Here is a 113,977-nt window from a genome sequence, read left to right as displayed (position 1 = left end):
AGTGCACCGCCCATCGCCTCGATGGCGCGCCGGTCCATTTCGCAGTTTTGCGCGAACTTCGAAAAGTCATGGTTGAACCCGGTGTGGATCACCGCATCGGCGGCTGCCGCACCCCTGCGCAGGTTCTCCAGGTCTTCGAGGTCGCCTCGATGCACCTCGGCCCCAGTCGCGGCAAGCGACTTGGCCGACGCCTCCGAGCGGGCGAGGCCGAGCACCCGATGGCCGACGCCGATGAGTTCTTGAACGACGGCAGAACCGACGAATCCGGTCGCTCCGGTAACGAAAACACGCATCACGACTTCTCCTTGTTCATTTCTGACCACGACCATGTTCGCGGCCCGGTGACGTCGTGATAGGCGCTTGAGAAAATACGATCTATGCGGTAAAGTCCGTATTATCTTCGCAATCGTCCGGAATGACCCATGGATCCCCTTTCAGATGTGCTCTCGCTGCTGAAGCCGCGAAACTATATGTCGGCCGGCTTCGATGCAGGTGGTGAATGGTCGATCCAGTTCCCCGACCAGCAGCAAAGCATCAAGACGGGAGCGGTGGTCTCGGGCCGGTGCTGGCTTTCGCTGGAGGGCGTTGCCGACGCAGTGCACCTTGAGACGGGGGACTGTTTCCTGCTGCCGAGCGGACGGCCTTTCCGCCTTGCAAGCGACATGGGCCTGGCGCCTGTTGAAGCCGTCAAGATTTTTCCGCCAGCGCGAGCCGGCGGTGTCGTGACCCACAATGGCGGCGGTGATTTCTTTCTGGTCAGCAGCCGCTTCGCGCTTGGCGGCAATCATGCCGGCATCCTGTTGCGGATGCTGCCAGCCATTGTGCATATCCGCAAAGAGTCGGACCAGTCTGCGCTGCGCTGGTCGGTGGAGCGGATGATGCAGGAGCTGCGCGAGCCACAACCGGGCGGCTTTCTGGTGATCCGGCACCTCGCCCACATGATGCTGGTTCAGGCGCTGCGGCTGCATCTTTCGGAAGGATTGAAAGGTGGCATCGGCTGGCTCTTTGCCCTGGCGGACAAACAGATGGGCGCGGCGATCAGCGCCATGCATGACGATCCGGCGCATGGCTGGACGTTACAGGAGCTGGCGGAACGGGCCGGCATGTCGCGATCGACCTTTGCGCTTAGATTCAAGGAGACGGTCGGCGCATCGCCCATGGACTATTTGACGCGCTGGCGAATGCTGCTGGCCGGCGACCGGCTGACGAATTCCAGCGATCCCGTCGCCGTCATCGCGCTGTCGCTCGGTTACGAATCCGAAAGCGCCTTCAGCACAGCCTTCAAGCGGGTCATGAACTGTTCGCCACGGCAATACGGTCGTGGCCGAGCCCCCGGCTTCGCATCACGCAACGAGGCGGAAGCCGCCTGAGCCGATCGGCTTGAGCGTCTCGCGGGTTGGAGGTTCCACCGTCTCACCGGAATTTAACCGCATTGGTGCAGCATGGCGCCGGTGCTACTAACGCTTCGATTCCAGACTCCTTTCAACGGTTGCTGTCCCCATGAGCCAGAGATCCTGCCTGTCCATCATCCTCGCTGCCGGTGAAGGCACGCGCATGAAGAGTGCGGTGCCGAAAGTGCTGCACACAATCGCCGGCCTGCCGATGGTTGCCCACGTCGTCAAGGCGGCTGAAGCCGCCGGCAGCGGTGATCTGGCGCTGGTGATCGGCCATGGCGCCGACGAGATGCGCAAGGCGGCACTCAAGTTCGCGCCGAAGGTCGAGACTTTTGTTCAGGAAAAGCGCCTCGGCACCGCGCACGCCGTGCTTGCCGCGCGGGCAGCGATATCAAGGGGTTATGATGACATCCTGGTGATGTTTGGCGACACGCCGTTAATCGATCCGGAAGCACTGGCGGCGGCGCGGCTGAAGCTGGCCGAAGGTGCGGCTGTCGTCGTGGTCGGCTTCCGTACGGAAAATCCTTCGGGCTACGGCCGGCTTATCGAAAAGGCCGGCAAGCTCGTCGCCATCCGCGAGGAGAAGGACTGTTCGGACGAGGAGAAGAAAATCACCTTCTGCAATGGCGGGCTGATGGCGGTCGCCGGCAGGCATGCGCTGAAGCTGCTCGATCAAGTCGGCAGCAAGAACGCCAAGGGCGAGTATTATCTCACCGACATCGTCGAGATCGCCGCTGCGCAAGGACTTGATGTCGTCGCCATCGAAGCCAGTTTCGAAAATGCGCTCGGCATCAACAACCGCGCCGAGCTTGCCCAGGCGGAAGGCATCTGGCAGGCGCGCCGGCGGCATGAAGCGATGCTTTCCGGCGTGACGCTGATTGCGCCAGAAACCGTGTTCTTCTCGCACGACACCGATATCGGGGCCGATACGATCATCGAGCCCAATGTCTGGTTCGGGCCGGGCGTGAAAATCGCCACGGGCGCCAAGATCCATGCCTTCAGCCATATCGAAGGCGCAACCATCGCGTCGAATTGCGATGTCGGGCCGTTCGCGCGGCTGCGGCCCGGGGCCGATCTGAGAAACAAAGCCAAGGTCGGCAATTTCTGCGAGGTAAAGCAAGCGATCGTCGAGGAGGGCGCCAAGGTCAACCACCTGACCTATATCGGCGATGCCCGCATCGGCGCAGGCGCCAATATCGGCGCCGGCACCATCACCTGCAATTATGACGGTTATTCGAAATTCTTCACCGATATCGGCGAGGGCGCCTTCATCGGCTCGAATTCCTCGCTGGTGGCGCCGGTGTCGATCGGCAAGGGCGGCTACATCGCCTCGGGCAGCGTCATCACCGAAAGCGTGCCCGACGATGCACTGGCCTTCGGCCGTGCCCGCCAGCGGACTCTGCCCGGCAAGGGCAAGGAGTTGCGCGAACGGTTCGCTTCGGCCGCGGCTGCCCACAAAAAAGGATAGCCTAACGGAACTCAGCGACAAGCTGGATTTCCCCAACGATTGCATCGTTGAAGGCGGACAGGTCTTCGGCCGGGATCCAGTATTCCAGATGCGCCCGGCTGCCGGCATGCTGGACGCTGTAACGGTCCAGAAAGCTGCGGCGCACCTCGAAACGGGTCACGAAACCTGATCCGCTCGCGGGCACATTCCAGTCTCGGGCGATCTGGGTGGCATAGGCCTCGCTCGTTACCGGATAGAAGATCGGCTGATCGGCAAGTCGAGGAGGAAAGGCGCGCATCCCTGAACTCTGGATCAACTCCAGTTCGCGTGGCCCAACCGGACGCCAAAGTGTCACCGTGTCAATTCGTTCGTTCATGGCCGCATCATGTCTTTGACTGATTTCAGGAGCCTTTGAGGCGAGATAGGATATATGAGCGGAGAAACTGAGCAATTGCAGTAACCGGATTGCAAGAGCGCTCTGTGATGGTGCATCTGTGCAGGATAGTCCGGCTGATACCGGACGAAATGGAATGTGATTTTTCGCGGTAGCCAGGCAGTCTCTAAATAGTGCCGGGTTTGAAGTCAGAGTCGGGGGAAGCGCCATGTGCGGTATCGTTGGAATAGTCGGTAACTCGCCGGTCGCGCCGCTTATCGTCGATGCGCTGAAAAGGCTCGAATATCGCGGCTATGATTCGGCCGGCGTCGCGACCATCGATCATGGCCATCTCGCCCGTCGCCGTGCCGAAGGCAAGCTGATCAATCTCGAGCGCCGGCTGAAGGACGAACCGCTCGGTGGCACGATCGGCATCGGCCACACGCGCTGGGCAACGCATGGCGTGCCGAACGAGACCAATGCGCATCCGCATTTTTCCGACGGGCTCGCCATCGTCCATAACGGCATTATCGAGAATTTCGCCGAATTGCGCGATGAGTTGATCCGCGACGGCTATACGTTTTCCTCGCAGACCGACACCGAGGTCGTCGCCCATCTGGTGGCGCGCGAACTGGCCAGGGGCCTGAAGCCGGTCGAGGCCGCGCATCAGGCGCTGAAGCGGCTGGAAGGCGCCTTTGCGCTGGCCATCATGTTTAAGGGCGACGAGGATCTGATCGTCGGCGCCCGCAATGGCCCGCCGCTGGCCGTCGGACATGGCGATGGCGAGATGTTCCTGGGCTCCGACGCCATCGCGCTTGCCCCGTTCACCAACTCGATCACCTATCTGGAAGACGGCGACTGGGCGGTAGTGCGCCGCAACGACGTTGCCATCTTCGACATGGACGGCAACAAGGTCGACCGCAAACGCCAGCAGTCGCTCAGCACGAGCTTCATGGTCGACAAGGGCAACCGGCGCCATTTCATGGAAAAGGAAATCCACGAACAGCCGGAAGTGATCTCGCACACGCTGGCACATTATGTGGATTTCGTCGGTGGCGTCTCGAAGCCGCTCGACCTGCCATTCGATTTCGCCAAGATCGACCGGCTGGCGATTTCGGCCTGTGGCACCGCTTATCTCGCCGGGTTGATCAGCAAATACTGGTTCGAGCGCTATGCGCGGCTGCCGGTCGACATCGATGTCGCCTCGGAGTTCCGCTACCGCGAGATGCCGCTGTCGAAGACCGATGCCGCCTTCTTTATCTCGCAATCGGGCGAGACGGCGGACACACTGGCGTCGCTGCGCTACTGCCGCAAGGCCGGCATGAAGATCGGTGTTGTGGTCAATGTGCGCGAATCGACCATGGCGCGCGAATCCGACGTCATCCTGCCGACACTGGCCGGCCCGGAGATCGGCGTCGCCTCGACCAAGGCGTTCACCTGCCAGCTCTCCGTGCTGGCTTCGCTGGCGGTGCGAGCTGGTATGGCGCGTGGAACCATTTCGCCCGAGCAGGAGAAGACACTGGTGCGCGCGCTATCCGAAGCGCCGCGTTACGCCAACCAGGTGCTGAAGCTCGATGGGCAGATCGAAAAGATCGCTCGCGACCTCTCGCACTACAAGAATGTACTTTACCTCGGCCGCGACACCAATTTTCCGCTGGCCATGGAAGGCGCGCTGAAGCTCAAGGAAATTTCCTATATCCACGCCGAAGGCTATGCCGCCGGCGAGCTGAAGCACGGGCCGATCGCACTGATCGATGAGAACATGCCTGTCATCGTCATCGCCCCGCACGACCGCATCTTCGAAAAGACGGTGTCGAACATGCAAGAGGTGGCGGCGCGCGGCGGCAAGATCATCCTGATCACCGACAGCAAGGGCGCTGCACACGCTACGGTGAAGACGATGGAGACGATCGTTTTGCCGGACGTGCCGGAAATCATCTCGCCGATCATCTACGCGCTGCCGATCCAGATGCTCGCCTATTTCACCGCAGTGTTCATGGGCACGGACGTCGACCAGCCTCGCAACCTGGCGAAATCGGTAACGGTGGAATAGGTCTCGTTTAAAAACTTCGCAATTCCAAAGCGCCTTCGGGTTCAGTAGTGTCGCGTTGCAAACACACGCTGCGGTGAACCATGTCGGATGCTCTCAAGACCTCAGGCATGACCCGGCTGAGAAACTATTTCCTGACCGGCTTCGTCGTTTGCGCGCCATTGGCGATCACCGCCTACATTGCCTGGTCGCTTATCGGCTGGGTCGATTCCTGGGTGAAACCCTACATCCCGGTACGCTACAATCCGGACACCTACCTGCCGTTTCCAGTGCCGGGTTTTGGGCTGATCGTTGCCCTGATCCTCATCACCTTTATCGGTTTCCTGACAGCCAATATCGTCGGTCGCGCCATCGTCAACTTCGGCGAGCGCCTGCTTGGCCGCATGCCGCTGGTGCGCGGCATCTACGGCTCGCTGAAGCAGATTTTCGAGACCGTGCTGTCGAACAAGGGCGACATGTTCCGCCAGGTCGGGTTGGTCGAATATCCGCGCAAGGGGGTCTGGTCGCTGGTCTTCGTCGCCAGCGAGAAGGAAACCGAGATCAACCAGAAGCTCGACCAGCAAGGCGATCCGCTGATTGCGGTGTTCATGCCGTGTACGCCTAACCCGACTACGGGCTTTCTGATGTATGTACCGAAATCCGACATCGTGCTGCTCGACATGACGATCGAGGACGGAGCCAAGCTGATCGTTTCGGCCGGCCTGGTGGCGCCGGCGGTCAAAATGGTGACGGTGAACGGCGAGCAGATCCACGGCGCGCTCGCCAATCCGCCGCTCAACGCGATGCCTCAGCCGGCGCGCAGGAGCCGCACGGCCTCGTCGCGGCCGAATAGATAGAGCAGCAGGCGCAGCGCCGTGCCGCGTTCGGACTGCAGTTCCGGATCACGCGACAGGATCAGCCGCGCATCGTCGCGGGCGGCCTCGAGCAGGTCGGCATGCGCCTCGATGCGCGCCACCTGGAAGCCCGGCGTGCCGGATTGGCGGGTGCCGAGCAACTCGCCTTCGCCGCGCAGCTTCAGATCCTCTTCGGCGATGCGGAAGCCGTCCTCGGTCTCGCGCATCACCGACAGCCGGCGTTTGGCCGTCTCGCCAATCGGGTCCTTGTAGAGCAGCACGCAGGACGACGGCTTGTCGCCGCGCCCGACCCGGCCGCGCAATTGGTGCAACTGGGCAAGGCCAAAACGCTCGGCATGCTCGATGACCATGATTGTTGCGTCAGGCACATCGACGCCGACCTCGATCACCGTGGTGGCGATCAGGATGCGCGTTTCACCCTGCTTGAAGGCGCGCATCGCCTCGTCCTTGTCGGCGCCCTTCATGCGGCCATGCACCAGGCCAATCCGATCACCGAACAGCGGCTTCAGCGAGGCAAAACGGTCCTCGGCCGACATCAGCTTGATCTCCTCGGATTCCTCAACCAGCGGACAGATCCAGTAGATTTTCTGGCCATCGGCGACAGCGTCGAGCATGCGGCCGATCAGCTCGTCGAGCCGTTCAAGCGGCAAGGTGACGGTGCGGATCGGCTGGCGGCCGGCCGGCTTTTCCGTCAGCTTCGACACGTCCATGTCGCCGAAGGCAGTCAGCACCAGCGTCCGCGGTATCGGCGTTGCCGTCATCACCAGCATGTCGGGCGCATCGCCCTTGGCAGTGATGGCAAGGCGCTGGTGGACGCCGAAACGGTGCTGCTCGTCGACGACGGCGAACACGAGGTCATGGAACGTCACCGTTTGCTGGAACAGCGCATGGGTGCCGACGACGATGTCGATGTCGCCATTGGCCAGCCCGGTCAGCGTGTCGGCGCGCTCGCGGCCGTTTTCGCGGCCGGTGAGGATGGCGACGCGCAAGCCGGACCGTTCCGCCAACGGCGCAATCGTTGCCAGATGCTGGCGCGCCAGGATTTCGGTCGGCGCCATCAATGCCGCCTGGCCGCCGGCCTCGACGGCACGCGCCATGGCAAGCAGCGCGACCACCGTCTTGCCGGAGCCGACATCGCCCTGCAAAAGGCGCAGCATGCGTTCGGGGTCGCCGAGATCGGCGTTGATTTCGGCAAGCGCCATTTCCTGCGACATGGTCAGCGAATAAGGGAGTGCCGCGCGCAATTGTTCGACTATGCAGCCGTCGCCAACGAGTGGCCGGCCCGATAATCGGCGGACCTTGGCCCGGACCAGCGCCAGCGATACCTGGCCGGCCAAGAACTCGTCATAGGCAAGGCGCCGCCACGCCGCGCCGTCGACGGAGACGTCGATCGGGTCGGCAGGATTGTGGACCCGGGTGAGCGCATCGCCGAAAGCAGGAAAGGCGTGGCGGCGCCGGAACTCGCCGTCCTGCCATTCGGGCAGCACCGGCAGGCGGGCCAGCGCTTGGCCAATCGCCCGGCGCAGCACCTTGCCCGAGAGCCCGGCGGTCAGCGGATAGACCGGCTCGACCAATGGGAGGTTTTCTGCGTCGCCGGCAAGTGCGATATGGTCGGGATGAACCATGGTCGGGCGGCCGTTGAACCATTCCATGCGGCCCGAGACGACGACATGCTCGCCTACGGGCATCGCTTTTTCGAGATAGGCGGCATGGGCATGGAAGAAGGTCAGCGCGATCTCGCCAGTGTCGTCATGGGCGTAGACCCGGTAGGGTACCGACCTGTTGCCACGCGGCGGCGGCTGGTGGCGGTCGATGCGCACATCGAGCGTGACGATTGCGCCCTCGGCCGAACCGGCGATGCCCGGCCGGTTGCGGCGATCGATGACAGTATGCGGCAGCACGAACAAGAGGTCGCCGGCGCGCGCTGCCCGGTCGCCGAGATCCGCCGCCACGACTTTCTCGATCAATACGCCAACCTTCGACCCGACGCCGGCAAGCGAGGTGATCGGGACAAACAGCGGATCGAGGAGGGAGGGACGCATGATGTCAGCTTATGTTGCGCCGGCCGGAGCGCAAGGCTGACACCGCCTTCTATCCACGCTATATGCGCCGCCTGGGCAAGGATGTTGCACGATGACCGGAACGACTCGATCAAGCGAGGGGCTCGATACCCGCCGCCGCAAGCTTCTGTTTCGTTCGTGGCACCGCGGCATGCGCGAGATGGACCTGATACTCGGCAGCTTCGCCGATGCCGAGATCGGCGCCTTGACCGGCGACGAAATCGACCAATATGAGAGGCTTCTCGACATTCCCGACACCGAATTCCTGCCTATCGTCACCGGCGAGCGCCCGGTTCCGACGGATATAGATTGTGCCGTCCTGCAAAAAATCCTGGCTTCGCGCCGGGACATGACCTTCTGAACAACGTGTAGCCATGAGCCTTATCCCTACGATCGGTCTGCCGAAAGGCCGCGCCGGCCAGTTCATTGTCGATGGCGTCGCCGACGGCTACGAAGCCTTTGCGCTGGTGCAGGCTGCGCACGAGATCGCCCCTGACAAGCCGGTGCTTTTCGTGGCACGCGACGGCCAGCGTCTGCCGGCGATCGTCGAGGCGCTTGCCTTTGCCGCGCCGGGCCTGCCGGTGCTGGAACTGCCGGCCTGGGATTGCCTGCCTTACGACCGCGTCTCGCCCGGCGCCGATGCCGCCGCAAGGCGGCTCGATGCGCTGGCAGCAATGATTGCGCTGGCGAAGAGGCCGCACCGCGCCGTCATTCTCACCACCGCGAATGCGTTGCTTCAGCGCATTCCGCCGGCGGAACTCGTCGAGGCGCAGACCTTTCACGCCAAGCCCGGTAACCAGATCGACATGAACGTACTGGTGTCGCGGCTGGAGACTTCCGGCTTCGAGCGGGTACCGACGGTGCGCGGCATCGGCGAATTTGCAGTGCGGGGCGGCATCCTCGATCTCTTCGCGCCCGGATGGGCGGAGGCGCTGCGCCTCGATTTCTTCGGCGATACGCTGGAATCGATCCGCGTCTTCGACACCGCAACACAGAGAACCACCGGCCAGCGCAAGTCGATGGCGTTGCAGGCGATGAGCGAGGTGGCGCTGACGCCGGAAACCATCAGCCGCTTCCGCCGTGCCTATATCGAAGCCTTTGGCGCACCCTCGCGCGACGATGGGCTCTATGCGGCGGTCAGCGAGGGCAGGCGGTTTGCCGGCATGGAGCACTGGCTGCCGTTCTTCTATGAGCGGCTGGAAACCGTCTTCGACTATCTACCCGACGCGCCTGTGGTTTTCGACCATCTGGCGCATGAGGCACTGGCCGAGCGCCACACTCTGATCCTCGACCACTACGAAGCGCGCAAGAAGCAGGCCGACGGCGCCTTGAAGGACGCGGTGCCCTACAAGCCGGTGCCGCCGGATCTGCTCTATCTGTCGCCAGAGAACCTGATTGCCTCGCTTGGCCCGCGCGAAGCAATAGACTTCACGTCGTTCGATGCGCCCGATGCCGGTGCGAAAAAGGTGTTCCATGCCGGCTCGCGCCACGGCCGCAGCTTCGTCGAGGAACGCGCCGACCCTAGCGCCAACGTTTTCGACGTCGTCGTAAAACACATTTCCGACGAGCGCGCTGCACGCCGCCGCGTCATCGTCGCCGGCTGGACCGAGGGTTCGCTCGACCGGCTTGGTCAGATCCTGGCCGAGCATCATCTTGGCAATCTGAAGCCGGTGGCGACGCTTGCCGAAGCCGAAAGGCTTGAGCCGGGGCAGGCGGGACTGGCCGTGCTACCGCTCGAATCCGGCTTCGAGACGGAGAAACTGGTCGTTGTCGCCGAGCAGGACATTCTCGGCGACCGGCTGATCCGACGCTCGAAGCGCAAGAAGCGCGCGTCCGACTTCATCGCCGAGGCTTCGGCGTTGTCCTCGGGCGATATTGTCGTCCATTCCGATCATGGCATTGGCCGTTTCATCGGGTTGCGTACCATCGAGGCGGTTGGTGCGCCTCACGATTGCCTCGAAATCCACTATGCCGGCGATGATCGGCTGTTCCTGCCTGTGGAAAACATCGAGCTGCTGTCGCGCTATGGCTCGGATTCGGCCGAGGCGACGCTCGACAAGCTTGGCGGCGGCGCCTGGCAATCGCGCAAGGCGCGGCTGAAGAAGCGCCTGCTCGACATGGCCGGGCAGCTGATCCGCATCGCCGCCGAGCGGCAGATGCGGGCCGCACCGGCGCTGGTGCCGGCGGAAGGCCTCTATGGCGAGTTTGCAGCGCGTTTTCCCTATGAGGAGACCGATGACCAGCAGACGGCGATCGATTCGGTCATGGATGATCTAGGCGCCGGAAAGCCGATGGACCGGCTGATCTGCGGCGATGTCGGCTTCGGCAAGACCGAAGTTGCACTTCGCGCCGCCTTCATCGCGGCGATGGAAGGCGTTCAGGTGGCGGTGGTGGTGCCGACGACATTGTTGTCGCGCCAGCATTTCAAGACCTTCTCGCAGCGCTTCTCGGGCCTGCCGATCCGTGTCGCCCAGGCCTCGCGGCTGGTCGGCGCCAAGGAACTGGCCGAGGCCAAGAAGGGCATCGCCGAAGGTCAGGTTGACATTGTCGTCGGCACGCACGCGCTGCTCGGCTCCTCGATCTCGTTCAAGAATCTCGGCCTGCTGATCATCGACGAGGAGCAGCATTTCGGCGTCAAGCACAAGGAACGGCTGAAAGACCTGAAGACCGACGTCCACGTCCTGACTTTGTCGGCGACGCCGATCCCGCGAACGTTGCAGCTTGCCTTGACCGGCGTGCGCGAGCTGTCGCTGATCGCTACGCCGCCGGTCGACCGCATGGCAGTGCGCACCTTCATCTCGCCCTTCGATCCGCTGGTCATCCGCGAAACGTTGCTGCGCGAGCGCTACCGTGGCGGCCATTCCTTCTATGTCGTGCCACGCATCAGCGATCTGGCGGAAATCCGTGATTTTCTGCGCGAATCCGTGCCTGAGCTGAAAGTGGCGGTGGCGCATGGCCAGATGCCGCCCGGTGAACTCGACGACATCATGAATGCTTTTTATGATGGTCAGTACGATGTGCTTTTGTCGACCACCATCGTCGAATCCGGCCTCGATATCCCGACCGCCAACACGCTGATCGTGCACCGCGCCGATATGTTCGGACTGTCGCAGCTCTATCAGCTGCGCGGCCGTGTCGGCCGTTCGAAGGTGCGCGCCTACGCGCTGTTCACGCTGCCCGCCAACCGCAAGCTCACTGACACCGCCGAGCGTCGGCTGAAAGTGCTGCAGTCGCTCGATACGCTGGGCGCCGGTTTCCAGCTGGCCAGCCACGACCTGGATATTCGCGGCGCCGGCAATCTGCTCGGCGAAGAGCAGTCGGGCCACATCAAGGAGGTTGGTTTTGAACTCTACCAGCAGATGCTGGAAGAGGCGGTGGCCGAAGTGAAGGATTCCGGCGAGGTGCAGGACGGCGGCTGGTCGCCGCAGATCGCCGTCGGCACAGCGGTGATGATCCCGGAAAGCTATGTCCCGGATCTGCAGCTCAGGCTGGCGCTCTATCGCCGTCTTGGCGATCTCGAAAATACGGAAGAGATCGATGCTTTCGGCGCCGAGCTGATCGACCGGTTCGGGACGCTGCCGGAAGAGGTAAAACATCTGTTGAAGATCGTCTTCATCAAGGCGCTTTGCCGCAAGGCCAACGTCGAGAAGCTCGACGCCGGGCCGAAAGGCGTCGTCATCCATTTCCGCAAGCGGGAATTCCCCAATCCGGTCGGGCTGGTCAAGCTCATCGGCGAACAGGGCTCGCTGGCCAAGATCCGGCCCGACCAGAGCGTCGTCTTCAGCCGCGACTGGCCGACCCCCGAAAAGCGGCTGGCAGGCTCGGCGGTTGTCATGACGCAGTTGGCACGGCTGGTGGAGAAGGCGGCGGCGTAGCAGGGTGTCGCTGGTGCTCTGGGCACAGCCGCACCGGCACTTTCACCGTGCCGTGCCCATTCGCCACGCGGCCAATTCCGGTCTAGAATAGGAAATCGGCTTCGTGTATGGAGCCGCGACCCCATATTGGGCGGATTGGCGGGCGATGGCGTCCGTGCGAAAGAGCGTTGGGTGCTTCGATGACGAAATGGTCGCCGAATTCGTGGAGAGCTAAGCCGATCCAGCAGGTTCCTGCCTATCCGGACCTTGTCGCGCTGAGGAACACGGAAGCCCAGCTCGCCACCTTTCCGCCGTTGGTTTTTGCAGGTGAGGCGCGCAAGCTGAAGAAGCAGCTTGCAGCCGTCGCTGCCGGGGACGCATTCCTTCTGCAGGGTGGCGATTGCGCCGAGAGCTTCGCCGAGCATGGCGCCGACAATATCCGCGACTTCTTCCGCGTCTTTTTGCAGATGTCGGTGGTACTGACCTTCGCCGGCGCGCAGCCGGTGGTGAAGGTCGGCCGTGTCGCCGGCCAGTTCGCCAAGCCGCGCTCGTCCGACAATGAGACCAAGGGCGGTGTGACGCTGCCCAGCTATCGCGGCGACATCATCAATGGCATCGAGTTCGATGCCAAGTCGCGCATTCCCGATCCTGCGCGGCAGGAGATGGCGTACCGCCAGTCGGCGGCGACGCTCAACCTGTTGCGCGCCTTCGCCCAGGGCGGCTACGCCAGCCTGGAGAACGTGCATCAATGGATGCTCGGCTTCGTGTCCGACAGCCCGCAGGGCGAGAAATACGAGTCGCTCGCCAACCGCATCACCGAGACGATGGACTTCATGAAGGCCGTCGGCATCACCTCGGAGACCAATTACGCGCTACGCGAGACCGATTTCTACACCAGCCACGAAGCGCTGCTGCTCGGTTATGAAGAGGCGCTGACCCGCGTCGATTCGACTTCGGGCGACTGGTACGCCACCTCCGGCCACATGATCTGGATCGGCGATCGCACGCGCCAACCCGACCACGCGCATGTCGAATACTGCCGTGGCATCAAGAACCCGCTCGGCCTGAAATGTGGCCCGTCGCTGACGCCGGACGGCCTGTTGCAGCTCATCGACCTGCTCAATCCGGAGAACGAGCCTGGCCGGCTGACGCTGATTGCCCGCTTCGGTTCCGATAAGGTCGCCGAACATCTGCCCAAACTGGTGCGCGCGGTGCAGAAGGAAGGCCGCAGCGTGGTGTGGTCGTCGGATCCGATGCATGGCAATACCATCGAGGCCGCCGGCTACAAGACACGGCCGTTCGACCGCATCCTGAAGGAGGTGCAGACCTTCTTCGAGGTGCATCGCGTCGAAGGCACGCATCCCGGCGGCATCCACATCGAGATGACCGGCAAGAACGTCACCGAGTGCACCGGTGGTGCCCGCGCCATCACCGCCGAAGAGCTGCAGGATCGCTACCACACCCATTGCGACCCGCGCCTCAATGCCGACCAGGCGATCGAACTGGCCTTCCTGGTGTCCGATCTGCTCAAGAAGAGCCATCCGGTCCAGCACAAGCAGGCCGTCAACGGCTGATGCGATCTGAACTTTGATATATTGAAAAAGCGCCGGAGAAATCCGGCGCTTTTTGTATTCAATCCGGCGGGTGTCGCATTTGCTCGTGCGTAACGCGCGCAAAACTGGAATCCTGCCAAGCGATGGCAATTGCATTGGGAGGCCGAGATGGCTGACAGTCACAGCGGATCATGCTTGTGCGGGGCAGTGCGGTTGCAGACGCGAGGACCGCTACGCGGCGTTATCTACTGCCATTGCTCGCAGTGCCGAAAGCAGAGCGGGCATTTTTATGCCGCGACCAATGTCGCCGATCGCGACATCACAATCGCCGGCGCAGAGAACGTCACCTGGTACGAGGCATCTTCGTTTGCCAGGCGCGGTTTCTGCAAGACATGCGGATCGCTGCTGTTCTGGAAACCGATGGAGGGTGGCTACGTTTCGGTCATGGCCGGCCTGTTCGACGCGCCAACCGGACTTCAAGGGGAATGTCATATCTTCGTCGGCGACAAGGGCGATTACTACGCGATCGACGATGGGCTGCCGCAGTTCGAGAAGTCGACGCCGTCGATCAAGGTAGCAGACGGCTGATTTTTGAAGAGGCCGCCTTATTCCCTTGATCCAGCCATTGCGCTATCCCCTGCCGGTGATTCCGAAGGGTTTTGGCATGCAGCGGCTGATCGACGCTTTTTACAATTCGGTGCGGGCGTTTCGCAAACTGGCCGCCGGCGAGGAGGCCTTCCAGCTGGAACTGGTCCTGCTTGTGCTTGCGCTGCCGCTCGGCTGGTTCCTTTCAGAATCGTGGCGCGGCTATGCCCTGCTGATCGGTGCGGTGCTGCTCATGATCATGATCGAAGTGCTGAACACCGGCATTGAGGCGGCATGCGACGCGTTCAGCCGCGAATTCAACATCGACATCCAGCTAGCCAAGGATTGCGGTTCGCTGGCGGTGCTGATTTCGGTGGTGATCGTCGCCGGCGTCTGGGGCGTCGCAGTCATCGAGCGCATCGTTGGGGTACCGATCTGAGGTTTCAGGCACCACATGCCGGTTAATCGAGGAGACCGATATGGCCGATACCGCCGGATTTCTGCTGCTTGAACGTGAGGGCCTGCCGGACGATCTGCGCTGGCTGGTGGAAAAATATCCGCGCGAGGACTGGCAGGCGCATGCCAACATCCACGGCATGGCCAATATGTGGCTGCAGCGGCACGACATGTTCCGCGACCTTGGCGGCATGCTCACCAACGGCATTGGCGATTATCGTGAGGGCAGGCTGAACGCGCCGGAATTCGCACGCTGGTTCGCGCCGCGCCTCAATCATTTCCTCGGCAATCTCGATGGCCACCACAATGTCGAGGACCATCACTATTTCCCGGTCTTCGCCAGGGCCGAGACTCGTCTGAAGCGCGGCTTCGAAATCCTGGATGCCGATCACCACACAATCCATGAGGGACTGGAGCGCAATGCCGAGGCGGCAAATGCCTTCATCGGCACGCTTCAGGAGAGCGAGGACAAACAGCGCTTCGCCGCCGATGCCTATGCCGACGAGAACAGCCGGCTGATCGCCATGTTGACCCGGCATCTTGCCGACGAGGAAGACCTGATCATTCCGCTGATCCTCGAGAAGGGCGACCGCGCGCTCGGCATTGATTGACGATCAGCTTCCCTTGCGAAGCTCCTTCTTGGCGAGGACGTGCGACGCCAGCCAGCCGAGGATGGCCACAACGAGACCGATGACCAGGGCGATCAGCAACCGCTCGTGGCGGGCCAGCGCCTGGCCGACGATGCGCTCCGCGCCCAGCCCGAAGACATAACCGACAGTGCAGAACAGTGCCGCCCAGACTACCGACGAGATGGCGTTGAGGATGACGAAGCGCGCTGCGGCGATGCCCGACAGCCCGGCTGCGATACCACCGACCAGGCGCAGGCCATAGATGTAGCGGTTCGACAGCACGAAAATGTTGGGATGAGAGGTGACAAGGCGGTAGGCGTGGCTGAACCCTGGCCGGGCTCGGAGTCCGATCACGAATTTATGGTCGGCGAAGCTCCGTCCCAGGATGAAAAAGAACGTGTCGCCACCGAAGGCGCCGAGCGCCGCCGCGAGGAAGGCCTGCCACGGGACGAAGACATGCTGATGCGCAAAGAAACCGCCAAGGATGGCGGCGCTTTCGCCCTCGGCGACGCAGCCCAGAAAAACCGCGACCAGCCCATATTGCTCAATGAGACGATGGATGGCTTCCGTCATGAAGACGTCCGCTGGTTCGACAGAATCTCGTCGATGCGCTTCACCTGCTCGGCCAGCCGGGCGATCTCGTCGCGCATGCCGATGATCTGGCTGTGGCGCAGTTCGTCGAGCTTTTCATGCAACGCCATGATCTCGATCTCGGCCTTGAGATTAACCTCATAGTCGTGGGCGGCGTCGATACGATCGCGCTCGGTCTGGCGGTTCTGCGCCATCATGATCACTGGCGCCTGCAGGGCAGCAACCATGGAAAGCACGAGATTGAGGAAGATGAAAGGATAGGGATCGAAGGCGGCGCGCGACAAGAGCCAGACATTGCCTGCCGTCCACAGGATCAGGAAGCCAATGAATGTCAGGATGAAGGACCACGAACCGCCGATCCGGGCGATGGTGTCAGCCAGGCGGTCGCCAAACGTCTGGTGAAAGGCGACGGCCTTGTTGGTGTCTTTGGAGATCGTGGTGCGCTCGAGCGTTGATTGCAGCACCCGGCTTTCGAGCGCGCTGAGGCCGTCCGGCTTTCGCTTCAGCCAGCGGTTTGCCAGGTCCTCGATCGTTTTGTTCATCGTCGCCTCCGTCGTCAGCGATAGAGGTAGAAGCTGCCGGTTCATACGGGAAGTGGTAGATTGACGCGATGGGGTCAGGAAACAATGGTGGATTTTCAGAAGATTCGCGCCCGTGCGGCGAAACGCAAAGGCGGTGAGGCAGCGCTGACGTCGCTGCTGGGCCCTACGCCCGACAATGCCGCGCTGGCAAAGATTGCGGATGACCGGATCCTGTCGACCATGGCCGAACGGGTCTTTGCCGCCGGCTTCGTCTGGCGCGTCATCGAGCAGAAATGGCCAGGTTTCGAGGAAGCATTTCTTGGCTTCGAGCCGAAGCGGCTGCTGTTCCAGCCTGACGATTTCTGGCACGATCTCACCGCCGACAAGCGCATCGTGCGCAATCCGCAGAAGATGAAGTCGGTACGCGACAACGCAGCCTTCGTCGAGCGCGTGTCGAAGGAGCATGGCAGCTTCGGCAAGTTCCTCGCCGACTGGCCGGCCGGCGATCAGGTCGGGCTGATGGCTTATCTCGGCAAGCACGGGAGCCGGCTCGGCGGCAATACCGGCCAGTATTTTCTGCGCTGGCTGGAGTGGGACGCCTTCATCGTCTCGGCCGACATGGCGGCAGCGCTGCGCGACGCCGGGCTCGACATCGCGCAGAGCCCGACATCGAAGAAGGACCTAGACAAGATCCAGGTGCAGATCAACGCCTGGGCGGCGGAGACCGAGCTGCCGCGCCGACACATTTCGCGCATTCTGGCAATGTCGATCGGCGAGAACCATCCGCCGGAGGCGCTACGCGAATATATGGGCGAATAGGACCGATTGTTTGGTCCAAACGAACGCCATTGCCCGACGAATTTTGCCGCGCTAAACCCACAGGCATGATCGACAAGACCGCTCCAGACATATTGCGCATCGCCGTCGCCCAGCTCAATCCGACGGTCGGCGACGTCGCCGGCAATCTTGCCAAGGCGCGCGAGGCGAGGGCGGATGCCGCCCGCCAGGGCGCCGATCTCGTGCTGTTCACCGAGCTTTTCCTGGCCGGCTATCCGCCTGAGGATCTGGTGCTGAAGCCCGCCTTCCTGAAGGCCTGCGAGCGGGCTGCCGAGGACTTCGCCGGCGATACCGCCGATGGCGGCCCGGGCGTCATCATCGGCACGCCGCTGAAGCGCAAGACCGGCACGCACAATTCGATCATCTTTGCCGATGGCGGCAAGATCCTTGCCGAACGCTACAAGCTCGATCTGCCGAATTACGGTGAGTTCGACGAGAAGCGCGTCTTCCAGGCCGGACCCGAGATCCAAGGGCCGGTCAATTTCCGCGGCGTGCGGGTGGGAGTGCCGATCTGTGAAGATATCTGGGGCGAGATTGCCGTCTGCGAGACGCTGGCCGAAAGCGGCGCGGAAATCCTGCTGGTCCCGAACGGCTCGCCCTATTACCGCGGCAAGGTCGACGTCCGCCACCAGATCGTCATCCGCCAGGTCATCGAATGCGGACTGCCGATTATCTATGCCAACCAGCTTGGCGGCCAGGACGAGCTGATCTTCGACGGCGCGTCGTTTGCCATAGGCTCTGACAAGACGCTGGCCTTCCAGATGAGCCAGTTCGAGGAGACGGTCAACGTCACCACCTGGAAGCGAAAGAATGACGTCTGGGTCTGCTCTGACGGACCGATGTCGAAAATCCCGGAGAAGGAGGAGGCCGACTATCGCGCCTGCATGTTGGGCCTGCGCGACTACGTCAACAAGAACGGCTTCAAGAATGTCGTGCTCGGCCTTTCCGGCGGCATCGATTCGGCGATCTGCGCGGCACTTGCCGTCGATGCGCTCGGCGAGGAACGGCTGCGCGCCGTGATGATGCCTTACCGCTACACTTCGACGGACTCGCTCAAGGACGCCGAGGACTGCGCCCGCGCGCTCGGCTGCCGCTACGATATCGTGCCGATCTTCGAGCCGGTCGAGGGCTTCCTGCACACACTGACGCAGCTTTTCGAGGGCACCAAGGAAGGCATCACCGAGGAAAACCTGCAGAGCCGGGCCCGTGGCACCATCCTGATGGCGATTTCCAACAAGTTCGGCTCGATGGTGGTCACTACCGGCAACAAGAGCGAGATGTCGGTAGGCTACGCCACGCTCTATGGCGACATGAATGGCGGCTTCAACCCGATAAAGGACCTCTACAAGATGCAGGTCTATGCGTTGTCGCGCTGGCGCAACGCGCATGTGCCGCCGGGCGCGCTAGGCCCGTCCGGCGAGGTGATCCCGAACAATATCATCGACAAGGCGCCCTCGGCGGAACTGCGCGAGAACCAGACCGACCAGGATTCGCTGCCGCCCTATCCAGTGCTCGACGACATATTGGAGTGTCTGGTCGAGAACGAGATGGGTGTCGACGAGATCGTTGCGCGCGGCCATGACCGGGCGACGGTGACGCGCGTCGAGCACCTGCTTTACGTCGCCGAATACAAGCGCCGGCAGGCAGCGCCCGGCGTGAAGATCACCAGGAAGAATTTTGGCCGCGACCGCCGCTATCCTATTACCAACCGGTTCAGGGATGGCGGGTAGGCGATTGGCTGCATAACGGTTTAGCCATGGCCAACTTTGAAATCAGCTTCGACCTGTCGCAGATCGACTTCCGGGCGACGTCCGACATTTTGAAGGAGAGCTATTGGGGCAGCGGCCGCAGCGATGAACTGCACCGCCGCGCCTTTGCCAACTCACTGTGCGTCGGCGCCTATGTCGGCGGCAATCAAGTCGGCTTTGGCCGGGCGATCACCGACCGTACGGTATTTGCCTATCTCGCCGACATCATTGTCTGGCCCGGGTATCGCGGGCAAGGCATCGGGACCCGGCTTGTCCAGGCGCTTATCGACCACCCGGATTGCAAGACTGTCACCCACTGGAGCCTGTCTACCAACGATGCCCACGCGGTCTACGAGAAGCTCGGCTTCAGGCCTTCCACCGACGGCCGCTATATGCGCCGACCGCGTCCCGGCAGCCTGAACAGAGGCAGCGCACAACCGACCGTTGTTGCAAAATCGTCTCACTGGTTGGACCAGATGCCCTTTCGACCATCTACTGACTTGGCGCGGCGTTGAGGCGTCTCTATAAACGCCTTTCCGCGATCCCCTTGGGGAGGACCGAAATGCCAGGATTTGACATCGTTATGCGAGGCCGCGAAGCCTAGGTCCCAATCGGTGAGCCCGAAGGTTCTTACCTTTGCGGCGAAGCCGAGCTGAGAACAGGCGTTCGTCGATGCCGGTCGCCGCCCGTATTCGGGCGAGCCGCCAAATGTGCCGAACCTCCGCTTTCCTTGGGTGCTAATTCGCCCGACGCGGTTTTTTCAATTTCGACCTTTCCGGGATCGGGCTCGTTTGCGCCCGAATGACATCATGGCTCGTTTTCGAATAGATTTGCGCGCGGGCGCCTTTCGCAGCGTTCTTGGTTTTACGCTCAGTCATTGGCGGCGCCAGCCGTGGCGGCTTTCGCTGATCATGGCCACATTCCTGCTGTCGACCCTGGCCGACGTGCTGACGCCGCTCTATTCCGGCCGGCTGGTCGACGCCGTTGCCAGCAGTGCCACTGCCGACGATGTCGCATGGAATGCCGCGACGGCTGCCTTTTCGATGCTGGTGGCCCTGGCGCTCACCGGTGTCGTGCTGCGCAATCTCGCCTTCATGGCCATCGTCGAACTGACCCTGAAGATGATGGCCGACATCGCCGCCGATGCCTTCCACCGCGTCCAGCGCTTCTCCACCGACTGGCACGCAAACAGCTTCGCCGGATCGACGGTGCGCAAGATAACGCGCGGCATGTGGGCGCTCGACCTGCTCAACGACACGATCCTGATCGCGCTGCTGCCGTCGGTCGTCATGCTTGTCGGCTCGACGCTGTTGCTCGGCTGGTTCTGGCCGCTGATGGGCGCGGTCGTCGCGACGGGCTCGGTGCTGTTCATCGCCGTGACGACGATGCTGTCGCTCGGCTATGTCGCCCCCGCGGCAAGGCTTGCCAATGCGTGGGATACGCGGCTTGGCGGCTCGCTGGCCGATGCGGTGAGCTGTAATGCCGTGGTCAAGGGTTTTGGCGCCGAGGAGCGCGAGGAGACACGGCTTGCCGACGTCGTCGCCAAATGGCGCGCACGCACGCGGCGCACCTGGGTGCGCGGCACCGTCAACGGCACCACGCAAGGCACGATGCTGCTGCTTTTGAGGGCAGCGGTCATTGGGTTCTCACTGCTTTTGTGGTCGTGGGGGCAGGCGAGCGCCGGCGACGTCGCCTTCGTGCTGACCTCATTCTTCGTGCTGCAAGGCTATCTGCGCGACATCGGCACGCATATCCGCAATCTGCAGCGCTCGATCAACGATATGGAGGAACTGGTCGACTTCCAGTCCGAACCACTCGGCATCGAGGATCGGCCCCGCGCCAAACCGATCCGGATCACCGATGGCCGTATCACCTTCGACAATGTCACGTTCCACTACGGCAACCATCGCTTGCCGCTCTATCGCGACTTTTCGGTGGATATCGCGCCGGGCGAGCGGGTCGGGCTGGTTGGCCATTCGGGCTCCGGCAAGACCACATTCGTCAAGCTGATCCAGCGCCTCTATGACGTGACTGCGGGCAATATCCTGATCGACGGCCAGGATATTGCCAATGTCGCGCAGGCGTCGCTGCGCGCACAGATCGCGATCGTCCAGCAGGAGCCGATCCTGTTCCACCGGTCGCTGGCTGAAAACATCGCCTATGCCCGGCCGAGCGCCACGCAGGCCGAGATCGAACACGCGGCGCGCTTGGCCAGCGCGCATGACTTCATCGCCGATTTGCCGAAAGGCTATGGCACGCTGGTCGGCGAGCGTGGCGTAAAGCTGTCGGGCGGCGAGCGTCAGCGTGTTGCAATCGCACGCGCCTTCCTCGCCGATGCGCGCATCCTCATCCTGGACGAGGCAACGTCGAGCCTCGATTCGGAATCGGAGGTGCTGATCCAGCAGGCGATGGAGCGCTTGATGGTCGGCCGCACGACGCTGGTCATCGCCCACCGGCTGTCGACCGTGCGCGCGCTGGACAGGCTTCTGGTGTTCGATCGCGGCCGCATTGTCGAGGAGGGATCGCATGACCAACTGATCCGGCTGCAAGGCGGCATCTACCGCCGGCTGTTCGAACGCCAGGCGCTCGAGCTGACCAAGGGCCTGGTGATCTGACGGTTACGGCGCGGCGCGTCTTAATGGACGCGCGGCGCTGCCGTCTTTTCTTCGTCTTCGTCATGTTCTATGTCTGCCGCAGAGCGCGGGGGCGCGTCTTGTCAACAGCAAAACCATCCGGTACGCCCCGCTCATGACAGTTACCGTCCGTTTCGCCCCGTCACCGACCGGCCGCATCCATATCGGCAATGCGCGCACCGCTTTGTTCAACTGGCTGTTCGCCATCAAGAACAAGGGCCGCTTCATCCAGCGCTTCGACGATACCGACGTTGCCCGTTCGACGCAGGAATTTTCCGACGCCATCCTTTATGACCTGCATTGGCTGGGCATCTTCCCCGATGCCACGGAGTATCAGTCGCGGCGGGTCGAAATCTATGATGCCGCACTGGAAAGGCTGAAGGAGGCCCGCCTCGTCTATGCCTGCTATGAGACGCCTGAAGAGCTCGACCTGAGGCGCAAGGTGCGCCGCACGCGTGGCCTGCCGCCAGTCTATGGCCGCGAGGCGCTGACGCTGGCACCCGAGCAGGTCGCGGAATATGAGGCCGATGGCCGGCGGCCGCACTGGCGCTTTCTGCTGCCCAACTTCAGCAGCGATCCGCTGCAGCCGGAGCGCACCGAAATCCACTGGAACGACCTGGTGCGCGGCGAGGAGACCGTCGACCTCGCCTCGCTTTCAGATCCCGTTCTGCGGCGCGAGGACGGCACCTATCTCTACACACTGCCTTCGGTGATCGACGACATCGACATGGGCGTCAGCCATGTCATTCGTGGCGACGACCACGTCACCAATACCGGCGTCCAGATAGCCCTGTTCCGGGCGCTCAGCGCCGAGCCGCCGGTGTTCGGCCACCACAATCTTCTGACAACAGCATCAGGCGAGGGGCTTTCCAAGCGCACCGGCGCGCTGTCCATACAGAGCCTGCGTGAGAGCGGCATAGAGCCAATGGCGGTCGCTTCGCTGGCGGTACTCGTCGGTACCTCGGAAAACGTCGTGGCGGTGCCGACGATGGCTGAACTTGCCGAGCGCTTCGATCCGGCGGCAACATCGAAATCCGCCGCCAAATTCGATCCGGACGAGCTCTTCGTGCTCAACCGCACGCTGCTGCACCACATGCCCTTTTCCGAGGCGCGCGACCGGCTGATCGTGCTCGGCATCTCTGGCGAACAGGCCGAGCCTTTCTGGCTGGCGGTGCGCGGCAATCTCGACAGGCTGGCCGATGCGGCGATCTGGTGGCGCACACTTCGCGACGGTCCAGAGGAGCCGGCGGAGTTTTCCGACGATGACCGCGACTTTCTTCGCCAGGCGTTCGAACTGCTGCCGGAGGAGCCTTGGAACGGCACCGTCTGGAAAGACTGGACCGGCAAAATCCGAGCGGCGAGCGGCCGTAAGGGCAAAGCGCTGTTCATGCCGCTGAGGCTGGCGCTTACGGGACAGCCTTCGGGTCCGGAGCTTGCAGATCTGTTGCCGCTGCTGGGTCGGGAAGGAACGTTGGCCCGACGACCCTGACCTTGCGCTGTTCGGGCGGCGGCAGGGACGTCAGCGAAGGCACGGGTTTGACGGCAAGGCGTCTGATCGCCTCACGGTCGAGGCCGCCTTCCGCGTTGGCCAAGGTCTCCGGGTCGGCGCCCGGATCAGGCCTGGCAACCGGCACCGGAATGAACGGAGTGGTCTCCACGTTCGCTTCGGATCGTTCCGGGCTGGGCGGGTTGCCGGCGATGATTTCGAAATTCTGCGCGGCATTGCAGCCGCAGGCCGGCGGCCGTGGCATGTCGGACTGCTTGTAGAGGTAGGCCGTCGGCAGTTCGATATAAGGCCTGCCGGTCACCGAAGACGTCATGGACGCCGAATCGCTGTTCATGCCGCGCGTGTAGAAAACCTGCATCTCGGTGCCGGGGCAGCTCGATTCGCAATTCTTCTGGTCGCGCTCGAAATCGCCGAGCGAGGCAGCATTCGACATCGGGAAGAAATAACCGTCGCAGGTCCGCACACACATGGTGCGGAATTCTCCTCGCGGCTGGCCCATGTCGGCGTTGTTGAGCAGGGTGCGGATGTTGCCCGGCTGACTTAGCTCTTCAGCCTGGCTGGGCTCTTCACGCTGGTCGGGCGCATCGGATTCACTGCCCAAAAGCTGCTCGAGCAGGTTTCCGTTGCCGTTTTCATCGCTGGCTTCGCGAACCGGTGCGGGCTTTGATGGCGCCGCTTCGTCGCGGCAGCCATTGGCGTCAAGCGAGGTCAATATGCGCGCGCGATCGCGTCGCGAACCACCGCTGTCAAGCTCAGCGCGCTTGGCCTGCAAGTCGTCGAGATTGGCAGCCATGCGATCAATGGTGGCGTCGAGTGCCGCGCATACGTTGGCGTTGCGGCGAGACAGCGAAAAGCCGCAGCCGGCGCTGCTGGATTGGCTGACGGCCTTTGAAATCTGCTGGCGCTGCCGGGCGATCGCGTCGTCATATTTCCTGAGCAAGGCCGGTTTGCCGCCGCCACCACGAGAAGCGGCAGCAAGATCGGCTTCAAGCTGGCGGCAGAGGCGGGAGGCGGCCTGCGCCTGAGTGACGGCGATGTCGCACAGTAGCAGGGCACCGAGCAGCGCGGCGGCCCGCGTCAGCTTGCAACTTGCGCCCGTCATCCCTCCGAAACTCCGCCTGCCTGTCGTTCAGAAAGCTACCGCGCTTGCGGTTAACCGTTTGTTTAGCATACCGCCGATTCCGGCTTCAGCCCAAATGCGCGATGGCTTGCCTGTGCGCGGCTTCGACCACGACCAATGCTGTCATATTGACTACGCCCCACGACGTATTCGGACAGAGCCAGAACCGCGACATCCTGGCGTTGCACGAAAAAGGCGTATTCGCCCAGAAGAATGCCTGGATTCAGTAATGCCCGGAGGCTTGGCATGACGCGATTACCCGTCGAGCCACGGTGCAATTTGGTCTTTTGTGCCTGGCGATGCCGGTCGCCATGGCGCAGGAAAAGCCCATTAGGCCGGATTGGGGCACCAGATTGGTCGAAGCTGCCCGTGAGCAGATCGGCGTCACCACGCTGTACGATCCGACCTATACACGCCTGGCCTATCCGGGCGGGGACGTTGAGCCCGAGCGGGGTGTGTGCACGGATGTCGTGATCCGCGCCTATCGCCGCGCCTTCGATCTCGACCTGCAAAAATTGGTGCATGAGGATATGCGGGCCAATTTTGCCGCCTATCCGAAGGCTTGGGGCCTGAAAGCGCCCGACCGCAACATCGACCACCGCCGTGTGCCCAATCTTGCGGTCTATTTCGAGCGGCGCGGTGCTGCCTTGCCCGTCAGCCAAGACCCCGCCGACTATCGACCTGGGGATCTCGTCGCCCAGATGCTGCCCGGCAACCTGTCACATATTGCCATCGTGTCGTCCAATCGCTCCACTGTGGTGCCGACAAGAAGGCTGGTCATTCACAATATCGGCGGCGGCGCCAGGGAAGAAGACACTTTGTTTGCTTTCAGGCAGACAGGGCATTTGCGGTTCAAGCCAGTCTGACAAAGCCCATGGCTAGCCCAGTTCAACGATTGCCTGCGCCTTGTGCGCGGCTTCGACCACGGCCAGTGCCGTCATGTTGACGACGCCGCGCGACGTCACCGACGGCGTCAATATGTGCGCCGGGCTGTCGGTGCCGAGCAGGATCGGGCCGACATGCAGCGCGTCCATCATCGTGCGCAGTGCCGTCAGCGTGATGTTCGCCGAATCGAGATTGGGGAATACCAGCAGATTGGCTTCGCCTTTCAGCCGCGAATGCGGATAGACGCGCTGGCGCAGCTGTTCCGATAGCGCCGAGTCGGCATGCATCTCGCCGTCGCATTGCAGGTCGGGCGCGATGCGCGCCAGGATCGCTGCCGCCTGTCGCATCTTCATGGCGCTTGGCGAATCGCGGGAGCCGAAATCCGAATGCGACAGCAGCGCTGCCTTGGGCTCGATGCCGAAACGCTGGATCTCCTCGGCCGCCAAAACGGTCATCTCAGCAATCTCCTCGGCGGTCGGATCGACGGAGACATGGGTGTCGGTGAGGAAAATGATGCCGCGCTGCGAAATCAGCATGGAAAGCGTCGACAGGTCGCGATCCCTAATGCCGGCGCGCGGCCCGATGATCAGCGTCACGTTGCGCAAATGGCGCTCGAAACGGCCTTCGAGGCCGCAGACCATGGCGTCGGCGTCGCCGCGCTTCAGGGCAAGGGCGGCGATCACCGTATTGTCGGTGCGCACCATGGTGCGCGCCGCTTCCGTCGTCACGCCACGGCGGCCGGCAAGCTCGATCAAGAGATCGACATAATGGCGGTAACGCGGATCGTCTTCCGGGTTGATCAAGCCGAAATCGACGCCGGGCTTGATGCGCAGCCCATAGCGTTTCAACCGCACCTCGATGACGTGCGGGCGGCCGATCAGGATCGGTTCGGCAATGCCTTCCTCGAGCACGACCTGCGCGGCGCGAAGCACGCGCTCGTCCTCGCCGTCGGCATAAATGACGCGCTTGGCGCTCGACGTCTTGGCCATCGAGAATACCGGCTTCATGACTAGGCCGGAGCGGAAGACGAAGCGGTTCAGCTTGTCGATATAGGCGGCGAAATCGGTGATCGGACGGGTCGCGACGCCGCTCTCGCAGGCTGCCTTGGCGACGGCAGGGGCGATGCGCAGGATCAGTCGCGGGTCGAAAGGCGAGGGGATCAGGAACTCCGGACCGAAGATCGGCGTCTCGCCGGAATAGGCACGCGCGGCAACGTCGGATGGCTCTTCGCGGGCGAGCGCTGCAATCGCTCGCACGGCGGCCATCTTCATCTCTTCGTTGATGGCGCTTGCGCCGCAATCCAGCGCGCCACGGAAGATGTAAGGAAAACAGAGTACGTTATTGACTTGATTGGGGAAATCGGAGCGGCCCGTGCAGATCATCGCGTCGGGCCGTGCTGCCCGTGCCGCTTCCGGCATGATCTCGGGATTGGGGTTGGCCAGCGCCAGGATCAGCGGCTTGGGCGCCATATGGTGAAGCAATTCCGGCTTCAGCACGCCGGCGGCAGACAGGCCGAGAAACACGTCGGCGCCGGGCAGAACGTCGGCCAGCGTGCGCGCTTCGGTATCCTTCACATAGGGGTCTTTCCAGCGGTCCATCTCCTCGACGCGGCCCTTATGGGCGACGCCGAACCGGTCGGTGACCCAGACGTTTTCGACCCGCGCGCCGAGCGAGACCAGAAGGTTGAGGCACGCAAGCGCCGCGGCACCTGCGCCCGACGTGACGATCTTGATGTCGGAGATGGACTTGCCGGCGAATTCCAGCCCATTGAGCACGGCGGCGGCGACGATGATGGCGGTGCCGTGCTGGTCGTCATGGAAGACCGGTATGCCCATGCGCGCTTTCAACTGCTCCTCGACCTCGAAGCATTCGGGCGCCTTGATGTCTTCCAGGTTGATGCCGCCGAAGGTCGGTTCCAGCGCCGAGATCGTCTCGACCATGCGCTCGATGCCCGGTGCATCGATCTCGATGTCGAAGACGTCGATGCCGGCGAACTTCTTGAACAGTACGGCCTTGCCTTCCATCACCGGCTTAGAGGCGAGCGGACCGATATTGCCGAGGCCCAGCACCGCCGAACCGTTGGTAACGACGCCAACAAGATTGGCGCGGGCTGTATAGTCAGCGGCAGTTGCCGGATCGTCGCGGATTTCAAGGCAGGGGGCGGCGACCCCCGGCGAATAGGCAAGCGCCAGGTCGCGCTGATTGCCGAGCGGCTTCGTCGCCTGGATTTCAAGCTTTCCGGGCCGGGGGTGCTTGTGGAAGTAGAGCGCTGCTTCGTCCAGGTCGGATCGCGCCGCCTTCTTGCTTTCGCCTGTCATGACGGCCGCCTCCCTGCAATCCTGCCTTGAAGCCTTTTAACATGCAGAATTGGTTTTTCACGATGCCAAATGACGCAACCGCCATTTTGCCTTGCGAAACGAGTAAAATCGATTTGTTTCAGTTAGTTGTGCTAAAATCCTGCCGCGCTATTCAGGTCTTTTCCTCTCCGCTGTTCAGAACGCGCTGACGTAGAGGCCGCCGTCGACCGGTATGTTCTGTCCGGTCAGGTAACCGGCGTGAACCGAGCACAGGAAGGCGCAGATCTGGCCGAATTCCTCCGGCGTGCCGAGCCGTTTGGCCGGAACGTCGGCGCTGATGCGCGCCTTGCGCGCGGCGGCGGCGGCCGGATCTTCGGGCGTGCCGGCCTCGTGCGGGCCGCGCAGCCGGTCGGTGTCGAGCTTGCCCGGCAGCATGTTGTTGATCGTCACATTGCGGTCGATCACCGTCCGCGCGACGCCGGCCAGGAACGAAGTGAGGCCGGCGCGCGCGCCGGACGACAGGTCGAGGCCGGGGATAGGAACATAGACCGACAGCGAGGTGATGTTGACGATGCGGCCGAAGCCGCGCGCCGCCATGCCGTCGATCACGGCCTGAACCAGCTCGACCGGCGTCACCATGTTCTGGGTGACGCCCTCGAGGATGTTTTCGCGATCGAGCGCACGGAAATCGCGAAGCGGCGGACCGCCATTGTTGTTGACGAGGATGTCGGGATCGGGGCAGGCGGCAAGCAGCGCCTTCTGGACGTCGGGTTTGGATACGTCGCCGACGATCTCGGTCACGCTGACGCCGAATTTCTCGCGCAGTTCAGCGGCGGTTTTGGCCAGCACGTCGGCGTTGCGGCCGTTGACGACCAGATCGCAGCCTGCCTCGGCCAGCGCCATGGCGCAACCGCGTCCCAGCCCCTTGCTCGAGGCGCAGACTATGGCCTTCTTGCCGCGAATACCGAGGTCCATGGTGATTTTCTCCTCTGATTGCCGCGTCAACCTACCCGTATGGCTGGACCAATCGCAACCGTCATACGGTTGTTGCATGAATCGGGGCATAGCCTCACGCGAAAGCAACGGTGACAAATGATGTCCGGCGCAGAGCCCCGCACTTTCCGCAGCATGTTCATCTCCGACGTCCATCTCGGATCGAAGGCGGCCAAGGCCGAGTTCCTGATCGATTTCCTGCGCCATCACGATGCCGATATCATCTATCTCGTCGGCGATATCGTTGACGGCTGGCGCTTGAGACGGAGCTGGCACTGGCCGCAGAGCCACAATGACGTGGTCCAGAAATTGCTGCGCAAGGCGCGCAAGGGCGCCAGCATCACCTACATCGCCGGCAACCATGACGAGTTCGCGCGGCAGTTCCAAGGTGTGCATTTCGGCGGCATTGTCGTCGCCGATCGCGCCATCCACGAGACCGCCGATGGCAAACGCCTTCTTGTCATCCATGGCGACCAGTTCGACACCGTCGTCCACAATGCGCGCTGGCTGGCCTATCTAGGCGACTATGCCTATGACGCGGCGATGCTGGTCAATCGCGTCATCACGCGCCTGCGCCAAGTGCTCGGCCTGCCTTACTGGTCGTTCTCGTCCTGGGCCAAGGTCAAGGTCAAGAAGGCGGTGAATTTCATCGGCTCGTTCCAGACCGTGCTGAGCGAGGAGGCGCGCCGCTCGCATGTCGACGGCGTGATCTGCGGGCACATCCACCATGCGGCGATCGAAAGCTACGAGGACGTGCAGTACATCAACACCGGCGATTGGGTGGAGAGCTGCACGGCGGTGGTCGAGCATTTTGACGGCCGGATGGAGATACTGCATTGGGCGCATGTCCTGCCGGAGACTCCGGTCGGCAGCGAGGTGCTCGTGCCGATCGACATCAAGGGCAGGGCAGTCCAGGCGGCTTGACCAAACCCGGCCTCACCTCGCTTTAATCGGTTAGTCCAGCGGTTTCATCCACTTTTTCGCCGTGTTATGCAGCGGCTGGTGTGGTGGGCCGACCCGGCTGAATGCCGTGCCGACGGATCGCCTGTTAATGTCCTCGCTGCCGCCGCTTTCGCCCGAACAGCTCGTCAAGCCACGCCATTTCGAACTGCGCATGAGCTTGATCTTCTTCACGCTCTTCGTTCCGCTCGGAACGCATGTGCCCTATTTCCCGCTGTGGCTGCAGGCGAAGGGGTTCCATGCCGAGCAGATAGCCGTGATCCTCGCTGCGCCGATGTTCCTGCGCGTGGCGACGACGCCTTTTCTTACCGCTCTGGCAGACAAAGCGAGCGACCGCGCCAATGTCTATGTCGCGCTGGTCGCCGCATCGCTGATCCTGTCGGCCGGTTACTTCCTGCCGCCGACCTACGCAATGGTACTTGCCGTGTCATTGGCGCTGACGGTCGTCTGGACGCCGCATTCGCCGATTGCCGATTCGCTCGCCCTTTCAGGTGTTCGCCGCTTCGGCTCGAACTACGCCGGCATGCGCAAATGGGGCTCGATCTCCTATCTCTGCGCCAATCTCGCCGGCGGTTTCATCCTGTCGGCGAGCGGTGCCCAGGCTGTCCCAGTGATCATCTTCGTGTCGTTATGCGCCGCGCTAGCCGCCGGACTGATTGCGCCGCGCCTCGGCCGTCCGCGCCGCGCCTCGCCGCTTTCAGCCGCCGACATCCAGCAATCGGCACCGAAACTCCTCAACCGGTACTTCCTCTACTTTTCGACCGGCGTCGGCATCATCACCGCCAGCCACGCATTTCTCTACGGCTTCGTGTCGATATACTGGAAGTCGATCGGCATCAGCGATTCGGTTGTCGGGCTGCTGTGGGGGTGGGGCGTCGTCGCCGAGATATGCATGTTCGTCGTCTTCACCCGGGCTTTCGCCTCCTTCTCGGTCGTCTCGATCATGCTGATTGCCGGGATAGGCGCGATCGTGCGCTGGATTGCTTTCCCCCTGATCTGGCCGCTCGGGCTTGGCGTTGGCGGGTTCTTCGCGATCCAGACACTGCACGCCGTCTCGGTGGCGCTGGTGCTGATCGGCCTGCAAAAGATGATCGGTGAGACAATCGCGGAAGAACGCACCGGGGCGGCGCAAGGCATTGCCTATTTCTCCAACGGCTTCTTCATGGCAGTGGCAACGCTGATTTCAGGTCCTCTTTACGATCGCTTCGGCGCGAATGGCTTCTTTGCGATGATCCCCATCGCCCTGACGGGCCTGGCGCTGATCGGGCTTGCCGCGCGTTCAGCCCCACAGCGCTGGCTCGGGCGGTGACACCAGCGAACCTTGGTAGACGAGACCTGGAACGCGGTCGCAGGCTAGCAGCAACGGACCGTCGAGATCGACGAAATCGGCATCCTGCGCCAACAGCACGGCCGGCGCCATCGCAAGCGATGTGCCGACCATGCAGCCGACCATGACGCCAAGACCCAGTTCGCGGGCGCGGTCGCGAAGCACGAGTGCTGCGGTCAGGCCACCCGATTTGTCGAGCTTGATGTTGATGGCGTCGTAGAGGCCGACAAGCGCGTCGAGGTCCTTCGCCTCGTGCACGCTTTCGTCGGCGCAGATCGGCACCGGATGCGCGATGTGGCGAAGAATACCGTCATGTCCCGCCCGCAGCGGCTGTTCGATCAAGGCGATACCGTGCTCGGCGGCAAAGGCGAGGTTTGCGACGATATTGTCGTCATTCCAGCCCTCATTGGCGTCGAGAATGATTCGGCTGTCGGGTGCCGCCGCCGTCACTGCACGGATGCGGGCGATGTCGTTGTCGCCGCCGATCTTGACCTTGAGCAGCGGGCGCTGGGCGTTGGCGCGGGCTTGCGCCGCCATCGCCTCGGGCTCGGCGAGCGACAGTGTGTACGCCGTCTCAAGCGCCCGTAACGGAACGGTTCGTATCATATGCGCCACCGGTGTTCCGCTGATCTTCGATTCCAGGTCCCAGAGCGTGCAATCGATGGCATTGCGTGCCGCACCCGCAGGCATGGCACCGAGCAGGGCGGTGCGGCTGATGCCGCCCGCGATCTCACCGCGCATCGCCTCGATCGCGTCGCGCACACCCTCCACGGTCTCGCCATAGCGCTTGTAAGGGACACATTCGCCGCGCCCGGTATGGCCGTCTTCGCTGATGGCGCAGGAAATCACCTCAGCCTCGGTCTTCGAGCCGCGCGAAATGGTGAAGGTCCCGGCAATAGGAAAGCGCTCGGCCTCGACCGAAATGACACGCGCCATATTTTTCTGCTCCGGCTGTGCAACAAGGAGGATATCGGCAAATCGACAGGTCGGCCCCGTCAGGCTAAACAGGACGCCATGTTGACCATCCGCAAACGCGACGCAAGCGGCCCTGCCAAGGAGCCCGACCACCAGCCGCGCATCGCGATCGGCGAGGAGGGCGGCGTTCTCGGCTGCGCTTTCTCGGGAAGCTGGACGACACGCACCGTGGCGCTGGTCGATGCCGAGATGCGCAAGATCGAGCAGCGCGGCGGCTTCAAGACGCTGGCGCTCGACCTCTCACAAATCGAGAAGATGGACACTGCCGGAGCATGGCTGATCGACCGCCTGGTCAGCAGCTTCGAAAAGAAGGGCGTCGAGATCACGATGCAGGGGCAGAGCGAGATCGCCTCGATCCTGCTTGGCGCCGTCGGGGACGCCGTTCGACGCGAGCCCGAATCAGGTCCGGCAAAGCCGCCCAACTTCATCATTCGCGGGCTCGAGGCGGTTGGCCGGCGCGTTTATGAGATGCGCGACGATTTCCTGGCCGCAATGAACATCCTCGGCGCCACGATACGCGGCTCGCAGATGAAGCTTGGCCGCGGCCATGCCGTCAACATGGCGGCGATCTTCAACCAGATCGATCGCATGGGCGTTGGCGCCATACCGGTGGTTGTGCTGATGTCGGCCATTGTCGGTGCGATCGTCGCCCAGCAAGGCGCCTATCAGCTCAGCTATTTCGGCGCCGATATCTTCGTCGTCGACCTGGTCGGCGTGCTGATCCTGCGCGAGCTCGGCGTGCTGATGACGGCGATCATGATCGCCGGCCGCTCCGGTAGCGCGATCACCGCCGAGATCGGCTCGATGAAGATGCGCGAGGAGGTCGATGCGCTGAAAGTGATCGGCCTCAATCCAATCGGCGTGCTGGTGTTTCCGCGGCTGGTCGCGCTGGTCGTCGCGCTACCTTGCCTGACGATCATCGCCAACTTTGCCGCGCTGGGCGGCGGCATTTTGGCTGCATGGCTCTACTCCGATATTGCACCGGCAGCGTTCATTGACCGGCTGCGTGTCGCAATCGACCTCAGCACCATCTTTGCCGGCCTGATCAAGGCGCCTTTCATGGCCATGATCATCGGCATAATTGCCTCGGTCGAGGGCATGAAGGTTGGCGGCAGCGCCGAATCGCTTGGCCAGCATGTGACCGCCTCAGTGGTGAAGTCGATCTTCGTGGTCATTATCCTCGATGGGCTTTTCGCCATGTTCTATGCAGCGATCGAGTTCTGACATGGCGCTGCCGGGCACAAACACGACCAAGGTGGCGGAGAAAGCCAAAGAGGACGAGATCGTGCTGTCGGCGCACGACGTCACGGTGTCGTTCGCCGACCAAGTCGTTCTCGACAAATTGTCGCTCGATATCTGGCGCGGGGAGATTCTCGGCTTCGTCGGTGCCTCCGGTGCCGGCAAATCTGTTCTCTTGCGCACCATCCTTGGCCTGACGCGCAAGCAATCGGGAACAATCAAACTGTTCGGCGTCGACGTCGAGAAGGCAAGCGAAAGGGAGCGCCTTCGCATCGACATGCGGCTTGGCGTGCTGTTCCAGCACGGCGCGCTTTTTTCGGCGCTGACCGTCCTCGAAAACGTCCAGGTGCCGATGCGCGAATATCTCGATTTGCCGAAGAAGCTGATGGACGAACTGGCCATGCTCAAGGTCGAGCTGGTCGGACTGCCGCCGGACGCGGCGCAGAAATTCCCTTCCGAGCTTTCCGGCGGCATGATCAAGCGTGCTGCGCTGGCGCGCGCTCTGGCGCTCGACCCGGATATCGTCTTCCTCGACGAACCGACTTCCGGCCTTGACCCGATCAGCGCGGCTGAGTTCGACGAATTGGTCGTCAAGCTGCGCGATACGATGGATTTGACCGTGTATATGGTCACGCACGATCTCGACACGCTGTTTACCGCGTGCGACCGCGTGGCGGTGCTTGGCAAAAAGAAAGTGCTGGTCGAGGGCACGATAGACGACATGCTCAGGAGCGAGGAACCCTGGGTAAAATCCTATTTCCGCGGAAAACGCGCCCGGCAACTTGATCTTGCGGCGCGCGCATAGCCATAAGTGAGCAATGGAAACCAGGGCCAACTACGTCATTGTCGGCATTTTCACGCTGGCCGCCATCCTCGCGGCTTTCGCTTTCGTCTATTGGACGGCGGCGATCGGCGACAAGGGTGAGACGACCATATTGCGCGTGCGCATTCCAGGGTCGGCTTCGGGGCTCGGCCGTGGCAGCTTCGTGCTGTTCAACGGCGTCAAAGTCGGCGACGTGCGCCGTGTCTATATCGACGTCGACAATCCGACCGCTGCCATCGCCGACACCGAAATAGACCGCAATACGCCGATCACCAAGTCGACGCAGGCCGATATCGGGCTTGCCGGCCTCACCGGCCAGGCCAATATCGAACTGAAGGGCGCCGACCCCAAGGAGCCAAAACTCCTCGACGAGGCGGAAAAGGAAGGCCGTGTCGCTGAGATCGTTGCCAACCCGTCGGCGGTCACCAATCTGCTGCAGACGGCGCAGAACATCTTCACCCGCGCCGACAAGGTCCTTTCGGAGCTCGAAGGCTTCACCAAGGACGTTCGCGGGCCGCTGACGCAGACGGTCAACAATGTCCAGACCTTCTCCGATGCACTGGCCAGGAATTCGGACGGGGTCGACAAGTTCCTGGCCAGCGTCAGCTCGCTGGCGGACGAATTGAAGGGTGTTTCGGGCAAGCTCGACGGCACTCTGAAGGCGGCGGAAGGGCTACTCAACGCCGTCGACAAGGACCAGATCAAGAGCATCGTCGCCAATGTCGACACGGTCACTTCCAACCTCAAGGAAACCAGCAAGCAGTTCGACACGGTCATCAAGAACGTCGACACTGCGGTCGGCTCGATCAACGACTTCGCCCAGAAGACGCAAGGCACGCTGGCCAAGGTCGACGGCGTTCTCGACGGCATCGATCCGGCTGAGGTTCGCACCGCGCTGGCCAACATCCAGAAGGCCAGCGAAAACGCCAACGAGGCTGCCGCCGACATCGCCAAGGTGACCAACAAGTTCGCCAACCGAGCCGACGACATCGATGAAACCATCAAAGACGCGCACCAGCTCGCAGGACGCCTCAACGATGCCTCGGTGCGAGTCGACGGTATTCTTGCCAAGGTCGACAAACTGCTCGGCTCCGGCCAGGCCGACGGCGTCATGGCCGACGCGAGAGCGACGCTGAAATCGTTCAAGCAGGTCGCCGACACGCTGAACGCCCGTCTCGGTACCATCACCGACAATCTGGCGCGATTCTCGGGACAGGGGCTGCAAAACGTCGAAGCGCTGGTCCAGGACAGCCGTCGTTCGATCACCCGCATCGAGGAGGCGGTAACCGATCTGAGCCGCAACCCGCAGCGGATCCTGTCCGGCGGCGAGGGCGAGGTCCGGCAGTTCGACGGCAGGGTACGCCGTTGACTTCGGCCTCCGCCCACAGCAAGAACATAGCTTGCAGATACGCGTTGTTTCCACGATCCGGGGGGGATCGCGTTTGAAGTCGATCAGTTCAGGCAGCATCAGATCGAGTGGGTTGAAGAGCGGGGCGGTGTTGCTGGCGCTTGCGCTTGCAAGCTGCGCGGCCTTGCCTGGCGGCGGACCGGCACCGCTGGACACGTTCGAGCTTTCGGCGCCGTCGCTGGAAGCGCGTGCCCACAGCCGTCGCCAGATCCTCATCGCCCAGCCGTCGGCGCTCAAGGCGCTGGACAGCCAGAACATCGTCATCAAGCCATCGCCGCGATCGATCCAGTATCTCAAGGGCGCGCAATGGGCCGACCGGCTGCCGATGATCGTACAAGCGCGGCTGGCAGAGACGTTCCAGCGCTCGGGCAGCTTCACCGGCGTCGGTAAGCCGGGCGAGGGGCTGGCAATCGACTATCAGGTGATCGTCGAGATCCGCTCGTTCGAGGTGCGTGTCGATGGCGGCCAACATGCCGAGGTCGAGCTGTTCGTGCGCCTGTTGAACGACCGCAACGGCGAAGTGCGCGCTTCGAAGACGTTTAGCGCCATCGCGCCCGTTTCGGGCAGCGGCAACCAGGCCTATGTCGGCGCGCTCGACGCGGCGTTCGGTGATGCGGCCGGGCAAATCGTCCGCTGGACGGACACTGTGATCTGACGCGGCCGGAACTGCCGGGCGCAGCTAGGATCAAACTCAATCATCTGACTGCCCCAATGGCCGAGATGGGTGGTAGGTTGCCGTTCGGCTCATCTGCCAGGACGAGCACGTTGCGCCAAAGAAGGCGAAGGCGTTTTGCGTCGGCTAGCGAGCTTCGTAACAGTTGCTCAACCGGACACGACAAGTGCCGACGGTCCAATTGATCGCTGATAGTAATCCGTCCTGGCCATGCTAAAATTTAACGTCCCCGACGTCGCCAAATCGGGGAATTGCGACCAGTTGACGACGCGGGAGGTCGACGGACAAACCACGAACAGACCACAGGGAGGAAGCAATGTTTCGGACACTAATTCATCTTGCATTCTTGACAGCGTCAATTGTTGCCCTGCCATCTTACGCGGCCATGGCCGACGACACACAGATTGCGCGCGGCGAATATCTGGCTACGATTGCCGGCTGCAGCGACTGCCACACACCCGGTTACTTCTTCGGGAAGCCCGACATGTCGCGCTTTCTTGGCGGTTCAGATGTGGGCTTCGAGATTCCTGGTCTTGGTGTCTTTGTCGCCCGCAATATCACGCCTGACAAGGAGACCGGTATCGGAAGCTGGACCCCGGAGCAGATCGTCACCGCGATCCAGACCGGCGAACGGCCGGACGGCCGTATGCTGGCGCCGATCATGCCTTGGCGCGATTTTGCGCATCTCACCGCGGATGACGCCATGGCTATCGCGGCATTCCTCCAAAGTGTGAAGCCGGTCAGCCATCAGGTTCCCGGCCCGTTCAAACCCGGGGAAACGGTGTCGGCTTTCATGATGCGGATTATGCCGCCGGGGGAAGCCGCAGCCGCTGCAACGAAGTAGGGCGGCTTTGATCGGAACGAGATTTTTCTCGCCGAATAGTGGGTGAATGTACCGCCTTGGAGATGGTGAGGCCCGATATCGGAACGGCAAAAATGGGTCGAATTCGGTCGTTCAGAGTGTTTGGTTTTTGACCCTAGAGCATTCTGCCCAATGGTGTTAGTTGGCACCGCAGAAATGCGGCTAAACAACAGATAGAGCAGGATGCCTCGTCATTTGAACGCATCCTGGGGTGTCGCTTCATGCGTTGATAGGATCAAGATCAGCACGGCGCGAAAAAGGCGGGAATTTCCCGCCTTTTTCATGTTCCATTGTCGTCTGATCAATGCAAGCGGCCGCTGGCGTGGGCCAGCATGGTGTAGACCTTGCCAGTATCCGACGTCAGGTAGGTCTGCGCCATGATGTTGTCGCGGTCGTTGCGCGACACGTCTTTGAGCAGCTTTTCGAAATCGTCGCAGTAACGATCGACAGCAGCGCGGAACTCCGCCTCCGACTGATATTTGCGGCGGATCTCGTCGAACGTCTGCTGGCCCTTCAGCGTGTAAAGACGGCGCGTGAAGACGTCGCGCTCGCCGCGCCGGTATCGGTTCCACAGCTCGATCGAGGCATCGTGATCGATGGCTCGGGCGATATCGACGGAGAGCGAGTTCAGCGATTCCACGACATGAAGCGGCGAACGCGGAGCGGGAGCCGGGCGCGGCGCTTCGGCAGGCGCCGCCGGCTTGGCGTCGTCTTCGCGCGATGCACCGGTCAGGAGGTCGCGCACCCAGCCGCCTTGCGGCGTGCGGCCGTTGGGGTCGCGCTGGCGCAGCGCTGTGTCTGCGGGACGTTCGAGGTCGAGCGTGCCGCGCAGCGCCGTCTCGCCCGAAGGCGCCTGCGGTGCATGGCGCTGTTCCGGAGCCGGAGCCGGGCGGCGTGGCGGCTCGGCGGCGCGTGCGGCAGGCGCTTGCGGCGCCGGACGCAGGTTGCGCTGTTCCGAACTGTCGGCGCTGCGGCCAGATTTGGCAACGATTTCAGAAAGTTCCTTCAGCGCGTTGATCTGCTCGGAAACGGCACGGCGGATAGCCGTGGTTGATTCCTTTGCCTCTTCCGGCATCTCGATGACGCCTTTCTTGAGCTCGGCTCGGGTGAGGTCGAGCTCGCTCTTGATCGAGCCGGCGGTGCGCCGCATTTCCTCGGTCGCATCGGCAAAGCGCTTGGTAGCCGAATCGACCACTTCGGAAATCGCGGCACGGATCTTGTCGGCGGATTCCAGCGTCTTGCCTTCGGCGTTCTGCAGCGTCTGGCCGACCAGATTCTCGAACGAGCGCATGACCCGTTCGAGATCTTCCGACTTCTTAACAAGGCCGACGGCGAGGTCCTCCAGCGACGATTGCCTTTCGAGCGTGTGCTCGAGGTTGCTCTGGGCCGAGCTCAGCAGATCCGAGGCGCTGGACAGCAACCGGCTGTGCTCGTCGAACTTGGTGGCGATAGAGGCAACCTCGCGCAAGGTCGAGGACGACAGCTCGGTGAGCCGCGTCGTGTTCGAATCGACAAGGCGCGCCGAGCTGGCGAAAGTCTGGGCGGTCTTTTCCGTGGTCGCCGCGAAGCTTTGCGTGCTCCCAGTCAGGCGTTCGTCGACCTGGCCGAGATTGGTCGCCGCCTGCTCGATCAATTGACCGAGCTGCGAGCTGGAGGCGGTCATGCGGCCGATGAGGTCGGCAACGCTGTCGGCAAGCGTCGAGCGCGCGCCTTCGACGGCCGACAGAGTTTCGGCCGTGCGGCTGGCGAGGGCGTCGACGAGGGCGGCGTTTTGAGTGCGCAGCTTCTCTGTCGCACGTTCGGTGACCTCTTCCATGCTCTTTTGCAGCTCGGAGCCGCCCTGGGCGAAGCGCTCGACCAGAGGCCGTGCCGTCTCGTCCAGGATTTTCGATATTTCGGCCGAACGTGCCGCAAGCATCGTACTGAGCTCGCGAGTATTGGCACCGATGGTCTTTGCAGCGTCGTTGGTGCTCTGGCCGATATGCTGGCCGACCGCGGTGAAGGTTTCGGCGATCGTGTTGGCACGCGAGACTAACTGCGCCTCGGCGTTCGAGACCTGTTCGTTGAGCTTTTGGCCCATTGTCTCGGCAGTGTAGGCGAGGCGGTTCTCGACGCTGGCGACCTGCTCCTCGACGCGGGCCGCTGTGGCGGCAGCACTCGAGGCCAGGCGTTCGTCGGCACCGGCAAGCAGCTGCTCGATTTCACGGGCATGGACGGCGAGTTCCTGGCCAGTCTGCCTGGCGCGTTCGGCAACCCGCTGCTCGGTGCTGGTGAAGGCACCGACAATGTTGTCGGCATGTTCGCCGATTGCGGTGCTGCTGTCGGCGATACGGGACACCAGGCGATGATCGGCCTCCTCGAAGATGCGGCCGATCTCGGACGCACGTGCCGAAAGTGCTTCGGAGCCTTCGGCAATGCGCGAAATAAGTTGCTGGTCGGCGGCATCGAAAATGCGGCCGAGATCCGACGCACGTGCCGCGAGAGCTTCGGCGGATTCGCCGATGCGCACGCCCAGCCGCTCGTCAGCTGTTTCGAAATTGCGCAAGATGTCGCCGGCACGTGCAGCCAGCGACTGGGCCGTTTCGATGGCGCGAGAGACCAGCCTGTGGTCCGCCGCGTCGAAGGTACCGGCAATCTCACTTGCTCGGGTTGCCAGCTGATCGGCCGTCTCCTGGGCGCGCGCGAGCAAGGTGTTCGACGTGTCGTCGGCGCGGGCAATCAGTGCGCTCGACGTATCCTCGGCGCGGGCGGCGAGGCGACGATCCGCCTCCTCGAAGGTGCGGGCGATGTCCTCCGCCCTGGCGAGCAGAGCGGCCGAGGTCTGCTCGGCGCGCTCGGCGATCTTGCGGTCGGCATCGCTGAATGCAGCGCCCGCCTGCTCATGCAGAGCGCTGGTGACTTCCATGACCTTCTCGCGCAGCGCCCCGGCGACGAAGACCGCGCTTCTTTCGAGCACACTGCGAACGTTGTCGACACCCGTCGACAGCGCCCGCTCCATGGTGCTGGCGCGCTCCTCGATGATGCCTGTCTGCCGGCTGAACGCCTGCTCGATCTTTTCCACGTCGGCAGCGATGGCATCGGAGATGTCGGTGCTCCTGGCGGCGATCTGGTCGATATGGCCGGACAGCGAACGGTCGACATCCTTGCGCGTGTCGGCGAGCCTGGAGAGATCGTCCTGCAATGCGCGGGTCAGCATGTCGCGGCCCTCGGTCAGCTTGCCGACATGACCGGCGACAATCTCGTCGACCTCGCTGCGGCTCAATGCAAGCCTCTCCAGATCGGCTTCCAGAGCGCGCCTGAGGATGTCGCGGCCTTCGGCAAGCTTCTCGACCTGGCCGGCAACCAGCCCATCGATGCTCGAGCGGCTTTCGGCCAGCTTGGCGAGATCGTCCTCGAGCGCCTTCGACAGGGTCGAGCGGTCCTGGACGAGCTTCTCCGCGTGGGTAGCGACAAGGCTGTTGACGTTGCCGAGATCGGCCTCTAGGGCGCGCGAAAACTGTGCGCGATTGTCGGTTAATAGCTGCGACTGGTCGGCGATGGCGCCCCTGATTGTGTTGAGATCGGCCTCCAAAGCGCGTTTGAGGATGTCGCGGCCTTCGGCCAGTTTCTCGACCTGGCCGGAAACCAGCCCGTCGATGCTCGAGCGGCTTTCGGCCAGCTTGGCGAGATCGTCTTCCAGCGCGCGCTTGAGGATGTCGCGGCCCTCGGCCAGCTTCTCGACCTGACCGGAAACCAGCCCGTCGATGCTCGACCGGCTTTCTGCCAGCCTGGCGAGATCGTCCTCGAGCGCCTTCGACAGGGCCGAACGGTCCTCGGCGAGCTTGTTCATATGTTCGGAGACGACGCCCCGCACGGTCTCGAGATCGGTCTCCAGTGCGCGCGACAGCTGACCGCGATCCTCCGCCAGCTTCTCGGATTGACTGGCAATGACGCCCTTGACGGTGCTCAGATCGGCTTCCAGAGCGCGTTTGAGGATGTCGCGGCCCTCTGCCAGTTTTTCGACCTGGCCGGCAACCATCACATCGATGCTCGAGCGGCTTTCGGCCAACTTGGCGAGATCGTCTTCGAGCGCCTTCGACAGCGTCGAACGGTCTTCCGCGAGCTTGTTCATGTGATCGGAGACAACGCCGCGCACAGCCTCCAAGTCGCTCTCCAGTGCCCGTGACAGCTGGCCACGGTCTTCCGCCAGCTTTTCGGACTGGCCAGCGATGACGCCCTTGATCGCGTTCAGGTCCGATTCCAGCGCGCGCTTGAGGATATCGCGGCCTTCGGCAAGCTTCTCGACCTGGCCGGCAACCAGCCCGTCGATGCTCGACCGGCTTTCGGCCAGCTTGGCAAGATCGTCTTCAAGCGTCTTCGAAAGCAGGCTGCGATCATCGGCGAGCCTGCCCGAATGATCGGCGATCAGACCTCTGATGTCGGACAGGTCGTTCTCGAGCGACTGGGAAAGACCGCTGCGGTCTTGCGCCAATTTCGCCGAATGGGCCTCGATGAGGCCATTGATGCCGGCGATGTCGGATTCCAGCGCACTGGCGAGTATGGCGCGACCCTCGGCGATCTTTTCGACTTGACCGGCGACAAGGCCGTCGATGCTGGCGCGACTGTCTGCCAGCTTGCCGAGGTCGGCCTCGAGCGCGCGCGAAAGAATGCTGCGGCCTTCGGCGAGCTTTCCGACGTGCCCGGCAACCATTTCATCAATGATCGTGCGGGCTTGTACGAGTTTTCCAGAGTCTTCGTTCAAGGCCTGGGCGAGCCGGTTGCGGCCCTCTTCAAGGCTTTCTAGATGGCTGCCCAGCGAAGCGTCGATCGCTGCACGCGATTCGTTGACCTTGCGCAGATCCTCTTCAAGGGCGCGCGAGATCAGGCCGCGGCCTTCGGCAAGCTTTTGCACCTGGTTGGTCACCGCCGCATCGATTTCGGCGCGGCCCTCGGCGAACTTCGCCAGATCGGCCTGCATTGCCGCCGCCATCCGGTCGCGGCTTTCGGAAAGTTTGCGGCTGTGGTTTTCGACGGCTTCCTCGATGCCGGCGCGAGCATCCGCAAGCCGCTGGATGTCCGTATCGAACGATCGCGATACGACATGGCGCGCCGCTTCCATGCGCCCGGCGAAATCGCCGGCGCGGGCTTCGAGCATGGTCGAGGTCGATGAGATGATGTCGGCCATGTCGGCGCCGATCTGGGTCTTGCCCTGATCGATCATCGCCGACAGCGTCTCCTTGCTATCCTGGAAGGTGTGGGCGATTTCGCGCGCACGCTCGACCAGCGTCTCGTTGATCTGGCGTGCGCGAGCCTCCAGCGCGGCGTTGAGCTTCTGCGTACCGGTGTCGAGCGCCTCGGCGCGGGTCTGGAACTCGCTGATCAGCGCCTGGCCACGTTCGGCAAGCGTCCGCTCGATGCCGTTGAGGCTGGCTTCGAATTCGGAATTGAGTGTGCGCGCGGCACCGCCGAGCAGCGACACCATGCCGGTCGTGCGGTCGTCGAGCAGGTCGGTCAGCGACCGCGTCAGGCCATCGGTGGTGTCCGTCAGCTTGGCGATGCGGGTGTCGAGCAGGCTGGCGAAGGCCTCGCCCGACGTCGACAGCCGGTCGGTGATCGATTCGAGCCGGCCTTCCACCGAATCGAAGATCGACATCGAGCTCCCGTTGATCCTGTCGATCAGCGTGTCGCCGGATTCGTTGATCGTCATCGACAGCTTGGTCGAGGCGTTGAGAATGCTGTCGCGAATGATATCGCTGGCGGCGTTGATCTCGTCCTTCAGCGTCTCGTGGGCACCGGTGATCGAGGCGCGCACACGCTCGGCATGGGTGACGACCGCTTCGCGCTCGCTGCCCAGCCCGTCGACCAGCGAGCGGATGCGGGACTCGTTCTCCGAATAGGAGCGCTCGATCTGGTTCACCTCGCTGTGAACCAGCGTTTCGAGCTCGACGGCGCGCGCAAGCGTGCGTTCGATGCCTTCGCCCATGGCCGCCACCTCGCGGCGAACCGCTTGGCCGATCATCATGACGCGATCCTGGGCAAGATTTTCCGGCTCGGCCAGACGGAAGGCCACCTCGGTCATCGACTGCGCGGCAAGGCGCATCTCCTGAGCGCGGCGAATCATCACTGCGAATGCCCAGAACAGGATGACGGGCACGATTGCCGCGACCGCCAGGCCGATCAGCTCGGGACGGGCGAAAAACTGATCGAAGGTGCGGATGTTCCAGATGCCAGGTCCGAACAACAGGTTCGCGAGGCCACCGGCGCCGGCGATCCAGGCCAGCGAAACAAAAGCCACGACCCAATAGATCGTGTTCGAGGCGCGCCGGTTGAGGGTGTGCAGGAGCGTCTTATAGTCTTTTTGACGATCGTCGTTGGCCGGCGAGAAAGCTGGCGGCTGCGAGCCATTGCGCGTTGCGACGGGACGCAACTCAGCCGGCTTGGCTTTTGGCGCGGGATTTAGGTTCTGGCTTTGATTGGCGGCGGGTGCTGCATTCTGGGCCTGGTCGGGGGCAGGCGCCTCGTTCTGGCTGCGGCCTTCGCGCGCCAGTTCGTCGGCGGCTTGCGATATCTGCGCTTCCAGATCTTCCATGGATGCCGCGATGTCGAAGTCGCCGCCGGCATCGCCGCTCAGATCGATATCAAGTGCCTTTTCGAGTTCCCTGGCTACGTCGCTGTCGAGCGTTTTTGTCGTCGTTGGTTTCTTCGCCATGCCTTCGCTACCCTGTACAAGCTGCCGTGGGACTTATGGTTGTGCTTATTGATTCTGCCTAGCGTGTCCCGCGCAGGAGGCTGAAAATGGACCTGTCGTATCGTAATGACACAGCGGGGTAAAGAAAACATGCATTCCGTCCGATACGTAAAACTTTAAATATAAGGTTAACACAGCCGTGATTCCGGCGCCGTTATCGCGACATTTTTCCGGGTCAATCATTAACCCGTTGTCCACCGGATACGCCTATTTTTTGCGGCGGTCGAAGAACGGAGTCTCAAAGTGATACGTGGCGAAAACGGCATTGCCTTCTCGATGCCCGGCGGTGACGTGTCAGGGACAGCTGGGGCGCGGCCGATCGATCTGGCGCATCTTGCGCGCCAGACGATGGGCGATCGGAGCCTCGAGCAAGAGGTGCTGGCACTGTTCGTGCAGCAGGCGCTATCGGTGCGCGACAAGATCGTCGATGCGGATGTCAGGCAGCGGCTGCTACTGGCGCACGGGCTCAAAGGCTCGGCGCGCGGGGTCGGCGCCTTCGCCATTGCCGATTGCGCCAGTGCGATCGAATGCCGGCCCGACGACGCCAGCACGCTGAAGCGCCTTGGCTCACTGATCGAAGAAGTGCGCGACTTCGTCGCCGCCATCAGCCGATAGAACTTATTCCCAAAACGCCACGCAGCGGCGCTTTCGCGCCGCAGTTGACTTGTCTGGCAGAGTGATTATGTCGGCTCAGACTCCCTTCAGGTGACAAATGACCAAGCTGACCTTCATCGCCCATGACGGCACGCATTTTGACGTGGATGCCGAAAACGGCTCGACCGTCATGGAAAATGCGATCCGCAATGCGGTGCCGGGAATAGAAGCGGAATGCGGCGGCGCCTGCGCCTGCGCGACCTGCCATGTCTATGTCGACGAAGCCTGGACGGCGGAGGTCGGCGAGCCGGAAGCCATGGAAGAAGACATGCTGGACTTCGCCTACGACGTCCAGCCGAATTCGCGGCTGTCATGCCAGATCAAGGTGCGCGACGCCCTCGATGGGCTGGTCGTGCGCGTGCCGGCCCGCCAAGGCTGAAGCCGATTTTTGCCGCTGCCGCTTGGCAGCGGACCAATGGTCATGCAGTGTCGCGCCGTTTTCCCATAAAGGCGCATGCTTCATGACCGCTATCACCAAGACGGACGTACTCATTGTCGGGGCAGGGCCTGTCGGCCTGTTTGCCGTATTCGAGCTCGGCCTCTTCGACATGAAGTGCCATCTGATCGACATACTCGACCGGCCCGGCGGGCAGTGCGCCGAACTCTACCCGGAAAAGCCGATCTACGACATTCCGGGTTGGCCCTCGATCTCGGCGCAAGGTCTGGTCGACAAGCTGCTTGAGCAGATCGCGCCGTTCAAGCCCGAATTCACCTATAACCGCATGGTTTCGAGCCTGGAAAGGCTGGAGGACGGCAGCTTCCGCGTCACTACCGACGAAAACGAGGTGTTCGAAGCCAAAATTGTGGTGATTGCCGCCGGCGGCGGCTCTTTCCAGCCGAAACGGCCGCCGATTCCAGGCATCGAACCCTATGAAGGCAAGAGCGTGTTCTACTCGGTGCGCCGGATGGAGGACTTTCGCGGCCATGACCTCGTCATCGTCGGCGGCGGCGATTCGGCGCTCGACTGGACGCTGAACCTGCAGCCGGTGGCCAAGAGCGTGACGCTGGTGCATCGGCGGCCCGAATTCCGGGCAGCGCCCGACAGCGTCAACAAGATGTATGCCATGCAAGAGATGAAGCAGCTGGAATTCCAAGTCGGACAGGTGACGGGCCTGACCGGCAGCGACGGCCAGCTAGCCTCCGCCACGATCAAGGGGCCGGAGGGCGATGTCGAAGTGCCGTGCACGCGGATGCTGCCATTTTTCGGCCTGACGATGAAGCTCGGCCCAATCGCCGAATGGGGCCTCAATCTCCACGAAAACCTGATCCCGGTCGACACCGAAAAATTCCAGACGTCGGTGCCCGGCATCTTCGCCGTCGGCGACATCAACTGGTACCCCGGCAAGCTGAAGCTGATCCTGTCGGGCTTCCATGAGGTCGCTCTAATGGCACAGGCAGCCAAGCGCATCATCAGCCCCGGCGAGCGCATCGTGTTCCAGTATACGACTTCGTCGACCAGCCTGCAGAAGAAGCTCGGCGTGGTCGACTGAAGCTCGCCGGATTTCACCAGGCCGGTCTACTCCGCCAGGGCTGGGGCCGAAGCCTCGGCATGGCCGCGAAGCGTTTTCTCCGGCATCAGCCAGAGCGTGATGAACGACAGCAGCAAGGTCGCGGCGGCGGCAAGAAAGATCATCACGAACGGCGTGGCTGAGGCGATATGGCCGGCCGTCTGCGTGCCTTCGCTGGCCAGCGGCAGCCCGTAACCAAGGGCGACGGCACCAAGCATGGCGACGCCAAGCGCACTACCCAGCGAGCGGAGGAAGGTGAGAACGCCGGTCGCCACGCCAAGGTGCATGCGATCGACGGCGTTCTGGACCGAGACAGTGGCAACCGGAAAGGTCGTGCCTGTGCCCAGGCCTATGCAGGTCGTCAACACCTCGACAAGCAATAGCGAGGCATGCCCGGCGACCAGGCTGAGCACGCCGAGGCACAGGATCGAGAAAACAGTTCCGACCATGGCAATGCGCTTGTAGTGGAAAAAGCGTGGGATCATTCGCGCGCTGAATGTCGCACCGGCCACCGTGCCGAGCATCAGCCCAAGCAACGCGGTGCCAGATTCGCTGACTGACAGGCCGACGACCGATTGCAGGTAGACCGGCAGATAGACCGACAAGCCGACATTGGCGGCCTGCAGCAGGAACATCGACAACGTGCCGGCGAGAACGATCGGATTGCCGAGCACTTCCAGCGAGATCAGCGGTTCGGCCGCGCGCATCAGCCGCAGCGCGAACGCGCTCCAGAACACCGCTGAGCAGGCGAGCAGTCCAAGGATTTCACGCGACAGCCACGGATACTCGCTGCCGCCCCAGTTCAAGGCAAGCAGCAGCAGCGAGGTGGCCGCGACCAGAAGCAGCGCGCCGAGGCCGTCGATGCGGTGATGTTTTGCAGCGATCGGCAGCTTCTTGAGCGGATTGTTAATGATCGCCATCGCCAGCAGGCCGAGCGGAATGTTGATCCAGAAGATCAGCGACCAATGCAGATGTTCGGCGAAGGTGCCGCCGAGCAGCGGCCCGGCGATGCTGGCGACGGCCCAGGTGCCCGAAATCCAGGCGGCGTAGCGAGCCCGCTCGCGCGGCGGCACGAGGTCGCCGATCACGGTCTGCGTCAGGGCGAACAGCCCGCCGCCGCCGGCGCCCTGGATCGCCCGGCCGACAACCAGGACCAGCATGTTGGGGGCCGTGGCGCTGACCAGCGACCCGGCGAGAAAGATCAGGATTGCCGCATAGACGGTCGGCCGGCGGCCATAGATATCGGAGATCTTGCCGTAGAGCGGCGCCACTGCGGTCGCGGTCAGAAGATAGCCGGTTACGATCCACGGCAGATATTCGGCATGCCCGAGCAGACGTGCCATCGTCGGCATCGCCGGCGCGACGATGGTCTGGTCGAGCGCCGCCAGCAGCATTGACAAAAGCACGCCGCCGATGATGGCGTTTTTCTCGGTTTCGGTCAGCGGCGTGCTGGTTTCCACCATCGCTTGCTTGTCGATAGCCTGGTCCATATCCGTTCATCCATTATGCCTGCGTGCACTTCCGCGACGGGCTGGGAAGCATCTAGTACGCCGATTGGCGTTTGCCGGAGGCTGATCCCTGCGAACCTGGCATATGTCGTTCGCTATAGGCCGATTTCGACAGCGGCTCGAAAGTTTTTCGAAGCTGGCACTATGCTTCGCCAAATTGGCTTTGTTCCAAATTTGGCTTTGTCCGACGCGGAGTTCAGCCGGGAGCGAGCCGTCCATTCTCAATGCGCTCGATGCGATAGTGCAAAAGCCGCAGGATGCGGCTTTGGAAATTGACGCTTTCCACACGATCGAAGCGCATGTGGTCCTGGTCGTGCTTGGCAAGCATGGCCGCTGTAATTTTCGCGGCCTTGGCCTTGGCCAATTCGCAGGTCTTTTCAGGGTAGCTCGCCTTCAAGGCGTCTTCTAGTTCGCGGCCATGGTTCTTGGCAATCTCGACGTGGCGTTCCTCATGGCGCTTGATGTCGGAGGACAAAGTCTCCCAGAACAGCTTGACGCCTGCATCGGCTTTGCGCGGGCGGCGCCACTCGGGAAGGATAACCTTGACCTTGACGGTAACGGCAGCGTCGGCAATCCAGCACGAGCCCGGCTTTTGCGCATAACTGACGCGGGTGGTGAACGCCATCTGGGTGGCGCCGGGATGCCGCGACCCGGTGCTTTTCACCTGAGGCCCGAGTTTCGACAGCTGGGTCCCGATGTCGTCGAGCGTCCTGCCGCCGATCGGGAAATAACTATATGTCTTGACGAGAGTCGTAGCGCCGGCCGGGAATGCGGTCAGAGCGAGCATCAGGGCGCAGAGGAGGGATCGTTTCATCGTGTTGCCTCTTTGCCCACCTTGCTTTACCGCCGTCTCCGGCGCAACGGAATTGATCCCCGGTCATGACGTGGGATCGAACATGGTTGATGGGCAATGATGACAGGGCGATGGCAGCTGGCGCATGGGCGCCATCTTGACCTTGGCGGCAAGGCCATCGTCGTCGGCATCCTCAACGTCACGCCGGACAGTTTTTCCGACGGCGGGCTGTTCGATGCCCCGGAAAAAGCGGTGGACCAGGCGCGCCGTATGGTGGAGGAGGGAGCCTCCGTCATCGACATCGGCGGAGAATCGACGCGTCCCGGTGCCTCTCCGGTTTCTGCAAAGGAAGAGCAGGCCCGCATAGTGCCCATCATCGAGGCGCTCGCGACGTCTGGCGGAACGCTGATCTCGGTCGATACCTATCGCCAGGATACGGCGCGGCTTGCCGTCCAAGCCGGTGCACATATCGTCAACGACGTCTGGGGCCTGCAGCGCGAGCCGGGCATTGCCAGCGTCGCTGCCGAAACCGGCGCCGGCCTTGTCATCATGCACACGGGACGGGACCGGCAGAAACTGCCCGACGTGATTGCCGATCAGCTCTTCTTCCTCAGGAAGTCGCTGGAAATCGCGCAACGGAGCGGTGTTGCCGACGACCACATCGTGCTCGATCCGGGCTTCGGCTTCGCCAAGGAGACAGCCGCGGAAAACCTTGACCTGATGGCACGGTTTTCCGAGCTTCGTGCGCTGGGCTTTCCGCTGATGGCCGGCACATCGCGAAAGCGCTTTATCGGCACCGTCACCGGCCGCGACGCAGCGGCAAGGGGCACCGGAACCGCCGCCACAAGCGTCATCCTGAGGCTCAAAGGCGCGCATCTTTTTCGCGTCCACGATGTCGCAATCAACGTGGATGCGTTGGCTATTGCCGATGCTATGCTGGCACGTGAGATCGGGGAAAGCTGAGCCATGTATGTCATCCGCATGAAGAACTGCGCCTTCTTCGCCCGGCACGGTGTGCTGGACGAAGAGGAGACGCTCGGCCAGCGCTTTTATGTCGATGCGGCGCTCACGGTAGACCCCGGGCGGGCGCTGGTCGACGATTCTATCGAGGACACCGTCAATTACGGCATCGCCTTTGCGGTCATCGAAAAGATCATTACCGGCGAGCGGCGCTTTCTGATCGAAGCGCTGGCGCTCGAAGTGGCGAGGGCGCTGACGGCGCGGTTTCCGCAGATCAAAAAGGCCGAGATCACCGTGCGCAAGCCGAACGCCCCGGTGCCGGGTGTGCTCGATCATGTCGAGGTGACCGTTGTCTGGCCAGAATAGTAACAACAACACCGTCTATCTCAGCCTTGGCGGCAATCTCGGTGATCCGGCGAAGTCGATGGCTGCGGCACTGGGCATTCTGGATGCCGACGAGAGCACGCGCGTCGTTGCCGTTTCGTCGCTCTACCGAACGCCGCCCTGGGGCAAGCTCGATCAGCCGGATTTCCTCAATGCGGCGGCCGAGATCTCGACCGCGCTTGCGCCGCGGGCTTTGCTCGACCTTTGCCTCGACGCCGAGCGAAAACTGAAGCGGGTGCGGGAGGAGCGCTGGGGTCCGCGCCTGATCGACATCGACATTCTGGTGTTCGGTGACCGCATCATCCACGAGACCGGACTGGAGGTGCCGCATCCGCGCATGCTGGAGCGCGCCTTCGTGCTGGCACCGCTGGCAGAAATTGCACCGAAGCTTGTGGTCGACGGCAAGAGCGTGTCGGAGCGACTGGCCGCCGTCGACACGTCGGGTATTGAACGGCTGCCGTCAGGCCGGAAATGGTGGAAGACCTGACGCTGCCGCCATCGGTGGCCGAAAATCAGCCGGAAAACCCACCACCGTCGAGGAACATTTGTTCGTCCGGTGTCGTCTCCCGGCCAAGCATCCTGTTTCGGTGTGGAAAGCGGCCGAAGCGCTGGATGATGTCGCGGTGTTCTACGGCATATTTCAGATAGGACGGGGCTTTGGCGGCGGTAAGCTCCATCGATTTGAGCTGATCGGCGAGATCCTCCGAATGCTCATAGGGCAGATAAAGAAAGACGCGGAGCTCTTCGTCGAGCGCCAAGTCATGGCCGGCAGCGATCGCCTTCCCGGCAAAATGCCGCGCCAGCGGGTCCGTGGCGTACATGTGGCCAGTGCCGCGAAAGCAGTTTCGCGGAAACTGGTCGAGCAGGATCATCAGTGCCAGCGACCCTTCGGCGTGTTCGGACCAGCCGTCGCATTCGCGGCGGGCGGCGGCGAAGTGCAGATCGAGAAACCGGGTGCGGAAGTCGGCATCAAAAGCGTCGTTCTTCTCGAACCATGCGTCCTCCCCGGCGTGGCGCCAGAATCTGGTGACGGAGAGCGCGCGTTCGTCCAGTTCATCCATCATTCGCATCTTCCCAAGGATTAATCGGCCGGCTCGGATTTCTGCAGCACGCCGGCGGTTTCCTCATTGAGCGCCTGACCCGCGCGGCGTGGTGTGCTGAGCGGCGTCGGGATGGGGGTGCCAATATTGCCTTTGAGGAAGCGCCGTCCGGCGCGGATGCCTTCGGCCTGTTGAAGCTCGAAACGGGCAGCGTCGCGGCGGCGGACGTCCTCGACTACCTCGGCGACCTCTTCCGGGTCGACGCCGAGGGCTTCCAGCGTCGAGCCGCCGAAGACAAGCGCCGATTCGAACGTCTCGCGGAGCTGATAGTCAACGCCGGCACGAATGAGCTGCAACGCGGTGCCGCGGTCGAACGCCCGTGCCAGCACTGTCAGCAAGGGAAACTCCGTCTTGATCAGTTCCGCGATGCGCACGGCGGCATCGGGCTTGTCAACGCAGATCAGCACGGCGCGTGCCCGCCCGGCTCCCGCGGCTCGCAGGATGTCCAGCCGCGTGCCGTCGCCGTAATAGACCTTGAAGCCGAAATCGGCCGCTGCTTGGATCATTTCGACCTCGTTGTCGATGATCGACACGTCGATGCCGCGCAACAAAAGCGGCTGGCTGGCGATCTGGCCGAACCGGCCAAAGCCTATGATCAGCACGCTGCCGGTCAGGCCGTTGGCGACATCGACGCCTTCAAGCGACTGCTCGTCGCGCGGCGTCAGATACCGCAGTGCAATGATCGCCAACGGCGTCAGCACCATGGAAATGATGACAATGGCGGTCAGCATCGCATTGGCTTGGCCGTCGATAATGCCCACCGCAGCCGCCGCGGAATAGAGGACGAAGGCGAATTCGCCGCCTTGCGCCATGAAGACGGCGCGCTCGAGCGCTTCCCGATGGTCGGTTTTGAGGACGCGGGCAACGATATAGATGCCGATCGCCTTCATCACCATGTAGGCGACGACATAGATGGCAATGAGCTGCCAGTTGACGACGACGACATGCAGGTCGAGCGACATGCCGACGGCGAGGAAGAACAGCCCGAGCAGAATGCCGCGGAACGGTTCGATGTCGGCCTCCAGCTGGTGGCGGAAGGTCGATTCCGACAAAAGCACGCCGGCCAGGAAGGCGCCCATGGCCATCGACAGGCCGGAAAGCTGCATGGCGAGCGCTGACCCGAGAACGACCAGAAGGGCAGCTGCGGTCATCACCTCACGGGCGCGCGCATCCGCCAGGATACGGAAGAACGGATTGAGCAGATAGCGCCCGGCAACTACCAGCCCGACGATCGCGGCAAGGCCGATGCCGACCTCCGTCAACCTATCCGACAGGCTCATATCGGCGCCGCCCGGCGCGAGGAAGGCGATCAGCGCCAGCAGCGGCACGATGGCCAGATCTTCCAAAAGCAGGACCGAGACGATGCGCTGGCCCTTGGGCGTTGCCAGATCGCCGCGTTCTTCCAGCAATTGCATGACGATTGCCGTCGAGGTGAGTACGAAACCGGCGCCAGCGACGAAGGATTGCGCGATCGGGAAACCTCCCGCCAGGCCGACGCCGGTCAGCAGAACCGCGCAGACGCCGACCTGCAGCGCACCAAGCCCGAAAATCTCGCGGCGCAGGCCCCATAGGCGTGACGGCTGCATCTCCAGCCCGATGATGAACAGGAACATGACGACGCCGAGTTCGGCGACATGAAGAATGGCTTCCGATTCGGAAAAGACGCGCAGCCCGAATGGGCCGATCACGACGCCGGCCGCCAAATAGCCGAGGATGGAGCCAAGTCCCATGCGCCTGAAGATCGGCACCGCAACGACGCCGGCGGCAAGCAGCGCCACCACCTGGATCAGATCGCTGTTCGATGCCTCTGCCGCCATGCCTGCCCTTCCGCTCTCCTGGGAGTCAAGCGGCCAAGATAGGGGCTTCGGAGCGGATCGAACAGTGTGAATCCGGCGCATTGTGCAGGCGATATTGCAGGCGCACTGCACAGGATAATGGCCTTCCAGGCGTTGCTTGTTTTCGCTATCCGGCGCTAAGGACGCCCGGCTTCGGCCAGTGGAGGGTGAGCGACGATCAAGTCACGGCCCTTTTTGAGGAGATGACTGACATGAAGAAGTTTTTGCTGGTTGCCGTTGGCATCGCGGCACTTGCCGGCTCTGCCTGTTCGAAGGCGCCGGAGTGCACGACCGAGATGCTGACCAAGAAGGCTCAGGACATGACTGCGGCACTTCAGGCTGCTATCACCAAGGATCCGGCCAAGGCAGCCGACCTCACAGCCAAGGTCCAGGCGGTCACAACCAAGTATCAGGGCGGCACGACAGCAGCCGAGGCCTGCAAGGCCTATGACGAGTTGATTGCAGCGATCAAGGGCTGAGCACCCATCTGCATGTCAAGGACGGCGGCGGCGTTTGGTTGCCGCCTTTTCACGCCGAAAGCTCAGTTCGGAGTTATGGAGCCGACCTCGACTGCATCGATCCGCTTCAACTTCATACCGATGACCGGGACCAGCTGCTGGTCGACCCGCACGGCAACGGTCACCGTCATCGAATTGTCGTCGGGGACAAGCGCCTGCATCACGCCGCGCAACTGATTACGATTAATGGTGAAAACCACCTTGTGCGCATCGACGACATTGCCGCCGATAATGTCGAGGCCGGAGCCGGCGGCCCCGCCCATGAAGCTGCCCTTGTAGCCCTGCCGGCCCATGTGTTCGATCGTTGCCGACATCTGCTGGGTGAACATACCGACCCGGCAGCCGCCGTCGAGCGACATGCCGACCTTGCCGTCAGGCGTCGAGCCAATGAAGCTGCAGGTGAATTTCGTGCCCTTGTATTTGCCGGCAACGATTTCTCCGGGGCCGACCCATTTGCCCTCGACCGATCGAAAGAACTGCTTGTCCGGTTCCGCCGCCGAAGCCTTTCCGGCAATGCCGATGGTTGCGACAAGGGCGAGCGCCACGTGCAGCACGTTGGACAAAATAACGCTTTTCATCGACGACACCCGGCAACAAAGAGACTGGTTTGGACGCTTCCGACCATGAACAAGATTGGTTAATGCTTTGTCACCCCAAGGCGGTAGTCACGTCTCGGAAGCGGATGTTTCTTTTTCTTTCTTTGCCGCAAAGGAGGTCAGCGCGGAAAGGAAATCGCCCAATCCTGGACGCCTGACGGCGTTAAAGGGCAGGGGCCTTGCCGTTTCCATCGCTGCAATGCCGATGCGCGCCGTCATCATGCCGTTGACGACGCCTTCGCCGAGCTTGGCCGAGAGCCGAGCCGCAAGGCCATGGCCGACGATCTGCTGGACGAAACTGTCGCCGACGGCGATCGACCCAGTGACCGCGAGATGGGCGAGAACGCTGCGCGCCAGGCGAAAAAAGCCTAGCGTGCCGGGGCGGCCGCCATAGAGCTCCGACAGACGGCGAATCAGCCGGCCGGCTTCGAACACGACATAAGCGACGTCGACCAGCGCGCGCGGACTGACCGCGGTCACCAGGGACACGCGCTTCGCCGCTTCGAGGATCATCATCTTGGCGCGGGCATCGAGCGGGCCGAGGATCTCGGTCTCGGCCAGCCGCACCAGATTGCCGCCATCGATGATCTCGCCGCGCAATTCGGCCAGCGAGCGCCTGCCGGCCGCGGTTTCGGGCTTGGCCGCGACAAATGCCGACAACTCGTCGACCACGGCGCGGGCGGCCTTCGGATCATCGCGGGCAATCGCATCGAGCGCCCGCTTCTGCAACTTTTCGACCTCGGCGAGGCGAGCAATCGCCACGAATTCGCGGATAAGGATGACCACAAGCGCCAGGATGGCGATCAATGCCATTCCGGCCGCCAGCCAGCCCAGCCACTCGGCGCGCTCGAACAGGTCGCGAATCAGCTGGTCGGTCCAGAGGCCAAGGGCGAGCGAAACCAGAACGCCCAGCGCGCCGAAGAACAGGCAGCCAAGCAGCGAACGTTTTCGCGGCGCAATCGCCGGCGGCGGTTCGGCAGCGACGACATCAGGCTCGTCGAAGACGTCGATCTCCGCCGGTGTGACCACGGCAAGATCCGCCTTCACGTTACGCGGCTTTCGCGCCGGCGCGGCCTCGGCCCCGGAATGGCGAGCCGTCGGATCTACCTTCGGCTGGGGCTCCGGCTCGATGCGAAAGGCCGCCGGTCTGCGGGGCGCGCTCATGCGAGATGATCTCCGATCAGGAACTGCACCGCGCGGTCGAGCCTGATATGCGGCAGCGACAGCGTCACGCCCTCGGCCGTGCGCTCGAGTTTCGGCGGGCGAAAGCGCACGAAGCGGATCGCCGGGTCGTCATCGTTCTGCTGGTGCTTCGATTCGAAACCATCGAACACCGCATCAACTTTCTCCGGCAAATCACCGGGAAATATGGCTGTTTCGGTCTTTCCGTCAAAGGTTTCGCCATTGATTTTTTCGCCACGCAGTGGCGTGCCGATAATGACCGGCAAAGTCTCACGGCCCTGCTTGACCGTGCCTTCCCGAGTCGCGCGCATGGCCGCCATGGCGACGACGTCGACGTCGGCACCAGTGAAATTCGCCCGCGCCACGGCGCGGTCGGCAAGCCGCCGCACGATCGCCTGCAGCCGGTCGTGGCTTTCGTGGTGCAGATGGTCGGCCTTGGTCGCGGCCACCAATATGCGGTCGATGCGTCTTGAAAACAGGTCGGTCAGGAAGTTGCCCCGGCCGGGCCGGAAACAGGACAGGATTTCGGTGACCGCGCGTTCCAGATCGGCCATCGCACCGGGGCCGGCGTTCAATGCCTGTAAGGCGTCGATGAGCACGATCTGCCGGTCGAGGCGCGTGATGTGTTCGCGAAAGAACGGTTTGACGACATACGTCTTGTAAGCCTCGTAGCGCCGCTCCATCATCGCCTGCAGCGATCCGTAGCGGGCGCGCCCGAGGCCGAGTTTCGGCAGCGGCGCAAAGGTCAGCGCCGGCGATCCTTCAAGATCGCCGGGCATCAGGAAGCGGCCGGGCGGTAGGGTCGAAAGCGCCCGCTCGTCAAGCTTGCAGGCCTTGAGGTAGGCGGCGAAGCTCTCGGCGAGACGGCGCGCCGTCATCTCGTCGGCGTCGGCGTTGGGGTCGACGGAGGCAGAGAGCGCCTGCCATTCCCGCGAAAGATCGACACGCACCGGCAACACGGCCATCTCGAAGGCCTCACGCGAAAAATCGGCGTAGGACTTGCCGAGCAGCGGCAGGTCGAGCAGCCATTCGCCGGGATAATCGACGACGTCGACGGACAATTTGCCGGCGGAAAACATGCGGCTCCAACCGGAGGCCGATTCGTATTCGATGGTGAGCCTCAGTTCGGAAATCGCACGCGTCGAGTCCGGCCAGACACGGTCGTCGACAAGAGCCGCGATGTGATCCTCGTACTGGAAGCGTGGTACGGCGTCGTCCGGCTGCTCTTCGAGAAAGGCCCTGGCGATGCGCCCCGATTTTTGTGCCTCAAACAGCGGCAAGCGTCCGCCATGGACCAGATTGTGCACAAGGGCCGAGATGAACACCGTCTTGCCGGCGCGGGACAGCCCGGTCACGCCAAGACGCAGCGACGGAGCGAAAAGCCCGGCAGCGCGGCCTGACAACGTATCCAAGGCGATCTTCGCCTCGTCGGTGAAAGTCGTCAGCGATGATGCCAAAATCTGTTCTCGCGGGGCCGGTCAGCCACCGATATAGGCTTTGAGGCGCGGCTTTGAAATGGCCTCAGATATCGGCAGGCGTCAGGAAGGCTTCGAGATAGCCGGCGCCAGGCGCAGCCTCCGCAAGACTGCCGTTGAACCGGACCACCGCAAGTGCGGAGGTCGGGAAGCCGTGGTTCAGCATGGCCCGCGCGGTCTCGTTGCCGTCGCCTGAGAGCGCCATGGCGAGATCCTCAATCATCGGATTGTGGCCAATGACGAGCAGGGCGTCCAGCCCGCCATTCTGCCGGACGGCAGCGAGGTACGCGGCGGCATCGTCGTTGTAGAGCGCGTCAAAGAACAGCACCCGGCCCGTGTCCGTATGGCCAGCTAAGCTTTCCAGCGTCTGGCGGGCACGCCTGGCGCTTGAGCACAGGGTGAGGCCCGGTACGTATTTGCGAGAACGCATCAGCACGCCCATCGCTTCGGCATCGGCGAAGCCAGATGTATCGAGCGGGCGGTCGAAGTCGGCGACGCCGGGCAGCGCCCAGCCGGCCTTCGCATGCCTCAGCAGGTAAAGTCTGGTCACCGGATCCCCGTTGTGCCGGGCACCGAACCCGTCAATACGCCGCAGGATTTGCCATCAGAAGAGCTCCGTGCGCAATGGCAAGCGTCCTTCAAGCATAGCGAATCATGTATGAATTCGGTCGTATTCTTCGCAAAAAGGGCATCGCGGATGCCGTTTGTCCGGGACTAACAATTGCGTGAAACAGTCGTCGATTGACCTTGTGCAGTTTTCGGTCCGCGAATATATAGGCGCCAAATTTGGGGTTTGTTGGGTGAGTCGAATGAACGACATCGTTACCGCCGATTACGTACCCTCCGAAGACGAGCCGTTCATGAACGAGCGGCAGAAATCCTACTTTCGCCTGAAGCTCGTCACCTGGAAGAACGACATCTTGCGCGAAGCGCGCGAAACCCTCGAAATCCTGCAGCAGGAAAACGCCAACCATCCCGATCTCGCCGATCGGGCTTCCTCAGAAACCGACCGCGCCATCGAACTTCGCGCCCGCGATCGCCAGCGAAAACTCATCTCGAAGATCGATTCCGCCCTCCAGCGCCTTGACGAGGGCACCTACGGCTATTGCGAGGAGACAGGCGAGCCGATCGCGCTGAAGCGGCTCGACGCGCGCCCGATCGCGACCTTGTCGATCGAGGCACAGGAGCGCCATGAGCGGCGCGAGAAGGTGTACCGCGACGACTGAGTCGGCGGGAAAAACAGAGCGGCATCGGTAAAGCGTTCAAAATGGCCGGTTTTCCGGCCATTTTCATTGGCCGTTCGCTATCAGCCTATCTTTTCTGATTGGACAACTCGCCGAGGAGCTTCGTCATCTCGTCGTCGAGAGAGGGCGATGCCTTCGCCACTGGCTTGCTCGGCGTTTGGCTGAAGCGTGGCTCGTCGAGGGAAACCTCCAGCTCCTTCATCAGCGCATCGTCGATCGACTCGTGCTGTGCCGGCGGCTCGTATCTTGCCGGGGAGTCCTGTCTTGCCGGCGGCGGCGCATGCCGTGAAGCATTGGCGTTGACGGATCCATAATTTGGCAACGGTGTGACGTTCGATGCCGGTTTCGGCGCCGGTGCCGGCATTGTCGCCGTCTGGCGGGCTCGGACAGGGGTTGCGGCTACGCTTGCCGCCTGCGGCGGCGCTTGCCTCACCGGCGCGGCTGTGGTCTGAGCCGATCTTGCTGCCGGCTGGTGGCTGTTATCTCCGGTCAATGCCGGGCGGCGCAGCGCCGAGAGCCTGATGTCGCGCTCGACGACGACGTCGGTCGGACCACCGATCAAGAGCAGGTGCTCGATATCGTCGCGGCGCACCAGCACCAGCCGCCGGTGACTGTCGACCGCTGTGGCATCCATGACCGCCAGCCGCGTCTTGCGGTTCCTGCCGCCGGCGACGAATGTTCCGAAGGTCAGGCTGCGGACCAGCCTGATGATGAGAAGAATGATAAGCAGAAGGACAAGTACTGCAAACGTCCACAGGATTGCCGCGGCATAACCAGGACCCGCCACGCCATCCAGCCATTGCAGCATTGGTTCCCCCAAAATCAGCTTTCGAAGAGAGGCGACACTAGACTGTTGCGGCAGGCCACCGCAAGTTGCCTTTCACGCTTCGTGAACAGCTTGAAACACCAGAAGCGGAACGGCGTCTTTTTAGCGGACATTTGCCGCCGGGCCTTTTCCCGACCCTGAGAATATGATTCAACCGACACCGGAATTCACGAGCAGGGGGAACATGGCCAAGGAAGCGCGCGGCGATTTCTATCCGGTACCTATCGTCGACCAGAACACGCGACCGGGAGCGGTCACCCGGCTCATCGTTTTCATCGTCGTCCTGACGGGGGCAGCGATCGTCTTCGGCCTTTTCCGCGAGCGACTTGGCGACCCATTCCTGCTCGGCATGCTTGGCGTCTTGGCGATGATCGGCGTCGGCTTTCTGTTCGCCACTGCGATCGGCTTCGTGCACGTCACGCCGCGCTCGACAAGTGACGAACTGTCGAAAGCTTTCGTCGATTCGATGTCGCAAGGCCTCCTGGTCACCGACACCAAAGGCCGTATCATCTACGCCAACCGGACCTATGCCGACATGACGGGCGCCGAATCGGCCGCCGACCTCAAGACGGTCGAAGGTTTGCTTTCAGACGTTCCCGAGGCCTCAGTGACCATATACCGGCTGGCGTCAGGCCTGCGCGACGGCCAGGCGGGCGACGGCGAGTTTCGGCTCGCGCAGTCCATTCGGCCAGGCGCCGAACCGGGCGCGCGCTGGTACCGCGTCCGGGCCCGCGCGTTCAGCGTTCCAGGCCAGCGGCTGCCCATGCTTGCTTGGCAGCTTGCTGATATCTCGCGGGAACGGGCCGAGCAGGAGCGGTTCTTTCTCGACCTGCAAAAGGCCATCGATCACCTCGACCACGCGCCGGCCGGTTTCTTTTCGGCCGACCAGGAAGGCCGCGTCACCTATATCAACGCGACCCTTGCGGAGTGGCTGGGCATCGACCTGGCCAGCTTCACCCCCGGCGCCATCACGCTGCCGGAGATCGTCGCCGGAGACGGCATGGCGCTGGTCCGTTCGGTCAAGGCCGACGCGGGTACCACGCGCAATGCCGTTATCGATCTCGATCTGACGACGATGACCGGTGAGGCGCTGCCGGTGCGCTTCATGCATCGTGTTTCGGCCAGCCGAGAGGGGCTCAACGGCCCGACTCGCACCATCGTGCTCAACCGGACGCAAGGCGAGGACGCTTCGGCCGACCTTCGCGCCTCGGAAATACGCTTCACGCGGTTCTTCAACTCGACGCCGATGGCGATAGCCGGCGTCGACCACGCCGGCCGCATCCTGCGCACTAATGCGCCGTTCCTGTCGCTGTTTTCCTCGGTCGTCGACCGCGACGCGGTCGATCGGCGTGTGCGGCTGGATACGGTGATCCACGAGCGCGACCGGCCGGTTTTCGCCGCGGCGTTCGAAAAGGCACGCCAGCAACAGGCTGATATCGAGCCGATCGATACGGTGCTGCCCGGCAATGAGGAGCGCCACATACGCTTCTACGTCAATGCGGTCGCAGACGGCACCGGCGGCGAGGGCGCCGAGGAATCGGCCATCGTCTATGCCGTCGAGACCACCGAGCAAAAGGCCCTCGAGGGCCAGATGGCGCAAAGCCAGAAGATGCAGGCGGTCGGCCAGCTCGCCGGCGGCATCGCGCATGATTTCAACAATGTGCTGACCGCCATCATCATGGCTTCGGACCTGCTTTTGACCAACCACCGGCCGTCCGATCCGTCGTTCCCGGATATCATGAACATCAAGCAGAATGCCAACCGGGCGGCCTCGCTGGTGCGGCAGTTGCTGGCCTTCTCGCGCAAGCAGACGCTGCGACCGGAGGTGCTCAACCTGACCGACGTGCTCGCCGACCTAAGGATGCTGCTTGCCCGTCTGGTCGGCAACGATATCAAGCTCAAGATCGACCATGGCCGCGACCTGTGGCCGGTCAGGGTCGATATCGGACAGTTCGAGCAAGTGGTGGTCAATCTGGCGGTCAATGCGCGCGATGCGATGCCGGCCGGCGGCGACCTCACCGTACGCACCCGCAACGTCAGCGCCGGGGAATGCAAGACCTTTTCCTATCGCGAACTTACTCCGGCCGACTATGTGCTGGTCGAGGTCGAGGACAGCGGCAGCGGTATCGCGCCTGATGTCCTGAAAAAGATCTTTGAGCCTTTCTTCACGACAAAGGAGGTTGGCAAGGGAACGGGCCTCGGCCTGTCCATGGTCTATGGCATCATCAAGCAGACAGGCGGCTTCATCTTCTGCGATTCCGAAGTCGGCAAGGGATCCGTGTTCCGCATCTTCCTGCCGCGGCACATTGCGGAGGCAAGGAAGGCGGGCGAGGCTGGAGAAGTGCCGGCCGCACCTGCCAAGATCGCCGACTCAGCCAAGGATCTGTCGGGCTCGGCCACGGTGCTGCTGGTCGAGGACGAGGACGCCGTGCGCATGGGCGGCATGCGTGCACTGAAGTCGCGCGGCTACACCGTCCACGAGGCGTCGTCGGGCGTCGAGGCGCTTGAAGTCTACGAAGCGCTCGGCGGCAAGGTCGACATCGTGGTCTCGGACGTGGTGATGCCGGAAATGGACGGCCCGACGCTGCTTGGCGAATTGCGCAAGCGGCAGCCCGACATCAAGTTCATCTTCGTGTCCGGATATGCGGAAGACGCATTCGCCAAGAACTTGCCGGCCGACGCACATTTCGGCTTTTTGCCCAAGCCGTTTTCGCTCAAGCAATTGGCCACGATCGTCAAGGACATGCTGGAATCCTGACCCTTCCAATGCTCCGCTTGCGCAATGCCGTGAGACTGCCATGATTGCAGGCGGGCGACGGGTTTTGGAAAGCATGCCGTGACGCCACACAACGAGGCCAGCAAGGGCGACTACGCAAGCACGGTGCTGCTGCCGGGCGATCCGCAGCGCGCAGAATGGATGGCGCAGACTTTTCTGGAGGCGCCGCGCTGCGTCAACCGCCGCCGCGGCGCGCTTGGTTTTACCGGCCTGTTTCGCGGCAAGCCTATCAGCATCCAGTCCACCGGCATCGGCGTCCCGTCATTCCTGGTCTACGTGCACGAGCTGCTGGATTTCTATGGTGCGAAAACACTGATCCGCACCGGCACCTGCGGCGGGCTGACCGCCGAGCTGGCGCTGCGCAGTCTGGTGATCGCGCAATCGGTGCGCGGTGAAAGCTCAGAAAGCGTTCAGAGTTTCGGGCTCTATCGTGCCAACGCCAGCCCCGATCCGGCATTGTTGGCCCAGGCGTTGACCCGGGCCGCCGAACTCGGCATCGACCAGCGGGCCGGCCTGACCATCTGCAGCGATATTTTTTATCATCCGCAGGGGCGTGAGCGCTTTGCCGAAGCGCAGGCACAGGGCGCGCTCGCCGTGGACATGGAAACCAGCGCGCTCTACCGCATCGCGGCCGATTTTGGTGCCCGGGCACTGTCGATCCTGACCGTCGTCGACAACGTGGCAACCGGCGAGCAGACCGACTATGCCGAACGCCAGGGGCTTTTCACCAATATGACCCGGCTGGCGCTCGACGTGGCGGCGGAGAGCTAGCGGCTTTCTGCCTTCCGGTGCTAATTCTCACGAGGTTGCGCATATTTTTTTCAACGTTTGGTGCAGGTCGAGGCGGTAAAGGCACCGTCCGGCTGCTTCATGATGATGTCGAAGGAGGGGGTGGTTCCGCTTTCCAGCGTCGCTTGCGTAAGCGAGATCGAGTTGCCGCCGGCGGTGTAGCCGCCGAGCGGACCCAGCCAGGTGATCACGCCGTCTGCATCCATCTGATAATTATAACTCTGCGTCGCGGTGCCGAAGCTCACCGGACCGCTATAGACGTTTCCCTTGATGGTGATGTCGCCGAGGCTGAGGAACATGCCAAGCAGATAGACTTCGCAATGATAGGGGCCGTCCGGCAGCTTGCCGTCGCTGAAGCCAGCGCGCGCTACGGTCGTCGTCGCCAGCAGAAGCATGGTGATGAAAATGCAAGACGTTCGGAAGGCCATGGCGTCGCTCGTTTAAGGGTTCGAACTTGCCCCATTTCGCTGCGGCGCTGCAATCCTCGCCAGCGTTCAAATGATGCTGCTCAAAATTCGGGCATTGGCCTGTATATGAGTAAAACTTAGGCTGATACGGGTGATCTTTTCTCATTTCGAACCTGGCAGGCGAGGTTTATCTCCTGCGGCTAATGCATTAACCGACTGACAGAGCTGGGAAATCTCAGATCCTCCGATTTTGCTCCGGTGATTGGCACAGCCGTTGCATGGTCTGTTCCGATGCAGTTAACCAGCTTGGGAGTTTAAAAGTATGAGGGGCAGTTTCTCGACAATAAGAAAAATGTTTTCGGCCGGCGTGGTCACCGCCAGCCTGCTGATGAGCATTCCCGCCAAGGCGGCCGACGACACCATCAAGGTCGGCATCCTCCATTCGCTGTCGGGAACCATGGCGATCTCGGAGACGACGCTGAAGGACGCCATGCTGATGCTCATCGAAGAGCAGAATGCCAAGGGTGGCCTGCTCGGCAAGAAGCTCGAGGCGGTGGTCGTCGATCCGGCTTCCAACTGGCCGCTGTTCGCAGAAAAAGCGCGGGAGCTGATCTCGAAGGACAAGGTCGCGGCGGTGTTCGGCTGCTGGACCTCGGTGTCGCGCAAATCGGTGCTGCCGGTGTTCAGCGAGCTCGACAACATCCTGTTCTACCCGGTCCAATATGAGGGCGAGGAGAGCGAGCGCAACGTGTTCTACACCGGTGCGGCGCCGAACCAGCAAGCCATTCCCGCGGTCGACTATCTGATGAGCGAGGATGGCGGCTCGGTGAAGCGCTGGGTGCTCGAAGGCACCGACTATGTCTATCCGCGCACCACCAACAAAATTCTTGAAGCCTATCTGAAGGCGAAGGGCGTTGCTGCCGAAGACATCATGGTCAACTATACGCCGTTCGGCTTCTCCGACTGGCAGACCGAAGTCTCGGCAATCAAGAAGTTCGGCTCGGCCGGCAAGAAGACCGCTGTCGTCTCGACCGTCAACGGCGACGCCAACGTGCCGTTCTACAAGGAACTCGGCAATCAGGGCATCAAGGCCGAGGATATTCCGGTCATGGCCTTCTCGGTTGGTGAGGAAGAACTTGCCGGTCTCGACACCGCGCCGCTGGTCGGCCATCTCGCCGCCTGGAATTATTTCGAGAGCGTCGACACGCCCGAGAACGAGAAGTTCATCGCCGATTGGCACAAATTCATCAAGAACGACAAGCGCACCACCAATGACCCAATGGAAGCCCACTATATCGGCTTCAACATGTGGGTGAAGGCGGTCGAGAAGGCCGGCACCACCGATCCGGACAAGGTCATCGACGCCATGGTCGGCGTCTCGGTGCCGAATCTGACCGGCGGTTATTCGACCATGATGCCGAACCATCATATCACCAAGCCGGTGCTGATCGGCGAAATCCAAGCCGACGGCCAGTTCGAAACCGTCTCGCAGACGCCGGGCCTGGTGATGGGCGACGAGTGGTCCGACTACCTGCCTGATTCCAAGGACCTGATCTCCGATTGGCGCGCGCCTCTATCCTGCGGCAACTTCAACGTTGCCACCGGCAAATGCGGCGGCAAGGGAACCAACTAATCCTCCCGGTCTGTCCTGCCAGACCGCAAAGCCTCCGGGCGGGCTCCTTCTCCAGCCTGCCCGGAGGCGGCATTCAACCTCCAAGAGCCACCAGAAACCGATGATCCTGATCCGCGCGATTGGCCTGATGCTGCTGCTCCTCCTGGGGGCGCTGCTGCCGTCGAACGCCAGCGAAGCAGATCTGCGCGCGGTCATCGCCAAATTCGCCTACGCCGCCAATTTTCCGGCGATCGAAGCCGTCGTGCGCGAGCTTGCGGCTTCCGGCGATCCGGCCGTCGAACGGCCGCTTGCGGCGCTTGCGGAGGGCAGCCTTTACGTCCGCAAGGCCGATTCACTGGTCTTTGTCGGCAAGGAGAGCGGCGACGGCATTGAGCTGCTCGATGCGCTCACCGGCGAAAAATCGGGCGAAGCTGCCAAGGCCGACATCACCAAGATCAAGGTCAACAACACGCTGCGCCGCGTCATCCGCGACGCGCTGGGCACACTGACGCTTGGCTCCAAGGACCCGGCCGTGCGCCTTGCCGCCGCCGACACCATGTTCAAGACGGCGGACGCGGCAAACATCGAGCCGCTCGACACCGCCATCGCCAATGAGAGCGTAGCAAGCGTCAAGGCGCTGCTCGAACAGGCCCGCGCCGCGTCGGTTCTCGTTTCCGACAGGCCGGAGGCCGACAAACTGGCGGCGATCGCGCTCATCGGTGTGCGCGGCGATCGCGATGCGGTGTCGCTGCTCACGTCGGTCGCGGCCAATTCCGAAGGTGCGGTGAAGGACGCGGCGGCGGCGGCGATCGCCAATATCAATTCGACGCTGGCGCTGTGGGATGCCGGCCAGAATATCTGGTACGGCATATCGCTCGGATCGGTGCTGCTGCTGGCGGCGATTGGCCTCGCCATCACCTTCGGCGTCATGGGCGTCATCAACATGGCGCATGGCGAGATGGTCATGCTCGGTGCCTACACGACCTTCGTCGTGCAGGAGGTGATCCGCAATTCCTTTCCCGGCCTGTTCGACTGGTCGCTGGTCATCGCCTTGCCGCTGGCCTTCCTTGTGGCGGCGCTCGTCGGCCTTGTCATCGAGCGCGGGCTGATCCGCTTCCTCTACGGCCGGCCGCTGGAGACGCTGCTGGCGACATGGGGTGTGTCGCTGATCCTGCAGCAGGCCGTACGCACCATCTTCGGGCCGACCAACCAGGAGGTAGGCAACCCGTCATGGATGTCCGGCTCGTTCAATATCGGCCAGCTTGCCGTGACATGGAACCGGCTCTGGATCCTGGTATTCGCGCTCGGCGTGTTCGCGGTGCTGCTCTACGTGATGAAGCGCACGCCTTGGGGGCTGCAGATGCGTGCCGTCACCGCCAACCGCCGCATGGCCGCCTCGATGGGCATCAGGACGCCGTGGGTCGACGCCCTGACGTTTGCACTCGGCTCCGGCATTGCCGGCATAGCCGGTGTCGCGCTCAGCCAGATCGACAACGTCTCGCCCAATCTCGGTCGCGGCTACATCATCGACAGCTTCATGGTGGTCGTCTTCGGCGGTGTCGGCAATCTCTGGGGCACGCTGGTCGGCGCCTTCTCGCTCGGCATCGTCAACAAGTTCCTCGAACCTTATGCCGGAGCGGTGCTCGGCAAGATCGTCGTCCTGGTGCTGATCATCCTGTTCATCCAGAAACGCCCGCGCGGCTTGTTTGCGCTCAAGGGCAGGTCGGTGGAAGCATGATCACGGGACGTTTCTTTGCCGCCGGCGCCGATCGTCGCGTCGCCATCACCATCTTCGTCCTGCTGGCGGCCGCCATCGTCGTGCCGCTGCTCAACCTTGCGGTCTCGCCGACAAGTTCCTTCTACGTGCCGTCTTATATCGTGGCGCTCACCGGCAAATATCTCTGCTACGCACTGCTCGCCTTGGCGCTCGATCTCGTCTGGGGCTATTGCGGCATCCTCTCGCTCGGCCACGGCGCCTTCTTCGCGCTCGGCGGCTATGCGATGGGCATGTACCTGATGCGCCAGATCGGCTCGCGAGGCGTCTACGGCAATCCGCTGCTGCCCGACTTCATGGTGTTCCTGAACTACAAGGAATTGCCGTGGTTCTGGTATGGCTTCGACCATTTCTGGTTCGCGGCGGTCATGGTGCTTGCGGTGCCCGGCCTGCTCGCCTTCGTCTTCGGCTGGTTTGCCTTCCGCAGCCGCGTCACCGGCGTCTATCTGTCGATCATCACCCAGGCGATGACCTATGCGCTGCTGCTCGCCTTTTTCCGCAACGACATGGGTTTCGGCGGCAATAACGGCCTGACCGATTTCAAGGACATTCTAGGCTTCAACGTGCAGGCCGACATGACACGCTCGGCGCTGTTCGCGGCCAGCGCCGTCATGCTCGCGTTTGCCGTCTTCGTCACCTGGGCAATCGTCGGTTCCAAATACGGCAAGCTTTTGATGGCGGTGCGCGACGCCGAAAGCCGCACGCGCTTTCTCGGCTGGCGGGCGGAGAACGTCAAACTGTTCGCCTTCACCGTGTCGGCGGTGATGGCCGGCATCGCCGGTGCGCTTTACGTGCCGCAGGTCGGCATCATCAACCCTGGCGAGTTCGAGCCGTCCAATTCGATCGAGGTGGTGGTGTGGGCGGCCGTCGGCGGGCGCGGCACCATCGTCGGACCGATCATTGGCGCGCTTCTGGTCAATGCCGGTAAATCCTGGTTCACCGGCGTGCTGCCGGAGTTCTGGCTGTTTGCGCTGGGCGGCCTGTTTGTCGCCGTCACGCTGTTCCTGCCCAAGGGCATCATCGGCATGTGGGATTCCTGGCGCGGCAATGCCAAGGCGCTGCGGGCAGCCTCGATTGCCGAGGAAGCCGGCACCGATCCTGACACGCCGGTGCCGCCGAAAACCGATCGCTCGGCGGCGAGAAGGCCGGGCGACTGGTCGGCCTCCGGTGCCGAACCGCAGCCGGCGGAGTGATGGCCTGATGTCGAAGAGCAACACCATCCTCTATCTCGACGGCGTGTCGGTTTCGTTCGATGGTTTTCGCGCCATCAACAACCTGTCGCTGGTGCTCGACAAGGGCGAGATGCGGGCGATCATCGGCCCCAACGGCGCCGGCAAGACGACGATGATGGACATCGTCACCGGCAAGACGCGGCCCAACGCGGGCGAGGTCTTCTTCGACGGTGAGGTCGACCTGACTAAACACGACGAGGCCGAAATCGCCATGATGGGCATCGGCCGTAAATTCCAGAAGCCGACCGTCTTCGAAAGCCACACGATCGAGGACAATCTGATGCTGGCGCTGAAAGGCCCGCGCTCGATCTTCCCGGCACTGTTCCATCGTCGCTCGGCCGCGGAAGCGCGGCAGATCGACGACATTCTCGGCATCATCCGGCTTGGCGACAAGCGCGACGAACTCGCCGCCAATTTGAGCCATGGCCAAAAACAATGGCTCGAGATCGGCATGCTTTTGGCGCAGGATCCGAAGCTGCTGCTGGTCGACGAACCGGTTGCCGGCATGACAGACGCCGAGACTGAGGAAACCGCGCGGCTGCTTAGAGACATCGCGCGCGACCATTCGGTCATCGTCGTCGAGCACGACATGCATTTCGTGCGCGAGCTCGGCGTCAAGGTTACCTGCCTGCACGAAGGCTCGGTACTTTCCGAGGGCTCGCTCGACTTCGTTTCGGCCGACGAGCGCGTCGTCGAAGTCTACTTGGGGAGATGAGCATGGTCTGGCGCGTTCCGTTCCATCATTTCGACCTTTCGTTTTTCAGGCGTTGGAGAAAGCGCTGACCATGCTCGAAGTCTCCAATGCCACGCTGCATTACGGCGCCGCCCAGGCGCTGCGCGGCGTCTCGCTAAAGGCCGGCGCCGGCAAGATCACCTGTGTGCTCGGCCGCAACGGCGTCGGCAAAACCAGTTTGATGAGATCGATCGTCGGCCATCACCGGCTGACGAGCGGAAGTGTTGCCTTCGAGGGGAAGGCGCTCGACCGGAGCGCGGCGTATGATCGCGCCCGGTCGGGCATCGCATTCGTGCCGCAGGGCAGGGAGATCTTTCCACTGCTTACGGTGCGGGAAAACCTCGAATCGGGATTCGCGCCGCTGAAGCGCGCCGACCGCAACATTCCCGGTCACGTCTTCGAGCTGTTTCCGGTGCTGAAGCAGATGCTCGCGCGCCGCGGCGGCGATCTGTCCGGCGGCCAGCAGCAGCAGCTTGCCATCGGCAGGGCACTGGTGATGCGGCCGAAACTGCTGGTGCTCGACGAGCCGACCGAAGGCATCCAGCCGTCGATCATCAAGGATATCGGCCGCGCCATCCGCTATCTGCGCGACCAAGCCGGCATTGCCGTGCTTTTGGTCGAACAATATCTCGATTTCTGCCGGGAATTGGCCGACGAGGTCAATATCATGGACCGCGGCCAGATCGTCCATACCGGCCCCGCCGAGGATCTCGACCGGGCGGACGTGCGGAAATTCCTGACCGTCTGAATTCTTATTGATTCTATTACTTTGCAACTCTGGCGCGCCGAAGATTGCGTGCTAGATTTTGCTTGGCCTTGGTGAGTCGGCCGCTTTCCGTACCAGTTCCAAATTGGCAGATCAGGGGAAGGCGCGGACCGCTTGCGCGCAAGCCGCTCCCTCCAGCGATCTGTTGTCGTCCAACATTTCGGGTGCTTGGGAGCCAGGGCCAGACGATGGAGCGCTATGTCGAGGACTACCAGAAACGACGGCTCACGGAGCGTGTCGACATCATAACCGCCATCAACATTCTGAAATCGCAGGGATATGAACACGACGAACTTATCGCGGAGATCACCAAGGTCTTCTATGTCGATCTCGATGCTTTCAACGAGATCGTCAGGGTTGATCGGCGTCCGGACGAGCGCGCCGCATAGGCGGTAATCTAGGAGCCGGCCAGCCGGACCGCCGACAGCGGGGCGTCAGCCTGCGACCCGCTTCATCAGCGCGATGGCGCCGAATGGAGCGCGGACCTTGCCCTCGGTGATGAAGTAGACGAACACGTCGCGTGGCTTGACCGGCGCGTCGGTCGAAGGATCGGCGCGCGGCAGCTCGGCCGGTACCTTGCCCTGCGCCCAAGTCTTGGCGCGGGCCGCCCATTCGTCGAGCGCCTTGGGCGTATAGCAATCGGGATTGTCGTCGCTGCCGGTCTGCAGCCGCGCATAGATGAAATCGCCGGTGACGTCGGCAATCGCTGGATATTTAGCATGATCAGCAAAAACGATCGCGACCTTGTGCTTGCGTGCCAAGGCGGCGAACTCGGGCACGACGAAGCTGTCATTGCGCACCTCGACCGCGTGGCGCAGCGCAACGCCGTCCTGCTTCTCCGGCAATAGCTTGAGGAACGCCTCGAAGTCGTCCGGGTCGAACCGCTTGGTCGGCGCGAACTGCCACAGGATCGGCCCAAGCTTGTCGCCAAGTGCCGCGACGCCCGACCCGAGGAAGCGCATCACCGATTCGCCGGCCTCGCCGAGCACGCGGCGGTTGGTGACGAAGCGGTTGCCCTTCAGCGAATAGACGAAACCATCCGGCGCCTCGTTGGCCCATTTGACGAAGGTCGGCTCCTTGAAGCTCGAATAATAGGTGCCGTTGACCTCGATGGTCGGCACCTGCCGGCTGGCGTAATTCAGCTGCTTGGCCTTCGACAATTTGTCCGGGTAGAAGGACGTGTCCCAGGGCTCGAAGGTCCAGCCGCCCATGCCAGCGCGGATTGTTCCTGATTGAGTCATGGTAGTCCTCCCGGTTTGCAGAAAAAGGATCACGCGATGGCGGTCGTCTCGACGGCTTTCGCCATGTCGACGACCGTCCATCCTGGCCGATATGGATTGGGCCGGCGACCCGTTTCGCGAAAGCCGTAGGCCTTATACAACGAAACGTTCCGTTCCATTCTGGAATTGGTGTAGAGTCGGATTTCAGGCAAGCTCCACAGGCGCGTCTGTTGCTCGGCCCAGTCGAGCAGCGCTATGCCGAAACCCTTGCCTTGAAAGGCGGGCGCAACGGCGACGCTGAAGATCACTGTGTGGTCATCGTGCCGTTCGAGAACGATCAGGCCGGCCGGCTGTCCGTACTGCTCCGAAAGCCAGACCTCGCCGCGTTCTATGCGCGGCGCATAGTCCTCGGTGACGGGGATCGGCGGCGCTCCGAACAGGGCAGTGTAGGGCGCGTAGGCGTCGGTGGTGAGCGAGATCACCGTAGGGAGATCATCGGCCCGAGCGGCTCTCATGATCAAAACTGGCCCGCGCCGGCAGCGGCCGCAATCACCTTGTCCATGCCGGCGGCGATCGCAGCGACGGCATTGCGACTAGCGTCGCCCAAGCCGTGGCGTTCCGCCAGCCAGTGTGCGTCATTGTAGGAGAGCCAGACCTTGCCTTGCTCGTCCTCCCAGGCCAACGCCTTGACCGGCAGATCGATGCCGGCAAGCTGCCGGTCCTGCATCAGTGGCGTACCGCCTTTGGGATTGCCGAAAATCAGGAGTTGGGTTGGACGCAGTGATGTTTCGACATTGCGCGCACCGGCGGCGTGGTCAATGCGGGCGAAGACCAGCAATCCTGCACGTTCCACAGTCTCGACCAGGCGATCGATGGTTTCGGCCACGCCGAAGCTGCTTTGGACCGTGATGAGACCGTTCTTTGCCATCACTCCGCCGCTTCGCGCTTGCCTCCGGGGCGCCGCTCCAGCAATTCCCTCAGGAACTGCCCGGTATAGCTGCGCTTTTCGCGAACGATGTCCTCCGGCGTGCCGGACGCCACCAGCTCGCCGCCGCCGTCACCACCTTCGGGGCCAAGATCGAGAACCCAGTCAGCGGTCTTGATCACCTCTAGATTGTGCTCGATGACGACGACCGTGTTGCCCTGGTCGACCAGCTCGTGCAGCACTTCAAGCAGCTTGGCGACATCGTGGAAATGCAGGCCGGTGGTCGGTTCGTCGAGGATGTAGAGCGTTTTGCCGGTTGCCTTGCGCGACAGTTCCTTGGCGAGCTTGATGCGCTGCGCTTCGCCGCCCGATAAAGTCGTCGCCTGCTGGCCAACATGGATGTAGCCGAGGCCGACCCGTTTCAGCGTCTCCAGCTTGTCGCGCACGCCGGGCACGGCGGCGAAGAAATCGACGCCTTCCTCGACCGTCATGTCGAGCACGTCGGCGATGGACTTGCCCTTGAACAGCACGTCGAGCGTCTCGCGGTTGTAGCGCTTGCCGTGGCAGACATCACAGGTGACATAGACGTCGGGCAGAAAATGCATCTCGATCTTGATGACGCCGTCGCCCTGGCAGGCCTCGCAGCGGCCGCCCTTGACGTTGAACGAGAAACGGCCCGGCTGGTAGCCGCGCGCCTTGGCCTCCGGCAGGCCGGCGAACCAGTCGCGGATCGGCGTGAAGGCGCCGGTATAGGTTGCAGGGTTGGAGCGCGGGGTGCGCCCGATCGGCGACTGGTCGATATCGATGACCTTGTCGAGGAATTCCAGCCCTTCGATGCGGTCGTGATCGGCAGGATGCTCACGCGAGCCCATGATGCGGCGTGACGCCGCCTTGAACAAGGTCTCGATCAGGAAGGTCGACTTGCCGCCGCCGGACACGCCGGTGACGGCGGTAAACGTGCCGAGCGGGATTTCAGCGGTGACGTTCTTCAGATTGTTGCCGCGCGCGCCGACGATCTTCAGCCGGCGGTTCTTTTTCGCCTCGCGCCGAACCGCAGGCGTCGCCACTTCGAGCTCGCCCGACAGATATTTGCCGGTGATCGAGGCGGGAGTCGCCATGATCTGCTGCGGTGTGCCCTGGGCGATGATGTGACCGCCATGGATGCCGGCGGCCGGGCCGATATCGACGACGTAGTCGGCATGCAGGATGGCATCCTCGTCGTGCTCGACGACGATGACCGTGTTGCCGATGTCGCGCAGATGCTTCAGCGTGTCGAGCAGGCGGGCATTGTCGCGCTGATGCAGGCCGATCGACGGCTCGTCGAGCACGTAGAGCACGCCGGTCAGGCCGGAGCCGATCTGCGAAGCGAGGCGGATGCGCTGGCTCTCGCCGCCCGACAGCGTGCCGGAGTTGCGCGACAGCGTCAGATAGTCGAGACCGACATCGTTGAGGAAGCGCAGCCGCTCGCGGATTTCCTTGAGCACGCGCACTGCGATCTCGTTCTGCTTGTCGTTAAGCGAAGCAGGCAAATCGGTGAACCACTGGTCAGCCTTGCGGATCGACAGCTCGGTGACCTCGCCAATGTGCTTGCCGGCGATCTTGACTGCGAGCGCCTCGGGCTTCAGCCGGTAGCCGCGGCAGGCCGGGCAGGGCGTGGCCGACATGAAGCGCTCGATCTCCTCGCGCATCCAGGCGGATTCGGTTTCCTTCCAGCGGCGCTCGAGATTGGGGACGACGCCCTCGAAGGTCTTGGTCGTTTTGTAGGAGCGCAGCCCGTCATCATACTGGAAGGCGATTTCGCGCTCGCCAGTGCCGTGCAGGATGGCCTGCTTTGCCTCTTCGCTCAAATCCTTGAACTTGTCGCCGAGCTTGAAGCCATAGGCAACGCCCAGCGCTTCCAGCGTCTGCGCATAATAGGGTGAGGTCGACTTCGCCCACGGGCTGACGGCGCCGGCACGCAGCGAGACATTCTCGTCGGGCACGACCAGGCTGGCATCGATGGCGCGCTGGCTGCCGAGCCCGTCACAGGTCGGGCAGGCGCCGAACGGATTATTGAACGAGAACAGCCTGGGCTCGATCTCGGGAATGGTGAAGCCGGACACCGGGCAGGCGAATTTTTCCGAGAACAGCATGCGCTCATGCGTCTCGTTTTTCGACTTGTTGACCGAATCCTCGCCTGTCTGGCTGGCGTCGAGCGGCTTGTCGGCAAATTCCGCCACCGCCAGCCCGTCGGCCAGCTTCAGCGCGGTCTCGATGGAATCGGCGAGCCGCGTCGCCAGATCGCCGCGCACGACGATGCGGTCGACGACGACGTCGATGTCGTGCTTGTACTTCTTGTCCAGCGCCGGCACGTCGGCGATCTCGTAGAAGACGCCGTCGACCTTGACGCGCTGAAAACCCTTTTTCTGCAGCTCGAGCAGTTCCTTGCGGTACTCGCCTTTGCGGCCGCGCACCATCGGTGCCAGGATGAACAGCCGGGTGCCCTCTTCGACCGCAAGCACCCGGTCGACCATCTGCGAAACCGTCTGGCTCTCGATCGGCAGGCCGGTGGCCGGCGAATAGGGGATGCCGACGCGGGCGAACAAAAGCCGCATATAATCGTAGATCTCGGTGACGGTGCCGACCGTCGAGCGCGGGTTCTTCGAGGTGGTCTTCTGCTCGATGGAGATGGCCGGCGACAGGCCGTCGATCTGGTCGACGTCCGGCTTCTGCATCATCTCGAGGAATTGCCGTGCGTAGGCCGAAAGGCTCTCGACATAGCGGCGCTGGCCTTCGGCATAGATGGTGTCGAAGGCAAGCGACGACTTGCCGGACCCCGACAGCCCGGTCATGACGATCAGGCTGTCACGCGGCAGGTCGAGATCGACATTCTTCAGATTGTGTTCGCGTGCCCCGCGAATGGAGAGATATTTATGGTCGGCCATCGCCGGTCGCCGCCTCAGAATCTGGAATTCGTGGGATGGGCGGGTTTTCCCGACCACCCCCTATGTAGGTAATTTCGCCGCCTTTTCGAGAGACGCCACAACTCTCGACCAATGCGTTTAACCGCCTTTCGCGCGAACGGGCAAGCGGAAAGAACAAAGGCCGAACACGCTCCTGACAAAAGCTGCCCGTACAGCCGGCTTCACAATGCATCTCGCGATCACATTTTTTGGTAATCGGCTATTCAAGGTTGACGTCCATGCGTCACGGGGGCAGACTCCAAACGTCAACGAAGCCGGCCGTCTTTCGATGGCCTCGCGGCCTGGGGCTAGCCTGCGAGACGCCGCGGGTTATGCGATGAGCGCTTCGACGACGACAGTCACAACGAACAGAAGGAGAGCAGAGGCATGACTCCACCGGATAGTTCCTTGAGGCTCCACGTGTCGCTGGAGCCGCGGCAGGTATAAGTAGCCAGGTCAGGCGTTTAGCGCTACCTGCCAACGTTGACCTGCCGATCCCCACAACAATCAGAGACTGCTAGTCGGATCGTCGGCTGAATGCCGCGAAGCATCCGAAATAAAAAGCCGGCAGTACATTCCCGGCAATTTGGATTTTAGATCCAAGAAGCCCCGTCAGTTGCACAAGCAATGGCGGGGCTGTTCGTTTGAAGCGCACATTTGCGGTGCATACCAGGCGAACTTAGCGGCTGGGAGGCCTGATCCCGCCGGTGGCGACATCGATGGTGATGCTACCGGAAATCCGAACTTCGGTATCGCCGATCTTGAATGTGCCGTAGCCGCTGCTGGGAACCGCCCCGTCGGGCTCGGGCTGCAGCGCTGGCTCGGCGATGCGATAGTCGCTGGTCACACCGGGCAGGGCGCCCCTTTGCGCCGACGTCGAATTATCTTGGGCAAATGCCGTGCCCACCAGCATGTTCGTGCCCACAATGGCGGCAATGGCAAGGTATAGGCTGGGTGAACGGCTGGCGGTCATCACCTGACTATAGTGCGGCGATAGCGCCGAAGCCAGACCGGCGGCGCTGAAAGTTGCCGGCCCTTATATCGCTTCGAAGGTGCTTCACGCGGCCTGTTTGCGAGTGTCGAAAACATGGTCGACGAGGCCCCAATCCTTGGCCTCCTGCGCGGTCATGAAAAAGTCGCGGTCGAGCGTGCGTTCCACTTCTTCGTAGGTGCGGCCGCAATGCTGGGCGTAAAGATCGGTCATGCGCCGCTTGGTGCGAAGGATGCCCTCGGCATGGCGCTGGATGTCGGAGGCCTGGCCCTGGAAACCGCCTAGAGGCTGATGCAGCACGATGCTGGCGTTGGGCAATGCGATGCGCCGCCCCGGCGTGCCCGCCATCAAGAGGAACGAGGCCATCGAGGCGGCGAAGCCCATACAAACGGTGGAGACCGGGCAGCTGATGTACTGCATCGTGTCGTAGATGGCGAAACCGCTGGTCACCACGCCGCCCGGCGAGTTGATGTAGAGCGAGACCTCCTTGTCGGGATTGTCGGATTCCAGCGACAGAAGCTGGGCGCAGACCAGCGCCGAGGTGCCGTCGTCGATCGGGCCGTTGATGAAGACGATGCGCTCGCGCAGCAGCCGCGAAAATATGTCGAAGGCGCGTTCGCCGCGGCTCGACTGCTCGATCACCATCGGCACCAGATTGGCAAGGCCGCTCATCGTTTCTCTCCGTTGACTATTGTCGTTCAGGCCGCGCGCAGGAAGAGGCGCGGGATGTTGGCGGCGATCTGCTTGTGCCTGGGATTGCGCGCTTCAAACGAAAGCCGACAGCCGGCGCCTGCCATCGCGATCTCCGGCATCGCTGCCCGAGCAAAACCATCATGGACGATGCGCAGATGCGTGCCGCCGGAAACGGTGCGATCGAGCGTAAAGGTGACGATGCTGTCCACCGGGCTGTCGTCCATTGGGCTGTCCACCGGGCTGCCGGGCGGCGCCTGTGTATCGCCGGGCGCCGGCCGTTCTCGCCAGGAATAGCGCAGCAGCCGTCCGGGATCGGCGTCGAGGATTTCGCATTCGATCGGCGCCTCCGGCGCTTTAAAGGCAAAGCGGCTACCGATCTTTGGTTCAATGTCGTTCGGCATCATCCAGGCCGCGAGCAGGTCCGGCACCGTCAGCGCCCGCCACACCTTTTCCGGCGGCTCCGGCAGCTCGCACTCGAACTCGATCTTGTCTGCCGCCATTTCCGCGCGTTCTTTGCCTCGGCTGGTCATTGGTCCATGTCCTTCAAAACCGTCTTGAGCCTTTCGATGCGCTCTGGCCAGAACGCGCGGTAGCGTTCGATCCAGCCGAGCAGTGGCGCAAGCCCCTTCGGATCGGCGCGGTAATAGGCGTTGCGACCGGCCCGGCGCTCGACCACGAGGCCGGCGCCGCGCAGCACGGCGAGGTGTTGCGATACCGCCGGCTGCGATACCGGCATGCCAGTGCGCAGTTCCGACACCGTCATCTCGCCGCCGGCGAGCCGCTCATAGACGGCGCGACGCGTCGGATCGGCCAGTGCCCGAAAAATCTCTGCTTCGATCATGTCAAAAGCATAAGTCGATACTTATCGGTTTGGCAAGCCGTGTTTTTAAGACAGGCGGTGTTTTTTAAGACGGGCGAGGTTTTACAAACTCGCTGGAAGCCAGCGTCTCACCATGTCAGGGGATCCGTTGAACGTCGCCTCGAAAACTGGTGACGCGAGCACGGCATGGATATGAAGCATTTCGGAGCCGACGTTTCGGAAGCCATGTCGCCTGCGCGCGGCAACAACAAGCGACTGTCCGGCAGTCAAGACGACATGCTCTTCGTCGATCCACATCTCGGCCTTGCCAGCGATGACGGTAAGCACTTCCTCGACCGGGTGCCAATGTGTCGGGGCGCCAACCGCTGGTTCGACCCATTGTTCGAATATGCAAAGTTGAGTTGCGCCGTTGTGGGCCGAGACATGCATTCGGGTCTTTACCCCCGCCCGCCATTCTTCTTGCGGCTGATCGTCATGCGCAACCGTCTTCATGCGTTCGCCTCGATCCCATGGTCTGTGGAAATTCGACGCCAAGACACTACTTCTTGCTGACAACTATTGACAGTGCAGGGCCTGTACTATAGAACGAAAAGAGAACAAAAACGTTGTGGGAAAAGGCAGCGACGGCAGGCAGGGCTTATCCATAGCCTGTAAGGTGCAGCGACGGAAATCTGGTTTCGGATGAGCGCGGAGAAGTATCATGGCGGGTAGCGTCAACAAGGTCATTCTGGTGGGCAACCTCGGGGCGGACCCTGAAATCCGCCGCCTGAATTCGGGTGACCCGGTTGTCAACATCCGCATCGCGACGTCGGAAAGCTGGCGCGACAAGACTTCCGGAGAGCGCAAGGAAAAGACCGAGTGGCACAATGTCGTGATCTTCAACGATCAGATCGCCAAGGTGGCCGAGCAGTATCTGAAGAAGGGCATGAAAGTCTACGTCGAGGGCCAGTTGCAGACGCGCAAGTGGCAGGACCAGACCGGCAATGACCGCTATACGACCGAAATCGTGCTGCAGAAATTCCGCGGCGAGCTGCAGATGCTCGATGCACGGGGCGAGGGCGGCGGCCAGGTCGGCAACTATGCCGGTGGTGGTGCCAGCCGCGGGTCCGATTTCGGCCAGTCCGGCCCGGGAGAAAGTTTCAATCGCGGTGGCGCCAACAAGGGCACCGGCGGTGGTTCGTCGCGCGAACTGGACGACGAAATCCCGTTCTGATTTCTCGGGGCGGACTGCCCTTGCGGCGAAAAGCGCCAGCACCTTGGCCACGAAATGGCGTCCCGAAAATCTGTCTTGGATTTTCGGGACGTTGTGCGTTTGAGCGGTGAAAGGACGGATCAGTGAAAGCAAGGGTCACATGGGTCGAGGAGCGCACTTTCGTCGGCGAGTCCGCCAGTGGGCACAAGCTGGTGCTAGGCACTGCGTTCGGGCCGGAGGGCAAGACGCCGGGGCCGAGCCCAATGGAGCTGGTGCTGATCGGCACCGGCGGCTGTTCGGCTTATGACGTGGTCCATATCCTGGAAAAGGGGCGCGAGGCGGTCGAAGATTGCGTCGTCGAACTCGATGCCGACCGTGCAGAAGCCGATCCCAAGGTGTTCACCCGCATCCACATGCATTTCGTCGTCAAGGGCCGGGCGCTGTCGCACGACAAGGTAAAGCGCGCGATCGAGCTTTCGATCGAGAAATACTGCTCGGCCTCGGCAATGATGGCCAAGACCGCCGTGATCACCCATGACTTCGAAGTGATCGAGACGGCGAAGTAGGGCGGTTCCTACGTCGCCATCAGTGCCTTGATGCCGTCGGCGACGAACTGCACGGCGAGCGCCGCCAGTATGACGCCAAGCAGCCGCGTGAGGATCGAACGGCCGGTCTGGCCGAGGATACGGTCGATGCGCTCTGACAGCACGAACACCAGGTAGGTGATGACAAGGCAGATCGCGATGATGCCGACAAGTGCTGTCTGCGCGCTAAAACCCTGAAACGAGCTTGAGAGCAGGACGGTCGCCGAAATCGCGCCGGGACCCGCAATAAGCGGGATCGCCAGCGGAAAGGCGGCGATGTTGTGGATCATGTCCCTGGTGATGGCGACATCGCCGATCTTCTCCTTGCGGTCCTGCCGGCGCTCGAACACCATTTCGAAGGCGATGAAGAACAGCAGAAAGCCGCCGGCGACGCGGAAGGCCGGCAGGGTGATGCCGAAGACTGACAGGATCGACGCGCCGGCGACTGCGAACAACGCCATCACCAGGAAGGCGATGACCGAGGCGCGCACGGAGACCTGGTTGCGCTCCTCGCGGTTCATGCCGCGGGTCACGGCGAGGAAGAGCGGCGCCAGGCCGGGCGGATCGATCGTCACCAGTATGGTGACGAAGGCGTTGAACAGGCTGTCGAAGCTCGGCATGCTGACCCTCCCCGCCGGCAATGCCGGATAACGGGATTGGTAGAGCAAAGCGGTGCCAGTGGAAACCGTGCGGATCAGGGGCTGGCGGCGCGCCGCGCCAGAAACTCGACTTCGACACGCCAGGCCGCGCCGTCGTCATACGACCGCTCGCCCAGCCAGCGGAAGGAATCTCCGGTGATCCGGGAAAAGCTCCAGCGTACCGAAGCGCCGGTGCCGTCTGCGCCCAATTGGACGATCGTGTCGCCTTCGACGCGGCCCAGCTGGCGGCTGTAATACTGGTTGCGCGGGTCGCTCCAGAAGATGTGCCAGGCGTCGACGCCTGAGTCATAGACGCGCAACGTCGTGCCATAGAAGGTCCATTTGCCGAGCGACGGCGAGGGGCCGGCGTCGCGAGCGGGCAGGATCCATACGTCCTGGATCGCGCGGCCCTCGAGCACCCAGCCGAAATGCACTTCGCCGCGCCCGGTCAGCACCTGGCCGTCCTCGAGATGGCGCGTGGCGTCGAACGTCCAGGCGCCGACGAAGCGGCCATAAAGGTTCAGTTTCTCGGCAAGGGCCGGTACGGGCCCATCGCTGTGCAGGGCCTTGGCAAAGGAATTGGACATGGCTTCGCTCTCATCTTGTCAGGAGACCGGTAAGCATAGAGGCCGACCGGGGTTCTGCGCTTGGGAAAAATTGCTATGTTTCGGCGATGACGACGAGCGCGCATAGGCTGGCGTCGGGCCGAGGCTGGCAGGTGTTGGATGTCGTCTGCACCGCTAGTGCCGCCGACAGGCCATTCGAGGAGGAGCATCGGGATTTCTGCGTCGCCGCCGTGACCAGCGGCACGTTCCGCTATCGTGCGCGCCAGGGCACGGCGATGCTGACGCCGGGCGCGCTCCTGCTCGGCAATCCCGGCACCTGCTACGAATGCGGGCATGAGCATGGCACCGGCGACCGCTGCCTCTCCTTCCATTTCGGACTGGCCTATATGGAGCGGATCGTCGCCGACGCGGGCGCAAAGCAGCTTGATTTCAGCATGCCGCGCCTGCCGCCTTTGTCGGCGCTGGTGCCGCTGCTCGCCGAAGCGGAGGCGGCGCGCGAGATGGCCGACACCGGCGCGTTCGAGGAACTCGCCCTGCGCATTGCCGGCGCAGCCGTGACAGCGGCTTGCGGCGATACGGATCGGGGACGGGCGCCAAGTCGCCGTGACCAGAAGCGTGTCGCCGAAGCGGTGCGCCGCATCGAAATCGATGCCGACCGGCCGATCTCGCTTGCCGAACTCGCCGACGAGACCGCCACCAGCCCTTACCATTTCCTGCGCACCTTCCGGCACGTTGCCGGCATGACGCCCTATCAGTTCCTGCTGAGAGCGCGGCTGCACAGGGCAGCCGTGCGGCTGCGGACGTCAGATCAGGCGATCTCGGCGATCGCCTTTGCGGCGGGATTCAACGATCTATCAACCTTCAACCGCCGTTTCCGGCGGCTGATGGGCGAGACGCCGGGAACTTATCGCGCCCGCCGGCGACGCTCGTGAAAGGGTGCCACGGCCATATCGTCGCAATTGGTGTATCCTTTTGAATTTGCCGCTAAAAACGACACTGGAAAACTGCCGCGATTATTGGAGTTTCGGGCCGGCTTCCTATATAAGCACCAAGTGATTCCTGATTAGATTGTGATCCGATTTGACCGACCAAAAGACACCGCGCGGCGCCGACGGCGGCCCCACCGGCATCGAGCCGATATCCATCATCGAGGAGATGCAGCGCTCCTATCTCGATTACGCCATGAGCGTAATCGTCAGCCGTGCGCTGCCGGACGTGCGCGACGGCCTCAAGCCGGTGCATCGCCGCATCCTCTACGCCGCCTATGAGAGCGGCTATCACTGGAACCGCAAATATGTGAAATCGGCACGCCCGGTCGCCGACGTGATGGGTAAATACCATCCGCATGGCGACGCCTCGATCTATGACGCTTTGGTGCGCATGGCGCAGGATTGGTCGCTGCGCGTTCCGCTGATCGACGGGCAGGGCAATTTCGGCTCGATCGACGGCGATCCGCCGGCGGCGATGCGCTACACGGAATCGCGGCTGACCAAGGTCGCGCATGAGTTGCTGGAAGACATCGACAAGGACACCGTCGATTTCCAGGACACTTACGATGCGTCGGGCAGCGAACCGAAAGTCCTGCCGGCGCGCTTCCCGAACCTGTTGGTCAACGGCTCCGGCGGTATCGCCGTCGGCATGGCCACCAACATCCCGCCGCACAATCTGGGCGAGGTCTGCAACGGCGCCATTGCCCTCATCGACAATCCGGCGATCGACCTGCCGGCGCTGATGGAGATCATTCCTGGACCGGATTTCCCGACCGGCGGCATCGTGCTTGGCCGCTCCGGCATCTACAGCGCCTATTCGACAGGCCGCGGTTCCATCGTCATGCGCGGCCGCGTCAACGTCGAGCCACGCGGCAACGACCGTGAATCGATTGTCATCACCGAGGTTCCCTACCAGGTGAACAAGGCGTCGATGATCGAGAAGATGGCCGAGCTGGTGCGCGATAAGCGCATCGAGGGCATTTCCGACATTCGCGACGAGAGCGACCGCCAGGGTTACCGCGTCGTTATCGAACTGAAGCGCGACGCCGTCGCCGATGTCATCCTCAACCAGCTTTACCGCTTCACCCCGCTGCAGACGTCCTTCGGCGCCAATATGGTGGCGCTGAACGGCGGCAAGCCGGAATTGCTGACGCTGACCGACATGCTGAAGGCGTTCGTCGCCTTCCGTGAGGAGGTGATCAGCCGGCGCACGAAATTCCTGCTGCGCAAGGCGCGCGACCGCGCCCATGTGCTGGTCGGCCTTGCCATTGCTGTTGCCAACATCGATGAAATCATCAAGCTGATCCGCACGGCGCCGGACCCGCAGACGGCGCGCGAGCAGTTGATGGAGCGGCGCTGGCCTTCGGGCGACGTGGAATCGCTGATTCTGTTGATCGACGATCCGCGCCATCGCATCAACGAGGACGGAACCTACAATCTCTCCGAGGAGCAGGCCCGCGCCATCCTCGAACTGCGCCTGCAGCGCCTGACCGCGCTCGGCCGCGACGAGATCGCGGACGAGCTGAATACGATCGGCGACGAGATCAAGGATTACCTGGACATCCTGTCGTCCCGCGCCCGCATCCAGCAGATCGTCAAGGACGAACTCATCGCCGTGCGCGACGAGTTCGGCACACCGCGCCGCACCGAGCTCGCCGAGGGCGGGGCCGACATGGAAGACGAGGACCTCATCCAGCGCGAGGACATGGTCGTCACCGTCAGCCATTCCGGCTACATCAAGCGCGTGCCGCTGTCGCTCTACCGGGCGCAGCGCCGCGGCGGCAAGGGCCGCTCCGGCATGTCGACCAAGGACGAGGATTTCGTCACCCGGCTGTTCGTCGCCAACACGCACACGCCGGTGCTGTTCTTCTCCTCACGCGGTATCGTCTACAAGGAAAAGGTCTGGCGCCTCCCGATCGGCAACCCGCAATCGCGCGGTAAGGCGCTGATCAACATGCTGCCGCTCGAACAGGGCGAGCGCATCACCACCATCATGCCGCTGCCGGAGGATGAGACGAGCTGGGGCGAGCTCGACGTGATGTTCGCCACCACGCGCGGCACGGTGCGTCGCAACAAGCTTTCGGACTTCGTCCAGGTCAACCGCAACGGCAAGATCGCCATGAAGCTGGACGAGGAAGGCGACGAGATCCTCGGCGTCGAAACCTGCACCGACAATGACGACGTGCTTTTGACGGCAAGTTCCGGCCAGTGCATTCGCTTTTCGGTCAGCGACGTACGCGTCTTCCAGAGCCGCAATTCGGTCGGTGTACGCGGCATAGCCATGGCCGATGGCGACCGGGTGATCTCGATGGCGGTGATCGAGCATGTCGATGCGCCGCCGGCCGAGCGGGCCGCCTACCTCAAGCGGGTGGTGGCTGAACGCCGGCTTGTCGTCGACATTGCCGCCGGTGAGGAGGAAGAAATCCAGCTTACCAATGAGGAGGTCGGCGAAGAGGCGGAGCTTTCCGACGAGCGCTACGAATTCCTCAAGGCACATGAGCAGTTCGTGCTGACGGTTACGGAATATGGCTACGGCAAGCGTTCGTCGTCCTACGATTTCCGTCTGACCGGCCGTGGCGGCAAGGGTATCCGCGCCACCGACGTGTCGAAAACGGCCGAAATCGGCCGCCTGGTGGCGACTTTCCCGGTCGGCAATGACGATCAGATCATGCTGGTTTCGGATGGCGGCACCGTCATCCGCGTCCCGGTCAACGGCATTCGTTTTGCCAGCCGCGCCACCAAGGGCGTTACGATCTTTAATACCGCAGAGGGCGAGAAGGTCGTTTCGGTGGAGCGGATTTCAGAGCCGCAAGCCGACGAAGAGATCGAAGAGAGTGTCGATGCTGAAGGTGGCGCTGCTACCGATGCCGAAGGTGGGGAGCCTGACACTACCGTCGAGTGAGTTTGCCGCGACGGCGCCAGCCCTATGGGCCGGCGTTCTCAAGAAACCCAGCAATCTAGAAGTGGCGATAAGGCTTGCGGATGCCGAAGCCTTCGAACCGTTTGGTATTGGCCTTGGCGCGGACTCGCTGTGCTTCCTGATGCAACCCGAATACGGTAGCGATCAGCATGGCGACGGTCATTGCGGTGGCGAGCATGTAGATCAGCATGTGCGTGTTCTCCTGCGCCTAACAACGGTTAGATGGGTGTTTGGTTTCATCTTTCGAAGCTGCAACTTAGTGAACACTGCGTGAAGCCGTTGTGAGCGGCACATTCATCTGTCGTTCACGTCGGCCAAAAGGTTCATGGGGCGGGCCTGCCGATCGGATTTGCCTTTAGGGGAGAGGCTCGCTAGAAGCACCTGCCATGACCGAACGCATCGCCCTTTATGCCGGCTCTTTCGACCCGCTGACCAACGGCCATCTCGACGTGCTGAAGGCGTCGCTGGCCGTGGCGGACACCATCTATGCGGCGATCGGCATCCATCCCGGCAAGAAGCCATTGTTTTCCTTCGAGGAACGGGTCGATCTGATCGAAACGGCAACGAAGGCGGAATTCGGCAGCGACGGTGCGCGCATCAAAGTGGTCGCCTTCGACGGTCTGGTCATCGACGCGGCCAGGAAGCATGGCGCCTCGATCATGATCCGCGGCCTGCGCGACGGCACCGATCTCGACTACGAGATGCAGATGGCCGGCATGAACGAGACCATGGCGCCGGAGCTGCAGACGGTCTTCCTGCCCGCCAGCCCCTCGGTGCGCACCATTACCGCCACACTTGTGCGCCAGATAGCTTCGATGGGAGGCGACATCCGCCACTTCGTGCCGGCGGCCGTGGCCGGCGCGCTCACCGCCAAATTCGCGAAATAAATGCATGTCGCCCAAAAGTGGAGCCCGGTTTTGGGTAACGACATGCATGAACGAAGATATTCGGAGAAAGATCCCATGCAGCTGAAAAAGCTTGCCTTCTTGCTTGTCATGCTTGCCGGTCTTGTGACCGCATCGGTGTCGGCGTTTGCCGCCGATCCCGAAAACACCATGATCGTAACGCTGAAGGACGGCGACGTGACCATCGCGCTGAGGCCCGACCTTGCGCCGAAGCACGTCGCGCAGATCAAAAAGCTGGTGCGCCAGGGCGCCTACGACAACGTCGCCTTCCACCGCGTCATCGACGGCTTCATGGCGCAGACCGGCGACGTCAAGTTCGGCAATATGAAGAGCGGCTTCAATGCCGACGCCGTCGGCACCGGCGGTTCCGATCTTCCCGACCTGCCGGCCGAATTCTCCAGCACCGAGCACTACCAGCGCGGCGTGGTCGGCATGGCCCGCTCCGACGATCCGAATTCCGCCAATTCGCAATTCTTCATCATGTTCGCGCCGGCACCGCCGCTCGACGGCCAGTACACCATCGTCGGCAATGTCGTCAGCGGCATGGAGCTGGTGGACCACATCAAGAAAGGCGAAGCGGCGCAGAACGGGACGGTGACCGACCCCGATCGCATGATCAAGGTGCGTATCGCCGCTGACGGCAAGTAAACCCAAGTTTCAAAAGGATATTCTGACATGGCCGAGATCAAGGACCGCGAGAACGCGCTTATCATGGACACGACCAAGGGCAAGGTCGTCATTGAATTGTTCCCAGACCTGGCGCCCGGCCATGTCGGCCGCATCAAGGAGCTGGCGCGCGAAGGCGCCTATGACGGCGTAGTCTTCCACCGCGTCATCGACGGCTTCATGGCGCAGACCGGTGACGTGAAATTCGGCAATTCCAATAAGCCGTCTTTCGCGCCGACCCGCGCCGGTACGGGCGGTTCCGACAAGCCCGACTTGAAGGCCGAGTTCTCCAACGCCAACCACGGCCGCGGCACCTGCTCGATGGCGCGCTCGCAGAACCCGAACTCGGCCAATTCGCAGTTCTTCATCTGCTTCGACGATGCCGCCTTCCTCAACCGCCAGTACACGGTGTGGGGCCAGGTCATCGAAGGCATGGACAATGTCGACAAGATCAAGCGCGGCGAACCGGTGCAGGATCCCGACAAGATCGTGTCGCTCAAGGTCGCGGCCGACGTGAAATGACCAGCCGGGCTGTCGCGGCCATCGCATTTGTGCTCGTCGCGGCGGCCACTCCGGCGGTGGCGACGGAATCGATCGTTTGCAGCGCCGACGGCGGCGCGGCATCGATCGACGTGTTGATGGGACACACAGCCGTCATTGCAGTGGCGCGCGTGTGGCTGGTGGATGCCGGCGGCAAGACATGGACCACGGACGGCCAGCCGGGTTCAACGAAAGTCATCGTCGGACAGGCATTCGAGGACGACGAGCGTATGCTGATCGATCTCACTGATGAGGGCCTCAGCTCGATCGTCGCCAGATTGCGGCTGGTCAAGGCCAGCGAGCAGTCCAGTTTCGCGATGGGCGGCACATTGAGCATAGACGGTGTCGGCGCCTGGGCGGTGACCTGCCCGGAACCTTGAGGCGGGGATTTCTTGCGCGTCGACCTTTTTGACTTCGATCTGCCGGAGGAGCGCATCGCGCTTCGCCCAGCCGAGCCGCGCGACAGTGCCAGAATGCTGGTGGTCAGGCCGGGCGCGGGGCTCGAGGACATGACCGTGCGCGACCTGCCGTCCCTGCTCAAGGCTGGTGATGTGCTGGTTTTCAACGACACCAAGGTCATTCCTGCGCAGCTGAAAGGCATCAGGCGGCGCGGCGAGGCAGCGGCGCAGGTCGAAGCCACGCTGCACATGCGGACGGCGCCCGACCGGTGGCTCGCCTTCATGCGGCCGGGCAAGCGCGTCGCCGCCGGCGATCGCATCCATTTCGGTCATGATGCCAATTCCTGCTTTCTCGGCCAGCTCGACGCGACCGTGATCGAGAAGGGTGAAGGTGGCGAGGTGCTGCTCGGCTTCGACCTGTCGGGTCCGTTCCTCGATGAGGCTCTGCACGCCGTCGGCCACATCCCGCTGCCGCCCTACATCGCCTCCAAGCGTGACGACGACGAGCGCGACCGCAGCGATTACCAGACCATCTATGCCAGGGAGGAGGGCGCCGTGGCCGCGCCGACGGCGGGGCTGCATTTCACGCCGGAGCTGTTTGCCGCGCTCGACGCCAATGGCATCGAGCGCCGTTTCGTCACGCTGCATGTCGGCGCCGGCACGTTTTTGCCGGTGAAGGCGGACGACACCGCCGACCACAAGATGCACGCCGAAACCGGTTCGGTCAGCCCGGAAACCGCCGAGGCGCTGAATGCGGCGAGAGCAAAAGGAGGGCGCATTATCGCTGTCGGCACGACATCGCTGCGTTTGTTGGAGAGCGCGGCTGGCAAGGACGGCAGGCTGGCCGCATGGTCAGGCCCGACCGACATCTTCATCACGCCCGGCTATCGCTTCAAGACCGCCGACATGCTGATGACCAATTTCCATCTGCCGCGTTCGACGCTGTTCATGCTGGTTTCGGCCTTCTGCGGTTTGCAGACGATGCACGCGGCCTATGCGCATGCCATTGAGAACCGCTACAGGTTCTATTCCTATGGAGACGCAAGTCTTCTGTTCAGGGAGGATAACGATGGACGATGACCTGGAAACTTTCGGCCGCGAAGCCTTGCTCGCCGAGGTCAGGAAACTGCGCGCCGGCATCCGCCAACACCGCGACGCCACCGGCCATGATCTGTGCTGGCATCACCCCGACCTCTGGTCGCTTTTACCCGAAAAGACCGAGCCGGCGATTGCCGTGCCGCCCTGGCCGAAATTCATGCGCGGCTGCATCCGCTACCGGCAGTCGCTCGACCGACAGGCTCCGGACGCGCCGGTGTTCGACAAGGAGTTCGATAGCTAGGGAATTCAATGACTAACGCATTCGCCTTCAAGGTGCTGGCGACCGAAGGCAGAGCCCGGCGCGGCTCAATCACCATGCCGCGCGGGGAAATCCGCACGCCCGCTTTCATGCCGGTCGGCACCGGCGGCACGGTGAAAGCCATGTATATGGATCAGGTGCGCGGTGTCGGCTCGGACATCATCCTTGGCAATACCTACCACCTGATGCTGAGACCCGGCGCCGAGCGCGTGGCTCGGCTCGGCGGCCTGCATGAATTCGCCCGCTGGCCCTATCCGATCCTCACCGACAGCGGCGGCTTCCAGGTGATGTCGCTGTCGAAGCTGAGGAAACTGACCGAGAACGGCGTGACCTTTCGTTCGCATATCGACGGCGGCGCCTACGAGATGTCGCCGGAGCGTTCCATCGAGATCCAGGGGCTGCTCGATTCAGACATCCAGATGCAACTCGACGAGTGCACGGCGCTGCCGGCCAAGGAAAAAGAGATCGAGCGTGCCATGGAGTTGTCGTTGCGCTGGGCCGAGCGCTGCAAGACGGCGTTCGGCGAGCAGCCCGGCAAGGCGATGTTCGGCATTGTGCAAGGCGGCGATATACCGGACCTGCGGCTGCGCTCGGCGCAGGCGCTGAAGGCGATGGAGCTGAAGGGCTACGCGGTCGGCGGGTTGGCCGTCGGCGAGCCGCAAGCGGTGATGCTGGAGATGCTCGACATCACTTGCCCGGAGTTGCCGGCTGACCGGCCGCGGTACCTGATGGGTGTCGGTACGCCGGACGACATCTTGAAGTCGGTGGCGCGCGGCATCGACATGTTCGACTGCGTGATGCCGACGCGGGCAGGGCGGCATGGCCTTGCCTATACACGGCGCGGCAAGGTCAATCTGCGCAACGCCCGCCATGCCGACGATCCGCGCCCGCTCGATGAGGAAAGCGACTGCCCGGCCGCACGCGACTATTCGCGCGCCTATCTGCACCACCTGGTGCGCTCGCAAGAGGCGCTCGGGGCGATGCTCCTGACCTGGAACAATCTGTCCTACTACCAGCAGCTGATGCGCGACGTTCGCGAAGCGATCGGGGCTGGCAGGTTCGCCGGACAAGCTGAGATCATCACGCAGCAATGGGCAAACGGTGACCTCCCCGTCCGGTAGGCGTGCTCGCCAGGAATCCGGCTCCAGGGAGGAGTCGCACCTGCCATGAACTGTTTTGAAACGTCTGCCTAATAAGCATTGCCGGACGACATCGGGCGAGGATCAAGAACCTGTTCGTTTCGGGGCAAGTTTCAGTTCCTGGCACGACGGTGCGGACGAATGGCAGCGCCGAGCCTTCGCCTTCGCCCTCCGTGGCGGTCCAGCAATGGACGGCGGGGTCGTTGCTTGCCGTTCTGGTCATCGCCGTGACCGGCTTGGTTTTGCGCTTGCTTGGCGCGCGCGGCGACCTTTGGCTGGACGAGATCTGGAGCTTTGCGCTGATTGAGCCGCTGACCTCGATCGACCAGATATTCTGGCGCGTCAATCACGACAACAATCATTTCCTCAACTCGGTCTATCTCTATCTCATCGGCCCCGACGCTTCGCCTTTGATCCAGCGAGGCCTGTCGATAGCACTAGGTGTTGCCACGACAGTTGCGGCGGCAGCGACCGCCGCACCGCACGGACGACGGGCGATGATTGCCACAAGCCTGTTGTTTGCCGTGAGCTATCCGATGGTGCACTACGGCTCGGAGGCGCGTGGCTATGCCGGCCTTGTGCTCTTCACGCTGCTTTCGGTGGTTTTTCTGGAGCGCCGGCTCGACAACAAACGGTTGTCTGGCACGGCCTTGGCAGCGGCGATCCTTTTCGGGTTCCTATGCCATCTCACCATGATCGGAATGGTGGCAGTCCTCGCAATCTGGACCGCGTGGCTCGCCTGGCAGCGTACGGCGAGGATCAGCCGTGTCGTTGCGGATCTGGCGTCGATCTTCCTGCCGGCCTTGCTTGCCGTGCTGCCGCTGGCTGCCTGCGTGTTTATCGGCGGCAGGCTGTTCGGCTTCAGTGTCGGTGGTGTTTCGCCGTTCTCGATTGCCGCCTTCGCGCAGGGCTATGGCGGAATGATCCGCTCTCTGTTCGGGCTGCCCCCCTGGTTCGGCGACTGGCCGTATATCGTTGCCGCCTGCGGTCTTGTTGGCCTCTCCGCTGGTGTCTGGTGCGATCGCCGGGCCAGCCTCTATGTCATCGGGATTATCGGACTGCCTTTGCTCATGGCGGCGACACATCTGCCCAATCTCGAGTTTCCGCGCTATTTCATCATCAGCGGAACATTGCTGCTGCTCTGGGCCGGCGAGATGATCGGTCGCGGCTTGGCTGCTCGCGGGACTGCCAGGCTATTTGCGGTGGGAGCACTGGCGATCGTGGTGAGTGGAAGCATTTCGTCGCTGCTCCAATTCTATCAGTACGGACGCGGCTCGTACGCTGCTATGGTCGATGAAATGACCAGGAACGGCGCTGCCGCCTATGCGAGCAACAGTGATTTCCGCACCGCCATGGTCGTCGATTATTTTGCGGCGCGGACGGATCGTCGGGCTTGGCTGGTTCCGGAAAACAGGATGTGCGCCGACCGGCCGGCTTGGCTGATCCTCGAGGGGGATGTGGACAAGCAAGCCGAACATGTTGAACCGACGGCCGCATGCGCTTTGGCGTATGAACGGGCCGACGCGTCGAGACACTGGGGGTTTTCAGGCCTGAGCTGGACGCTCTACCGGCGACAGGATTGAGACAACTTTGCCCTCCTCAAGCACCCTCAGGTGCTGAGCGACGTGGACGCGCGCAGGCTGCAGCCGGTGATCCGAAAGCTGCCGTCAGGCTGTAGTTCGAGCGTGTAGACCGCCTCATAGTCCTTGCCATCCGGGCCGACGATCAGCACCTGCTGGATGATCGAGGTCGGGCTCGTCTCGCGAACCTTGCCGAAGGAGTAGGTCTGCGGTTGGCGCACCGGCGGGTAGCCGTTGGTCACCATGTTCATGAAGGTATCGACAGTTGGAAAGATGCGTTTCACATTTGGTGCGGCAAAGCTGTAGGCCGTCGCTCCGTCGTTGGCGATGAAGGCCTTCAATTGACCATCGATGACCGTTTGCGCCGCCTTGACTTCGGCGTCGCCAGCAAAGGCCTGGGATGCGAAAATGAATGGAACGACTGCGAATGCGAAAAACGCGCGGCGCATGGCCTGTCTCCGTTGTCCCTGAGAAATCGCTGTCCGAGGTACATGATACTATACGCTTTGCAGTGCTCGAGGGTTTCAGCCGAGCGCAAACATTCGGCGCCGCGAGCTGTGTCCAGACCGAGAAAGCATTGTCGAGGCTAGAACAGCCTGAGCGATGGCCGATGCTTGAAAGCCGGGCGGCAGTCTGCCACAAGGGCCGCTCGATTTTACCTAGAGCGTGCGATGTTGGGCAGGACCAGGCAATGAAAGCATTTTTCGTGCAGATAAAGTGCGATCTGGGCAAGGCCTATGACGTTGCCAGCGCCCTGGCCGATGCTGAGATCGCTTCCGAAATCTACTCGACAGCCGGAAACTACGACCTGCTCGCCAAATTCTATGTCGACGACGAGGAAGACATCGGCCACTTCGTCAACGAGAAAGTGCAGATTCTTCCCGGCATCAAAGACACGTTCACGGTCGTCACCTTTCGCGCGTTTTGATCCGCATCCGGCATCTGCCCGGACACGAAGCAAAGCCTGACTACGGCCCTATCGGCACTGCCTTAATTTTAGGCAAGAGCGATATACTGATCGCCGGCGCCCACCAAATCACCGATTGCGCTTGATTTTCTCCAGCGAGGCCAGTGAAATGGCGCCACAGGGGAGTATGCGATTGGCAGCGTTCGATGAAATGCTTCCGGAAGTTTCCGGGCTGAGAAAACCGTATTCGGCTTACGATCGCTGGCTGAAGGAACAGGACCCGGCCAGGCTTAACGAGAAGATGCAGGACGCCGAACGCGTCTTTCGCAAGACCGGCATCACATTCGCCGTTTACGGCGAGCAGGAAGCATCGGAGCGGCTGATACCCTTCGACATCGTTCCGCGCATCATTTCCGGCAACGAATGGCGACGGCTGACGCAAGGCATCGAGCAGCGCGTCCAGGCGCTGAACGCCTTTCTCGACGACATCTACCATCGTCAGGAAATCTTGCGTGCCGGCCGCGTGCCGAAGGAGTTGATCGCCAAGAACGAGGCGTTCCTGCCCGAAATGATCGGGGTGCGGCCGCCGGCCGGCGTCTATACCCATATCATCGGCGTCGACATCGTACGCATCAGCGAGAACGAGTTCTACGTGCTGGAGGACAATGCGCGCACGCCGTCCGGCGTCTCCTACATGCTGGAGAACCGCGAGACGATGATGCAGCTCTTTCCCGAGTTGTTCCAGCAGATCAAGGTGCGGCCGGTGGAGAATTATCCGCAGCTCTTGCGCCAGTCGCTGGCCGCAGTGCGGCCGCAAAGCACCAAGGGCGCGCCGACCATTGCCGTGCTGACGCCGGGCAGCTTCAACTCGGCCTATTTCGAACATGCTTTCCTTGCCGACCAGATGGGGGTGCAACTCGTCGAAGGGCAGGATCTGCGCGTCGTCGATGGCCATGTCGCGATGCGCACGACCGAGGGCTACAAGCAGATCGACGTGCTCTACCGGCGCGTCGACGACTCGTTCCTCGATCCGCTGACCTTCCGCCCGGACTCAGCCCTTGGCGTGCCGGGCATTATGGACGTCTACCGCGCCGGCAATATCACGATCGCCAATGCGCCCGGAACCGGCATTGCCGACGACAAGGCGATCTATTCCTACATGCCCGAAATCGTCGAATTCTACACCGGCCGCAAGGCGATGCTCGGCAACATCCCGACCTGGCGCTGCTCGGAACCGGACAGCCTGAAATATGTGCTGGAGCACATCGACGAACTGGTGATCAAGGAGGTCCACGGGTCCGGCGGTTACGGCATGCTGGTAGGACCTGCGGCGACCAAGAAGGAATGCGAGGATTTTTCCAAAAAGCTCGCGGCAAAACCGTCGAACTACATTGCCCAGCCGACGCTGGCGCTGTCGACCTGTCCGATCCTGACGGACAAGGGGCTGGCGCCGCGCCATGTCGATCTGCGCCCCTATGTGCTGGTGTCCGACCGTATCCAGATCGTGCCCGGTGGACTGACGCGAGTAGCGCTCAAGGAAGGCTCGCTGGTCGTCAATTCCTCGCAAGGCGGCGGCACGAAGGATACTTGGGTGTTGGATGATTAGAGCGAATAGCGAATAATGAGTAGCGAATAGCGAATAGCGAATAGTGAGTAGCGAATAGGGAAGAGGGCACCAACACGACTATTAACTCTTACAGGGACTTGATTGTTTGGAAGGCGGCCGTTGAATTGGCTGTAGATTGCTATTCGGCAACGAAAGCCTTTCGAGCAGCGAAGTTTACGGGATGACGTCTCAGATACGGCGATCATCTGTATCGATTGCGGCAAATGTCGCCGAAGGGCACGGGCGAGAAAACACGGGATCGTTCGTTCAATATCTTCGCATAGCGCAAGGTTCTCTCAAAGAGTTGGAAACGCACCTAATCTTGTCTGGAAGGGTAGCGCTGATGGTTGAGCAGGACGTATTGCGTTTGCTTGGCCAGGCCGATGAGATCGGGAGAATGCTGCGTTCGATGATCAGGAGTCTGCAACAGAAATCATGAAGCCGATTTTCCCCTATTCGCTATTCGCTATTCGCTACTCACTCAGCATCGAGGCACGTTGACATGCTTCTCGGCCGCACCGCCAACGGGCTCTATTGGATGAACCGCTATATCGAGCGGGCGGAGAACATGGCGCGGTTGGTGGATGCCGGCCTGCGCATGGCGCTCACTCGCACGCAGAATGCTTCGGAGGAGTGGAATTCGGTGCTGCTCAGCGCCGGCTCGGACGCCAGCTTCACGCAGAAATATTCGGACTACACCGCCGCCAATGTCGCCGACTACCTGCTGCGCGATACGTCGAACCCGTCGAGCACGATGTCGTCTATCGAAACGGCCCGTAACAATGCCCGCATGGTGCGCACAGCATTGACGCGTGAAACCTGGGAAAGCATCAACGAAGCCTGGATGTCGCTGAAACGGATGTTGGCCAAGCCGATCGACGAGCGCGACCTGCCCAGCGCGCTCGACGCAATCAAGCGCGAGACGGCGCTGATCCGCGGCTCGTTCTACGGCACCATGCTGCGCAACGAGATCTTCGATTTCTCGCAGCTCGGCACCTATGTCGAACGCGCCGACAACACCGCGCGCATCCTGGACGTGAAGTACTATGTTCTGTTGCCGTCGATCTCCTGGGTCGGCTCGACGCTCGACAACTACCAGTGGGAATCGATCCTGCGCTCGGTGTCGGCGCACCGCTCCTACCGCTGGGTCTATGACGCCGACTACAAGCCGAGCAATATCGCCGACTATCTGATCCTCAATGTCCGCATGCCGCGCTCGCTGACCTTTTGCTACCGCTTCCTGACGGAGCATCTCAAATTCCTGGGTGACGACTATGGTGAGCGCCACGCCTGTCATGCGACGGCCGCCAAGACCCATTCCATGCTGACGGCCGGCTCGATCAAGGATATTTTCGACGCCGGCCTGCACGAATTCCTGGCCAATTTCATCCGCGACAACACCAGGCTCGGCGATGAGATCGCGCAGGATTACAGGTTCTATTGAGCATGATCCCAAAAAACGAAGACCGGTTTTCGGTAAGGCTCATGCTCCAGGGACGAGAGCGATGCGGCTGAAGATCACCCACCGGACCGAATACCGCTACGATGCGCCGGTGCATTATCTGTTGCAGCGTTTGCGGCTGCTCCCGGTGAACGGGCGCACCCAGACGGTGCTGTCCTGGGCGCTGAAGATCGAAGGCGCGCGCGAGGAAGTGCGGTTCACCGACCATTTCGGCAATGATACCCGGCTGTTGAGCGTCGAGGGCGAGCGCGACTTCATCACAGTCGAAGCAGCCGGCGAAGTGGTGACGCGCGATACCGCCGGTGTCTGCGGACCGCATCAGGGTTTCGCGCCGCTCTGGCTGTTCGGCCATGAAACGCCGCTGACGACGATCGGCAGCGGCATTCGTGAGCTTGCTGCCTCGGTGGGCAAGGGCACCGACATCGAAAGGCTGCACCGGCTAATGGCCGTGATCGGCGAGCGTGTCGCTTATACACCCGGCACCACCAACGCGACGACGCCGGCCGAAGAGGCCCTTGCGCTCAAGACCGGCGTTTGCCAGGACCACAGCCATATCTTCGTTGCCGCGGCTCGCGCCATGGATTTCCCGGCGCGCTACGTCAGCGGCTATCTGATGATGGATGCAGCGATCGAGCAGGCGGCAAGCCACGCTTGGGCCGAGGCGCATGTCTCGGGCCTGGGCTGGGTCTCCTTCGATGTCGCCAACGGCATTTCTCCCGACGAGCGCTATGTGAAGGTGGCGATCGGCCGCGATTATCGCGACGCCACGCCGGTATCGGGAATTCGGCTGGGACAGGCGGAAGAACAGCTTGCGGTCACCGTCACCGTGGAGCAGTAATCCCGGCAAGATTGTTGCCAAAGAGATTCGATGACCTATTGCGTCGGCCTGAAGATCGATCGCGGGCTCGTGTTCATGTCGGACACGCGCACCAATGCCGGCATGGATTCGATCTCGACCTTCAGGAAGATGCATGTCTGGGAGGAGCCGGGCGAGCGCGTCATCGTTTTGATGTCGGCCGGCAATCTGGCGACAACCCAGGCCGTAGTCAGCCTGCTCGACGAACGCACCAAGGCAGTGGCGGAGCGCCATGCCACGCTGCTCGAAACGCCCTCCATGTACCAGACAGTCCGGTTGGTCGGAGACACCGTCAAGGAGGTCATCGCCAGTTCGTCGCCGGCCGGCGAAAAGGCGGATTCCTATTTCAACGCCTCCTTTATCCTCGGCGGTCAGATCAAGGGCAGCGCGCCGCGCCTGTTCATGATCTATCCGGAAGGCAATTTCATCGAATCGACCGACGATACGCCGTTCTTCCAGATCGGTGAGACCAAATACGGCAAGCCGATCATCATCCGGGCCTACGAAAAGACGATGAGTTTCGCCGAGACGGTAAAGCTGCTGCTGGTGTCGTTCGACTCGACGCTGAAGTCGAACCTGTCGGTCGGCCTGCCGCTCGACCTGCTGTTCTATGAAAAGGACACTTTCAAGGTCGGCCTCAAAAAGCGAATAAACCATGACGATCAATATTATCGCACGATCTCGGATAGCTGGTCGAACGCGCTGAAGACCGCCTTTGCGAGCTTGCCTGATTTTCCCGAATGAAAACCTTCGTTTTTCGTGCTCTTTGATCGCGGCTCGATGAGGCGCTACGGAGGCGAAGATGAATAGCAACGAATTCCGCGAATGGTCGCTGCGAGCGGCTGAATGGGGCGCCGACTACAGAAACAGCCTTCGCGAAAGACCGGTGCGGCCGCTTGTCGAGCCGGGCGAAATCTTCAAAAGCATCGATGTCGCGCCGCCGGAAGACGGCGAAACGATGCAGGCAATCTTCGCCGATTTCGAGCAAAAGATCCTGCCGGGCATGACGCACTGGCAGCATCCGCGTTTCTTCGCCTATTTTCCGGCCAATGCGGCACCGGCCTCCGTCGTGGCCGAGTATCTGGTTTCCGCGATGGCTGCGCAATGCATGCTCTGGCAGACCTCGCCGGCAGCAACCGAGCTCGAGATGCGGGTCGTCGACTGGATGCGGCAGGCGCTTGGTCTGCCGGAGGGATTTTCCGGCGTCATGCAGGATTCGGCTTCATCGGCGACGCTTGCCGCCGTGCTGACCATGCGCGAGCGCGCGCTCGACTGGCAAGGCAACAAGAGCGGCCTGCAAGGCCAGCCGATCGTGCGGGTCTATTCTTCCGACCAAGTCCATACTTCCATAGACCGGGCGATCTGGGTGTCGGGCATCGGCGAGGCGAACCTCGTGCGCATTCCGGTCGCCGGACGCTTTCGCGCCATGCAGACGGCGGCTCTGGAAGCGGCGATCGTCACCGACCGCGAAAACGGCATGCTGCCGGCCGGCATCATCGCCAGCGTCGGCGGCACCAGTACCGGCGGCACCGACGATGTCGCGGCTGTTGGCGCGGTGGCGAAGCGGCACGGGCTCTACCTGCATGTCGATGCCGCATGGGCCGGCTCCGCCATGATCTGCCCCGAGTTCCGGCATTTCTGGGCCGGCGCCGAACATGCGGATTCGATCGTCTTCAATCCGCACAAATGGCTGGGCGCACAGTTCGATTGCTCGATGCAGTTCGTTCGCCAGCCGGAAGACCTCGTGCGTACGCTGGCGATCAAGCCCGAATTCTTGAGAACACATGGCCGCGACGGGGTCATCAATTATTCCGAATGGTCGGTGCCGCTCGGACGGAGGTTCCGCGCGCTGAAACTTTGGTTCCTGCTGCGTGCACATGGCTTGGAAAATCTGCGAACCATGATCCGCAATCATGTCGCCTGGAGCGAGAGCCTTGCCGCGCGGCTGGCTCGGGAACCGGATTTCGAGATCGTAACGGAGCCGATGCTGTCGCTGCTCTCGTTCCGGCATCTTACGGCTGCGGGCATCGACTCCGACGAGCACAATTTGCGGTTGGTCAGCGCGATCAACGATGACGGCCGCATCTACCTGACGCAGACTCGGGTGGACGGGCAGGTGGCGATCCGCTTTCAGGTCGGGCAGTTCGAAACGACTGCGGCGGACGTCGATACTGCTTTCGAGGTCATCACTGAGATCGCGCGGGGCCTGAGTTGATAGCCTCGTCGAGATTGCGCCGGAGCTTTTCTCTCTGCAGTCGCCCGATTTTCATTAGCCGGCTCATACCTGTTCATGGCTTTCGTTTTCAGCTATAGACGAGAAAAACGAAAATGAGAGGTTGCTAGATGTATCTGTCGCCGCGTCATTCCGAAATCATCCAGATGGCCAAAGATCATGGCCGCGTACTGGTCGAGGAGTTGGCGACGCATTTCAACGTGACGCCGCAGACGATCCGCAAGGATCTCAACGATCTCTGCGACCAGCGGCTTTTGTCCCGCATTCATGGCGGGGCATTGTTCCCGTCCGGCATCGAGAACATGGAATATGAGGCCCGGCGCAAGATCGCCGCCGAGGAGAAGGAGGCGATCGGCCGCGCGGCAGCCCGGCTGATCCCTGACAACGCCTCTCTGTTCATCAATATCGGGACCACGACGGAAGCGGTCAGCAAGTCGCTGCTCGATCATATTGGCCTGATGGTCATCACCAATAACATCAATGTTGCCAACAGAATGCGCATATATCCTTCGATCGAGGTGGTGATCGCCGGCGGTGTCGTGCGCGGTTCCGACGGCGGCGTGGTCGGCGAGGCAGCGGTCGATTTCATCAGGCAGTTCAAAGTCGATTTTGCGGTGATCGGCGCCTCGGCCATCGACCATGACGGCGCACTGCTCGACTTCGATTTTCGCGAGGTGAAGGTGGCTCAGGCGATCATCGCCAACGCGCGGCATGTGATCCTGGTGTCGGACCAGACCAAATTCGAGCGCACCGCGCCCGTCCGCATCGGCCATCTGTCGCAGGTCAACACCTTCATCACCGATCGTTGCGACATCCCGTCGGTGCGCAAGATCTGCCAGGAGGCAGAGGTTCAGCTGATCGAAACGTCGCTCTCCTAGAGATGCCGCTGCGGCATCTGCCGCCGATCATATTTCGTTTGACATTCGTTATCATTTCGAAATAATCCCGCCACGGTTTCGCAAAACTCAAAAATGCTGCAATGCGAAATCGAGGGAGGACTTCTTTGGGCGCATCACCGATCCATGACATTTTCGTCATCGGTGGCGGCATCAATGGCTGCGGCATTGCCCGCGATGCCGTTGGGCGTGGCTTTTCGGTCTTCCTTGCCGAGATGAACGATCTGGCCAGCGGAACCTCTTCCGGCTCGACCAAACTGATCCATGGCGGCTTGCGCTATCTCGAATTCTACGAATTCCGCCTGGTGCGCGAAGCGCTGATGGAACGCGAGATCCTGTGGAGGAACGCGCCGCATATCATCTGGCCGATGCGATTCGTGCTGCCATACGCCAAGGGGCTGCGTCCGGCCTGGCTGATCCGGCTCGGGCTTTTTCTCTACGACCATATTGGCGGGCGCAAATTGCTGCCGCCGACGAAAACGCTGGACATGGCCAAGGATCCGGCCGGCAAGCCGCTGAAGCCGCTTTTTCGAAAGGCGTTCGAATATTCCGACGGTTGGGTCAACGATGCCCGGCTGGTTGTGTTGAACGCCCGTGACGCTGCCGAGCGCGGTGCAACCGTTCGAACCCGAACAAGGGTCGTCAGCGCACGCCGCGAAGGCAATCTCTGGACGGTCAGGCTTGAAAACGTGCGGACCGGCGATACCGAGGAGGTCAAGGCGCGGCTGTTGGTCAATGCCGCCGGCCCGTGGGTCGATCAGGTGCTTTCAGCCACCGTCGGCTTGAACGACGTGCACAATGTCCGCCTCGTGCAAGGCAGCCACATCGTCGTTGGCAAGAAATTCGACGACCCACGCGCCTATTTCTTTCAGAACAAGGACGGGCGCATCATTTTCGCCATCCCATACGAAGACGAGTTCACGCTCATCGGCACCACCGACCGGGACTATCCCGGCGATCCGCACGACGTCAGGATCAGTGATGCCGAGATCGACTATCTCTGCGCTGCGGCAAGCGAATATTTCGCGCAGCCGGTCAATCCGTCGGATATCGTCTGGACCTATTCCGCGGTGCGCCCGCTCTACGACGATGGCGCCTCAAAGGCGCAGGAAGCCACCCGCGACTATGTGCTGAAGGCCGATGGAGGCGAGGGTGCCGCCCCGATCGTCAACGCCTTTGGCGGCAAGATCACGACCTACCGCCGATTGTCGGAATCGATGCTCGAGAAGATCGAGGGTTTTCTCGGCAAGCGCGGCAAAGCATGGACGGCAAACGCGCCGCTGCCCGGCGGTGACTTTCCCGTCACCGGCTTCGATGCCGAGGTGGCGAAACTGAAAACGGCGTACCCGTTCCTCGACGCGCGGCTGGCCCGCCGGTTGACTCGGCTCTACGGCACCCGCGCAAGGAAGCTGCTGGGCCTCGCCAAGTCGAACGTCGATCTTGGCCGCAACTTCGGCGCCGATCTCTACGAAGCCGAGGTGCGCTACCTCGTCGAAAACGAATGGGCGATGACCGCCGAGGATGTATTGTGGCGCCGGACCAAGCGCGGCCTGCGTCTCAGCCGTGAGCAGGCGGCAGTGCTCGACGAGTTCATGCGCGGAATAAGCCGGCAGCACGTAGCGGCTGCCGAATAGGGACGGCCGACTGATGCAGAAAGCCTGGGAGGAGGCATCATGCTTGAACTGAGAAACGTGACGAAGACGGTGGGTGCGGCGGAACATATCCGCGACGTCTCGCTGACGCTTCAGCACGGCTCGCTCAACGTCCTGCTCGGGCCGACGCTCTCCGGCAAGACCAGCCTGATGCGGCTGATGGCGGGCCTCGACGTGCCGACCTCCGGCTCGGTCTGGTTCGATGGCAAGGATGTCACCGGCATGCCTGTGCAAAAGCGCAACGTCGCCATGGTCTACCAGCAATTCATCAACTATCCGGCGATGACGGTCTACGAAAACATCGCCTCACCGCTGCGGGTGGCCGGCACGGATCAGGCAACGATCGACAGGGAGGTGCGCAATGCCGCCGCCCTTCTCAAACTCACGCCCTATCTCGATCGCACGCCTCTCAGTCTGTCGGGCGGCCAGCAGCAGCGCACCGCGCTGGCCCGCGCCATCGTCAAGAATGCCAGCCTCGTGCTGCTCGACGAGCCGCTCGCCAACCTAGACTACAAGCTGCGCGAAGAATTACGCGCGGAACTGCCGAAGGTCTTCGCGGCCGCCGGCACAATCTTCGTTTATGCCACGACCGAGCCGCACGAGGCGTTGCTGCTCGGCGGCAACACGGCGACGCTTTCCGAAGGCAGCATCACCCAGTTCGGGCCGACCATCGAAGTGTTCCGCAAGCCGGTCGATCTGGTGACGGCGAGAACCTTCGCCGATCCGCCGCTCAACACCATCGTGCTTGCCAAGAAGGGCCTGGATTTCCTGCTCGAGGGCGGCGTGAAATTGCCGGTGCCGGCCGAACTCTTCGGCATTGCCGATGCGATCTATACGATCGGCTTCCAGCCTCATCATCTTTCCCTCGATCGGCCCAACGCCGCCGCGGTGCCGGTGCGCGCAAAGGTGACGATCACCGAGATCACGGGATCGGAAAGCTTCATCCATCTCGATTTTGCCGATGCGCGCTGGGTCATGCTGACCCACGGCATTCGCGACTTCGAGCCGGACGAGGAGGTCGAGGTGTTCATCGACCCGCGCCACATCATGGTCTTCGACGAGCACGGCCGCGCCGTGGCCGCGCCGAGGCTGGCGGCTTAGGAGGAAGCGATGGCGCGCATCGATGTCAATCATATCCGCCACTCTTATCTGCAGAACCCCCGCACGGATTCCGATTTCGCGCTGAAGGAAGTGCACCACACGTTCGAGGATGGCGGCGCCTATGCGCTGCTAGGCCCGTCCGGCTGCGGCAAGACTACGCTGCTCAACATCATTTCGGGATTGCTGCATCCCTCGCACGGCCAGTTGCTGTTCAACGGCAGGGACGTGACCAATCTGTCGACCCAAGAGCGCAACATTGCCCAGGTCTTCCAGTTCCCGGTGATCTACGACACGATGACCGTCTACGACAATCTGGCGTTCCCGCTGCGCAATCGCGGCGTGCCGGAGGCCGACGTCGACCGCAAGGTGCGCGAGACGCTGGAGATGACCGGGCTGGCCGATATGGCCAAACGAAAGGCGCGCGGACTGACCGCCGATCAGAAGCAGAAAATCTCGCTCGGACGCGGGCTGGTGCGCTCCGACGTCAATGCCATTCTGTTCGACGAGCCTTTGACCGTCATCGACCCGCATATGAAATGGGTGCTGCGCTCGCAGTTGAAGCAGCTTCACCGCCGCTTCGGCTACACCATGGTCTATGTCACGCACGACCAGACTGAGGCGTTGACCTTCGCCGACAGGGTGGTCGTCATGTATGACGGCGAAATCGTGCAGATCGGCACACCGGCGGAGCTGTTCGAGCGCCCGCGCCACACCTTTGTCGGCTATTTCATCGGCTCGCCCGGCATGAATGTCATGCCGGTGGCGATCGACGGCAAGACCGCGAAGCTGGGCTCGCAGCAGATCGAACTGCCGGGCGTGCCCAAGGCGGGCGGCGGCGCCATCGAGCTCGGCATCCGTCCCGAATATGTGCGCCTGGGCAGCCAGGGCATGGCCGTCCGGGTCAGCAAGGTCGAGGACGTCGGCCGCCACAAGGTGGTCCGTGCCAATCTCGAAGGGCGCGAGATCGCCGCCATCATCGGCGAGGACGAGACAGTTCCGGCTGATCCGAAGGTGCGGTTCGACCCGGCCGGCATCAACATCTATGCCGATTCCTGGCGCGTCGAGATGGGAGCCTGAAGTGGAAAAGACCTGGAACAACAGAGCCTGGTTCCTGGTGCTGCCGGTGCTGCTGCTGGTGGCGTTCTCGGCGGTCATACCGCTGATGACGGTTGTCAATTATTCGGTGCAGGACACTTTCGGCAACAACGTCTTCTTCTGGGCCGGCACCGAGTGGTTCGAGGAACTGCTTTCCTCCAGCCGCTTCTGGCAGGCGATGATCCGCAACCTTGTCTTCTCCTTCATCATCCTGGCGATCGAAGTGCCGCTCGGCATCTTCATTGCGCTCAATATGCCGAAGAAGGGTTGGGGCGTGCCTGTTTGCCTTGTTTTGATGGCGTTGCCGCTGCTGATCCCGTGGAACGTCGTCGGCACCATCTGGCAGGTGTTCGGGCGCAACGACATTGGCCTGCTCGGCTATTACGTCAACGCGCTCGGCATCGACTATAATTATGTGCAAGATCCTTATGACGCCTGGGTCACCGTCATCATTATGGACGTCTGGCATTGGACCAGCCTTGTGGTGCTGCTCTGCTATGCCGGCCTGGTCTCGATCCCGGATGCCTTCTACCAGGCTGCCAAGATCGACGGTGCCTCGCGCTGGGCGGTGTTCCGCTATATCCAGTTGCCGAAGATGAACCGGGTGCTGCTGATTGCAGTGCTGTTGCGCTTCATGGACAGCTTCATGATCTATACCGAGCCGTTCGTGGTGACCGGCGGCGGACCCGGCAACTCGACGACCTTTCTTTCGATCGATCTCGTCAAGACGGCGCTTGGCCAGTTCGATCTCGGCCCGGCGGCGGCGATGTCGCTGGTCTACTTCCTCATCGTCCTGTTGTTGTCATGGGTATTCTACACCGTGATGACCAATTACGACGCGGAGCGCTGAAATGAGCCGCACCGAAGAGAGAGCCGACAGAGTGAGCGAGACGACAGCTTCGGAAGGGCTCGTCAGCACACTGCGGCAGGACGAGATCGCACGGCTGATGCGCCGTCGCGGCGAGGAGTCGCGCTGGTGGTGGATCGTGCCGACGCTCTACATCATCGTCCTGCTTTTGCCGATCTACTGGCTCATCAATATGAGCTTCAAGACCAATGGCGAGATCGTCTCGTCGCTGACGCTCTACCCGCACGCGCCGACATTGGCGAATTACCGCACCATTTTCACTGACGCGTCCTGGTATTCGGGCTACATCAACTCGATCACCTATGTGGTTATGAACATGGTGATTTCGGTGGCCGCAGCACTGCCTGCTGCCTATGCTTTTTCGCGCTATCGCTTCCTCGGCGACAAGCATCTGTTCTTCTGGCTGCTGACCAACCGCATGGCGCCGCCGGCGGTGTTCGCGCTGCCATTCTTCCAGCTTTATTCGGCCTTCGGCCTTATCGACACCCATATCGCCGTGGCTCTGGCGCATTGCCTGTTCAACGTGCCGCTGGCGGTGTGGATCCTCGAAGGCTTCATGTCGGGGGTGCCGAAGGAGATCGATGAGACCGCCTATATCGACGGCTATTCGTTCCCGCGCTTCTTCATCAAGATCTTCATGCCGCTGATTGCGAGCGGCATCGGCGTGGCGTGCTTCTTCTGCTTCATGTTCTCGTGGGTCGAGCTGCTGATCGCCCGCACGCTGACGACCACGGACGCCAAGCCGATCGCCGCGACCATGACCCGCACCGTTTCGGCCGCCGGCATGGATTGGGGGCTGCTCGCCGCAGCCGGCGTGCTGACGCTGATTCCCGGCGCGCTCGTCATCTGGTTTGTGCGCAACTACATCGCCAAGGGCTTTGCCCTGGGGAGGGTATGATGGAGCAGGTCGACAGAAGCCCATGGTGGTGGGCCGTGCTGTTTCTCGCCCTGGTCGTCGTGGCCTGGGTGGCCCTTCAAATCGATTTCGTGGCAATAACGGTAGGCTTCAGCGATCCGGCCAATATCCGCCTGTGGGGATTTAACCTCTCGTCCAACCTCGATTTTTCGTGGATGGCCTGGACGTGGCCGACCGCGGCCTTCTTTGGAACCATCTTTCTGCTGCTTTGCGGCATGGCGGTGTGGGAATACGTCTCGCCGGGCGGCAATCCGCGCGTCGGCGTGCTGCGCTTCGAAACGACGCGCGGCGACCGCTTGTTCCTGTCGCTGCTTGGCAGTGCCTTTATCCATCTCGCTTGGCTGGGTCTAGTCGGACCCAATCTGTGGTGGGCTCTCGCTCTCTCCGTGGTCTACGCCGTCGGCGTGTTCCGCTACGTATAGAGGGGGAAACTGTTGGAACGGCGGCGTGCCGGCCGCCGATCCAGATCGCACTTTGAACTTAACAGTGGAGGAAATACATGCGACGGCAATTCTTGACATCAACAACTGCGCTTGTCCTGTTGCTCGGGGCAAGCAACGCCTATGCCGGAATGGACGAGGCCAAGGCCTTCCTGGACAAGGAAATCGGCGACCTGTCGACGCTCGACCGCGCCGGCCAGGAAGCCGAAATGCAATGGTTCATCGATGCCGCGAAACCTTTCGCCGGCATGGATATCAAGGTGGTTTCCGAAACCATCGCCACGCATCAGTATGAATCGCAGGTGCTGGCGCCGGCCTTTACAGCCATCACCGGCATCAAGGTTACGCACGACGTCACCCAGGAAGGCGACGTTGTCGAGAAGATCCAGACCCAGATGCAGACCGGCCAGAACCTCTATGACGGCTGGGTCAACGATTCCGATCTGATCGGCACGCACTGGCGCTACCAGCAGGTGCGCAACCTGACCGACTGGATGGCAGGCGACGGCAAGGATGTCACCAATCCGAATCTCGATCTGAAGGATTTCATCGGCACCTCGTTCACCACCGCGCCCGACAAGAAACTCTACCAGCTTCCTGACCAGCAGTTCGCGAACCTCTACTGGTTCCGTTACGACTGGTTCAACGACGAGAAGAACAAGGCGGACTTCAAGGCCAAATACGGCTACGACCTCGGCGTGCCGGTGAATTGGTCGGCCTATGAGGACATTGCAGCGTTCTTCACCGGGCGTGAGATCGACGGCAAGAAGGTCTACGGCCATATGGACTATGGCAAGAAGGACCCGTCGCTCGGCTGGCGGTTCACCGACGCCTGGCTGTCGATGGCCGGCAATGGCGACAAGGGCATTCCGAACGGTCTGCCCGTCGACGAATGGGGCATCAAGGTCGACGAGAATTCGCGTCCGGTCGGTTCCTGCACGGCGCGCGGCGGCGACACCAATGGTCCGGCTTCCGTCTACTCCATCCAGAAGTATCTCGATTGGCTGAAGGCCTATGCACCGGCGGAAGCCCAAGGCATGACCTTCTCCGAATCGGGGCCAGTTCCGGCGCAGGGCGCGGTTGCCCAGCAGATCTTCTGGTACACCGCCTTCACCGCCAGCATGGTCGACGCCAGCGCCAAGGCCGTGCTGAACGACGACGGCACGCCGAAGTGGCGCATGGCGCCGTCGCCGCATGGCGTCTACTGGAAGGACGGCATGAAGCTCGGCTATCAGGACGTCGGTTCCTGGACGCTGATGAAGTCGACGCCGACCGACCGCGCCAAGGCCGCCTGGCTCTACGCGCAGTTCGTCACCTCGAAGACGGTCGACGTGAAGAAGAGCCATGTCGGCCTGACCTTCATCCGCGAGAGCACGATCCACGACAAGAGCTTCACCGAACGTGCGCCAAAGCTCGGCGGCTTGATCGAGTTCTACCGCTCGCCGGCGCGCGTCCAGTGGTCGCCGACCGGCACCAACGTGCCGGACTATCCGAAGCTGGCACAGCTCTGGTGGCAGGCGATCGGCGATGCTTCGTCGGGCGCCAAGAGCCCGCAGGAAGCGATGGACTCGCTCTGCGCCGAGCAGGAAAAGGTGATGAGCCGCATCGAGAAGTCGGGCGTCCAGGGCGATATTGGCCCGAAGATGGCCGAAGAGCATGACCTCGCCTACTGGAACGCCGACGCGGTCAAGAAGGGCAATCTCGCTCCTCAGCTCAAGATCGAGAACGAGAAGGAAAAGCCGGTCACCATCAACTACGACGAGCTGGTGAAGAGCTGGCAGCAATAGGACCGTTTGATGCGGGCGTCCGCGCCCGCATCGCCATGCTCAGGGGAGGCGGCATGTTGCCGTCTCCCCTGTTTGCGTGAACGGCTCCGCGCCGTCTGGCGTCGAGACACCGTAGCACCTTTGAATTCGCTTCGACGGGAGAGAGAATGACCGGATACATCCTTGCAATCGACCAGGGGACGACATCGAGCCGGGCGATCCTGTTCGCCGACAAGATGAAGGTCGTCGGCAGCGGGCAAAAGGAATTCACTCAATATTATCCGGCCTCCGGCTGGGTCGAGCACGATCCCGAGGAGATATGGGCAAGCGTCGTGGAAACGGTGAAGGCCGCGCTGAAGACAGCTGGCCGCAACGCAGCCGAAGTCGCCGCGATCGGCATTACCAACCAGCGCGAAACCGTCGTCATCTGGGACAAAGAGACCGGCAAGCCGATCCACAACGCGATTGTCTGGCAGGACCGCCGCACCGCGCCGCTATGCCAGAAACTGAAGAAGCTGGGGCTGGAGAAGAAATTCACAAAAAAGACCGGCCTGCTACTCGATCCCTATTTCTCCGGCACCAAGATCGCCTGGATGCTGGACAAGGTGAAGGGCGCCAGAAAACGCGCCGAGAAGGGCGAACTGCTGGCCGGCACCATCGACAGTTTTCTGATTTGGCGCCTGACTGGCGGCAAGGTCCACGCCACCGACGCCACCAATGCCTCGCGCACACTGGTCTACAACATCGAACAAAATGCCTGGGACGACGAGCTGCTGGCCATTCTTGGCATACCTGCAAGAATGCTGCCGCAGGTGAAAGATTGTGCCGATGATTTTGGAATCACAGACAAAAGCCTGTTTGGTGCAGAGATCAGAATCCTCGGTGTGGCCGGCGACCAGCATGCGGCGGCGATCGGCCAGGCCTGTTTCGATCCGGGCATGATGAAATCCACCTACGGCACCGGTTGCTTCGCGCTGCTCAACACCGGCAGCGATCTGGTGCGTTCGAAGAACCGGCTTTTGACCACCATCGCCTATAGGCTGAACGGCAAGACCACCTATGCACTGGAGGGCTCGATCTTTATCGCCGGCGCCGCCGTACAATGGCTGCGCGACGGCATCAAGGTGATCGGCAAGGCCGAGCAGAGCGGCAAATTGGCGGCGGAAGCCGATCCAACGCAGAACGTCTATCTGGTGCCGGCTTTCGTCGGGCTCGGCGCACCGCACTGGGATGCCGAGGCGCGCGGCGCCATCTTCGGGCTGACCCGCAATTCGGGGCCGGCGGAATTTGCCCGCGCGGCACTGGAATCCGTTGCCTTCCAGACCCGCGACCTGCTTGACGCCATGCGAAAGGACTGGAAGGGCGCCTCGGCCAAGACCGTGCTCAGGGTCGATGGCGGCATGGTGGCGTCGGACTGGACCATGCAGCGGCTGGCCGACATTCTCGATGCGCCGGTCGACCGGCCGACAATTCTCGAGACGACGGCGCTTGGTGCGGCTTGGCTGGCCGGCTCGAAGGCGGGTGTCTGGCCGAAGGCCGCGGAATTCGCCAGGAGTTGGGCGCTCGAGCGCCGGTTCAAGCCGGACATGGATGCTTCGACACGTGCCGCCAAGCTGGCAGGTTGGCGCCACGCTGTACGCAGGACGCTCAGTACTCAATAGGCAGGGATGCCACCGGATACGACTAATGAAACACCCGCGCCTTTTCGGGCGCGGGCCTGCAGCCTCTAATCTAATGCATGTCGCGCAAACAGCGGTTTTGCGATAGCGCGTCGCATGAGGCCGATCGAACGCGACGCGCTTTAGGACTCAGTAAGGCGACCGGCACTGCCGGCGCGGACCGTAGTTGGGCTGGTAAGTGTTGTCAGAAGCGCGATAGCTCCGATAACGGTCGTAGCACCACTGCACGTGGGCATCGCCACGATAGACACGATTCTGGCTGTTGACGATGGCGCCCGTAATCAGCGCTCCGGTGGCGAAGGCGGCCAGCGGGAACCAGTAGTCACCGTGACGGCGATAGCCGCGACGATATTCGCGATAGCCGCGATGGCCACGCCAATACATGCCATCGTCACGCGCAAAACTGCGCCGGGAGAAATCGCGACGCGAGAAATCGCGGTTGAAACTCCGGTGCCTCCGCCACGGCTCGTACTGGACGGTCTGGACATTCGAGGTGATCCCCTGGGCCGGGGGCGCATAGCTGGGCTGAGCGTTGACTGGCACGATCTCCGCGGCAGCGAATGAGATCGAAAGAGTGGTCGCCAGCAGGCCCGACATGATCCTATTCATGGTCTTCTCCTTGAAACGCATGTCCCTTATCGCGGGAAACGGGCAGGCTGCGCAAATTGTTCCGCCAAAAATCCCAAGTTGCTGATCCGCAAAGGTTCTCCCGATTTGCTGCTTGCCTTTGTCGCCATAGAGCGCGAGCTTCGGCCTTGTGCGAGAGGGAGGCAGTCCGTCAACGCCGAAGCGCTCCGCAAGGCATGATGACACTGCTGGAAAGCCCGGTGTGCGAGCCGTCTTTTTCCGGTTGACCGGCAGAGGCACTCTCCCTATGTTCCGCGCAATTTCGAGGGCGGCCTTTCTGAGCCCGCGGGAGCGCGTAGCTCAGCCGGTAGAGCAACTGACTTTTAATCAGTAGGTCATGGGTTCGAATCCCATCGCGCTCACCAAAATCCAGAGGTGTACGGCCCGGAGACATGGGTAACAGTTTGTACCTAAGAAATGGGTGACAACCTCGTGCCGAACGCATGCGGTGGCCTTAACCACCCGCCCCATCGTCCATCATCGTGCCGGTGAGCGCCTCATAGGCTCTGCTGCACACCTGAGGACCCGGACAATCCTTCACGATAAGTACTGGCGCCACGGTAAGAACCGCCGCGGCAAGGATTTGCAGGAAAAGACCGACGGCGCTTACCTTTCTGCCGAACACGCCGGCCAGGAAAAAGTAGAGACCCTGGGCCATGCAGGCTGCGGTCAGAATGCCCCGAAGCGTGCTGGTCGCTCTTGCGAAGGGCGTTATGTAGCCATCAGGAAAACCCAGCATGCCGAGATCGGCGGACCATTGCAGCGCCAGCAAGACGCTCAACGCTGACCAGACGAGGGCCGTCGTACGAGTGAACAGCGTCTGCTTTGGTTTGTTGTTCGGATCGGCCATCGGGATCACGTCGGGATTGCGCGCCGGGACATGCGCAAGCTCCCGGTCAAATCAGCGAGACACTACCGCCGGCATGGCGTTCGAGCCGGCCGGCGAGGTCGAGCTCCAGCAGCACCATGAACACTTGGGCGGGATGCAGGCCGGTGTGGCGGATGATCTCGTCGACTGCTACCGGCGTCGGGCCGAGTGCCTCGACGACGCGGTCGCGGTCATCCTCGCGCGGCGGCGGCGTTGCCGAAAAGTCGGGCGGCTCTTCAAGCGGCGATGTCCTTGGCGCCCAGGCGCCGACCAGCGGCGCGATCGCACTGGTGACATCGGCGGCCTCGGTGACAAGGGTGGCGCCGTCCTTGAGCAGGCCATTGGTGCCGGCGGCGCGCGGATCGAGCGGCGAACCGGGAACGGCGAAGACCAGTCGGCCCATCTCACCGGCAAGCCGGGCGCTGATCAGCGAGCCGGAGCGCTGTGCGGCCTCGACCACCACCAATCCCAATGCGGCGCCAGCAACAAGCCGGTTGCGGCGCGGAAAATCCTGCGCGCGCGGCTGCCAGCCAAATGGCATTTCCGAGACGATGGCGCCACCGCGCTCGGCAATCTCGTCGCACAGCCCGGCATTTTCGGGCGGGTAGGGCAAATCGAGGCCGCCGGCGAGCACACCGATCGTGCCGGTCGAAAGGCTGCCCTGGTGCGCGGCCGTATCGATGCCGCGCGCCAAGCCGGAGACGATGCCATAGCCGTCGCGGCCGAGATCCGCCGCCAGCATCCGCGCCATCTTGATGCCGGCCAGCGAGGCGTTGCGAGCGCCGACGATGGCGACCGCGGGCAAGCGGAAAACCGCACTACTGCCCCTGACCGCGAGCAACGGCGGCGGATGGTCCATGCTCTTCATCAGCGGCGGATAATCCGCCTCGCCGATGCCGACGAAGCGGGCGCCCGCCCGCCTGGCTGCCTCCAGCTCGGCCTCGGCCTCGGCAATGGACGGAATGCGGACGATTTTTTTGGCGCCACCCGAAATCATCAGCTCCGGCAGCATCGCAAGCGCTGCTTCGGCCGAACCGAACCGGTTGATCAGGTCGCGAAAGGAAGCCGGGCCGACATTCGGCGTGCGGATCAGGCGAAGCCAGCTCAGCCGCTGCCGGTCGCTGAGGCGCGGCCCGGCGGCGGGCTCGCTCACTCCTTTGCCCCGATCTTACCCTCGGTGCCGGCAAGCAGCCGCGCAATGTTGGCGCGATGTTTCAGGATGACGATCAGGCTCATCGCCGCGAAAAGCCCGGCAATCTGCGGCGTGCTCAGGAAGTACAAGGCCACTGGCACGACGACCGCTGCCGTCAATGCCGCCAGCGAGGAGTAGCGGAACAGGAAAGCCACCGCGAGCCAGACAACGGCGAAGATCACCGCCACCTGCCAGGCAAGGCCGATCAGCACGCCGAGGTAGGTGGCGACACCCTTGCCGCCCTTGAAGCCGAGCCAGACCGGAAAGAGGTGGCCTAGAAACGCACCGAAACCGGCCCAGAGTCCGAGCTCAGGTGCAAAGCGGCCGGCGATCAGCACAGCCGCGGTGCCTTTAAGGGCGTCGAGCAGCAGGGTGGCCGCCGCCAGACCCTTGTTGCCGGTGCGCAGCACATTGGTGGCGCCGATGTTGCCGGAGCCGATGTTGCGCACGTCGCCGAGGCCGGCGGCACGGGTGATCAGCAGCCCGAAGGGGATCGAGCCGAGAAGATAGCCGAACACCAATGCCAAGACGGGACTGTAAGCCATTGTTCCCCCGAAGTTTCCTTGGCTGAGCGGATTTCAAGGCGCGATGCCTGTTCCGTCCTAGGCCGAAAACACTGTGCGGCCCGCCACCATCGTTTGCAAGACTTTGCCTTGCAGCCGCGCGCCTTCGAAACAGGTGTTTTTCGAGCGCGAGCGGATGCCGCTCTCGCTGACGATCCAAGGCTCGTCCAGATCGACGAGTGCAAGGTCGGCCAAAGCCCCCGGTTTCAGCGTGCCGCCGGGCAGGCTGAACAATCTTGCCGGCGCGGTGGATAAGGTCTCGACCAGCCGGAGCAGCGTCACGTCGCCATTGTGATAGAGCCGCAGCGCCGCGCCCAGCAGCGTTTCCAGCCCGATGGCGCCGGCCGCAGCATCGGCGAAGGGCAGGCGCTTGGTGTCGACGTCCTGTGGGTCGTGCGAGGAGACGATGAGGTCGATGGTGCCGTCCTTGACCGCCTCGATCATCGCCAGCCGGTCTTCCTCGGCGCGCAGCGGCGGCGTCAGCCGGAAGAAGGTGCGGTACTCGCCGACATCATTCTCGTTGAGCGACAGATTGTGGATCGACACGCCTGCTGTGACGTTGGCGCCGTCGGCTTTTGCGCGCGCTACCGCGTCTGCCGCCATAGCCGTCGAGATCTTGGCAGCGTGATAGGAGCCGCCGGTCAGGCGAGCCAGCGCGAGATCGCGCTCCAGGGGGATTGATTCGGCCTCGCGAGGAATGCCGGCAAGGCCAAGCCAGCTTGCGTAAAGGCCTTCGTTCATCACGCCGGCCGAGGCGAGATCGGCGTCCTGGGTTTCATGCGCGATGACGCCGTCGAAATCGCGCGCGTAGGTCAGCGCGCGACGCATCACCAGCGCGCTGGCGATAGAATGCCGGCCGTCGGTGAAGGCGACCGCTCCAGCCTCGCGCAATAGGCCGAATTCGGTCATCTCGCGGCCTTCCAGCCCCTTGGTGATCGCTGCCGCCGGAAAGATGTTGACGATTGCCGTGTCCTTGGCGGTGCGCAGCACAAACTCGACCAGTGCGACATTGTCGATCACCGGGTCGGTATCGGGCATCATGACGATTGAGGTGACGCCGCCCGCCGCCGCAGCAATGCTCGCCGATGCGATGGTTTCGCGGTGTTCGCCGCCCGGTTCGCCGATGAAGACACGTGCATCGATCAGGCCGGGGATGATCGCCTTACCAGCGCACTCGATGATCGTGGCGTCTTCGGGCGCGCCCTGGTTCAAGGCCGCCTTGCCGGCGGCAACGATTTTGCGCCCTTCGACGATGACGGTGCCTATCTCGTCGATGCCGCGCGATGGGTCGACGATGCGGGCGCGGCTGAAGACCGTTATGCTCATGCGCCGCGGCCCTCGTGGTTTCGACGGGGGTCGAGCAGCGCTTCCATCACCGCCATGCGCACGGCGACGCCCATCTCAACCTGTTCCTGGATAACGCTTTGCGGGCCGTCGGCGATCTCGGAGGCGATCTCGACTCCGCGGTTCATCGGGCCGGGATGCATGACCAGCGCACCGTCCTTGGCCGCTTTCAGCTTCTCGGCGTCGAGCCCGAAATAGCGGAAATATTCGCGCACCGAGGGTACGAAAGCGCCTTCCATGCGTTCGCGCTGCAGGCGCAACATCATCACCACGTCGGCGTCCTTCAGACCCTCGCCCATCGAGCGGGTGACGATGACGCCCATCTTCTCGATGCCGGCGGGCAAAAGCGTCGAAGGGGCGACGACCCGTACTTGGGCACCGAGTGCGTTGAGCAGAATGATATTGGAGCGGGCCACGCGCGAATGCAGGATGTCACCGCAGATCGCCACGATCAGCTTCGACAACGGACCCTTGGCGCGGCGGATGGTCAGCGCGTCGAGCAGCGCCTGCGTTGGATGTTCATGAGCGCCGTCGCCGGCATTGACCACCGAGCAGCCGACCTTTTGAGCAAGAAGTGCCGCCGCGCCCGCCGATTGGTGGCGGATGATCAATATGTCGGGGCGCATGGCGTTCAGCGTCATCGCGGTATCGATCAGCGTCTCGCCCTTCTTCACCGACGAGCTTGCCACCGACATGTTCATGACGTCGGCGCCGAGCCGTTTGCCGGCCAGCTCGAACGACGATTGCGTACGGGTCGAGGCTTCGTAGAAGAGATTGATCTGGGTGCGGCCGCGCAGCGTCGATGTCTTCTTGTCCGATTGCCGCGAGATGGCAACGGCCCGGTCCGCCCGGTCGAGCAGAAGCTCGATGTCGGCGGGGGAAAGATCGCGGATGCCTAGAAGATGGCGGTGGGGATAAAGTGGAAGGGACGATGCGTCAGTCATCTCAAGTCGCTGCTATAGGGGGGAGGCTCCGCGGCTGCAAGCACCGGCTTGGGATTGGATCGGTTCTCCCCGGTATTTTCGTCGCGCGCCGCCGGCCATAGGCTATAAACCGCGATGACTTTGGATTCGCAGACTTCAGGTGATAAGGACGAAGCGTGACCGACGACGTGACCAACCAGCCGCCGCCGCTGGCCGGCGGCAACGCCTGGCGGGGCGATCCGTTGCTGATCCAGCTTGCCGAGCGCTTTTCCGATCCGGTGCGCAAGGACCTCGACGGGCTTGGCCGTTTCGTTTTGACGCATGAGGCGCAGGAGCTGGCCCGTCTTGCCAATGTCGAGACGCCGAAGCTCAGGACCCATGATCGCCAGGGCCGGCGCATCGACCAGGTCGAGTTCCACCCCGCCTATCACGCGCTGATGCGCCGCTCGGTCGCCAACGGGCTGCATTCGTCGGTCTGGGAGAATGGCGACGCCGAGATCGGCCGCCGCCACCAGGTGCGCGCCGCGCGCTTTTACCTCACGGCTGAGCTCGAAACCGGGCATCTTTGCCCGATCACCATGACCAGCGCTTCGCTGGCAGCGCTGATGGCCAGCCCGAAACTGTTTCGCGAATGGGCGCCTCGGGTGACGACGCGCAAATACGATCAGGGCCAAAAGCCGCCGGTCGAAAAAGCCGGGCTGACGCTCGGCATGGGCATGACCGAGAAGCAAGGCGGTACCGATGTTCGTGCCAACGTCACCAAGGCCGAGCGCGCCGGCAGCGGTTTTTATCGCCTGACCGGCCACAAATGGTTCATGTCGGCGCCGATGTCGGATGCCTTCCTGGTGCTCGGACAGGCGCCGGAGGGACTGTCGTGCTTTCTGGTTCCCCGCTTGCTTGGCGACGGATCCGGCAACGGCTTCCGCTTTCAGCGGCTGAAGGACAAGCTCGGCAACCGCTCCAATGCGTCCTCCGAGGTGGAATTCGTCAATGCAATCGGCGAGATGGTTGGCGAGCCCGGCGCCGGCGTGAAGACGATCATGGACATGGTGACCCTGACGCGGCTCGACTGTGCCGTCGCCTCCTCGGCGATCATGCGGGCCGGACTGGCCGAGGCCGTCCACCACACGCGCCACCGCCAGGTGTTCGGAACCAATCTGATCGAGCAGCCGCTGATGCAGCGTGTGTTGGCCGACATGGCGCTCGACGTTGCCGCCGCTACCGCGCTGTCGTTCCGGCTGGCGCGCTCCTTCGACGAGGCGGCCGGCGACCGCGGCGAGGCGGCCTTCGCCCGCGCCATGACGCCGGTCGTCAAATACTGGGTCTGCAAGATTGCGCCGCCGCTGCTCTATGAGGCGATGGAATGCCTCGGCGGCAATGGCTATGTCGAGGAGGGGCCGCTCGCCCGCTACTATCGCGAAGCTCCGGTCAACGCGATCTGGGAGGGTTCAGGCAACGTCATGGCGCTCGACGTGTTGCGAGTGCTCGGCCGCGCGCCAGGCCTGTTCGATGACGTGCTGGCCGGCATCGACCGCGATCTCGGCGCTGGCGGACGCGGCACCGTCGGCGTGCTCAAGGCAGCAATGCAGGTCGCTGCAACCGACGAGGGCTCAGCGCGGCTGTTGACCGAGCAATTGGCATTGTCGGCGGCGGCGGCAGAGCTTCGCAGGCTGGGGGCAGGGCGGATCGCCGACGCCTTCGTCGAGACGCGCCTCGCCGGCCAGTGGCGCAACACCTATGGAATGCTCGATTCGCGCCACGATGCGCGGATGATCATCGACACGCTCTACCCGCCGATCAACTAGTGCCGTCGCCCGGGTCGTAGCCGCTTTTTTTCGCGCGCCCTGTGGATGATCGTTAACCTT

Annotated in this window: 106 protein-coding genes, 1 tRNA gene and 1 pseudogene (1 of these 108 running past the window's edge); 69 read left to right on the top strand and 39 right to left on the bottom strand. The window is 62.4% G+C overall.

From position 1 onward, the window contains the following. Positions 1–293: the 5' portion of an SDR family oxidoreductase gene (locus NKH37_RS02560; RefSeq protein WP_353040775.1), read on the bottom strand. Its footprint begins 601 nt before the window's first position; 293 of the gene's 894 nt are visible here — the first part of the coding sequence; it begins with the start codon at positions 291–293; its stop codon lies beyond the left edge, outside the window. Positions 294–422: 129 nt separating this feature from the next. Between NKH37_RS02560 and NKH37_RS02555 the strand changes: the two genes are divergently transcribed. Together NKH37_RS02555 and glmU are read left to right on the top strand one after the other, a co-directional pair. Beyond that, positions 423–1,370: an AraC family transcriptional regulator gene (locus tag NKH37_RS02555; RefSeq protein ID WP_352547356.1), complete on the top strand. Its 948-nt coding sequence runs from the start codon at positions 423–425 to the stop codon at positions 1,368–1,370. Between the two features lie 130 nt (positions 1,371–1,500). Next, positions 1,501–2,862, top strand: a complete 1,362-nt coding sequence (glmU, locus tag NKH37_RS02550; protein WP_352482206.1) for a bifunctional UDP-N-acetylglucosamine diphosphorylase/glucosamine-1-phosphate N-acetyltransferase GlmU — start codon at positions 1,501–1,503, stop codon at positions 2,860–2,862. 1 nt (position 2,863) lies between these two features. Here glmU and NKH37_RS02545 read toward each other — a convergent pair whose 3' ends face one another. Further along, the gene (locus NKH37_RS02545) at positions 2,864–3,217 is read right to left on the bottom strand and encodes a hypothetical protein (protein WP_031194321.1); all 354 of its coding nucleotides are present in this window, start codon (positions 3,215–3,217) and stop codon (positions 2,864–2,866) included. 226 nt (positions 3,218–3,443) lie between these two features. Between NKH37_RS02545 and glmS the strand changes: the two genes are divergently transcribed. Beyond that, complete coding sequence (glmS, locus tag NKH37_RS02540) at positions 3,444–5,267, top strand: glutamine--fructose-6-phosphate transaminase (isomerizing) (RefSeq protein ID WP_023720095.1); 1,824 nt, start codon at positions 3,444–3,446, stop codon at positions 5,265–5,267. Positions 5,268–5,347: 80 nt separating this feature from the next. Beyond that, positions 5,348–6,100, top strand: coding sequence for a DUF502 domain-containing protein (locus NKH37_RS02535; protein ID WP_353004178.1), 753 nt, complete (start codon positions 5,348–5,350; stop codon positions 6,098–6,100). On the opposite strand, the gene recG is transcribed toward NKH37_RS02535, so the two are convergent. After that, the gene (gene recG / locus NKH37_RS02530) at positions 6,052–8,160 is read right to left on the bottom strand and encodes an ATP-dependent DNA helicase RecG (protein ID WP_353004180.1); all 2,109 of its coding nucleotides are present in this window, start codon (positions 8,158–8,160) and stop codon (positions 6,052–6,054) included. The genes NKH37_RS02535 and recG overlap by 49 nt on opposite strands. A 91-nt stretch (positions 8,161–8,251) precedes the next feature. On the opposite strand from recG, the gene NKH37_RS02525 reads away from it, so the two are divergent. From NKH37_RS02525 to NKH37_RS02500, 6 genes are all read left to right on the top strand, one after another. After that, a complete protein-coding gene (locus NKH37_RS02525) occupies positions 8,252–8,539 on the top strand; it encodes a succinate dehydrogenase assembly factor 2 (RefSeq protein ID WP_023720093.1) in 288 nt (95 codons plus the stop codon). A gap of 13 nt (positions 8,540–8,552) precedes the next feature. Next, entirely contained in the window at positions 8,553–12,053 is a 3,501-nt protein-coding gene (mfd, locus tag NKH37_RS02520) for a transcription-repair coupling factor (protein ID WP_352855387.1), read from the top strand. Between the two features lie 179 nt (positions 12,054–12,232). Continuing rightward, entirely contained in the window at positions 12,233–13,606 is a 1,374-nt protein-coding gene (locus tag NKH37_RS02515; protein WP_352482211.1) for a class II 3-deoxy-7-phosphoheptulonate synthase, read from the top strand. A gap of 147 nt (positions 13,607–13,753) precedes the next feature. After that, positions 13,754–14,173 (top strand): GFA family protein, encoded by a 420-nt coding sequence (locus NKH37_RS02510; protein ID WP_352482212.1) that lies wholly within the window; start codon positions 13,754–13,756, stop codon positions 14,171–14,173. Positions 14,174–14,249: 76 nt separating this feature from the next. Continuing rightward, entirely contained in the window at positions 14,250–14,609 is a 360-nt protein-coding gene (locus tag NKH37_RS02505; protein ID WP_023720089.1) for a diacylglycerol kinase, read from the top strand. Between the two features lie 40 nt (positions 14,610–14,649). After that, a complete protein-coding gene (locus tag NKH37_RS02500; protein WP_023720088.1) occupies positions 14,650–15,237 on the top strand; it encodes a hemerythrin domain-containing protein in 588 nt (195 codons plus the stop codon). Between the two features lie 3 nt (positions 15,238–15,240). On the opposite strand, the gene NKH37_RS02495 is transcribed toward NKH37_RS02500, so the two are convergent. Together NKH37_RS02495 and NKH37_RS02490 are read right to left on the bottom strand one after the other, a co-directional pair. After that, complete coding sequence (locus tag NKH37_RS02495; RefSeq protein ID WP_023720087.1) at positions 15,241–15,828, bottom strand: DedA family protein; 588 nt, start codon at positions 15,826–15,828, stop codon at positions 15,241–15,243. Further along, positions 15,825–16,388 (bottom strand): DUF1003 domain-containing protein, encoded by a 564-nt coding sequence (locus NKH37_RS02490; protein WP_352642697.1) that lies wholly within the window; start codon positions 16,386–16,388, stop codon positions 15,825–15,827. Before NKH37_RS02490 ends, NKH37_RS02495 begins: the two co-directional genes overlap by 4 nt. 84 nt (positions 16,389–16,472) lie before the next feature. Here NKH37_RS02490 and NKH37_RS02485 point away from each other — a divergent pair, with 84 nt between their 5' ends. The 5 genes from NKH37_RS02485 to gltX all read left to right on the top strand — a co-directional run bounded on the left by NKH37_RS02485 (position 16,473) and on the right by gltX (position 23,074). Beyond that, positions 16,473–17,186, top strand: coding sequence for a DNA-3-methyladenine glycosylase I (locus NKH37_RS02485; protein ID WP_353004182.1), 714 nt, complete (start codon positions 16,473–16,475; stop codon positions 17,184–17,186). A gap of 65 nt (positions 17,187–17,251) precedes the next feature. Beyond that, on the top strand, positions 17,252–18,934 hold the full coding sequence (locus NKH37_RS02480; RefSeq protein WP_352494564.1) for an NAD+ synthase: 1,683 nt from the start codon (positions 17,252–17,254) through the stop codon (positions 18,932–18,934). A gap of 26 nt (positions 18,935–18,960) precedes the next feature. After that, entirely contained in the window at positions 18,961–19,467 is a 507-nt protein-coding gene (locus NKH37_RS02475) for a GNAT family N-acetyltransferase (RefSeq protein ID WP_353004184.1), read from the top strand. A gap of 294 nt (positions 19,468–19,761) precedes the next feature. Further along, positions 19,762–21,567, top strand: coding sequence for an ABC transporter ATP-binding protein (locus NKH37_RS02470; RefSeq protein WP_352494565.1), 1,806 nt, complete (start codon positions 19,762–19,764; stop codon positions 21,565–21,567). Positions 21,568–21,700: 133 nt separating this feature from the next. Continuing rightward, positions 21,701–23,074: a glutamate--tRNA ligase gene (gltX, locus tag NKH37_RS02465; RefSeq protein ID WP_352482218.1), complete on the top strand. Its 1,374-nt coding sequence runs from the start codon at positions 21,701–21,703 to the stop codon at positions 23,072–23,074. Here gltX and NKH37_RS02460 read toward each other — a convergent pair. Beyond that, a complete protein-coding gene (locus tag NKH37_RS02460; protein WP_353004186.1) occupies positions 22,992–24,194 on the bottom strand; it encodes a DUF2865 domain-containing protein in 1,203 nt (400 codons plus the stop codon). The genes gltX and NKH37_RS02460 overlap by 83 nt on opposite strands. Before the next feature lie 290 nt (positions 24,195–24,484). Between NKH37_RS02460 and NKH37_RS02455 the strand changes: the two genes are divergently transcribed. Continuing rightward, the gene (locus tag NKH37_RS02455) at positions 24,485–25,078 is read left to right on the top strand and encodes a DUF1287 domain-containing protein (RefSeq protein ID WP_353040773.1); all 594 of its coding nucleotides are present in this window, start codon (positions 24,485–24,487) and stop codon (positions 25,076–25,078) included. A gap of 12 nt (positions 25,079–25,090) precedes the next feature. Here the strand turns inward: NKH37_RS02455 and NKH37_RS02450 are convergent, their stop codons facing one another. Continuing rightward, positions 25,091–27,415 carry an NADP-dependent malic enzyme gene (locus NKH37_RS02450; protein ID WP_353004191.1) on the bottom strand — a complete coding sequence of 775 codons (2,325 nt, stop codon included), beginning with the start codon at positions 27,413–27,415 and terminating at the stop codon, positions 25,091–25,093. 174 nt (positions 27,416–27,589) lie between these two features. Next, positions 27,590–28,369: an SDR family oxidoreductase gene (locus NKH37_RS02445; protein ID WP_353004193.1), complete on the bottom strand. Its 780-nt coding sequence runs from the start codon at positions 28,367–28,369 to the stop codon at positions 27,590–27,592. Between the two features lie 153 nt (positions 28,370–28,522). Between NKH37_RS02445 and NKH37_RS02440 the strand changes: the two genes are divergently transcribed. Next, a complete protein-coding gene (locus NKH37_RS02440; protein ID WP_502895860.1) occupies positions 28,523–29,311 on the top strand; it encodes a UDP-2,3-diacylglucosamine diphosphatase in 789 nt (262 codons plus the stop codon). Positions 29,312–29,438: 127 nt separating this feature from the next. Continuing rightward, positions 29,439–30,656 (top strand): MFS transporter, encoded by a 1,218-nt coding sequence (locus tag NKH37_RS02435; RefSeq protein ID WP_352494568.1) that lies wholly within the window; start codon positions 29,439–29,441, stop codon positions 30,654–30,656. Here the strand turns inward: NKH37_RS02435 and dgcA are convergent. Continuing rightward, the gene (gene dgcA / locus NKH37_RS02430) at positions 30,627–31,610 is read right to left on the bottom strand and encodes an N-acetyl-D-Glu racemase DgcA (RefSeq protein WP_353004196.1); all 984 of its coding nucleotides are present in this window, start codon (positions 31,608–31,610) and stop codon (positions 30,627–30,629) included. The genes NKH37_RS02435 and dgcA overlap by 30 nt on opposite strands. A gap of 78 nt (positions 31,611–31,688) precedes the next feature. Between dgcA and NKH37_RS02425 the strand changes: the two genes are divergently transcribed. The 5 genes from NKH37_RS02425 to NKH37_RS02405 all read left to right on the top strand — a co-directional run bounded on the left by NKH37_RS02425 (position 31,689) and on the right by NKH37_RS02405 (position 36,636). Next, positions 31,689–32,873, top strand: coding sequence for an ABC transporter permease (locus NKH37_RS02425; protein ID WP_353004198.1), 1,185 nt, complete (start codon positions 31,689–31,691; stop codon positions 32,871–32,873). A gap of 1 nt (position 32,874) precedes the next feature. Then, positions 32,875–33,693 carry an ABC transporter ATP-binding protein gene (locus tag NKH37_RS02420; RefSeq protein ID WP_023720068.1) on the top strand — a complete coding sequence of 273 codons (819 nt, stop codon included), beginning with the start codon at positions 32,875–32,877 and terminating at the stop codon, positions 33,691–33,693. A 13-nt stretch (positions 33,694–33,706) separates the two neighbouring features. After that, the gene (locus NKH37_RS02415) at positions 33,707–35,080 is read left to right on the top strand and encodes an MlaD family protein (RefSeq protein WP_023720067.1); all 1,374 of its coding nucleotides are present in this window, start codon (positions 33,707–33,709) and stop codon (positions 35,078–35,080) included. A 73-nt stretch (positions 35,081–35,153) separates the two neighbouring features. Beyond that, positions 35,154–35,774: an ABC-type transport auxiliary lipoprotein family protein gene (locus NKH37_RS02410; protein ID WP_502896293.1), complete on the top strand. Its 621-nt coding sequence runs from the start codon at positions 35,154–35,156 to the stop codon at positions 35,772–35,774. 334 nt (positions 35,775–36,108) lie between these two features. After that, positions 36,109–36,636, top strand: a complete 528-nt coding sequence (locus NKH37_RS02405; protein WP_502895844.1) for a c-type cytochrome — start codon at positions 36,109–36,111, stop codon at positions 36,634–36,636. Positions 36,637–36,955: 319 nt separating this feature from the next. On the opposite strand, the gene NKH37_RS02400 is transcribed toward NKH37_RS02405, so the two are convergent. Next, entirely contained in the window at positions 36,956–43,342 is a 6,387-nt protein-coding gene (locus NKH37_RS02400) for an apolipoprotein A-IV repeat region-like domain-containing protein (protein WP_352482227.1), read from the bottom strand. A 285-nt stretch (positions 43,343–43,627) separates the two neighbouring features. Between NKH37_RS02400 and NKH37_RS02395 the strand changes: the two genes are divergently transcribed. From NKH37_RS02395 to NKH37_RS02385, 3 genes are all read left to right on the top strand, one after another. After that, positions 43,628–43,996 carry an Hpt domain-containing protein gene (locus NKH37_RS02395; protein WP_023717831.1) on the top strand — a complete coding sequence of 123 codons (369 nt, stop codon included), beginning with the start codon at positions 43,628–43,630 and terminating at the stop codon, positions 43,994–43,996. Positions 43,997–44,093: 97 nt separating this feature from the next. Beyond that, complete coding sequence (locus tag NKH37_RS02390; RefSeq protein ID WP_006334837.1) at positions 44,094–44,414, top strand: 2Fe-2S iron-sulfur cluster-binding protein; 321 nt, start codon at positions 44,094–44,096, stop codon at positions 44,412–44,414. A gap of 82 nt (positions 44,415–44,496) precedes the next feature. Beyond that, on the top strand, positions 44,497–45,525 hold the full coding sequence (locus NKH37_RS02385) for an NAD(P)/FAD-dependent oxidoreductase (RefSeq protein WP_023717829.1): 1,029 nt from the start codon (positions 44,497–44,499) through the stop codon (positions 45,523–45,525). A gap of 26 nt (positions 45,526–45,551) precedes the next feature. Here the strand turns inward: NKH37_RS02385 and NKH37_RS02380 are convergent, their stop codons facing one another. Next, the gene (locus NKH37_RS02380; protein ID WP_023717828.1) at positions 45,552–47,033 is read right to left on the bottom strand and encodes an MDR family MFS transporter; all 1,482 of its coding nucleotides are present in this window, start codon (positions 47,031–47,033) and stop codon (positions 45,552–45,554) included. A gap of 214 nt (positions 47,034–47,247) precedes the next feature. Further along, positions 47,248–47,865 (bottom strand): DUF922 domain-containing Zn-dependent protease, encoded by a 618-nt coding sequence (locus NKH37_RS02375; protein ID WP_353004202.1) that lies wholly within the window; start codon positions 47,863–47,865, stop codon positions 47,248–47,250. Between the two features lie 96 nt (positions 47,866–47,961). Between NKH37_RS02375 and folP the strand changes: the two genes are divergently transcribed. The 3 genes from folP to folK are packed head-to-tail and all read left to right on the top strand — an operon-like array spanning position 47,962 to position 49,675. Beyond that, positions 47,962–48,807: a dihydropteroate synthase gene (folP, locus tag NKH37_RS02370; RefSeq protein ID WP_353004204.1), complete on the top strand. Its 846-nt coding sequence runs from the start codon at positions 47,962–47,964 to the stop codon at positions 48,805–48,807. A 3-nt stretch (positions 48,808–48,810) separates the two neighbouring features. Beyond that, positions 48,811–49,170, top strand: coding sequence for a dihydroneopterin aldolase (gene folB / locus NKH37_RS02365; RefSeq protein WP_023717825.1), 360 nt, complete (start codon positions 48,811–48,813; stop codon positions 49,168–49,170). Then, positions 49,154–49,675 carry a 2-amino-4-hydroxy-6-hydroxymethyldihydropteridine diphosphokinase gene (folK, locus tag NKH37_RS02360; protein ID WP_023717824.1) on the top strand — a complete coding sequence of 174 codons (522 nt, stop codon included), beginning with the start codon at positions 49,154–49,156 and terminating at the stop codon, positions 49,673–49,675. Before folB ends, folK begins: the two co-directional genes overlap by 17 nt. Positions 49,676–49,700: 25 nt before the next feature. Here the strand turns inward: folK and NKH37_RS02355 are convergent, their stop codons facing one another. After that, positions 49,701–50,249, bottom strand: a complete 549-nt coding sequence (locus tag NKH37_RS02355; protein WP_031193615.1) for a DUF924 family protein — start codon at positions 50,247–50,249, stop codon at positions 49,701–49,703. A gap of 20 nt (positions 50,250–50,269) precedes the next feature. After that, on the bottom strand, positions 50,270–52,105 hold the full coding sequence (locus NKH37_RS02350) for a monovalent cation:proton antiporter-2 (CPA2) family protein (RefSeq protein WP_353004206.1): 1,836 nt from the start codon (positions 52,103–52,105) through the stop codon (positions 50,270–50,272). Between the two features lie 230 nt (positions 52,106–52,335). Here NKH37_RS02350 and NKH37_RS02345 point away from each other — a divergent pair, with 230 nt between their 5' ends. Then, positions 52,336–52,602, top strand: coding sequence for a hypothetical protein (locus tag NKH37_RS02345; protein ID WP_023717821.1), 267 nt, complete (start codon positions 52,336–52,338; stop codon positions 52,600–52,602). 62 nt (positions 52,603–52,664) lie between these two features. Here the strand turns inward: NKH37_RS02345 and NKH37_RS02340 are convergent, their stop codons facing one another. The 4 genes from NKH37_RS02340 to NKH37_RS02325 form a co-directional block, all read right to left on the bottom strand. After that, positions 52,665–53,219 carry a hypothetical protein gene (locus tag NKH37_RS02340; protein ID WP_023717820.1) on the bottom strand — a complete coding sequence of 185 codons (555 nt, stop codon included), beginning with the start codon at positions 53,217–53,219 and terminating at the stop codon, positions 52,665–52,667. An 87-nt stretch (positions 53,220–53,306) separates the two neighbouring features. Continuing rightward, complete coding sequence (locus tag NKH37_RS02335; protein WP_023717819.1) at positions 53,307–54,401, bottom strand: YcjF family protein; 1,095 nt, start codon at positions 54,399–54,401, stop codon at positions 53,307–53,309. Next, the gene (locus NKH37_RS02330) at positions 54,398–55,876 is read right to left on the bottom strand and encodes a YcjX family GTP-binding protein (RefSeq protein ID WP_352844138.1); all 1,479 of its coding nucleotides are present in this window, start codon (positions 55,874–55,876) and stop codon (positions 54,398–54,400) included. The genes NKH37_RS02335 and NKH37_RS02330 overlap by 4 nt, the downstream gene beginning before the upstream one ends. Before the next feature lie 64 nt (positions 55,877–55,940). Further along, positions 55,941–56,444, bottom strand: coding sequence for a SixA phosphatase family protein (locus NKH37_RS02325; protein ID WP_352844136.1), 504 nt, complete (start codon positions 56,442–56,444; stop codon positions 55,941–55,943). Between the two features lie 259 nt (positions 56,445–56,703). Between NKH37_RS02325 and dksA the strand changes: the two genes are divergently transcribed. Further along, a complete protein-coding gene (gene dksA / locus NKH37_RS02320; RefSeq protein ID WP_023717816.1) occupies positions 56,704–57,120 on the top strand; it encodes an RNA polymerase-binding protein DksA in 417 nt (138 codons plus the stop codon). A gap of 85 nt (positions 57,121–57,205) precedes the next feature. Here the strand turns inward: dksA and NKH37_RS02315 are convergent, their stop codons facing one another. After that, on the bottom strand, positions 57,206–57,946 hold the full coding sequence (locus NKH37_RS02315) for a hypothetical protein (protein WP_353004208.1): 741 nt from the start codon (positions 57,944–57,946) through the stop codon (positions 57,206–57,208). A gap of 202 nt (positions 57,947–58,148) precedes the next feature. Between NKH37_RS02315 and cckA the strand changes: the two genes are divergently transcribed. Further along, positions 58,149–60,722, top strand: a complete 2,574-nt coding sequence (gene cckA, locus NKH37_RS02310) for a cell cycle histidine kinase CckA (protein ID WP_353004210.1) — start codon at positions 58,149–58,151, stop codon at positions 60,720–60,722. 78 nt (positions 60,723–60,800) lie between these two features. Further along, the gene (locus NKH37_RS02305) at positions 60,801–61,511 is read left to right on the top strand and encodes a purine-nucleoside phosphorylase (RefSeq protein ID WP_023717814.1); all 711 of its coding nucleotides are present in this window, start codon (positions 60,801–60,803) and stop codon (positions 61,509–61,511) included. 50 nt (positions 61,512–61,561) lie between these two features. On the opposite strand, the gene NKH37_RS02300 is transcribed toward NKH37_RS02305, so the two are convergent. Then, positions 61,562–61,957 carry a hypothetical protein gene (locus NKH37_RS02300; RefSeq protein WP_353004212.1) on the bottom strand — a complete coding sequence of 132 codons (396 nt, stop codon included), beginning with the start codon at positions 61,955–61,957 and terminating at the stop codon, positions 61,562–61,564. 301 nt (positions 61,958–62,258) lie between these two features. Here NKH37_RS02300 and urtA point away from each other — a divergent pair, with 301 nt between their 5' ends. The 6 genes from urtA to NKH37_RS02270 all read left to right on the top strand — a co-directional run bounded on the left by urtA (position 62,259) and on the right by NKH37_RS02270 (position 68,442). Further along, positions 62,259–63,569, top strand: coding sequence for an urea ABC transporter substrate-binding protein (gene urtA / locus NKH37_RS02295; RefSeq protein ID WP_353004213.1), 1,311 nt, complete (start codon positions 62,259–62,261; stop codon positions 63,567–63,569). A 100-nt stretch (positions 63,570–63,669) separates the two neighbouring features. After that, positions 63,670–65,286: an urea ABC transporter permease subunit UrtB gene (gene urtB / locus NKH37_RS02290; protein WP_353004214.1), complete on the top strand. Its 1,617-nt coding sequence runs from the start codon at positions 63,670–63,672 to the stop codon at positions 65,284–65,286. Then, positions 65,283–66,515, top strand: a complete 1,233-nt coding sequence (urtC, locus tag NKH37_RS02285; RefSeq protein WP_352494574.1) for an urea ABC transporter permease subunit UrtC — start codon at positions 65,283–65,285, stop codon at positions 66,513–66,515. The genes urtB and urtC overlap by 4 nt, the downstream gene beginning before the upstream one ends. Positions 66,516–66,522: 7 nt before the next feature. Next, the gene (urtD, locus tag NKH37_RS02280; RefSeq protein WP_353004216.1) at positions 66,523–67,269 is read left to right on the top strand and encodes an urea ABC transporter ATP-binding protein UrtD; all 747 of its coding nucleotides are present in this window, start codon (positions 66,523–66,525) and stop codon (positions 67,267–67,269) included. A gap of 70 nt (positions 67,270–67,339) precedes the next feature. Further along, complete coding sequence (gene urtE / locus NKH37_RS02275) at positions 67,340–68,035, top strand: urea ABC transporter ATP-binding subunit UrtE (protein ID WP_126041867.1); 696 nt, start codon at positions 67,340–67,342, stop codon at positions 68,033–68,035. 206 nt (positions 68,036–68,241) lie between these two features. Further along, positions 68,242–68,442: a hypothetical protein gene (locus tag NKH37_RS02270; protein ID WP_023717807.1), complete on the top strand. Its 201-nt coding sequence runs from the start codon at positions 68,242–68,244 to the stop codon at positions 68,440–68,442. A 45-nt stretch (positions 68,443–68,487) separates the two neighbouring features. On the opposite strand, the gene NKH37_RS02265 is transcribed toward NKH37_RS02270, so the two are convergent. From NKH37_RS02265 to NKH37_RS02225, 9 genes are all read right to left on the bottom strand, one after another. Next, entirely contained in the window at positions 68,488–69,294 is an 807-nt protein-coding gene (locus NKH37_RS02265; protein WP_352494575.1) for a DUF72 domain-containing protein, read from the bottom strand. A gap of 29 nt (positions 69,295–69,323) precedes the next feature. Then, positions 69,324–69,794 (bottom strand): GNAT family N-acetyltransferase, encoded by a 471-nt coding sequence (locus tag NKH37_RS02260; RefSeq protein WP_352494576.1) that lies wholly within the window; start codon positions 69,792–69,794, stop codon positions 69,324–69,326. Beyond that, positions 69,791–70,201: a DUF302 domain-containing protein gene (locus NKH37_RS02255; protein WP_023717804.1), complete on the bottom strand. Its 411-nt coding sequence runs from the start codon at positions 70,199–70,201 to the stop codon at positions 69,791–69,793. The genes NKH37_RS02260 and NKH37_RS02255 overlap by 4 nt, the downstream gene beginning before the upstream one ends. Continuing rightward, a complete protein-coding gene (gene uvrA / locus NKH37_RS02250) occupies positions 70,201–73,122 on the bottom strand; it encodes an excinuclease ABC subunit UvrA (protein ID WP_353004218.1) in 2,922 nt (973 codons plus the stop codon). Before uvrA ends, NKH37_RS02255 begins: the two co-directional genes overlap by 1 nt. Before the next feature lie 697 nt (positions 73,123–73,819). Further along, complete coding sequence (locus tag NKH37_RS02245) at positions 73,820–74,113, bottom strand: hypothetical protein (protein WP_352789227.1); 294 nt, start codon at positions 74,111–74,113, stop codon at positions 73,820–73,822. A gap of 84 nt (positions 74,114–74,197) precedes the next feature. Then, positions 74,198–74,803 carry an ATP-dependent Clp protease proteolytic subunit gene (locus NKH37_RS02240; protein WP_352482251.1) on the bottom strand — a complete coding sequence of 202 codons (606 nt, stop codon included), beginning with the start codon at positions 74,801–74,803 and terminating at the stop codon, positions 74,198–74,200. A gap of 26 nt (positions 74,804–74,829) precedes the next feature. Next, positions 74,830–75,354: an SRPBCC family protein gene (locus NKH37_RS02235; RefSeq protein WP_023717800.1), complete on the bottom strand. Its 525-nt coding sequence runs from the start codon at positions 75,352–75,354 to the stop codon at positions 74,830–74,832. Beyond that, positions 75,351–75,665: an ArsR/SmtB family transcription factor gene (locus NKH37_RS02230; RefSeq protein WP_023717799.1), complete on the bottom strand. Its 315-nt coding sequence runs from the start codon at positions 75,663–75,665 to the stop codon at positions 75,351–75,353. Before NKH37_RS02230 ends, NKH37_RS02235 begins: the two co-directional genes overlap by 4 nt. An 81-nt stretch (positions 75,666–75,746) precedes the next feature. Continuing rightward, a complete protein-coding gene (locus tag NKH37_RS02225; RefSeq protein WP_353004220.1) occupies positions 75,747–76,136 on the bottom strand; it encodes a cupin domain-containing protein in 390 nt (129 codons plus the stop codon). Positions 76,137–76,344: 208 nt separating this feature from the next. Between NKH37_RS02225 and NKH37_RS02220 the strand changes: the two genes are divergently transcribed. Both NKH37_RS02220 and NKH37_RS02215 read left to right on the top strand, forming a co-directional pair. Further along, positions 76,345–76,857 carry a single-stranded DNA-binding protein gene (locus NKH37_RS02220; protein ID WP_023717797.1) on the top strand — a complete coding sequence of 171 codons (513 nt, stop codon included), beginning with the start codon at positions 76,345–76,347 and terminating at the stop codon, positions 76,855–76,857. Between the two features lie 122 nt (positions 76,858–76,979). After that, complete coding sequence (locus NKH37_RS02215) at positions 76,980–77,402, top strand: OsmC family protein (RefSeq protein ID WP_023717796.1); 423 nt, start codon at positions 76,980–76,982, stop codon at positions 77,400–77,402. A gap of 8 nt (positions 77,403–77,410) precedes the next feature. Here the strand turns inward: NKH37_RS02215 and NKH37_RS02210 are convergent, their stop codons facing one another. Together NKH37_RS02210 and NKH37_RS02205 are read right to left on the bottom strand one after the other, a co-directional pair. Continuing rightward, the gene (locus NKH37_RS02210; RefSeq protein WP_023717795.1) at positions 77,411–78,040 is read right to left on the bottom strand and encodes a MarC family protein; all 630 of its coding nucleotides are present in this window, start codon (positions 78,038–78,040) and stop codon (positions 77,411–77,413) included. A gap of 74 nt (positions 78,041–78,114) precedes the next feature. Further along, complete coding sequence (locus NKH37_RS02205) at positions 78,115–78,645, bottom strand: hypothetical protein (protein WP_352908358.1); 531 nt, start codon at positions 78,643–78,645, stop codon at positions 78,115–78,117. A gap of 86 nt (positions 78,646–78,731) precedes the next feature. Here NKH37_RS02205 and NKH37_RS02200 point away from each other — a divergent pair, with 86 nt between their 5' ends. Together NKH37_RS02200 and gyrA are read left to right on the top strand one after the other, a co-directional pair. Continuing rightward, positions 78,732–79,556: a helix-turn-helix transcriptional regulator gene (locus tag NKH37_RS02200; RefSeq protein ID WP_353004222.1), complete on the top strand. Its 825-nt coding sequence runs from the start codon at positions 78,732–78,734 to the stop codon at positions 79,554–79,556. A gap of 148 nt (positions 79,557–79,704) precedes the next feature. Next, positions 79,705–82,515 (top strand): DNA gyrase subunit A, encoded by a 2,811-nt coding sequence (gyrA, locus tag NKH37_RS02195; RefSeq protein ID WP_353040771.1) that lies wholly within the window; start codon positions 79,705–79,707, stop codon positions 82,513–82,515. Between the two features lie 55 nt (positions 82,516–82,570). Here the strand turns inward: gyrA and NKH37_RS02190 are convergent, their stop codons facing one another. After that, a complete protein-coding gene (locus NKH37_RS02190; RefSeq protein WP_023717791.1) occupies positions 82,571–82,723 on the bottom strand; it encodes a hypothetical protein in 153 nt (50 codons plus the stop codon). Positions 82,724–82,919: 196 nt separating this feature from the next. Here NKH37_RS02190 and coaD point away from each other — a divergent pair, with 196 nt between their 5' ends. The 8 genes from coaD to NKH37_RS02150 all read left to right on the top strand — a co-directional run bounded on the left by coaD (position 82,920) and on the right by NKH37_RS02150 (position 89,121). After that, positions 82,920–83,420, top strand: a complete 501-nt coding sequence (gene coaD, locus NKH37_RS02185) for a pantetheine-phosphate adenylyltransferase (protein WP_023717790.1) — start codon at positions 82,920–82,922, stop codon at positions 83,418–83,420. Between the two features lie 75 nt (positions 83,421–83,495). Next, on the top strand, positions 83,496–84,086 hold the full coding sequence (locus NKH37_RS02180; RefSeq protein WP_502895845.1) for a peptidylprolyl isomerase: 591 nt from the start codon (positions 83,496–83,498) through the stop codon (positions 84,084–84,086). A gap of 27 nt (positions 84,087–84,113) precedes the next feature. Beyond that, on the top strand, positions 84,114–84,626 hold the full coding sequence (locus tag NKH37_RS02175) for a peptidylprolyl isomerase (RefSeq protein WP_023717788.1): 513 nt from the start codon (positions 84,114–84,116) through the stop codon (positions 84,624–84,626). Continuing rightward, a complete protein-coding gene (locus tag NKH37_RS02170) occupies positions 84,623–85,024 on the top strand; it encodes a hypothetical protein (protein WP_352855364.1) in 402 nt (133 codons plus the stop codon). Before NKH37_RS02175 ends, NKH37_RS02170 begins: the two co-directional genes overlap by 4 nt. A 12-nt stretch (positions 85,025–85,036) precedes the next feature. Then, entirely contained in the window at positions 85,037–86,122 is a 1,086-nt protein-coding gene (queA, locus tag NKH37_RS02165; RefSeq protein ID WP_023717786.1) for a tRNA preQ1(34) S-adenosylmethionine ribosyltransferase-isomerase QueA, read from the top strand. Next, a complete protein-coding gene (locus NKH37_RS02160; RefSeq protein ID WP_353004224.1) occupies positions 86,112–86,381 on the top strand; it encodes a hypothetical protein in 270 nt (89 codons plus the stop codon). The genes queA and NKH37_RS02160 overlap by 11 nt, the downstream gene beginning before the upstream one ends. 8 nt (positions 86,382–86,389) lie before the next feature. Continuing rightward, entirely contained in the window at positions 86,390–87,520 is a 1,131-nt protein-coding gene (gene tgt, locus NKH37_RS02155) for a tRNA guanosine(34) transglycosylase Tgt (protein ID WP_352482259.1), read from the top strand. Positions 87,521–87,741: 221 nt separating this feature from the next. Continuing rightward, positions 87,742–89,121: a glycosyltransferase family protein gene (locus NKH37_RS02150; protein ID WP_353004226.1), complete on the top strand. Its 1,380-nt coding sequence runs from the start codon at positions 87,742–87,744 to the stop codon at positions 89,119–89,121. A 26-nt stretch (positions 89,122–89,147) separates the two neighbouring features. Here NKH37_RS02150 and NKH37_RS02145 read toward each other — a convergent pair whose 3' ends face one another. Further along, positions 89,148–89,567 (bottom strand): DUF4864 domain-containing protein, encoded by a 420-nt coding sequence (locus tag NKH37_RS02145; RefSeq protein WP_023717782.1) that lies wholly within the window; start codon positions 89,565–89,567, stop codon positions 89,148–89,150. Between the two features lie 242 nt (positions 89,568–89,809). Here NKH37_RS02145 and NKH37_RS02140 point away from each other — a divergent pair, with 242 nt between their 5' ends. The 16 genes and pseudogenes from NKH37_RS02140 (at position 89,810) to glpK (ending at position 106,577) form a co-directional block, all read left to right on the top strand. Beyond that, positions 89,810–90,046: an Lrp/AsnC ligand binding domain-containing protein gene (locus NKH37_RS02140; protein WP_023674883.1), complete on the top strand. Its 237-nt coding sequence runs from the start codon at positions 89,810–89,812 to the stop codon at positions 90,044–90,046. Positions 90,047–90,218: 172 nt separating this feature from the next. Beyond that, positions 90,219–91,631, top strand: a complete 1,413-nt coding sequence (locus NKH37_RS02135) for a circularly permuted type 2 ATP-grasp protein (RefSeq protein WP_023717781.1) — start codon at positions 90,219–90,221, stop codon at positions 91,629–91,631. A 125-nt stretch (positions 91,632–91,756) separates the two neighbouring features. After that, positions 91,757–92,070 (top strand): annotated as a pseudogene (locus NKH37_RS02130) (four helix bundle protein). A gap of 63 nt (positions 92,071–92,133) precedes the next feature. Then, positions 92,134–93,075: an alpha-E domain-containing protein gene (locus tag NKH37_RS02125; RefSeq protein WP_023717779.1), complete on the top strand. Its 942-nt coding sequence runs from the start codon at positions 92,134–92,136 to the stop codon at positions 93,073–93,075. 61 nt (positions 93,076–93,136) lie between these two features. After that, a complete protein-coding gene (locus tag NKH37_RS02120) occupies positions 93,137–93,931 on the top strand; it encodes a transglutaminase family protein (protein WP_023717778.1) in 795 nt (264 codons plus the stop codon). A 30-nt stretch (positions 93,932–93,961) separates the two neighbouring features. Further along, on the top strand, positions 93,962–94,693 hold the full coding sequence (locus tag NKH37_RS02115; protein ID WP_352482263.1) for a proteasome-type protease: 732 nt from the start codon (positions 93,962–93,964) through the stop codon (positions 94,691–94,693). A gap of 58 nt (positions 94,694–94,751) precedes the next feature. Next, positions 94,752–96,164 (top strand): pyridoxal phosphate-dependent decarboxylase family protein, encoded by a 1,413-nt coding sequence (locus NKH37_RS02110; RefSeq protein ID WP_352642116.1) that lies wholly within the window; start codon positions 94,752–94,754, stop codon positions 96,162–96,164. A 128-nt stretch (positions 96,165–96,292) separates the two neighbouring features. Further along, a complete protein-coding gene (locus NKH37_RS02105; RefSeq protein ID WP_023717776.1) occupies positions 96,293–97,060 on the top strand; it encodes a DeoR/GlpR family DNA-binding transcription regulator in 768 nt (255 codons plus the stop codon). Positions 97,061–97,185: 125 nt separating this feature from the next. Further along, on the top strand, positions 97,186–98,712 hold the full coding sequence (gene glpD, locus NKH37_RS02100; protein WP_353004227.1) for a glycerol-3-phosphate dehydrogenase: 1,527 nt from the start codon (positions 97,186–97,188) through the stop codon (positions 98,710–98,712). Positions 98,713–98,751: 39 nt separating this feature from the next. Continuing rightward, positions 98,752–99,831 (top strand): ABC transporter ATP-binding protein, encoded by a 1,080-nt coding sequence (locus NKH37_RS02095; RefSeq protein ID WP_352789249.1) that lies wholly within the window; start codon positions 98,752–98,754, stop codon positions 99,829–99,831. 9 nt (positions 99,832–99,840) lie between these two features. Continuing rightward, complete coding sequence (locus tag NKH37_RS02090) at positions 99,841–100,908, top strand: ABC transporter ATP-binding protein (protein ID WP_353004228.1); 1,068 nt, start codon at positions 99,841–99,843, stop codon at positions 100,906–100,908. Between the two features lies 1 nt (position 100,909). Beyond that, on the top strand, positions 100,910–101,776 hold the full coding sequence (locus NKH37_RS02085) for a carbohydrate ABC transporter permease (RefSeq protein ID WP_023674893.1): 867 nt from the start codon (positions 100,910–100,912) through the stop codon (positions 101,774–101,776). A gap of 1 nt (position 101,777) precedes the next feature. After that, positions 101,778–102,692, top strand: coding sequence for a carbohydrate ABC transporter permease (locus NKH37_RS02080; protein WP_352642121.1), 915 nt, complete (start codon positions 101,778–101,780; stop codon positions 102,690–102,692). Positions 102,693–102,865: 173 nt separating this feature from the next. After that, positions 102,866–103,132 (top strand): DUF2160 domain-containing protein, encoded by a 267-nt coding sequence (locus tag NKH37_RS02075; RefSeq protein WP_031193610.1) that lies wholly within the window; start codon positions 102,866–102,868, stop codon positions 103,130–103,132. Between the two features lie 77 nt (positions 103,133–103,209). Continuing rightward, positions 103,210–104,937 (top strand): ABC transporter substrate-binding protein, encoded by a 1,728-nt coding sequence (locus tag NKH37_RS02070; RefSeq protein ID WP_023717770.1) that lies wholly within the window; start codon positions 103,210–103,212, stop codon positions 104,935–104,937. Between the two features lie 146 nt (positions 104,938–105,083). After that, positions 105,084–106,577: a glycerol kinase GlpK gene (glpK, locus tag NKH37_RS02065; RefSeq protein ID WP_023717769.1), complete on the top strand. Its 1,494-nt coding sequence runs from the start codon at positions 105,084–105,086 to the stop codon at positions 106,575–106,577. 147 nt (positions 106,578–106,724) lie between these two features. Here the strand turns inward: glpK and NKH37_RS02060 are convergent, their stop codons facing one another. Further along, complete coding sequence (locus tag NKH37_RS02060) at positions 106,725–107,204, bottom strand: BA14K family protein (RefSeq protein ID WP_023717768.1); 480 nt, start codon at positions 107,202–107,204, stop codon at positions 106,725–106,727. A 307-nt stretch (positions 107,205–107,511) separates the two neighbouring features. Here NKH37_RS02060 and NKH37_RS02055 point away from each other — a divergent pair. Further along, a tRNA-Lys gene (locus tag NKH37_RS02055) sits at positions 107,512–107,587 on the top strand. An 89-nt stretch (positions 107,588–107,676) separates the two neighbouring features. On the opposite strand, the gene NKH37_RS02050 is transcribed toward NKH37_RS02055, so the two are convergent. The 5 genes from NKH37_RS02050 to NKH37_RS02030 are packed head-to-tail and all read right to left on the bottom strand — an operon-like array spanning position 107,677 to position 112,133. Beyond that, a complete protein-coding gene (locus tag NKH37_RS02050; protein ID WP_353004231.1) occupies positions 107,677–108,072 on the bottom strand; it encodes a hypothetical protein in 396 nt (131 codons plus the stop codon). A 46-nt stretch (positions 108,073–108,118) separates the two neighbouring features. Then, complete coding sequence (gene dprA / locus NKH37_RS02045) at positions 108,119–109,243, bottom strand: DNA-processing protein DprA (protein ID WP_352817429.1); 1,125 nt, start codon at positions 109,241–109,243, stop codon at positions 108,119–108,121. Next, positions 109,240–109,827 carry a glycerol-3-phosphate 1-O-acyltransferase PlsY gene (gene plsY / locus NKH37_RS02040; protein ID WP_352587113.1) on the bottom strand — a complete coding sequence of 196 codons (588 nt, stop codon included), beginning with the start codon at positions 109,825–109,827 and terminating at the stop codon, positions 109,240–109,242. The genes dprA and plsY overlap by 4 nt, the downstream gene beginning before the upstream one ends. Positions 109,828–109,884: 57 nt before the next feature. Beyond that, on the bottom strand, positions 109,885–111,171 hold the full coding sequence (locus tag NKH37_RS02035; protein ID WP_023717764.1) for a dihydroorotase: 1,287 nt from the start codon (positions 111,169–111,171) through the stop codon (positions 109,885–109,887). Then, on the bottom strand, positions 111,168–112,133 hold the full coding sequence (locus tag NKH37_RS02030; protein ID WP_352482274.1) for an aspartate carbamoyltransferase catalytic subunit: 966 nt from the start codon (positions 112,131–112,133) through the stop codon (positions 111,168–111,170). Before NKH37_RS02030 ends, NKH37_RS02035 begins: the two co-directional genes overlap by 4 nt. Before the next feature lie 155 nt (positions 112,134–112,288). Between NKH37_RS02030 and NKH37_RS02025 the strand changes: the two genes are divergently transcribed. Then, positions 112,289–113,917, top strand: a complete 1,629-nt coding sequence (locus NKH37_RS02025) for a DNA alkylation response protein (protein WP_023717762.1) — start codon at positions 112,289–112,291, stop codon at positions 113,915–113,917. Positions 113,918–113,977 lie beyond the last annotated feature (60 nt).

The organism is Mesorhizobium sp. M1217, from assembly GCF_040318275.1.
Taxonomy (GTDB): domain Bacteria; phylum Pseudomonadota; class Alphaproteobacteria; order Rhizobiales; family Rhizobiaceae; genus Mesorhizobium.
Note: the sequence above shows the minus strand (reverse complement) of the source record. Positions and strands in the feature narration are given on the sequence as shown.

Excerpts from the sequence above, each read along its gene's own strand:
- NKH37_RS02555 (WP_352547356.1), top strand. The coding sequence starts at position 423 with ATGGATCCCCTTTCAGATGTGCTCTCGCTGCTGAAGCCGCGAAACTAT.
- glmU (WP_352482206.1), top strand. The coding sequence starts at position 1,501 with ATGAGCCAGAGATCCTGCCTGTCCATCATCCTCGCTGCCGGTGAAGGC.
- NKH37_RS02545 (WP_031194321.1), bottom strand. The coding sequence starts at position 3,217 with ATGAACGAACGAATTGACACGGTGACACTTTGGCGTCCGGTTGGGCCA.
- glmS (WP_023720095.1), top strand. The coding sequence starts at position 3,444 with ATGTGCGGTATCGTTGGAATAGTCGGTAACTCGCCGGTCGCGCCGCTT.
- NKH37_RS02535 (WP_353004178.1), top strand. The coding sequence starts at position 5,348 with ATGTCGGATGCTCTCAAGACCTCAGGCATGACCCGGCTGAGAAACTAT.
- recG (WP_353004180.1), bottom strand. The coding sequence starts at position 8,160 with ATGCGTCCCTCCCTCCTCGATCCGCTGTTTGTCCCGATCACCTCGCTT.
- NKH37_RS02525 (WP_023720093.1), top strand. The coding sequence starts at position 8,252 with ATGACCGGAACGACTCGATCAAGCGAGGGGCTCGATACCCGCCGCCGC.
- mfd (WP_352855387.1), top strand. The coding sequence starts at position 8,553 with ATGAGCCTTATCCCTACGATCGGTCTGCCGAAAGGCCGCGCCGGCCAG.
- NKH37_RS02515 (WP_352482211.1), top strand. The coding sequence starts at position 12,233 with ATGACGAAATGGTCGCCGAATTCGTGGAGAGCTAAGCCGATCCAGCAG.
- NKH37_RS02510 (WP_352482212.1), top strand. The coding sequence starts at position 13,754 with ATGGCTGACAGTCACAGCGGATCATGCTTGTGCGGGGCAGTGCGGTTG.
- NKH37_RS02505 (WP_023720089.1), top strand. The coding sequence starts at position 14,250 with ATGCAGCGGCTGATCGACGCTTTTTACAATTCGGTGCGGGCGTTTCGC.
- NKH37_RS02500 (WP_023720088.1), top strand. The coding sequence starts at position 14,650 with ATGGCCGATACCGCCGGATTTCTGCTGCTTGAACGTGAGGGCCTGCCG.
- NKH37_RS02495 (WP_023720087.1), bottom strand. The coding sequence starts at position 15,828 with ATGACGGAAGCCATCCATCGTCTCATTGAGCAATATGGGCTGGTCGCG.
- NKH37_RS02490 (WP_352642697.1), bottom strand. The coding sequence starts at position 16,388 with ATGAACAAAACGATCGAGGACCTGGCAAACCGCTGGCTGAAGCGAAAG.
- NKH37_RS02485 (WP_353004182.1), top strand. The coding sequence starts at position 16,473 with ATGGTGGATTTTCAGAAGATTCGCGCCCGTGCGGCGAAACGCAAAGGC.
- NKH37_RS02480 (WP_352494564.1), top strand. The coding sequence starts at position 17,252 with ATGATCGACAAGACCGCTCCAGACATATTGCGCATCGCCGTCGCCCAG.
- NKH37_RS02475 (WP_353004184.1), top strand. The coding sequence starts at position 18,961 with ATGGCCAACTTTGAAATCAGCTTCGACCTGTCGCAGATCGACTTCCGG.
- NKH37_RS02470 (WP_352494565.1), top strand. The coding sequence starts at position 19,762 with ATGGCTCGTTTTCGAATAGATTTGCGCGCGGGCGCCTTTCGCAGCGTT.
- gltX (WP_352482218.1), top strand. The coding sequence starts at position 21,701 with ATGACAGTTACCGTCCGTTTCGCCCCGTCACCGACCGGCCGCATCCAT.
- NKH37_RS02460 (WP_353004186.1), bottom strand. The coding sequence starts at position 24,194 with ATGACGGGCGCAAGTTGCAAGCTGACGCGGGCCGCCGCGCTGCTCGGT.
- NKH37_RS02450 (WP_353004191.1), bottom strand. The coding sequence starts at position 27,415 with ATGACAGGCGAAAGCAAGAAGGCGGCGCGATCCGACCTGGACGAAGCA.
- NKH37_RS02445 (WP_353004193.1), bottom strand. The coding sequence starts at position 28,369 with ATGGACCTCGGTATTCGCGGCAAGAAGGCCATAGTCTGCGCCTCGAGC.
- NKH37_RS02440 (WP_502895860.1), top strand. The coding sequence starts at position 28,523 with ATGTTCATCTCCGACGTCCATCTCGGATCGAAGGCGGCCAAGGCCGAG.
- NKH37_RS02435 (WP_352494568.1), top strand. The coding sequence starts at position 29,439 with ATGTCCTCGCTGCCGCCGCTTTCGCCCGAACAGCTCGTCAAGCCACGC.
- dgcA (WP_353004196.1), bottom strand. The coding sequence starts at position 31,610 with ATGGCGCGTGTCATTTCGGTCGAGGCCGAGCGCTTTCCTATTGCCGGG.
- NKH37_RS02425 (WP_353004198.1), top strand. The coding sequence starts at position 31,689 with ATGTTGACCATCCGCAAACGCGACGCAAGCGGCCCTGCCAAGGAGCCC.
- NKH37_RS02420 (WP_023720068.1), top strand. The coding sequence starts at position 32,875 with ATGGCGCTGCCGGGCACAAACACGACCAAGGTGGCGGAGAAAGCCAAA.
- NKH37_RS02415 (WP_023720067.1), top strand. The coding sequence starts at position 33,707 with ATGGAAACCAGGGCCAACTACGTCATTGTCGGCATTTTCACGCTGGCC.
- NKH37_RS02405 (WP_502895844.1), top strand. The coding sequence starts at position 36,109 with ATGTTTCGGACACTAATTCATCTTGCATTCTTGACAGCGTCAATTGTT.
- NKH37_RS02400 (WP_352482227.1), bottom strand. The coding sequence starts at position 43,342 with ATGGCGAAGAAACCAACGACGACAAAAACGCTCGACAGCGACGTAGCC.
- NKH37_RS02390 (WP_006334837.1), top strand. The coding sequence starts at position 44,094 with ATGACCAAGCTGACCTTCATCGCCCATGACGGCACGCATTTTGACGTG.
- NKH37_RS02385 (WP_023717829.1), top strand. The coding sequence starts at position 44,497 with ATGACCGCTATCACCAAGACGGACGTACTCATTGTCGGGGCAGGGCCT.
- NKH37_RS02380 (WP_023717828.1), bottom strand. The coding sequence starts at position 47,033 with ATGGACCAGGCTATCGACAAGCAAGCGATGGTGGAAACCAGCACGCCG.
- NKH37_RS02375 (WP_353004202.1), bottom strand. The coding sequence starts at position 47,865 with ATGAAACGATCCCTCCTCTGCGCCCTGATGCTCGCTCTGACCGCATTC.
- folP (WP_353004204.1), top strand. The coding sequence starts at position 47,962 with ATGATGACAGGGCGATGGCAGCTGGCGCATGGGCGCCATCTTGACCTT.
- folB (WP_023717825.1), top strand. The coding sequence starts at position 48,811 with ATGTATGTCATCCGCATGAAGAACTGCGCCTTCTTCGCCCGGCACGGT.
- NKH37_RS02355 (WP_031193615.1), bottom strand. The coding sequence starts at position 50,249 with ATGGATGAACTGGACGAACGCGCGCTCTCCGTCACCAGATTCTGGCGC.
- NKH37_RS02350 (WP_353004206.1), bottom strand. The coding sequence starts at position 52,105 with ATGGCGGCAGAGGCATCGAACAGCGATCTGATCCAGGTGGTGGCGCTG.
- NKH37_RS02345 (WP_023717821.1), top strand. The coding sequence starts at position 52,336 with ATGAAGAAGTTTTTGCTGGTTGCCGTTGGCATCGCGGCACTTGCCGGC.
- NKH37_RS02340 (WP_023717820.1), bottom strand. The coding sequence starts at position 53,219 with ATGAAAAGCGTTATTTTGTCCAACGTGCTGCACGTGGCGCTCGCCCTT.
- NKH37_RS02335 (WP_023717819.1), bottom strand. The coding sequence starts at position 54,401 with ATGAGCGCGCCCCGCAGACCGGCGGCCTTTCGCATCGAGCCGGAGCCC.
- dksA (WP_023717816.1), top strand. The coding sequence starts at position 56,704 with ATGAACGACATCGTTACCGCCGATTACGTACCCTCCGAAGACGAGCCG.
- NKH37_RS02315 (WP_353004208.1), bottom strand. The coding sequence starts at position 57,946 with ATGCTGCAATGGCTGGATGGCGTGGCGGGTCCTGGTTATGCCGCGGCA.
- cckA (WP_353004210.1), top strand. The coding sequence starts at position 58,149 with ATGGCCAAGGAAGCGCGCGGCGATTTCTATCCGGTACCTATCGTCGAC.
- NKH37_RS02300 (WP_353004212.1), bottom strand. The coding sequence starts at position 61,957 with ATGGCCTTCCGAACGTCTTGCATTTTCATCACCATGCTTCTGCTGGCG.
- urtA (WP_353004213.1), top strand. The coding sequence starts at position 62,259 with ATGAGGGGCAGTTTCTCGACAATAAGAAAAATGTTTTCGGCCGGCGTG.
- urtB (WP_353004214.1), top strand. The coding sequence starts at position 63,670 with ATGATCCTGATCCGCGCGATTGGCCTGATGCTGCTGCTCCTCCTGGGG.
- urtC (WP_352494574.1), top strand. The coding sequence starts at position 65,283 with ATGATCACGGGACGTTTCTTTGCCGCCGGCGCCGATCGTCGCGTCGCC.
- urtD (WP_353004216.1), top strand. The coding sequence starts at position 66,523 with ATGTCGAAGAGCAACACCATCCTCTATCTCGACGGCGTGTCGGTTTCG.
- urtE (WP_126041867.1), top strand. The coding sequence starts at position 67,340 with ATGCTCGAAGTCTCCAATGCCACGCTGCATTACGGCGCCGCCCAGGCG.
- NKH37_RS02270 (WP_023717807.1), top strand. The coding sequence starts at position 68,242 with ATGGAGCGCTATGTCGAGGACTACCAGAAACGACGGCTCACGGAGCGT.
- NKH37_RS02265 (WP_352494575.1), bottom strand. The coding sequence starts at position 69,294 with ATGACTCAATCAGGAACAATCCGCGCTGGCATGGGCGGCTGGACCTTC.
- NKH37_RS02255 (WP_023717804.1), bottom strand. The coding sequence starts at position 70,201 with ATGGCAAAGAACGGTCTCATCACGGTCCAAAGCAGCTTCGGCGTGGCC.
- uvrA (WP_353004218.1), bottom strand. The coding sequence starts at position 73,122 with ATGGCCGACCATAAATATCTCTCCATTCGCGGGGCACGCGAACACAAT.
- NKH37_RS02245 (WP_352789227.1), bottom strand. The coding sequence starts at position 74,113 with ATGACCGCCAGCCGTTCACCCAGCCTATACCTTGCCATTGCCGCCATT.
- NKH37_RS02240 (WP_352482251.1), bottom strand. The coding sequence starts at position 74,803 with ATGAGCGGCCTTGCCAATCTGGTGCCGATGGTGATCGAGCAGTCGAGC.
- NKH37_RS02235 (WP_023717800.1), bottom strand. The coding sequence starts at position 75,354 with ATGACCAGCCGAGGCAAAGAACGCGCGGAAATGGCGGCAGACAAGATC.
- NKH37_RS02230 (WP_023717799.1), bottom strand. The coding sequence starts at position 75,665 with ATGATCGAAGCAGAGATTTTTCGGGCACTGGCCGATCCGACGCGTCGC.
- NKH37_RS02225 (WP_353004220.1), bottom strand. The coding sequence starts at position 76,136 with ATGAAGACGGTTGCGCATGACGATCAGCCGCAAGAAGAATGGCGGGCG.
- NKH37_RS02220 (WP_023717797.1), top strand. The coding sequence starts at position 76,345 with ATGGCGGGTAGCGTCAACAAGGTCATTCTGGTGGGCAACCTCGGGGCG.
- NKH37_RS02210 (WP_023717795.1), bottom strand. The coding sequence starts at position 78,040 with ATGCCGAGCTTCGACAGCCTGTTCAACGCCTTCGTCACCATACTGGTG.
- NKH37_RS02205 (WP_352908358.1), bottom strand. The coding sequence starts at position 78,645 with ATGTCCAATTCCTTTGCCAAGGCCCTGCACAGCGATGGGCCCGTACCG.
- NKH37_RS02200 (WP_353004222.1), top strand. The coding sequence starts at position 78,732 with ATGACGACGAGCGCGCATAGGCTGGCGTCGGGCCGAGGCTGGCAGGTG.
- NKH37_RS02190 (WP_023717791.1), bottom strand. The coding sequence starts at position 82,723 with ATGCTGATCTACATGCTCGCCACCGCAATGACCGTCGCCATGCTGATC.
- coaD (WP_023717790.1), top strand. The coding sequence starts at position 82,920 with ATGACCGAACGCATCGCCCTTTATGCCGGCTCTTTCGACCCGCTGACC.
- NKH37_RS02180 (WP_502895845.1), top strand. The coding sequence starts at position 83,496 with ATGCAGCTGAAAAAGCTTGCCTTCTTGCTTGTCATGCTTGCCGGTCTT.
- NKH37_RS02175 (WP_023717788.1), top strand. The coding sequence starts at position 84,114 with ATGGCCGAGATCAAGGACCGCGAGAACGCGCTTATCATGGACACGACC.
- NKH37_RS02170 (WP_352855364.1), top strand. The coding sequence starts at position 84,623 with ATGACCAGCCGGGCTGTCGCGGCCATCGCATTTGTGCTCGTCGCGGCG.
- NKH37_RS02160 (WP_353004224.1), top strand. The coding sequence starts at position 86,112 with ATGGACGATGACCTGGAAACTTTCGGCCGCGAAGCCTTGCTCGCCGAG.
- tgt (WP_352482259.1), top strand. The coding sequence starts at position 86,390 with ATGACTAACGCATTCGCCTTCAAGGTGCTGGCGACCGAAGGCAGAGCC.
- NKH37_RS02145 (WP_023717782.1), bottom strand. The coding sequence starts at position 89,567 with ATGCGCCGCGCGTTTTTCGCATTCGCAGTCGTTCCATTCATTTTCGCA.
- NKH37_RS02140 (WP_023674883.1), top strand. The coding sequence starts at position 89,810 with ATGAAAGCATTTTTCGTGCAGATAAAGTGCGATCTGGGCAAGGCCTAT.
- NKH37_RS02125 (WP_023717779.1), top strand. The coding sequence starts at position 92,134 with ATGCTTCTCGGCCGCACCGCCAACGGGCTCTATTGGATGAACCGCTAT.
- NKH37_RS02120 (WP_023717778.1), top strand. The coding sequence starts at position 93,137 with ATGCGGCTGAAGATCACCCACCGGACCGAATACCGCTACGATGCGCCG.
- NKH37_RS02115 (WP_352482263.1), top strand. The coding sequence starts at position 93,962 with ATGACCTATTGCGTCGGCCTGAAGATCGATCGCGGGCTCGTGTTCATG.
- NKH37_RS02110 (WP_352642116.1), top strand. The coding sequence starts at position 94,752 with ATGAATAGCAACGAATTCCGCGAATGGTCGCTGCGAGCGGCTGAATGG.
- NKH37_RS02105 (WP_023717776.1), top strand. The coding sequence starts at position 96,293 with ATGTATCTGTCGCCGCGTCATTCCGAAATCATCCAGATGGCCAAAGAT.
- NKH37_RS02095 (WP_352789249.1), top strand. The coding sequence starts at position 98,752 with ATGCTTGAACTGAGAAACGTGACGAAGACGGTGGGTGCGGCGGAACAT.
- NKH37_RS02090 (WP_353004228.1), top strand. The coding sequence starts at position 99,841 with ATGGCGCGCATCGATGTCAATCATATCCGCCACTCTTATCTGCAGAAC.
- NKH37_RS02080 (WP_352642121.1), top strand. The coding sequence starts at position 101,778 with ATGAGCCGCACCGAAGAGAGAGCCGACAGAGTGAGCGAGACGACAGCT.
- NKH37_RS02075 (WP_031193610.1), top strand. The coding sequence starts at position 102,866 with ATGGCCTGGACGTGGCCGACCGCGGCCTTCTTTGGAACCATCTTTCTG.
- NKH37_RS02070 (WP_023717770.1), top strand. The coding sequence starts at position 103,210 with ATGCGACGGCAATTCTTGACATCAACAACTGCGCTTGTCCTGTTGCTC.
- glpK (WP_023717769.1), top strand. The coding sequence starts at position 105,084 with ATGACCGGATACATCCTTGCAATCGACCAGGGGACGACATCGAGCCGG.
- NKH37_RS02060 (WP_023717768.1), bottom strand. The coding sequence starts at position 107,204 with ATGAATAGGATCATGTCGGGCCTGCTGGCGACCACTCTTTCGATCTCA.
- NKH37_RS02050 (WP_353004231.1), bottom strand. The coding sequence starts at position 108,072 with ATGGCCGATCCGAACAACAAACCAAAGCAGACGCTGTTCACTCGTACG.
- plsY (WP_352587113.1), bottom strand. The coding sequence starts at position 109,827 with ATGGCTTACAGTCCCGTCTTGGCATTGGTGTTCGGCTATCTTCTCGGC.
- NKH37_RS02035 (WP_023717764.1), bottom strand. The coding sequence starts at position 111,171 with ATGAGCATAACGGTCTTCAGCCGCGCCCGCATCGTCGACCCATCGCGC.
- NKH37_RS02030 (WP_352482274.1), bottom strand. The coding sequence starts at position 112,133 with ATGACTGACGCATCGTCCCTTCCACTTTATCCCCACCGCCATCTTCTA.